We start from the raw sequence: 115,343 nt of genomic DNA on the forward strand, positions 1-115,343 counted from the left end.
GCGGAGCGGTAGTTCAGTTGGTTAGAATACCTGCCTGTCACGCAGGGGGTCGCGGGTTCGAGTCCCGTCCGTTCCGCCAACTATTTAGGGGCGTAGTTCAATTGGTAGAGCACCGGTCTCCAAAACCGGGTGTTGGGAGTTCGAGCCTCTCCGCCCCTGCCAGTTACCAATTAAGTAATAACAAAATTTATACTTCTTTGTAGCCCAGTTAATTAACTGGGCTTTTTGTTATTTGTATATGCTCAATATTTACTGCACTAAACTCCTTTCACCTAACCTACTAATGCTCTTCTTTTACCAATACCTATCAGTAATATTCTCTGTTATATGTCGTTAAAATATATGTAATGAAAATTTTAGAGATAAAGCTTAAATCCAAAGGTGATTCGTTTTAATACTATGAATGAATGGCTATAGGGTAGATTTAAGCTTTATTGATGATTTATTGGTTGTTTTAATAGCTGTTGTATCAATACTTGTTGATCACTAGTATTTAGCCAAACCGCAAATAAAGGTTTTTGAATAATTTCTGTTGAGGCTGGTACTAGGTCTGAATAGAGATCGAGCCAATGTGTAGGCAGGAATGCAACTGCTTGTGTTGTTTTCATTAACTGATAAGCAATCATTGCAGAGTTAGTGGTTAAAATAGGCTCAATCTTTTGCACTGACTCATTAGGAAGAAAAGGCTGAAAATCAGCACTCCATTCAATCTTGATAAATTGTACTATTTCTTCTGTTTTATGTGATGCTATTTTCATCAACTGAAAAGTAATATCACCAATAATTTTACTTTCTAATTCATCCATCTTGGGTGCTTCAGTCGTAAAAAGAAGATCTAGCTCTCTTGCATGAAGTTGTTTTACAAGAGACTGCCGTGTAGAGACTCTAGATTCGATTCTAAGCTCTTTTTTTTCTAGATAAGACTCCTGTAACCAAGATGTTAGATATGCTTCCCAGAGTGATGCTGTGGCGCCAATTGATAGCTCTGAATGTTGAGAAGCATGGCTAATCTCTTTTTTGGCGAGAAGCCACGTATTCATTAACGATTCAGCATAGGGGATCAGTCTTTCACCCGCGACAGTTAAACGAATATTATTACGATGGCGAGTGAATAGATTTGTGCCTAATTGTGTTTCCAATTGTCGTATTCTAAAACTAACCGCAGACTGCGTTAGATAAAGAGATTCAGCGGCTCGTCCAAAGTGTCTAGTCTTACTGACTTCCAAAAAGGTTTTCAGTAATTCGGTATCCACATCTATCTCCAAAAAAATTTGTCGTTACGATTTAAATATTTTGTTTTACAGAACCGCATGACTATCTAATACTCCGCGCCATAAGTATGACGATAGAGAATTAGGAGTGTGTCAGATGGCAGAAAGTTTTATCACGACTAATCGTTTTTTTGACAATAAACATTATCCGCGTGGTTTTTCTCGTCATGGCGATTTCACTATCAAGGAATCCCAGATATTGGAACGTCATGGTCAAGCCTTTAATGAGCTTGATTTAGGCAAACGAGAGCCTACAACTGAAGCGGAAAAATTATTTGTTGCCATGTGTCGTGGCGAACGAGAAGCAGCAACGATCGAAGAAAAAATTTGGAAGAAATATACGAGTCGTATAAGTCGTCCAAAACGTTTTCATACATTATCGGGTGGAAAGCCACAGCTCGATCCATCTGATGACTATACCGATTCTGATGATTAATATCATTAGTTTTAGTAAAAAGGAGCGTTTTTTCGCTCCTTTTTATTTACCCATCTAATTGCTTTTGTAAATAGATCATTAATCTATCCATTGCACGAAAGCTTAATGCTTCAATTAAATGATTTCTCTGTATTTTCTCTTCATTTTCGAGATCTGCAATAGTCCTCGATACTCTTAAAATTTTATGCCAAGCTCGTATCGATAGTCCTAATTTATTAAGCGTATCTTCAAGAAAAGTGGCATCACTGGTATTTAATGAGCAATAGTTTTCAATCTCTTTTCCGGTGAGATAAGTATTCACTTTTCCACATCGTGAAAATTGTCTTTCTCTAGCCTTTAGAACTCGTTTTCTAATTGTTGAACTATTTTCAGTGGTAAATGTAGGGTGAATAAGCGAACCTTGAGGAAGAAGTGGCATTTCGACAGATAAATCAAACCTATCTAAAAAAGGTCCAGAAACCTTGCTTAAATAGCGCAGGATCTGTTTTATTGGTGCTCGATTATGATTACCTTGATAATGCCCTGTTGGGCTTGGGTTTAATGCACCGACCAATAATACATTAGCAGGATAGCTTATTTTGGCTTTTGCGCGTGAAATAGTAATTTCTCTAGCGTCTAGAGGTTCACGTAATGCATCGAGTACACGACGCTCAAATTCTGGCAATTCATCTAAAAATAAAATACCGTGATGTGCTAATGTAATTTCTCCTGGTTTAGGTAGAGAACCACCTCCTGTTAAAGCAACAGCAGAGGAAGTATGATGTGGGGCTCTAAATGGTCTTGTTGGCCATTTTCTCTCATTAAATGTCAGGCCTCTTAAGCTGCTAATGATTAATACATCAAGTGCTTCTTTAGCGGTTAAGGGGGGAAGAAGCGTACTTATCCTTTGTGCTAACATTGTTTTTCCTGTTCCTGGTGGACCAAGAAATAAAATATTGTGATTTCCTGCTGCTGTGATTTCCGTTGCTCTTTTTGCATTATTTTGACCAATTATATCGCTCATATCTTTATTATCTTGATTTTTAATTTCATCATTAATAATGAAACTTTCTGTTTCAATTAATGGCGTATTATTTTCTAGATGATGACAAATCTCTAAAAGATGAGAGGCCAATAAAGCTGATTTATTGGGTAATAATGAAACTTCAGTTTGATGTTCTGTTGATACAATACATATTCGACGATCTTTTGAGGCACTAAGAATTGATGGAATAACCGCATTAACTCGTTGTAATTTTCCAGAAAGTGCAAGCTCTCCAATAAACTCATAACATTCTAATTTATTTGATTTTAATTGTTCTGATGCAATGAGTATTGCTAGTGCAATAGGTAAATCATAACGTGCGCCTTCTTTGGGTAAATCGGCAGGTGAAAGATTAATCGTTATTCTTTTTGCGGGATAAATATATCCGCTATTAATTAATGCACTCCTTACTCTATCTTTTGCTTCTTTTACGACAGTTTCAGGTAATCCAACTAATGTTAATCCAGGTAATCCCTGACTAATATGTGCCTCGATAGTAATAAGTGGAGCTGATATTCCTAAAGAAGCACGCGTATATATTATTGCTAATGCCATTTTTTATTCTCCATTATTTTTTTCTTTTTAAATTATTTTTTCTTTTGTGTTAAATGGAGAGTTAAATAAATGCGAGATATCTCAAGAATAATGTAATTTATTGAAATTTAACATTTAATTTATTAAATAAATAATTTAATAAATTAATATAAATATAATGAAAAATGCCATTAATTTTTAACTTGGAATAATAAAATGCAATAGTAGAAAAAACAAAATAACCTGTTCTTACTTAGTGTTAATAACTAAAAAATAAATACTTTATAGATTAATACTCTGCTGTGTGTTTGTGGTATAAAAAAACACATGAAATTCATGATGTTAGATTTTTTTTAAAAATAAACATTGTCAATTCTAAAATATCATGATAACTCTAAAAGGACAGAGTGAAAGAAAACACAACACAATATTACAAACATACATTTTAAATAAGAAAAGAAATTATAAAACTATGAATACTATCGTCCTAGTGATTAGCCTAATTATTATCAGCGTGGTGGTGATTATTAACCCACCGTGCGGGGCTGCACTAGGACGAAGAAAGGCTAACTAAACTAGCCGGATCTCTTAAAAACCCCCGCACCGAAAGGCGCGGGGGTTTTTTTTAAGCCTGAGTTTGAAAAAGAGATTGAGTGGAAAATAAATTTAAATTAAACAAGAAGTTAAGATGGCAGGGTGAAAGAATGAATGGAGCACAGTGGTTAGTACAGGCATTACGAAAACATCAAGTCGAGACAGTCTTTGGTTATCCTGGTGGTGCGATTATGCCTGTTTATGACGCACTCTATGATGGCGGTGTTGAACACATTTTATGTCGTCATGAACAAGGTGCTGCCATTGCTGCTATCGGTTTCGCCCGCTCTACTGGTACAACGGGGGTTTGTATTGCGACATCAGGCCCAGGCGCTACTAATGTTATCACTGGACTTGCTGATGCATTGTTAGATTCTGTGCCTGTTGTTGCTATCACTGGGCAAGTTGCTTCCGATTTGATTGGGACTGATGCATTCCAAGAAATAGATGTTTTAGGTCTTTCATTAGCATGTACGAAACATAGCTTTTTAGTGTCTACCGTTGATGAATTACCTAGAGTGTTATCAGAGGCATTCTCTATTGCTTCTCAAGGTCGCCCTGGACCGGTTTTAATTGATATTCCTAAAGATGTTCAATTGGCTGATGCTTCCCATTTATCAAGTTATGAATTACCAGAAGAGCAAGAATTTCCTTACCCAACACAAGAGCTGACTCAAGCTAAGCTGATGTTAGCAAAGGCAAAAAAACCAATTTTGTATGTCGGTGGAGGGGTTGCCATGAGTAATGCAGTGGCAACGTTAAGAGAATTTGTGAAGCAAACAGAAATCCCGGTTGTTTCCACTTTAAAAGGGCTAGGCTGTGCTGATGCATTAGATGCCAATTATCTCGGTATGCTTGGTATGCATGGCACTAAAGCGGCAAATTATGCCGTTCAGCGTAGTGATTTATTAATCGCTGTTGGTGCACGTTTTGATGATCGCGTAACAGGGCGATTAAATACTTTTGCACCTAATGCCAAGGTTATCCATATCGATATCGACCATGCAGAATTAAATAAATTAAAACAAGCTCATGTTGCATTGTTGGGTGATGCGAAAGAGTTGTTACCTGCTTTGTTTCAGCCATTATTTATCGCTACTTGGCAACAAGAAGTACAAGAATTAAAAGCAGAACATGCATGGCGTTATGATCATCCAGGTTCAGCAATTTATGCGCCTTTATTATTAAAACAATTATCAGATGCAAAACCTGAAAATACGGTTGTGACAACAGATGTTGGCCAACATCAAATGTGGTCAGCACAACATATGACGTTTGATGCACCTGAAAATTTTATCACTTCAAGTGGGTTAGGCACCATGGGGTTTGGTATTCCTGCAGCAGTAGGTGCTCAAATTGCTAGACCTGATGCATGTGTTATCTGCGTATCTGGTGATGGTTCTTTTATGATGAATGTGCAGGAGCTGGGCACAATTAAACGTAAACAATTACCTATCAAATTGGTGTTATTAGATAACCAACGTCTTGGTATGGTTCGTCAATGGCAAGAGTTATTTTTTGAACAACGTTATAGCGAAACAATTTTAACAGATAACCCAGACTTTGTTGCCTTAGCCAAGGCCTTTGATATTCCTGGGCAACGTATCACAGAAAAAGCACAAGTTGCTGATGCAATAAAATGTTTATTAGAGAGCGATGGCCCTTACTTATTACAGGTATCTATCGATGACGCAGAAAATGTCTGGCCTTTAGTCCCGCCGGGCGCAAGTAATGATGAGATGATGGAGAAATCAAAATGAACCAACACAATATCACAATTGAAGCCCGTTTTTGTCCAGAGATCTTAGAACGTATCCTAAGAGTTATTCGTCATCGTGGTTTTCATATATGCTCAATGAATATGAATATCACAGAGAGCAACAATATTAACTTAAGCCTGACGGTGAGTAGTCAGCGCCCATTAGAACTTCTGTGCAGCCAGTTAACAAAATTAGCTGATGTTGCAGGTATTCAAGTATTACATCAACAGAAAGAAAAATTACGATTCATGAATGCACTAAGTGCCATGTAAGGATAAAAGAATGACAAAGCAAGCTGATTATATTTGGTTTAACGGTGAAATGGTTCCATGGGCTGAGGCAAAGGTTCATGTGATGTCTCACGCATTGCATTATGGTACTTCCGTATTTGAAGGTGTGCGTTGTTATAATTCTCATAAAGGTCCTGTGGTATTTCGCCATCGTGAGCATATGCAACGTTTACATGACTCAGCCAAAATCTACCGTATGCCTGTTGAGCAAAGTGTTGATGAGTTAATGGAAGCATGTCGTGAAACCTTACGTAAAAACAAATTAGTCAGTGCTTATATTCGTCCATTAGTTTTCATTGGTGATGTCGGTATGGGTGTTAATCCTCCGGCAGGTTATAAAACAGATGTGATCATTGCTGCATTCCCATGGGGAGCATATCTCGGTGAAGAAGCTTTAGATAAAGGTATTGATGCAATGGTTTCTTCTTGGCATCGCGCTGCACCAAATACTATTCCAACTGCAGCAAAAGCCGGTGGCAACTATTTATCTTCATTATTAGTGGGAAGCGAAGCTCGCCGTCATGGTTATCAAGAAGGGATTGCATTAGATGTTCATGGCTACTTATCTGAAGGTGCAGGTGAAAACCTATTTGAAGTAAAAGATGGTGTTATTTTTACGCCTCCATTTACTTCATCAGCCTTACCAGGGATCACGCGTGATGCCATCATCAAATTAGCAAAAGATCTCGGTTATGAAGTGCGTGAACAAGTACTTTCTCGTGAATCACTTTATCTTGCAGATGAAGTCTTTATGTCAGGAACAGCTGCAGAGATAACGCCAGTACGTAGTGTTGATGGTATTCAAGTCGGTATTGGACGTTGTGGCCCGGTGACTAAATCAATTCAAAAAGCCTTCTTTGGACTGTTTACTGGTGAGACAGAAGATAAATACGGCTGGTTAGATCCAATAAATTCATAAACATAATCAAATAATTTTATTTAGCGGGTAGATCGTTCCCTGCTCGCTTTATTTATCGCAGGAGTGTGAAAAATGCCTAAATACCGTTCAGCAACAACGACACACGGTCGTAATATGGCTGGAGCCCGTGCCTTATGGCGTGCAACGGGAATGACTGATGCTGATTTTGGTAAACCCATTATCGCTGTTGTGAACTCATTTACGCAATTTGTACCAGGTCATGTACATCTGCGGGATTTAGGAAAACTCGTTGCTGAGCAAATTGAAGCCGCTGGTGGTGTTGCTAAAGAATTTAATACCATTGCGGTTGATGACGGTATCGCAATGGGTCATGGTGGCATGCTTTACTCTTTGCCATCGCGTGAACTTATCGCTGACTCTGTTGAATATATGGTTAATGCGCACTGTGCTGATGCGATGGTGTGTATCTCAAACTGCGACAAGATCACCCCAGGAATGTTAATGGCCTCTTTACGCTTAAATATCCCTGTTATTTTTGTTTCGGGAGGCCCTATGGAAGCAGGTAAAACAAAGCTTTCAGATCAACTGATCAAGTTGGATCTAGTTGATGCCATGATCCAAGGGGCGAATCCAAATGTCAGCGATGCTGATAGTGAGCAAATCGAACGATCTGCTTGTCCGACGTGTGGATCGTGTTCGGGCATGTTTACCGCAAATTCCATGAATTGTTTAACAGAAGCTCTGGGGTTATCTCAACCTGGAAATGGCTCATTATTAGCGACACATGCAGATCGTGAAACGCTGTTTATCAACGCAGGTAAGCGTATTGTTGAATTAACCAAGCGCTATTATGAAAAGGATGATGAATCCGCATTACCGCGCAATATCGCTAAAAAAGAAGCTTTTGAAAATGCGATGATCTTAGATATTGCAATGGGGGGCTCAACAAATACGGTTCTGCATTTATTGGCAGCCGCGCAAGAAGGTGATGTTAACTTCACCATGGAAGATATCGACAGACTTTCTCGCCAAGTTCCTCATTTATGTAAAGTCGCACCAAGTACACAAAAATATCATATGGAAGATGTTCATCGTGCTGGTGGTGTTATGGGTATTTTAGGTGAGTTAGACAGAGCAGGATTACTTAATCGCAATGTTAATAATATCTTAGGATTAAGTTTACCAGAAACATTATCGCAATATGATGTGATGTTAACACAAGATGAGCAAGTAAAATCGATGTTCAAAGCAGGCCCCGCAGGTATTCGTACAACGAAAGCTTTTTCACAAAATTGTCGTTGGCCAACTTTAGATATGGATCGTGAAAATGGCTGTATCCGTAGCAAAGAACATGCTTATAGCCAAGATGGTGGATTAGCCGTGCTATCAGGTAATTTAGCTGAAGATGGCTGTATCGTTAAAACGGCGGGTGTTGATGAAGATAATCTCATCTTTAGTGGCCCAGCAAAAGTATATGAAAGCCAAGATGATGCAGTAGAGGCTATTTTAGGTGGCAAAGTGGTTGCTGGTGATGTAGTTATTATCCGCTATGAAGGCCCTAAAGGTGGTCCTGGTATGCAAGAGATGCTGTATCCAACTTCTTATTTAAAATCTATGGGGTTAGGTAAAGCTTGCGCATTGATTACTGATGGTCGTTTTTCTGGCGGAACATCGGGTTTATCCATTGGGCACGTCTCGCCTGAAGCAGCAAATGGTGGCGTGATTGGTTTAGTTGAAGAAGGCGATATTGTTTCTATCAATATTCCAACTCGCGAGATCTCCTTAAAGGTGGATGATCAAACGTTATCTGCACGTCGTGATGCCCAAATGGCTCGCGGTAATAAAGCGTGGACACCACAAAATAGACAGCGCCAAGTTTCGTTTGCTTTACGAGCTTATGCCTCTTTAGCCACTAGTGCGGATAAAGGTGCGGTGCGTGATAAATCTAAATTAGGGGGCTAAGAATGGCTGCTTTTAGACCTTTAAGTTCAGCACCAAGTAGTGCTGAATATTTGAAAGCGGCGCTGAGTGCACCTGTTTATGAAGCCGCAATAGTCACTCCACTTCAAGAAATGACAAAAATCTCTGCACGTTTAGAGAATACAATTTTAGTTAAGCGTGAAGACCGACAGCCTGTTCATAGCTTTAAATTACGTGGTGCTTACACCATGATTGCAGGGCTGACTCCTGAACAAAAGGCGAAAGGTGTTGTGACTGCTTCAGCGGGCAACCACGCTCAAGGTGTTGCTTTGTCAGCGAATCGAATGGGGGTAAAGGCATTAATCGTAATGCCAGTAGCAACGGCGGATATTAAAGTTGATGCTGTTCGCCAATTTGGTGGAGAAGCGCTACTTTATGGTGCCAATTTTGATGAAGCAAAAGCGAAAGCTATCGCACTGTCTGAAGAGATGGGATATACCTTTGTTCCACCTTTTGATCATCCTGCAGTAATTGCAGGACAGGCAACACTCGCAATGGAACTCTTACAACAAGATGTTCATCTCGATCGTATTTTCGTACCCGTAGGAGGGGGCGGTTTAATTGCTGGCGTGGCTGTATTAATCAAACAACTTATGCCAGAAATTAAGATTATCGGTGTTGAAGCAGAAGATGCGGCATGTTTAAAAGCAGCGTTAGAGGCTGGGCATCCTGTTGAATTAGCTCGGGTAGGCTTATTTGCAGAAGGTGTTGCTGTTAAGCGTATTGGTGATGAAACTTTTCGTTTATGCCAGAAGTATGTCGATGATGTGATTACTGTTGATAGTGATCAAATTTGTGCAGCAGTAAAAGATTTATTTGAAGATGTGCGTGCAATTGCAGAGCCTTCAGGCGCATTGGCATTAGCAGGACTTAAAAAATACGTAGAACAGCACCAGATCAAAGGTGAGCGTCTAGCTCATGTGCTTTCCGGTGCAAATGTGAATTTTCATGGGCTACGTTATGTTTCTGAACGCTGTGAGCTAGGCGAAAAACGTGAAGCGTTATTTGCTGTGACTATTCCAGAGCAAAAGGGCAGTTTTTTACGTTTTTGTCAGATCTTAGGGCAGCGTGTAGTGACAGAGTTTAACTATCGTTATAGCGATGCGGATCCTGAAAATGCACGTATTTTTGTCGGGGTACGTTTAAGCCAAGGTTTACAAGAGCGAAAAGAAATTTTACGCGAGCTAACGGCTTCAGGTTATCAAGTCGCTGATCTTTCTGACGATGAAATGGCAAAACTTCATGTGCGTTATATGGTGGGGGGACGTCCTAATAAATCGCTTAAAGAGCGTCTATTTAGTTTTGAATTTCCTGAGTCCCCGGGCGCTTTAATGAAATTTTTAAAAACATTAGGGGCTTATTGGAATATCACATTATTCCACTATCGTAGTCATGGCACTGATTACGGGCGTGTGCTGGTGGCGTTTGAACTCCCAGAAACCGAAGGTCGTTTCGAGCGACATTTAGATGCATTAGGTTATGAATATCATGATGAGACAGGAAATCCTTCTTTTCAGTTATTCCTGTCACCACAAACGACAAGTTTAGTTGTGGAGTAATCGCCAAAAAGCACTAATCACAGGCTCTTGAAGGCGTTTGTGTGATCCGCAAACGCCTAATTCGAAAGGTTCTACCATTGAAATATTATCCAATGAAGAGATGCGATTACGAACGGGCTCTGGGCAGTTATCAACGACAACTTGCGGAATAAGTGCAATACCACAACCTAACGCAACCATTGAGACAATCGCTTCATGTCCTGAAACAGTCGCATAAATTAAGGGATTATGGATGCGGTGGCGTTTAAACCATAATGCAATTCGTTGTCGTGATGGACCATGTTCAGGAATGATAAAGGGAATATTAAGCCAATCGGGGTTCTCTTGTGTTGCAAGATGGCGAACATTACAAGGCAGGGCTGGCACAATCAGTACTAATGGAATTTCCCCTATTTTTTCAAAGCAGATATTTTCAGGTAGCTTTTCAGGTTTTCCTGCAATACCTAAATCCGCTTCATCAGATAGCACTTTATCGACGGCATCAGCCGCATCTCCAGTAGTGAGTTTTATTTCAACTAATGGATTTTCTGCACGAAAACGGTCAAGAATAGGTGGTAAGTGGCTGTAAGCTGCTGTTACAGAACAAAATAGTCGTAGTTCACCAGAAAGGCTTGGGCTATTTTGGTTTAGCGTATGCTTCAGTTGCTTATATTGCAACAAAGTCTGTTGAGCATAGCGCTTTAATTGTTCGCCAGCATCAGTGAGCGTGACTTGTCGGTTATCACGTAAAAACAGTGGGTGACCTAAGCTCTCTTCAAGGCGTTGAATTTGGCGTGAGAGCGTGGAAGGGCTGACATGCATCGCTTGTGCCGTTTTGGTGAAGTGACAACTTTCAGCTAAATGTAGGAAGAGTTTGAGATCGCGAATATCCATTGTCATCCACCTTAGGTGATAAAAAAGAACGTTGCATTTTTTGCAACACTATCTTGTAAATATATCAATTTAAGCAATGGCTTTCATCCCCTATAGTAAAGTCATGTAGCACCTCACAAAGAGTGAGGATAATAATAGCAAACACATACACAACGATTTTGGAGTCCCTTATGGCAAATTATTTTAATACACTGAATCTGCGTCAGCAGTTGTCGCAATTGGGTAAATGTCGCTTTATGTCGCGTGAAGAATTTGCTGATGAAGCAAATTACTTGAAAGGCAAAAAAGTCGTTATCATAGGTTGTGGCGCACAAGGCCTTAACCAAGGTCTAAATATGCGTGATTCAGGCTTGAATATCGCGTATGCCTTACGGCAAGAGGCGATTGATGAGAAACGTGCATCATGGCGTCGCGCGACCGAAAACGGCTTTGAGGTTGGAACCTATGAAGCGTTGATCCCTCAAGCAGATTTAGTGGTTAACTTAACGCCAGATAAACAGCATTCTGCTGTTGTTCAAGCTGTTCAACCACTGATGAAATCAGGTGCAGCATTAGGTTACTCTCATGGTTTTAATATCGTTGAAGTTGGCGAAAAAATTCGCGATGACATCACCGTTGTGATGGTTGCACCAAAATGTCCGGGCACAGAAGTTCGCGAAGAATATAAGCGTGGTTTTGGTGTTCCAACACTGATTGCTGTTCACCCTGAAAATGATGCAAAAGGTGAAGGTATGGCCATCGCGAAAGCATGGGCAGCGGCAACAGGTGGTCATCGTGCGGGTGTTTTAGAATCTTCTTTCGTTGCCGAAGTAAAATCTGACTTAATGGGTGAGCAGACTATTCTGTGCGGTATGTTACAAGCAGGCTCTCTGTTATGTTATGACAAAATGGTTGCCGATGGTGTTGAACCAGGCTATGCAGGTAAATTGATTCAGTTTGGTTGGGAAACCATTACAGAAGCACTCAAGCAAGGTGGTATCACCTTGATGATGGACAGATTATCTAACCCAGCGAAAATCCGTGCCTATGCATTATCAGAGCAACTGAAAGAGATTATGGCGCCACTGTTTGCGAAACATATGGATGACATTATTTCAGGTAAATTCTCTGAAACGATGATGGCAGATTGGGCAAATGATGATAAAAACTTGCTGACATGGCGTGAAGAGACTGGAGCCAGCGCATTTGAAAATTACCCTGAATATGAGGGTAAAATCAGTGAACAAGAGTACTTTGATCACGGTGTATTAATGGTTGCAATGGTTAAAGCTGGTGTTGAATTAGCCTTTGATACCATGATTGAAGCAGGGATCTTTGCAGAGTCAGCTTATTATGAATCACTGCATGAGTTGCCATTAATCGCGAATACCATCGCTCGTAAGCGTTTGTATGAAATGAATGTGGTTATTTCTGATACCGCAGAATATGGCAACTATCTGTTCTCATTCGCTGTTGTTCCTATGCTGAAAGAGTTTATGACAACATTGCAATCTGGTGATTTAGCGAAGAAAGTTCAAGATAATGGAACAGATAATGCACAATTACGTGATATCAATGAAGCCATTCGTCAGCACCCAATTGAAGCGGTAGGTAAAACGTTGCGTGGGTATATGACGGATATGAAAAAGATTGCTGTCGGTAACTAATTTTTCGTCGCTCTTTACGCGATAAGTGTGTTGGCATAGGCATATTATGAAAAAGCCGAAGTGATAATATTCACTTCGGCTTCATGTTATTGGTTTTGTTTTTCTTCGTGACTCTTTATTGCTCCAATTATACCTAACACTAGTCCTAATGTTCTCACGAGCTCTTTGACTAAAGAAAATTCACTTATCATAGGTTGTCCCATGATTTCATACTTGTAGCCATCAGTAGATATCCCACTATAAAAAAAGAAAATTATTAATATGATGGCATAGCTATATGCAAGAGCTTTATTTTTATTCGGTGATAACGAGTATATTATTACTCCACCAGAGAAATAAACGAAAAACCTAATTATATTTTGAAAGAAACCTCCTGATTCAGGAGTCAATATCATATAAGCAAGAGGTTCAATAATTGAAATTGCTAGTATGGGAATAATTAAAAACACAAGCCATTTTTTCAAAAGAGAATCCTTTAATTAATTGTATTATAAGAAAGTTAATGTTCTTTTTTATATTGAGAGAGAGCCTAGTGTATAGGTTTTATTAGTAAGATAAGTATATATTATTAGTATAAATAAAAGTGACTATTTATCATTTAATTATACTTCAAATACATCTCTATCTTACTTTAAAAATATACAAATTTATTTATCTGCTCCTTGTCTATAAATAAAGTAATTGTTAACCAAAAACCAACGCCATCTTTCTATGCACTTTCTGCTACAATTATTCCCCGTTATGTTCTTGGTTAATGAAGTTTGGAAAAAGTATGCGATTAAATCCTGGTCAGCAAAAAGCAGTGGAATATGTGTCAGGCCCTTGTTTGGTCTTGGCTGGTGCGGGCTCAGGTAAAACACGGGTTATTACCAATAAAATTGCACACCTTATTCGTCAATGCCAATACTCAGCAAAGCAAATTGCAGCGGTTACGTTTACCAATAAAGCAGCACGTGAAATGAAAGAGCGTGTTGCTCAAACCTTAGGTCGACAAGAAGCGAAGGGGTTAATGATCTCAACGTTCCATACCTTGGGATTAGAAATTATTAAACGTGAATATAAAGCACTCGGTATTAAAGCGAAATTTTCATTGTTTGATGATCAAGACCAATCCGCCTTGCTCAAAGAATTAACGGCTGATTTATTAGAAGAAGATAAAGATTTACTTTCCCAGTTAAAGAGCCAAATCTCTAACTGGAAAAATGACATGCTTACGCCAGAACAAGCAATGGGAATGGCGAGATCACAACAAGATCATACATTTGCCGAATGCTTCCGACGTTATGAACAACATTTGCGTAGTTGCAATGTGCTCGACTTTGATGACTTAATTAGCCGACCGACTATGTTATTGCGCACGAATGAAGAAGTGAGGGAGCGCTGGCAAAGACGTATCCGCTATTTGCTGGTGGATGAATATCAAGATACTAATACCAGTCAATATGAATTGGTTAAATGGTTGGTTGGCGAAAGGGCTCGCTTTACGGTTGTCGGCGATGATGACCAATCCATTTATTCATGGCGTGGCGCTCGCCCTCAAAATTTAGTGTTATTACAAAAAGATTTTCCACAACTTAATGTGATCAAGCTTGAGCAAAACTATCGCTCTTCTGGGCGTATTTTAAAATCAGCGAATATCTTGATTGAGAATAATCCCCATGTCTTTGAAAAACGACTCTTTTCAGAATTAGGTTATGGTGATGAACTGCGAGTTTTAACGGCGAATAATGAAGAGCATGAAGCTGAGCGTGTAGCTGGTGAATTAATTGCCCATCACTTTATTAATAAAACTAATTATAAGGATTATGCGATCCTTTATCGTGGTAATCATCAGTCTCGTATTTTTGAAAAATACTTGATGCAAAATCGTATTCCTTATCGTATTTCAGGTGAAACCTCTTTTTTTTCACGAGAAGAGATAAAAGATATTCTAGCCTATTTACGCGTTATTACTAATCCTGATGATGATGCCGCATTTTTACGTATTGTGAACAAGCCTCGTCGTGAAATCGGACCTATGACGATCCAAAAATTAGGTGAGTGGGCAAAAGTTCGAGATAAAAGCTTATACAATGCCTGCTTTGATTTAGGGTTAAGCCAAACATTAACAGGCCGAGGCTTGAATTCATTACAAGCATTTTCACAATGGATGTCGCGTATAGTACAAAAATCAGAACGAGAGCCACTATTAGCTGTGCGTGATTTATTGCATGAAATGGATTATGAAAGTTGGTTATATGAAACCTCAAGTAGTGCGAAAGCTGCAGAAATGAGGATGAAAAATATTAATCAGCTATTTTTATGGATGAGTGAAATGCTTGAAGGTGATGAATTACATGAGCCTATGACGCTTTCCCAAGTCGTTAACCGTTTTACCTTGCGTGATATGATGGAGCGAGGAGAAACAGAAGAAGAGTTAGATCAAGTTCAGTTAATGACGTTACATGCCTCTAAAGGTCTTGAATTTCCTCATGTGTTTTTAGTGGGAATGGAAGAGGGGATATTGCCACATCAAAGTAGCATTGATGAAGATAATGTAGAAGAAGAAAGACGTCTTGCTTATGTGGGAATTACTCGAGCACAAAAAACACTTACGTTTACGTTATGTAAAGAACGGCGTCAATATGGTGAATTAATCAAACCTGATCCAAGCCGCTTTCTTTATGAGTTACCTCAAGATGATTTGAATTGGGATACCAATAAAAAGAAAGTGTTAAGTGCAGAGGAAAAACAAGAGAAAGGGCAAAAAGGTGTTGCAGGATTAAGAGCGATGTTGGCAAGGCATAAACCGGAATAGCGTAGAGAACAGTAGATAAAATAAACCCCTTAGCATATTGATCGCCAAGGGGTTTTTATTTTTGTATAAGTAAAAAGGTTAACTTATACGAGAGCTATTTTGTTCTTCAATCATTAAAGACCAATGGACATAACTCTGAAGTTGGATCTCTTCTTGGAGATTTTCAGCACGCAATGGATGATCATTAAGCCATTGATATGGCAATGTAATAATGAGTTTTTCATCTTCAGTGCGTAATCGTAATGCTGGGAGCGTATCATCTCGGCGACGGCTAGCAAAAATGATGGCTAATCGCAGTAAACGCACTAGTCGATTGGCTTGAGTTATCGGCAGGGCATTTTGATGATTAAGGGGGGCAAGATCGATGATCCCAGTTTGGTTTTTTAGCAAAGAAGCTAATAAACGTCGTTGGGCAGGAGTATATCCTGGTAAATCAAGATGAGAGATCAGATAGCTTGCATGTGAAGGTGCTTGGCGGAAATCGACACTTAGGCCAATTTCATGTAATGCACTAGCGCTATTAAGCAATTCACGGCAACGATTATCTAACTGCCAACTTTTACTGACTTGGATAAAAAAGTGTTCTGCCAGTTGTTGAACTCGATGTGCTTGCTCAATATCAATTTGAAACCGGCGCTGGACATTACGAAGAGTACGTTGGCGGATATCTTGCTCAATAGGAAGATGCAACATTCCATAGACTAACCCCTCTCGTAATGCCCCACCTGCTAAGATCATATTGTCGATATGCAGTGTTTCAAATATGGCGATTAAGATAGCAAGCCCACTTGGAAACACTAAAGCGCGTTCAAAAGTAAGTCCTTCAATTTCCAGCTCTTCTAGTTTTCCACACTCAATGGCTTTGTATTTGAGTCGCTCAAGCTTAGGTAAAGTGATTAATTCATCCATACCTTGAGCAATCATGATCTCTTGTAATGCTTGTACAGTACCAGAGGCACCCACACACACTTGCCAGCCTTGCTCAATTAATTTATCTGCCACTGGGGCGAGTATCGCTTTGGCTGCGTCTTGTGCTTTAGCAAAATTTTCTTGAGTTAAAGAGCGATCAGTAAAATAGCGCTCTAACCAAGTGACACAGCCCATACTTAAGCTCATTAATTGCGTCGTTTTAGCACCCGTACCAGTTACCAGCTCTGTACTACCCCCACCAATATCGACGACTAAACGTTGCTCTGCACCACCAGTAGTATGTGCAACGCCACGATAGATAAGGCGCGCTTCTTCCTCACCACTGATAACATGAACAGTATTACCTAATATTTCAGACGCTTTTGCGACAAAAATATCCGCATTCTTAGCAATACGTAATGTGGCTGTTGCTACGACTCTGATTTGTTCAGCTGGAATATCACGTAGATATTCAGAAAAAAGTCGTAAACATTGCCAACCGCGTTCCATTGCCTGCTCTGACAATTCATTTTCACTGTTTAGGCCCGCAGCGAGTCGAACTTTACGTTTTACACGGGAAAGCACTTGTATAGAGCCCGCGATTTCTCGAACGACTAACATATGAAAACTGTTAGAACCTAAATCAATAGCAGCATAAAGTGATGAGGATTTCAGCATAATTTATGGATGACTCGGGCGTTTATTTCGGTTGTTACGTTGAGTATTATTTCCTCTATTATTTCGCGCAGACGCATTATTGCGACGAGGCTGACCTTGGCGAGGACGGTGACGGCGTTTAGGCTCAGGGAGATCAGTTAATAACGCATCACTATTATATTTACTCACAGGAATAGCATGTTGAATATAAGTTTCAATTGCTGGTAAATTCAGTGCATATTCTTCACATGCAAGGCTGATTGAGTTACCACTATTTCCAGCGCGTCCTGTTCTACCAATACGGTGAACATAGTCTTCACAATCATCAGGTAAATCATAGTTAAAAACATGAGTTACTGATGGAATATGAAGACCTCTAGCGGCAACGTCAGTGGCAACCAGAATATCAAGATTACCTTGGGTAAAATCTTCTAAAATGCGTAGACGTTTTTTCTGAGGTACATCACCTGTTAATAAACCAACGCGGTGTCCATCGGCGACAAGGTGTGCCCAAATGTCGTCACAGCGATGTTTTGTATTGGCGAAAATAATACAGCGATCTGGCCATTCTTCTTCAATTAATGTTTGAAGAAGACGCATTTTCTCTTCATTTGAAGGATAAAAGAGTTCTTCTTTTATGCTAAAACCTGTTTTTTGTTCAGGTTCCACTTCAACATATTCAGGATTATTCATCTGCTCAAAAGCCAGTTCTCTTACACGGTAAGAAAGCGTTGCAGAGAACAGCATATTCATACGCTCAGTGGCAACTGGCATACGGCGGAAGATCCAACGAATATCTTTAATAAAGCCGAGATCGTACATTCTGTCAGCTTCATCAAGTACCACAACTTGGATTGCGTTAAGGTTAATATGTCCTTGCTTAACGTAGTCAATTAAACGACCTGTTGTGCCAATAACAATATCGACACCATTACTTAATACTTTGAGTTGTTCGTCATAGCCATCGCCACCGTAGGCGAGACCCATTTTAATTCCTGTACTTTGCGCAAGCTCTTTAGCATCAGAATAAATCTGCACAGCTAATTCGCGTGTTGGCGCCATAATAAGTGCACGAGGTTGATTAGTTTCATGCCCTTCTTTAGCCGGGTGTGTTAAAAGATAATGAAACGTTGAGGTTAAAAACGCCAACGTTTTTCCTGTTCCTGTTTGGGCTTGCCCGGCAATGTCTTGACCTTTCACAGTGATAGGTAACGTCAATGCCTGAATTTGTGTACAATTAGAGAACCCTTTTTTTTCAAGGGCTTCTATCACTTTGGGATGCAAGGCGAAGTCGGAAAACTTCTTTTCTGTCAAATATGTTTTGCTCATAATGTAATAGAATATCAGTTATAGGTTGCATTACAAAAGTTTATCCGCTGAAATGCAGACAGACTTTTGTTATTTAATGTTACACTGGTACGGTCAATATTATTCTTTGGAGTAGAACAATGAGCGATAAAATCCTTCACTTATCTGACAGCAAATTCGATGCTGATGTATTAAATGCAACCGGCCCTGTGCTTGTTGATTTCTGGGCTGAATGGTGTGGCCCATGTAAAATGATTGCTCCTATTCTAGATGAAGTTGCAACAGAATACGCTGGTAAATTAACAGTTGCGAAGCTAAACATCGATCAAAACCCGCTGACAGCACCAAAATACGGTATTCGCGGTATTCCTACACTAATTTTATTCAAAAACGGTGCAGTTGCTGCGACAAAAGTAGGCGCATTGTCAAAAACTCAACTGAAAGAGTTTTTAGACGAAAATATCTAATTTGATTTAGATATCAAAAATAAAGTAGGACGTTTAGATCTTGTCAGTATTTCTGTTATTGACCGCTAGACGTCCGCTTCGAAGCATGGTAAGTTAGCGCCACTTACTTACATAATATATCGGATCTACTTGTCAATATGATTAGACATGATTAAATAAGTCTGAGATATTGAATATCAAGCGTGCAAAGTAATAGAATTGAATAACATGATATGATATTTAATCTAAAATGATATTTAATATAAGTAATCTGAATTCATCTAACCAGTCAAGTTGCCTTAGAATAATCTATAGTATTCAAGGAATATAAATTTTTCCAAAGTATGTTCCTAACCCATAAGTTGAAAGTACACTCATGCATCACGAAAATGAATGTCACTTCTCTGGGATAAAGCAGACTGGTCTATATAGTATTAACACTCTCTAACATTATCATTTTAGTTATACCTTTATGTTAGAAAGTTATAATCTGTAATTTTACACATGACGAAACTGACAGCGATTCGCTGTTATACTATTCACGTTCATAGTTCGAGAGTTACCCCGAGTTATTAAGAACCCACCATTATGAATCTTACCGAATTAAAAAATACGCCGGTATCAGAACTGATAGCACTTGGCGAAAATATGGGGCTAGAGAACCTGGCTCGAATGAGAAAGCAAGACATTATTTTCTCTATCTTGAAGCAACACGCGAAAAGTGGAGAAGATATTTTCGGTGACGGTGTGCTGGAAATATTGCAGGATGGCTTCGGCTTCCTACGTTCCGCAGACAGTTCCTACCTTGCTGGTCCCGATGATATCTATGTTTCTCCAAGTCAAATTCGCCGTTTTAACCTTCGCACTGGTGACACCATCGCAGGGAAAATTCGTCCTCCTAAAGAAGGTGAGCGTTATTTTGCCCTCCTAAAAGTTAATGAAGTTAACTTTGATAAACCAGAAAATGCCCGCAGTAAAATCCTCTTTGAAAACTTAACACCTTTACATGCTAATAATCGTTTACGCATGGAGCGTGGTAATGGTTCAACAGAAGACTTAACCGCGCGTGTTCTTGACTTAGCGGCACCTATTGGCCGTGGTCAACGTGGTCTTATCGTTGCTCCACCAAAAGCAGGTAAAACCATGTTGCTGCAAAATATTGCAGCAAATATTGCTCATAACTACCCCGATTGTGTATTAATGGTACTTCTGATTGATGAACGTCCAGAAGAAGTGACAGAAATGCAACGCTTAGTTAAAGGTGAAGTTATTGCGTCAACCTTTGATGAACCCGCTTCTCGCCACGTACAAGTTGCAGAAATGGTGATTGAAAAAGCGAAGCGCTTAGTTGAGCATAAAAAAGACGTTATTATCCTGTTAGACTCCATCACACGTTTAGCGCGTGCTTATAACACTGTTGTTCCTTCATCAGGTAAAGTGTTAACAGGTGGTGTGGATGCAAACGCATTACATCGTCCTAAACGTTTCTTCGGTGCGGCTCGTAATGTTGAAGAAGGTGGTAGCTTAACTATCATTGCTACAGCATTAGTCGATACGGGTTCTAAGATGGATGAAGTTATCTACGAAGAATTTAAGGGCACAGGTAATATGGAATTACACCTGTCTCGTAAAATTGCTGAAAAACGTGTTTTCCCAGCAATTGATTACAATCGTTCTGGTACACGTAAAGAAGAGTTACTGACGTCTCAAGATGAGCTACAAAAAATGTGGATCTTGCGTAAAATTATTCATCCAATGGGTGAAATTGACGCAATGGAATTCCTCATTAATAAGTTAGCAATGACTAAGACCAATGAAGAGTTCTTCGACTTTATGAAACGTTCATAAAGTGTATTAACAAAGTGATTGAGCTGAGAATAGGATTAAAATAGTGTGCTCTATTACAGAATAAGTAATATCACCTCAATTTATATGCTGTTAAGCTCGTTTATTTTGTAAGAATGACGATATGATGAAAACGCCACAATAGTTGTGGCGTTTTTTGTTTTTTATGGATGTAATCCAAATTTAGATTGCAATATTTTAGTGAGATGTTGGTATATATATTGCATGTTTTGGTAATTGATAAAAATAGCGATGGCATCAATAAAAATAGTTAAGGAAAACTTATAATTGATGAGGGGTGGTGGGTTTTGAATAAACTCGTCGTGGTGAGGCTGGAAAAAGAATAAAAACACATGGAAGCGTAAAATAACCAGCTATATTTATTATAGAGAACCGTACTGTGGATATACTAAAAATGAGCACAAGCGTTTTTTATGTGTTCTTATTTTCTTTCGCATTTTTATTCTTGGCTCGTAAAATTGCAAAGAAAATTGGACTCGTAGATAAACCGAATTATCGTAAAAAACATCATGGATTGATCCCCCTAGTTGGCGGAATATCAGTCTATTTTGGTATTGTTTTCGCATTTTATATTTCAGATATCTATATTCCTCATAAGGAATTGTATCTGGCATGTGCGGGACTTCTTGTTTTTATCGGCGCATTAGATGATCGCTTCGATATAAGTGTCAAAATTAGAGCAACAATCCAAGCTTTTGTTGGGATCGTGATGATGGTGGGGGCGGGGTTAAAACTCGACACACTAGGTCATGCTTTTGGTCCTTGGGAAATGCATTTAGGGCCTTTCGGCTATATTGTTACACTTTTCGCGGTTTGGGCAGCAATCAATGCCTTTAATATGGTTGATGGTATTGATGGGTTATTAGGCGGTCTTTCTTGTGTCTCTTTTGGTGCACTTGGTATTTTATTATATCAAGGTGGCAACTCCGCTCTTGCATTCTGGTGCTTCTCATTTATCGCGGCAATTTTACCTTATATCTTTTTAAACTTAGGCGTTTGCGGTAAAAAATTCAAAGTCTTTATGGGCGATGCGGGAAGTACACTGATTGGATTTACTATTATTTGGTTATTGGTTGCATCCACACAAACTCAGCCTCGCCCAGTTAAAGCAGTAACTGCATTATGGATAATTGCTATCCCTCTTATGGATATGGTGGCAATTATGTACCGTCGTTTACGTAAAGGAATGAGTCCTTTCTCTCCAGACCGTCAACATATTCACCATTTGATTATGCGTGCAGGTTTTACCTCCCGCCAAGCTTTCATTCTGATTACATTGTCAGCCGCGTTATTAGCCGCGATTGGTATTATCGGTCAGAACCTATCATTTGTACCTGAATGGTTTATGTTGGCATTATTCTTGCTTGCATTTGTTATGTATGGTTATTGCATTAAACGCGCGTGGCGAGTCGCTCGTTTTATTAAACGACATAAGCGTCGCTTACGTAGAGCAACACAACAGCATTAATATAAGCAGAGGTTTTTTAACGTGATGAACTCGGAAAATAACGCCTCCCGACAGGGTGATCAGCCAGATAATGAACTCGATATTCGAGGTCTTTTTTGTGCACTTTGGTCAGGAAAAAGCTGGATTATAGGGTTCGCTCTGCTTTTTGCCGTGATTGCACTGGGTGCATCTTATTTGATGCAACCCAAATGGAGTGCGATCGCAATGACAGAGAAACCAACGATTAATAACTTAGGCAGTTATTATTCGCAATCTCAATTCTTGCGCAATCTTGATACACAGATTAATCCAGCGGCACAAACATCCGCTTTAACTATTTCAGATGAAGCTTATCAAGAGTTTATTACTCAGGTTGCAGCATTTGATACACGTCGTGAGTTTTGGTTGCAAACGGATTATTTTAAACAGCGCAAAGAGAGTGATGAACAGGCTAATGCTGCATTATTGGATGAGTTAATTAACAATATTCAATTTACGCCTGCTGATGAGAAAAAATTAGTTAATGATCAACTGAAACTTATCGCAGAAACATCAAAAGAAGCGAGCCAATTATTAAATGAGTATATTGCTTTTGCTAATAAAAGAGCATCTACCCATCTTAATGATGAAGTAATAACAGCTTGGTCGACTAGAACTCAATCAATGAAAGCGCTAGTTAAACGCCAAGAAATGGCAGCTCAATCTGCGTATCAACGCCAAATTAACTTATTAGAGCAATCAATCAAAGTGGCTGAGAAACAAGGTATTTCTCAAAAACAAACCTCGATTGCGATTGATGAGTTACCGGATTCTAAACTGTTTCTGTTAGGTGTACCTCTGTTGCAATCACAGCTAGAAACTTTAATCGCCACAGGTGCTGATTTTGATAGTGATTACGATCAAAATACGGCAATGTTAGCGACCCTTACTGTGGGCGCAAAATTACAAGACAACTTCCAAACTTACCGTTTTCTACGTACCCCTGAAGATCCTGTAAAACGAGATAGCCCTCGTCGTGCCTTTATGATGGTACTTTGGGGCGCTATTGGCGTTTTAGTGGGTGCAGGTGTTGCATTAGTAAGACGCAGTTCATTAAAAAATAATAATTAAATTTTGTCATTGATGACAATAACGAGACATCAGGTGTTTCGGCACCTGATGTTGTGAGAATAAGGGCATATTGCTTTCCCAAAAATAAGCAATATAACAATGAAAAAAAGAGAGCCACTGTGAAAGTGTTGACTGTTTTTGGCACACGCCCTGAAGCGATAAAAATGGCACCTTTAGTGCACGCTTTAGCAAATGATGATTCGTTTGAAGCGAAGGTATGTGTTACGGCCCAACATCGAGAAATGCTTGATCAGGTATTAAATCTTTTTGAGATCAAACCAGATTACGATCTCAATATTATGAAACCAGGACAAGATTTAACGGATATTACCTGTCGTATTTTAGAAGGGTTAAAACCAGTATTAGCGTCATTTCAACCTGATGTTGTTTTAGTACATGGTGATACAACAACGACTATGGCTGCAAGTTTAGCCGCATTTTATCAACGAATTCCAGTCGGACATGTGGAAGCCGGATTGCGTACTGGCAATCTTTATTCCCCTTGGCCTGAAGAGGCAAACCGCACCATTGCAGGACATCTTGCAATGTATCATTTCGCACCAACAGAAACTGCAAAATTAAATTTGGTACGAGAAGCGGTTGCGGATAAAAATATTTTTGTCACAGGAAATACGGTAATAGATGCGTTGTTTTGGGTAAGTGATAGAGTGATGGGCAATCAAACACTCTTAAATGAGCTTGCTGTACACTATCCATTTATTCAGCCTGACAAGAAAATGATCTTGGTAACAGGACATCGTCGAGAAAGCTTTGGTGGTGGTTTTGAACGGATCTGCCAAGCTTTAGCTGAAATTGCATTAGCACACCCAGATGTAGAAGTTGTCTATCCTGTTCACTTAAACCCTAATGTGAGTGAACCTGTTCAACGTATCCTTCATGGTATTGATAATATTAAGCTAATACAACCACAAGACTACCTCCCATTTGTTTATTTAATGAACCATGCTTACCTTATTTTGACCGACTCTGGTGGAATTCAAGAAGAAGCCCCTTCATTAGGTAAGCCAGTTCTTGTGATGAGAGACACGACAGAGCGCCCAGAAGCAGTTGAAGCCGGCTCTGTTCGTTTAGTGGGAACAGATACTAAACGTATTGTTAGCGAAGTAACCTCTTTATTGACAGACGAAAACGCTTATCACCAAATGAGTAAGGCGACAAACCCTTATGGTGATGGTCATGCCTGCCAACGTATTCTTGAAGCATTGAAAAAAAATCAGGTGACATTATGAGTTTTGAAACTATTTCTGTTATCGGCCTCGGCTACATTGGTTTACCTACAGCGGCAGCTTTTGCCTCTCGTAAAAAAAGCGTCATCGGTGTTGATGTTAATCAGCATGCAGTTGATACGATTAATAAAGGTCAAATTCATATTGTTGAGCCTGATCTTGATAAAGTCGTTAAACAAGCCGTTGAAGAAGGTCATTTAAAAGCCTATACCACGCCACAGCCAGCAGATGCTTACCTTATTGCTGTACCTACACCATTTAAAGGTGAGCACGAGCCTGATTTGGCTTATGTTGAAGCAGCCGCACGCTCTATCGCACCTGTATTAAAGAAAGGTGATCTTATTATTCTAGAGTCAACCTCACCAGTTGGCTCTACTGAAAAAATGGCAGAGTGGTTAGCGGAAGCTCGCCCAGACTTAACTTTCCCTCATCAACAAGGTGAAGATGCTGATATCGATGTTGCTTACTGCCCTGAGCGTGTATTACCGGGACAAGTAATGATTGAACTTATCCGCAATGACCGTGTTGTGGGTGGTATGAACCGTAAATCGTCAGAGCGTGCAAGCGAGCTATACAAGATTTTCCTTGAAGGTGAATGTGTTATCACTAATGCGCGTACCGCGGAAATGTGTAAGCTGACTGAAAATAGCTTCCGTGATGTGAATATTGCGTTTGCTAACGAATTATCCCTGATCTGCGCTGAGCAAGATATTAATGTGTGGGAGCTAATTAGCTTGGCGAATCGCCATCCTCGCGTCAATATTTTACAACCCGGCCCAGGCGTTGGTGGGCACTGTATCGCTGTTGACCCTTGGTTTATCGTGTCACAAAATCCAAAACAATCCCGTTTAATTCACACTGCGCGTTTAGTTAATGATGGCAAACCTGTATGGGTTATTGATCAAGTTAAAGCTGCTGTTGCAGATTGCCTGACAGAGACAGGTAAACGTGCAAACGAAATTAAGATTGCCTGCTTTGGCTTAGCTTTTAAGCCTAATATCGATGACTTACGTGAAAGTCCTGCAATGAATATCACTAAACAAATCGCTGATTGGCACAGTGGTACGACATTAGCAGTTGAGCCAAATATTCATGAGCTACCAACAAAACTGAAGGGGATCACAGAGTTAGTATCAACAGAACAAGCACTGAAAGACGCTGATATTGTCTTAATGCTCGTTGATCACCAACAATTTAAAGCGATCCCAGGTAGTAAAGTGACTCAAAAATGGATTGTAGATACTAAAGGAGTATGGCGTTGAAACGCATTTTAGTTACAGGTGGAGCCGGTTTTATCGGCTCTGCTGTTGTTCGACATATTATTGAAAATACCAATGACAGTGTTGTTGTGGTAGATAAACTGACTTATGCCGGCAATTTAGAGTCATTAGCAACTGTCGCTGACAGTGAACGCTATGCCTTTGAGCACGTCGATATCTGTGATAGAGCTGAGCTTGATCGCTTATTTGCTCAATATCAGCCAGACGTTGTTATGCACTTAGCGGCAGAAAGCCATGTTGACCGTTCTATCGATGGCCCTGCTGCGTTTATTGAAACCAATATTGTTGGTACTTACACCTTATTAGAAGCGGCTCGCCATTTTTGGCAAGTCTTGCCTGAAGGGAAGAAAGCGGCATTTCGTTTCCACCATATCTCAACAGATGAAGTGTATGGCGATTTAGAAGGTACAGATGATTTCTTCACTGAAACCACACCTTATGCGCCAAGTAGCCCATATTCTGCCTCTAAAGCGTCAAGTGACCATTTAGTTCGCGCTTGGTTACGCACTTACGGTTTACCAACCGTGATCACTAACTGCTCAAATAACTATGGTCCTTACCATTTCCCTGAAAAATTAATCCCATTAATTATCTTAAATGCAATTTCAGGAAAACCATTACCTGTTTATGGTAAAGGTGAACAGATCCGCGACTGGCTCTATGTTGAAGATCATGCTCGTGCTCTCTATTTAGTCGCAACAACAGCAACACCGGGTAAAACTTACAATATTGGTGGACACAATGAGCGTCGCAATATTGATGTTGTTAAAACGATTTGTGCACTATTAGAAGAGTTATATCCAGCAAAACCGGAAGGTGTTGATCAATATGTCGATCTCATCACTTATGTGAAAGACAGACCGGGTCATGACCTGCGCTATGCGATTGATGCAGCAAAAATTGAAGCAGAATTAGGCTGGAAACCAGAAGAGACATTTGAATCCGGCATTCGTAAAACAGTTTTGTGGTATTTAAATAACGAAACTTGGTGGAAACGTGTGTTAGATGGCTCTTATGCAGGTGAACGTCTAGGGCTTGGGAACTGATTAAGTAAAGAAGGATAAATGATGAAAGGTATTATTTTAGCGGGTGGCTCTGGTACACGACTGCATCCGATAACCAAAGGGGTATCGAAGCAGTTATTGCCTATCTATGATAAGCCCATGATCTATTATCCGCTTTCAGTTCTGATGCTTGCCGGTATTCGAGATATTTTGATCATCACAACACCAGATGATATGACTTCATTTCAGCGCTTATTGGGTGATGGTTCTGCATTTGGTGTTCATCTTCAATATAAAATTCAGCCATCTCCAGATGGCTTAGCCCAAGCCTTTATTTTGGGTGAGGAATTTATTGGTGATGATCATTGCTGTTTAGTTTTAGGCGATAATATCTATTTTGGTCAAGGATTTAGTCCAAAACTGAAACAAGTTGCACAACGTGAACGTGGTGCAACAGTTTTTGGTTATCAAGTGATGGATCCTGAACGATTTGGTGTTGTTGAATTTGACGATGATTTTAAAGTGTTATCTATCGAAGAAAAACCGGAACAACCTAAATCTAATTGGGCTGTGACGGGGCTTTATTTCTACGATAACCGAGTGGTTGATTTTGCCAAACGAGTTAAACCTTCGATTCGTGGTGAGTTAGAAATTACGTCGATTAATCAGATGTATCTTGAATGTGGTGAACTTAATGTTGAACTACTGGGTCGTGGTTTTGCGTGGTTAGATACCGGAACTCATGACAGTTTAATTGAAGCCAGTACCTTTGTTCAGACCGTTGAAAAACGCCAAGGATTTAAAGTGGCGTGCCTTGAAGAGATCGCTTGGCGCAACGGTTGGCTCAGTGATGACCAAGTAAGAGAAAGTGCAAAATCACTGTCTAAAACGGGTTATGGTCGCTATCTATTGGATTTATTGCATGTCCGTCCTCGCCAATATTAATTATCTTGAGTGGGAAAGTGAGTATTTCTCCCTCAAAACAGGACGCCTTGAGTTTGATGCCCAAGCGCCTGCGTTAACAGGCGAACGGCTTGACGCTTTTGCTGTGGTTCAAGCTAAAGTCGCATCTTATGAGCTTTCTCTCATCGATAAACTCAGTCAATTAGGTTTTCAATTTGCGGAAGGTGAAATTGATTTTAAACTTTCAATTGGCACAGAAAATGCTTGTAAGAAAGCGACAGAATATTGTTTTAGAAAAGCCAATGAAGATGATATCGATTTATTGATGGCAACGGCTACAGAAGCTTTTGTACAAAGTCGTTTTAGAGCACCTTGGTATCAAGAAGGTGATAGTAGTCGTTTTTATGCATTATGGGTTAAAAAAGCGGTATTAGGTACGTTCGATGATATCTGCTTATTAACTTATGATGTTGAAAATAATGTCAGTGGTTTTGTCACGTTACGCTATCTATCTGAAAATGAAGCAAGAGTGGGATTATTAGCAGTAATGCCCAACAGAATAGGACAAGGCATTGGTAAGCAACTGATGTCGGTCGCGAAGTTTTGGTGTCAACAACAAGGTATTTCCACCTTATATGTTGCAACACAGATCAGCAATATCGCAGCTTCGCGTTTATACATACACAGTGGTGGCTTAATCGAAAGTACCACTTATTGGTTATACAGGGGATAATATGATTCCGTTTAATAAACCACCGGTTGTCGGCACCGAATTAGAATACATGAAACAGGCTATGGAAAGTGGCAAGCTTTGTGGTGATGGCAATTTCACAAAGAAATGTGAAAAGTGGTTAGAAGAACAATTTCATTGTCATAAAACGCTGTTAACACCCTCTTGTACAGCATCGCTTGAAATGGCTGCCATCTTATTAGATATCAAGCCTGGCGATGAAGTCATCATGCCAAGTTTTACCTTTGTTTCGACCTCTAATGCGTTTGTATTACGTGGAGCAACGATTGTTTTTGTTGATATTCGTCCAGATACCATGAATATCGATGAAACAAAAATTGAAGCCGCCATTACAGATAAAACCCGTGCTATTGTTCCTGTTCATTATGCTGGTGTCGCCTGTGAAATGGATACCATTATGGCGATTGCGAAAAGACATAATCTGTTCGTGATTGAAGATGCGGCACAAGGTGTTATGTCAACTTACAAGGGTAAGGCTCTTGGGACAATTGGCCATATTGGTTGTTATAGTTTCCATGAAACTAAAAATTACTCATCAGGCGGTGAGGGTGGTGCAACGTTAATTAACGATCCTGATTTAATCAATCGTGCAGAAGTTATTCGTGAAAAAGGGACTAACCGTAGCCAATTTTTCCGTGGTCAGGTAGATAAATATACTTGGCGTGATATTGGTTCTAGCTACTTAATGTCAGATTTACAAGCAGCCTACCTGTGGGCTCAACTTGAAGAAGCTGAAAAAATTAATGAACGTCGTTTAGCATTTTGGCAAATTTACTATGATGCATTAACGCCATTAGCAGAAAAAGGCTTATTGTCACTTCCAATCGTGCCTGAAGGGTTAGAACACAATGCGCATATGTTCTATATCAAACTGAAAGATATTGAGCAACGTAGTGCGTTTAATGACTATATGAAAGAGCATGGCGTCTTAACGGTATTCCACTATGTGTCATTACACACCAGCCCAGCAGGTATGAAATTTGGTCGCTTTGATGGTGAAGATATTTTTACAACACAAGAAAGTGAGCGTTTAGTGCGTTTACCTATGTTCTACAATATGACAGAAGAAGAGCAGCAGACTGTTATTGGTCATATTCGCAACTTTTTTGCTTAAATTATGTCATTAGCCAAAGCATCAATTTGGACAGCCGGATCAACCCTGATAAAAATTGGGGCTGGTCTGCTTGTCGTTAAGTTACTTGCAGTCTCTTTTGGTCCAACAGGCGTTGGGTTAGCGGGTAACTTTCGTCAATTAATTACCGTACTAGGCGTCTTGTCTGGTGCGGGTATTTTTAATGGTGTAACGAAATTAATCGCACAATATCAAGATGATGATATTCAACGTAAAAAAGTGTTGGGTACTTCATCATCCATGATTTTGCTATTTTCCACACTATTGGCTATTTTATTTCTTCTTTTTTCTGCCCCCATTAGCCAAGTGTTATTTGGTGATGATTATCATCAATATCAGGATATTGTAAGAGCCGTTGCTTTTATTCAAATGGGGATAGCATATAGCAACTATTTTCTTGCTATATTAAAAGGTTATCGTGACGCAGCAGGCAATGCCTTATCTGTAATTGCCGGTAGCATTATTGGTGTTGTTGCTTATTATTTGTGCTATTTATTTGCGGGTTATCACGGTGCATTAATTGGACTAGCATTAGTCCCAGCACTTATTTTATTTCCTGCTACATTTTTAGTAGTAAAACGTAAACGCTTCGCTTTACGCGAGCTTAAACCTCATTGGGATAAGGCGATAGCAAGCCATCTTGGTAAGTTTACCATTATGGCAATACTGACCTCGATTACATTACCCGTCGCTTATATCATGATGCGTAACTTACTTGCTGAGCACTATAGCTGGGAAGACGTAGGGATTTGGCAAGGGGTGACCAGTATTTCAGATGCTTATTTGCAGTTTATTACCGCATCGTTTTCAGTTTATTTACTGCCAACACTCTCCCGATTAACGCAAAAGAGTGATATTACCAAAGAGATTGTTAAGTCACTGAAGTTTGTATTACCTGTGGTAGCGGTTGCGAGTTTTATGGTGTGGTTATTACGTGATTTCGCAATTTGGTTACTGTTTTCAGATAAATTTGTCGCTATGCGTGATTTATTCGCATGGCAACTTGTCGGTGATGTTTTAAAAGTAGGCGCTTATGTCTTTGGTTATCTCATCATAGCAAAAGCGGCACTGCGTTTTTATATCCTTACAGAAGTAAGTCAATTTGCCTTATTAACGCTATTTTCGCGTTGGCTTATTCCTGAACATGGCGCACTGGGTGCGGCTCAAGCCTATATGGCAACGTATATTATTTACTTCCTTCTCTGTAGTTCCGTTTTCGTGATTTATTGCAGGCGCAAATGACAACTTTGATTTACGTACTAGGTTCAGACATTGTGCATCATAACAACACAATGTTACGGTTTTTTAACGACCACCTCGTGACTGAGGCGGGGTTAACTTATAAACCTCGTTTTATCGTTGCCAGTAGAAATACTTCACTGCAAGAAAGCTACCCAGCTTTAGATATTGAGTGTTTAGCTGATAAGCAGCAGGTTGCTCAGAGAGTGGTTACATTGGCAAAAGCTGATACCCACCAACGATTCCTTTTTTTAGGTCAGTTTAATGCGCCTATTTGGTTGGCATTATTGACAGGCAAAATTAAACGTCATCAATTTTGGTGGCACATTTGGGGTGCTGATTTATATCAGGATTCTAAACAGCTAAAATTTAGACTTTTCTATCTTCTTCGTAAACTTGCTCAAAAACGTGTGGGGCGTGTATTTGGTACACGAGGTGATTTAAATTATTTTGCGCAATTTAACGTTAACATCCCTGCCAGTTTACTCTATTTTCCAACAAGAATGGATCCTGCACTTACGGTGACAGAAAAAGCGCCTATTGATGAAAAACAACTTACCATTATTGTGGGTAATTCAGGGGATAGATCGAATCGCCACATTGAAGCTTTACAGGCAATTGCAGAGCAATATGGAACACGTGCAAAAGTGATTATTCCAATGGGATATCCTGAAAATAATCACGTTTATATTGATGAAGTAACCCAAGCCGCTAGCCAGTTGCTTCCATATAATCAGGTTGAAATATTACGTGATAAATTGGTATTTGATGATTATTTAGCATTATTGAAAACATGTGATTTAGGTTATTTTATTTTTCATCGACAACAAGGTATTGGCACACTTTGTCTGCTTATTCAATTTGCGATCCCTTTTGTTATTAGCCGTCAAAATCCATTTTGGCAGGACTTAACTGAGCAAAATATTCCGGTTTTTTTCTCGGGTGACAAATTAGATGTTGCACTAATTGAAGAGGCTAAACGTCAATTGCTGATGCTTGATCGTCAAAATATTGCCTTCTTTGCGCCTAATTTTACTGATGGCTGGAAAGAGTTAATTGAGATGAGTACAGGAGAGCCACAATGACGTTGGCGGAACTGGGTGGCTTAACACTTGTTTATTTTATCTCTTTAAGTTTTATTTTATTACTGACTTATCAAGAGTTTCGTCGAGTTCGCTTTAATTTTAATGTTTTTTTCTCAATGCTCTATCTGCTGACGTTTTATTTTGGCTTTCCACTGACTTGTATGTTGGTATTCCAATTTGATGTCGCAGTTGTACCGGTTGACTCATTATTATACGCGCTATTAGCTTCTACCAGCTTCTATGCCATTTATTATGTAACTTATAAGGTAAGACTGAGAAAATCGGTTGACGGCCCTTCTAGGTCGTTATTTACGATGAATAGAGTAGAAACCAACCTCACTTGGATTTTATTGGCATTAATTGCATTTGTCACCGTGGGTATTTTCTTTCTACAAAATGGCTTTTTACTCTTTAAACTTAAAACGTATAGTCAAATTTTTTCAAGCCAAGTGTCAGGTGTTGCGCTTAAGCGCTTTTTCTATTTCTTTATTCCCGCAATGCTGGTGGTTTATTTCTTAAAACCTACGCAACAACGCTGGATTTTTTTCCTTTGTGCAACAGTGGGTTTCGGAATATTAACTTATGTTATCGTGGGGGGAACCCGCGCTAATATCATCATCGCTTTTGCGCTGTTTCTGTTTATCGGTATTGTTCGTGGCTGGATAACGTTGTGGATGCTGGTTGCTGCTGGGGTTATGAGTATCGTTGGAATGTTCTGGTTGGCATTAAAACGCTATGGCCTTGATGTGAGTGGTGCCGAAGCATTCTATACTTTCTTGTACTTAACTCGCGATACGTTTTCTCCTTGGGAAAACCTTGCTTTGTTACTTGATAATTATGACAAGATTGAATTCCAAGGACTAGCACCGATAATTCGTGATTTTTATGTTTTTATCCCTTCTTGGGTATGGCCAGAACGCCCAGATGTTGTGCTGAACTCAGCAAATTACTTTACATGGGAAGTGCTGAATTATCATGCGGGTCTTGCTATTTCACCAACCTTAATTGGCTCATTGGTTGTAATGGGCGGTATTGTCTTCATCCCATTAGGTGCAATTGTTGTTGGGCTGATAATTAAGTGGTTTGATTGGCTATATCAACAAGGGCTTAATGAGAGCAATCGTTATAAATCAGCTATTTTGCAAGCTTTCTGCTTTGGGGCTATTTTTAATATGATTGTTTTGGCACGAGAAGGTGTTGATTCTTTCGTTTCTCGCGTTGTATTTTTCTGTTTAATTTTTGGTTTATGTTTGGTGGTCGCTAAACTACTTTATTGGTTATTTGAAAGCGCGGGGTTAGTACGTAATTACGTAACTCGCCAAATACAAAGTGAACTTCGTTGTTTAGAGAAAAAGGAAAAGTAATGGGATCCAATTCAATTCCGAAGTATTCAATCCGCGGACATAATATCTGGGGATTTCGCGATATGGCTCATTTTCTGGATTATCTCTATGAAGGAGCACAAATAAAAGGTGGCTCTCTGATTGCCATTAATGCAGAAAAAATTCTTACAGCAGAAACAGATCCCGCACTCAATGAGCTACTCAATGAAGCGGATTATCTTTATGCCGATGGTATCAGTGTCGTGCGAGGTATTCGTCGCAAGTATCCTGATGCAAATGTTTCTCGTATTGCAGGCGCAGATTTATGGGAAGCATTAATGGAAAGGGCTGGCAAAGAGGGAACGCCGGTCTTTCTTGTCGGTGGTAAACCTGAAATTCTTTCGCAAACCGAAAATAAGCTTAAAGCAAAGTGGAATGTAAATATTGTGGGTAGCCAGAATGGTTATTTTACACCACAAGATAGAGAGGCGTTATTTGAACGTATAAAGGCCTCTGGTGCGAAGATAGTGACTATTGCCATGGGATCACCTAAGCAAGAGCTATTTATTCGTGCATGTCGTGAAATTTATCCTGATGCTTTATATATGGGCGTTGGCGGAACTTATGACGTCTTTACAGGCCATGTTAAAAGAGCTCCGAAAGCATGGCAAAATCTTGGATTAGAGTGGTTATATCGATTGTTATCACAACCAAGTCGAATTAAGCGCCAATTTAAGCTATTAAAATTCGTTGGTTATTACTATTCCAATAAATTGTAACAGTCATCATGCCTTTTTTGCTAGATGGGGCTGATTAAATGATTTATTTATGCTTTTATCTAGCATCTTGATTGTTTACTTATTATACTAACGGGGCGTTTAGCGTGTAAAAACGCTCCATTTATCGACGAAATGCACAAACTATCGTCAAACAAACTTTTTTTTTCAAAAAGCACTAGACAGACAGAGCGTAAATCCGTACTATCCTCTCCCGCAACGGCGTGAAGCGCCCGTAGCTCAGCTGGATAGAGCGCTGCCCTCCGGAGGCAGAGGTCTCAGGTTCGAATCCTGTCGGGCGCGCCATTAAAGCGTGCTAAGAGTTACGGTGAAGAACGTTGTTGTAAGAAGTAATAAGATAGCTGTTATGGTGGCTATAGCTCAGTTGGTAGAGCCCTGGATTGTGATTCCAGTTGTCGTGGGTTCGAGTCCCATTAGCCACCCCATCTTATCTTAATTATTGTTTATGCGAGGGTGGCGGAATTGGTAGACGCGCTAGCTTCAGGTGTTAGTGTCCTAACGGACGTGGGGGTTCAAGTCCCCCCCTTCGCACCAATAAACAAGATAAGAGCAGTGATACAGACGGCGAGTAGCGCAGCCTGGTAGCGCAACTGGTTTGGGACCAGTGGGTCGGAGGTTCGAATCCTCTCTCGCCGACCAATAAGAAAAAGCCTCGATTATGTCGAGGCTTTTTTGTATCTATGATTTACCTTTTTAAAACCCGCCATACTTTTTCTATATCTACATCTACATCTACATCTACAATTTGTTGCTCTTATTCATATTTTTTATTTCGTGTTATCTGTTCCAGATAAGAAAAACCAAATGGATGCTTTTAACAGAAATGTCGTCCTTGTCACTTAAGGGTTATTAATAATTTAATTTATTGCCGAATTTTAATCTTCAAAAAAAGATGAATTGAACACATAAAATGATAGATGATAATTATATGATATATAAGTCTTTTATTTTATTTGTCGGCAAATACCAACACTCGCCACTTTTGGTGTCTCCAATAGGAGACATTTAATATATTGATTTTATGGGGTTAAATATCGGGCGTGTTTTTCTTGTCGTGAAAAAGAGACGTATATCAGACCCTATATTTTCTTTTCTATTTAGCAATAGCGTGGTGGAAGCACAGGTCATCGCTTATTTATCATTGAAAATGAGTAGAGTCAGAAAGAAAAACCAAACTTCAATAAGTTAGCTTATCTTTTTTAAGGATAAAGGGGGTTTTTAATAAAAAATGGAAAATTGGCACGATAAATGCTTTATCTATATTGTAGATGCTCATTCCACTCCTTATGACAGCATATGACTTCATAAACCTAGGAATGATGCAGAGCCGATTATTCGGTGCCTACGTCCACGTTAACGATGAACACCATTCATCATCAACAGGACGAAACGTTGAGTGAGGCACCATCCGTCTGTAGACCTGATTGTATATTTATACGCCTGTATAGTTCTATACAGGCGTTTTTTTATATACCAACCACATATCCATTTTGTATTCACCGCATTAACACGCTATTATCCAGCGCAAGGGTAGATTGGAGATAGCATCAATATGATAAATAAGCAAAAAGCATATCTTGCACAAGAAAAACTCTTTCTTATAGAGAAATTTGGCCCATTATTGTTTTTTTTGATCCCTCTTATCATGCTCATTATAGGTGGCAAATCATGGGCTAAATATGTGGCTTTCCTTTGCCAAGGGATTGCACTGATTTATATCGTAGTGTTTTATCAAGCGAGAAAGCATTACTTGTCATTTAAGCAAGAAAATGAGAAGGGAATACCCTCTCGCTTTTATCGCATTGCTTGGGTGTATATGTTTTTGACTTTATGTGTAGAAATAGTGGTGTTATTTCAACATAGTTTTTAAATCAAATAAAAAAACCCTCAATAATAAAGAGGGTTTTTTAATCAAGCATTCAAACGATTTATGATCTCGTTCTTATCGAAAGAGTTTATTGACTTTTTTTAGGCTCTTCAAAAATGACGGAATCCTTTTTCAGTGTCATTAATAAAGCATCTTTACGCACTTTTGCCGACTCTTGCGATTTTTTCTGTTTATCTAATGCATCAGCAAGCCACGCAAAATCATGAACATCAGGGCGTTGTTTTAATGCATTACGAAAAGCCTCTTCAGCTTGAACCCATTGCCCTTGTTGCATTGCTATCTGACCTAATGTGCTATTGAGTAATGGCGTTGGCCCATGCTGTTTAATTAATGAATTGAGCACTTTCAAAATAGCACTGGCATCTGTATTTTTTAAACGAGGTAATAGTAGGATCAAGCGCTCGTCATATTGGCGTTTAATACCGTCTAAGATGATCGTTTGAGCGGTATCAGGATCGTTGCATTCAATAAGGTGTTCAGCTAAAACAACACGTAATGCATTATCGTGATGCACTTTACGAGGCTGTGCTTTCCACCAATTTTTCAGTCCATCACAGCCATTTTCAGACATCTTCTGCCCCATAATACCGATATAGGCTTTTTGGCGTAATTGCGCTAGTTCATCATCTGTGTGTAATGCAATTTTTTGCATGGAAGGAATGATATCAAGCAATGCTTGCCAAGCTGCTGTTCGTGTATAAGCGACTTCTGCAAGTCGTAACACTTCTGGGTGGCGGGGGGCTTGATTTAATAGTTCATCAACTCCAGTTCGCGCTGCATGATTTTCATTTTGTGCTAATAAAATACGTACTCGTGTGATATCAACTGGAAGCTGATTAGTATCAGCAAGCTCGGCTGCGCGTTCAAGGTGTTGTTGAACTCGGAATTCATCACCTCGCTGTTGTGCGGCTTCAGCAGCTAACAGGTAGTTTACAACAGGTTGTTCTGCATAATCTGCATTACGGCTCATCAGCTTTTCAACTTCTTTAAAATCACCTTCAGCTAATTTCATTAATGCCATGCCGGTTTGTTTTCGTGCACGATTACGTTTACGGAAAGAAAACCAACTATATGCTTTTGAGCCTGTACCAATAAAACGGCGATAACTCCAACCAATCAGTAATAGTGCTAATTGTAGTAAAATAAACATAATGACAAGGCTGGTTACACTGGTTTCAATATCCCAATCATCAGTTTGTATAAGCACATAACCTTGATGGCCTGCCAAGAGTGGGCCAAAAATGATACCCGCAATAAGCACCACAAAAAGGAGCAGTATTTTTAACATAAGCTTATTCTCCTTGTTGTGTCACTGGTGTATCAGAAGTTGTGCTATCAGCTGCTGCATTTTGTACGCTTTCTGCTGCATTTTGTACGCTTTCTGATGCATTATGTTCAGCTTCTACAGCTTGGGCATCTTTAGCTTCAACAGCTTGTGGCTCAGCGTACTCATTTTGTGCTAGTAAATTGCGAATTTGTTTTTCTACTCGTTTTTCTAGCAAGGTTTGGCTCTTCAATTCTGAGGGCATTGCAAGCGTAATAGGTTGTTTCTCTAATTCAGATACCGTATCTAAAAATGCGGTTGTACTTGGATCAGAGGTATCAAAATAAGCGCGAACCCAAGTGGATACGGCTTCCAGTGATTGCTGATAAGTTTCAGTTTGGTGACGAGGTACTGCTTGAGAAGCAATTAATAAACGTGAACGGATATTCTCACGTAAATAGATATCCTGATTCGGCGCTAATAAAGGAACGGCTGCAGTATCACGGCGGCGAATGGTAATAAAATCATCCATAAAGCTTTTCCAGCTTTTGCTGAGATTCTGTTTCCAATCAGAAAGTGAACCCGAAATGGTTTCGTCATTTTTATCCATTGGTGAGCCATTACGCTCCAAACCAGCTAAACGGAGATTATCAATCTGATTAGCTAACTGGTTTAATTGTAAAATGATGCCATCATTATCGATTTTAGTGAGAGCTGCTAAACTACCGATATCTTCATTAATAGCGCGACGGATCTCAAGTAAGCTCGGATCGTTCATTTCCGCTAAGCTACTATCAGCACCTTTTAGTAGACTGACTGCGGTTACGACATCTTGATCATTCCATAACTTACGACCTGCCATTTTCACCATAAAATCGGCTTGTGCTAATAGCCAACTTTTGACATCTGCACTGGAAATAGCGGCAAAGCGTGTTTGTAGATCTTGAATTTGGCGCTCTGTTGTTTGTCGCTCATTTTGTAACTTATCGATAGTCTGTTTTTGTGAGTTAAACATACTATCAATATTGTCAAAGCGTTGTTGATAAGTATTTTGGAGCTGTTGTAATTGGGCAAGCTCAGATTTGAGTGATTGATTTTCTACACTCAGCTTTGATGCTTGTTGATTGGTGTAATAGTAAAGACCACCACCGATTGCCAAAATAACAAGGATAGCAACAGCACTTCCAATTAGGCCTGAGCGCTTGTTATTAACAGGTTTGACTTCCTGATAGCGGACATTTTCATCAGCTTTAGCTGTATCTTTTGGCAAGTCATTATCATTTGTATTTTTCTGTTCCGTCATATCGGCGTCTCATTTAGGTTCTATATTAATGCATGAAATAAAGCATCATTATTGGCACTTTCAGCAACGGTGACGGTTTCCCACCCTAATGTTTTTGCTATTGTTGCTAATCGTTCACTGACCACAATTAAATGGCAGTTTAACAGCCATGCTTTTTTAGATTCAGCGACTAGATCAAAGAGTTGTTGTAACATTTCACCGCTAGTGACAACAAGCGTATCAACCTGTGCTTTTTCCCATTGAAGAGCAAACTCTTCAGAGGAATAATTAATAAATAGGCGTTGGTAACATTCGCATTCATCAACAATCGCGCCTCGTTGACTCAATGTTTTTGCGAGTAATTCACGGCCACCGTTACCCCTAAGCAGTAATATTTGTTTGTCTTTCACCTGATTAAGCGCAGGAAGGTTAAGAAGATCCTCACTGGTTTCTCCTTGCTCAGGGTAGCAAATTGGAAGACTGCTTAAATGTTGGAAATCTTTTGCTGTGCTTTGACCTATTCCATAATAGGATAGCGTATCTGGCCATGATTGTTGTAATTGATTTAGCTGCCAGTTTGCGTATGACACCGCATTTTTGGAAAGTAAAAAAACACAATCACCCGCCTTTAATCCTTTTAGTTTAGCATCTAATAAAGGGAGTTCACGACCAGCGGTGATCTCGATTAAAGGTGCTTGAAAAGCTATTTTACCCGCATCAATTAAACGCTGGGTTAATGCCTTTCCTGCTGGGTTAGGGCGAGTAACTAAAATACTCATGCAGGTGTGCTACCTTTATACACGGCAGTTAAAATAGCTCGTGCTCCTTTATCTAAGAGCTCTTCAGCCAATGAGATGCCTGCGGTTTCAGCGTTTTCAGGTGTCACTAAACGTTCACCTCGTAAAATAGTTTCACCATCAGGAGAACCGACTAAAGCACGTAACCAAATCTTGTCATCTTGCCAAATGGCATAGCTTCCAATAGGAACTTGGCAACCGCCTTCAAGACGGGTATTCATGGCGCGCTCTGCTTTAACGCAAATTGCGGTACGTGAGTGATTGAGCGCATCTAATAGCTGGCGAGTTTGATTGTCATCTAAACGACACTCAATTCCCACAGCACCTTGTCCAACCGCGGGTAAAGATTGCTCAGCTGATAATGGTGTACGAATACGTTCATTAAGACCTAAGCGCTTTAAGCCGGCAACAGCAAGAATAATAGCATCGTAATCCCCATTATCTAATTTCCCTAAGCGAGTTCCGACATTACCCCGTAAATCTCGAATAATGAGGTCTGGACGCTGTGCTTTTAATTGGCATTGGCGGCGTAAACTGGATGTACCTACAATGCTACCCGCAGGAAGTTCTTCTAACGCATTATAATGATTAGAAACAAAGGCATCACGAGGATCTTCACGTTCACAAATAGTTACTAAGCCTAAGCCTTCTGGGAAATCTATAGGAACATCTTTCATAGAGTGAACAGCAATATCTGCACGTGATTCAAGTAGCGCAAGTTCTAATTCTTTTACGAATAGTCCTTTGCCACCCACTTTAGCTAAAGGTGTATCTAAAATGATGTCACCTTTAGTGACCATCGGTACTAATTCGACGACTAAACCTGGATGAGTAAGTTGTAGTTGTTCTTTCACATAAAGCGCCTGCCACATAGCAAGAGGGCTTTGGCGGGTAGCAATACGGATGGTACTTTTTGACATAATAGTGTTATCTCTTCCGAGCGATTAGCGATATTTTTGTTTAGAAATAAGCCATTGTTTTAACACTTTAAGACCCAATTTTCCAGTTAAGGCGTTTTGTATCGTAATAACAATGAAAGAAATGAGGCCATCATCGAAAAAGAAAAAAAGAAAAAGAAAATAAAAAATAAGTAATTTATTAATGGATATTATTGGGTTTAGTTATTTTTAGGATTTTATTCTTTTTATATCTATATAAAAAGTGTGGTCATTTACAAAATTAAAACATTGCACTATTGTTGTTAACAACTCGTGAGCGAGAAGTGATAGAAATATTATGTTTGATCTGAACGTATTGATAAAACGACTATTATTTTAAATGCACTTATCTTTCTTATTATTTTTTTAATATATAAAAACACGATAAATTTTAACAAAATTATTATTAAATAAAAGAAAGAGAAACAATAAAAATAAAGAAAAGAATTTAATCTTAATTTAAATAAATAATTAATAAAAATTAAATATTATTTTAAATATTATTATCTCAATATTAAAAATAGAATTATTATTTTAAGTATAAAAATAAAAAACAATCAAAAAATATAAATAATTCATTATTATCAATCGGTTGTTTCTATTTCAGATTTTTTATCACTTTTTTATGTTTTGTCAAAATTTATTTTCAGTTTCATCACTAAGTAAACAGGGATTTTTATAGGCTAAAGAGAGGATTGAGAGATTTTTTTTATCATTTTTTATGTAAGTAAAATGATTTATCTTTATGATTATAAAGCTATTTATTTAATAGCTTTACACGATTAAGCGTTTAAATATCATTTTTAGATCTTGGTGCTATATTTTGAGATCCTCTTTACGCCTTGCGTTCAAGGTGTTAAATTGATCACGTTTCCGAGATTTTGTTAGTAAAGTTTTATCTATTAATATTACTTAACTCAACCTTGGTCACTTATAAACTCAGATTCTACTATCTTCTTAGTATTGTTCAGGCGAAACTCTTGTATCTTTATATTGAAACACTGAAGCAACGGCTGGATGCGATTAATCAACTCAGACTGGAACGAGCATTTGCATCGATGTGTGATGTTTTTAAACAGGTCTATGGTTTAATTCCTGTTTTATTGCATTACCACCATCCTGAGTTGCCCGGCTACATACAAGGAAATGTTCCTCACGGCACATGTTTCTTTGAACCTGATGACATGCAACGTCAATGGGCGAATAAGCTGGTTAACGCATTATGTGATGATCCGATGGATGGATACGCCAATGGAGAATTGCCAATTACTGGCATCTATTCAATGGGGAGCACTTCTTCTATTGGTCAAAGCCACTGCTCCGATATTGATATTTGGGTCTGCCATCAATCATGGCTAGATCAAGATGAACGTGCACTTTTACAACGTAAATGTCAATTGATAGAACAATGGGCTGGCGAACTAGGCATTGATGTTACGTTTTTCTTAATCGATGAAAATAGATTTCGTCACCATGCAAGCGGTAGCTTAGGTGGAGAAGATTGTGGCTCTACCCAACATATTCTTTTACTTGATGAATTTTATCGTACAGCGGTACGCCTAGCCGGTAAGCGCTTGCTATGGGCGATGGTACCTATTGAAGAAGAACATCATTATGACGAATATGTTAACTCCCTTTACGCTCAAGGAGTATTAACACCAAATGAGTGGTTAGATCTAGGGGGATTAGGTGAGCTTTCAGCTGAAGAGTACTTTGGCGCAAGTTTATGGCAACTCTATAAAAGTGTCGATTCACCTTATAAAGCAGTACTAAAAAGTATTTTATTAGAAGCCTATTCAGCTGACTATCCTAATGGGAAGTTGTTAGCATTAGAAATGAAACAACATCTACACCGTGGCGAAATCGTTAATTATGGTTTAGATGCTTATTGTATGATGCTTGAGCGTGTTACTCGCTATTTGGTTTCTATCAATGATTTAACTCGTCTTGATCTTATCCGTCGCTGTTTCTACCTGAAAGTGTGTGAAAAATTATCTAACGAAAAAACACAAAATGAACCAGAAGGTTCTGAGGGGTGGAGACGTCAAGTCTTATCGCAATTGGTCACTCAATGGCAATGGGATAATGCGCGTTTAACCGTACTTGATACGCGTGATAGTTGGAAAATCGAGCGTGTTCGTGATGCGCACAATGAATTATTAGATACGATGATGCAAAGCTATCGTAATCTTATTCGTTTTGCTCGCCGAAATAATTTAAGTGTTAGTGCAAGCCCGCAAGATATCGGTGTTCTAACTCGTAAACTTTATGCCGCGTTTGAAGCCTTGCCTGGTAAAGTGACACTGGTTAATCCACAGATTTCACCTGATTTATCAGAATCACATTTAACCTTTATTTATGTACCACAAGGTCGAGCAAATCGTAGCGGATGGTATTTATATAATCGTGCCCCTGATTTTGAAAATATTGTAGGACACCAACCATTAGAATATAACCGCTATTTAAATAAATTAGTGGCATGGTCTTACTTTAATGGGCTGTTAACGAAAGAGTCTCGAGTTTATATTCATCAAGGAGAATCCTCTTGTGATGAAATTAAACTGCATGAATTAGTTAGGGATATGTCGAGTCATTTCCCAATTCGTTTACCTGCACCGACACCGAAAGCACTGTATAGCCCTTGTGAAATTAGACACCTTGCGATTATTGTCAATTTAGAAACTGATCCAACAGAGAGTTTTTCTGATCAAGTGGTTCACTTTGATTTTAGAAAATTAGATGTCTTTAGTTTTGGTGAAAAAGAACAGTGTCTTATTGGTAGTATTGATTTGTTGTATCGTAACTCTTGGAATGAAGTAAGAACCCTTCATTTCAGTGGTACACAATCTATGCTGGAATCGTTAAAAACGATTTTAGGTAAAATGCACCAAGACGCGGCTCCACCTGCTTCTGTTGAAGTATTCTGTTATAGCCAACATTTGCGTGGTTTAATCCGTACTCGTGTTCAGCAGTTAGTTTCAGAATGTATTGAATTGCGATTATCAACGAATCGTTTAGAGCCGGGTCGTTTTAAAGCTTTACGTATTGCAGGGCAAACGTGGGGATTGTTCTTTGAACGACTCAATGTGTCAGTACAAAAATTAGAAAATGCTATCGAGTTTTATGGTGCGATTTCATATAACAAGCTTCATGGATTGCCGGTTAAATTAGATAAAGACGCTCGCTATTTACCCGCAGTGATTGATGGCTTTGCTTGCGAAGGAATTATTCAATTCTTCTTTGAAACTACAGAAGATAATAATGTGTTTAATATCTATATATTAGATGAAGCAAATCGGGTTGAGATTTATTCCCATTGTGAAGGAAGCAAAGAAGAGTTAGTGAAAGATGTTAGTCGTTTTTACTCCTCATCTCATGACCGATTTACATACGGTTCAAGCTTTATCAATTTTAACCTGCCACAATTTTATCAAATTGTGAAAGTGGAAGGATCAACACAAGTGTTGCCTTTTGCTGGTGGATCCTTTGGTAAATTATCCGATCTGGGTAGTAAAGAAGCTCAACCAGAGATGAATGTAATTAGCCACGGGTTTACAGATTATAAAGCAGTGCAACACTCCTAATTGAGTACAAGCCAATAAAAACACAAATGGGAGCTTTATAGCTCCCATTTGTCGTTAGTTGCGTTTTTTAGAAAGAAAACGCTTCCCCACTTTGTTCTGTTATCGCTTGTGCCAACATGGTTAAAAATTCACCACCACTTCTATCGCAAATCCATTGTTCATCTTTCCAATCAAAGTGATAGCCACCTGAACGTGTCGCTAACCAAACTTGATGAAATGCTTCCTGGCGATTAATAATAATTTTGCTATTATTTTCAAAGGTTAATGTCATTACACCGCCATTGATTTCACAATCAATATCTGCGTCACCTTCATAATTATCAATAGTTTGTTCTATTTCTGACAAGAGTTCGTCAGCTAATTGGTGAAATTCACTGTCGTTCATCTTCATTTCCTATTTGCTTTTCGAGATCTAACTGCGATTATAGAGGATATTAACCAAATAAATGACAGGCAGATTTCGAATGAAAACGTATTTACGTTGCACTCTTGCTATAATAACACTGATTTCTCTTTCTGGTTGCGGCTTGAAAGGCCCTCTTTATTTCCCACCTGAAGATACTCAGGCAAAAATGACGCAGTCATCCCAGCCAACCCAGCAAGTTGAGAGCGCCTCAACTCAGACCAATTAGTCAATCTTAGAAACGGTAATTTTGTTTCAGGCAGGGGCAAGATGCAATTTTCAAAAATGCATGGTCTTGGCAACGACTTTATGGTGGTCGATGCTGTGACTCAAAATGTTTATTTTTCACCAGAATTAATATGTCGATTAGCGAATCGTCATACTGGTGTTGGGTTTGATCAATTATTGGTGGTTGAAGCACCTTATGATCCTGAACTCGATTTCCATTATCGTATTTTTAATGCGGATGGAAGTGAGGTTGCGCAGTGTGGTAATGGCGCTCGTTGCTTTGCTCGATTTGTGAGATTAAAAGGTCTTACAAACAAAAGAGAGATAAAAGTTAGTACACAGTCTGGCAGAATGACCTTGCATGTTATGGATAATGACGATGTGTGTGTCAATATGGGCGAGCCTGAATTTGAACCTCAAAAAATCCCTTTTCGTGCACAAAAGGCAGAAAAGACCTATATTATCAGGGCTATGGAACGCACTGTATTATGCGGTGTAGTTTCAATGGGAAACCCTCATTGTGTTATTCAGGTTGAAGACATTAAAACAGCAGAAGTTGAGTTGTTAGGACCTGTATTAGAGCAACATGAACGTTTTCCTGAACGTGCTAATATTGGTTTTATGCAGATCGTAGACAGAAGCAACCTTCATTTGCGGGTATTTGAACGTGGTGCAGGAGAAACCAATGCTTGTGGTAGCGGAGCTTGCGCCGCTGTTGCTATTGGTATTTCACAAGGCTTATTAGATAAACGTGTGAAAGTGACTTTACCCGGTGGTGCATTGCTAATTGAATGGAAAGGAGAGGGTAACTCTCTTTATATGACTGGGCCAGCGACACATATTTATGATGGGATCATTCAGCTATAATATTATTTTTTGAGAGGCTATCTGTATGACGGATAAAAATGAGCAGTTCTGTTGCCCTGAAACAAACGAGCTTAATGATCAACAAGTGATCCGTTACCTCAGGGAACATCCTGGTTTTTTTATCCGTAATGCAAGCTATATTGAACAAATGAAAGTTCCTCATCCCGTCAGAGGAACTGTTTCTTTAGTTGAATGGATAATGTCGCGTCAACGTAACCGTATCCATTATCTTGAAGAAGATATGCGTTTGTTGATAGAACAAGCCTCGGAAAATGAAGCACTGTTTAACCAACTCTTATTATTAATTTCTGAACTATCCAACAGTGCTTCTCTTCACGAAATGCTAGAACGCTTAAACCTTTGGGCCAAAGGACTAGGGCTTTATTCAGTTCAATTACGCCTATTTACTGATCGCTGGCAATTGCAGCCACCTCTAGATGCGCAAGATCTCCCATTATCTCGTCAAGCATTTGAACATTTTCGGATCCAACGTATGGGCGATGATAATCACTATTTAGGTACATTAAATGGGCAAGAGATGATGCTATTGATGCCAAATGTTCGACGCTCTGGTTCAGTTGCGCTTTCATTATTAGGGCATTATGGCGATTTAGGTGTAATTATTTTTAATAGCCGAGATAACCAACATTTTCAGGAAGGGATGGGAACAGTAATGCTGGATAAGCTTGCCCATATTTTACCAGAATTGTTACTTCGTTGGATTGCAAGGCAATGAATCAACCAATCAATATTCCAGAAACACTCTCCACTTCTATCGAGCAATTCCTGCGTTATATTCAAGTTGAACGCCGATTGAGTCCTGTCACCGTAGAAAATTATCATCGCCAATTGACAGCATTAGCGCAAATGATGGTGGCGATGAAAATCACACAATGGATATCACTTGAAAGCCAACATGTGCGCATGTTATTAGCGAAAAGTCATCGTAGTGGTTTACAACCGGCTAGTCTTGCTTTGCGCTTTTCGGCGTTACGTAGCTTTCTTGATTGGCAAGTGATACAAGGAATGTTAGAGGTTAATCCAGCTAAAGGCATTCGTACACCTAAATCTGGTCGTCACTTACCTAAAAATATGGATGTCGATGAAGTTAGCCAATTGATGAATATCGACTTAAAAGATCCACTCTCTGTCAGAGATAGAACCATGCTAGAAGTGATGTATGGTGCAGGATTACGTCTATCAGAATTGACCAACTTAAACATTAGCGATATCGACATGAATGAAGGTGAAGTTCGTGTTTTAGGGAAGGGAAGTAAAGAACGAAAAGTACCGTTGGGAAGAAAAGCGCTAGAGTGGTTACAAAATTGGTTTCCGATGCGAGAGCTCTATGCACCTGAGGATAAAGCTGTCTTTATCTCTACCCAAAGTGGTAAGCGTTTATCTGTGCGCAGTGTACAAAAACGGTTTGAACTTTGGGGAATTAAACAAGGACTAAGTAGCCATGTGAATCCTCATAAATTACGCCACTCGTTTGCCACCCATTTATTGGAATCTAGTGGTGATTTGCGTGCTGTACAAGAGTTATTAGGGCACGCCAATTTATCGACCACACAAGTTTATACCCATTTAGATTTTCAGCATTTAGCGAAAGTCTATGATGCTGCTCATCCGAGAGCTAAGAGAGAAAAATCATAATGCGCTTTTATAGAACTCTGACGCCAATCGCAGCGATGACTTTTGATTTAGATGATACGCTGTATGACAATGTGCCAGTGATGGACAGGACTGAAAAAGAGACACTGGATTTTATTCGTCAATATGATCTGCGTTTTAATCATTTCACAGAAAAAGATGTGAATGATTATAAAAAGCCACTTATAGAAAATGATCCGGATATTTTTCATGATATTACGCAATGGCGTTGGCTTGCGGCTAGAAATATGTTGTTAGATTACGGTTATAGTGAGGCCAAAGCACAACAAGGTGCTGATGACATTATGGCTCACTTTGCTTATTGGCGTAGCCGCATTAATGTGCCTAAAAATACTCATCATGTTCTCACCGAATTGGCACAGAAAATCCCATTAATTGCGATTACAAATGGTAATGCAAACCCATTAAGTTGTGGTTTAGGGCAGTATTTTTCACATATTTTAAAAGCCGGTCCGGATGGTCGCTCTAAGCCTTATCCTGATATGTTTGATAAAGCCGCCTCACTGTTAAATCTTCCACATGAGAAAATCCTACATGTGGGTGATCACCTTGTAACTGATGTCGAAGGGGCCGTTAATAGCGGATTACAAGCGTGTTGGATTAACCTTGATAGCCGTAGTTTGTTTGAAGAAGGTGAAACCAGAGTAATGCCGCATATTGAAATTACAGATTTAAGCAAACTAATAGAATTAGTTTAATGTGATATTTGGTAAGAATGGCGCAGATAAACGTGGCTAAAAAAGGCTTTATTTTGCATAGCGCGTAAATTCCTGTTAGTTTGTTATTTATTCTCTATTTCTGTATATATCCACAGTATTTTCTTCACTAAATGATTGGTAATTATGGACGTCTCATATCTGCTAGAAGGCCTTAACGATAAACAGCGCGAAGCTGTAGCCGCACCTCGTATTAATATGCTGGTGTTAGCTGGCGCAGGCAGTGGTAAAACACGGGTACTGGTACATCGTATCGCTTGGTTATTATCTGTTGAACAAGCTTCCCCTTTTTCGATTATGGCTGTGACGTTTACCAATAAAGCCGCTGCAGAGATGCGACATCGTATTGAAGACTTAATTGGTACAAGTCAAGGCGGTATGTGGATTGGCACGTTCCATAGCCTTGCTCATCGTTTATTACGCGCACACTATCTTGATGCAAATTTGCCACAAGACTTCCAAATTATTGACAGTGATGATCAATATCGCCTTATTCGCCGTATTGTTAAGTCAATGGATCTTGATGATAAACAATGGCCTGCACGTCAAGGTATGTGGTATATCAACGGTAAAAAAGATGAAGGTTTACGACCACAACATATTCAAACTTATGGTAATCCTGTTGAAACAACATGGTTGAAAGTGTATCAAGCATATCAAGAAGCTTGTGATCGTGCGGGGCTGGTGGACTTTGCTGAGCTTTTATTACGAGCTCATGAACTTTGGCTTAATAAACCGCAAATTTTAGAGCATTATCAAAATCGCTTTACCAATATCTTGGTTGATGAATTTCAAGATACTAACCGCATTCAATATGCATGGATAAGAATGTTGGCGGGTCAAACGGGTAAAGTGATGATTGTTGGTGATGACGATCAATCTATTTATGGCTGGCGTGGTGCACAAGTTGAGAATATTCAAAATTTCTTAAATGAGTTTCCCGGCGCAGAGACGATCCGATTAGAGCAAAATTATCGTTCTACTAGCAATATTCTAAAAGCCGCGAACGCACTCATTGCTAATAATAGTGACAGATTAGGTAAAAACCTGTGGACTGAAGGTGCTGAAGGTGAGCCTATTTCGCTATATTGTGCTTTTAATGATCTGGATGAAGCGCGTTATGTCGTTGGTCGAATTAAGCGTTGGCAAGAAGAAGGTGGTGCGCTAACAGACTGTGCCATTCTTTATCGTAGCAATGCCCAATCTCGTATAATGGAAGAGGCATTATTACAAGCGGCGATGCCATATCGTATCTATGGCGGTCAGCGTTTTTTCGAGCGCCAAGAGATCAAAGATGCACTCTCTTATATGCGATTAACGGCTAATCGCCATGATGATGCTTCTTTTGAACGCGTTGTGAATACTCCAACACGGGGGATTGGTGATAGAACATTAGATATTGTTCGCCAAGTCGCAAGAGACAACCAAATTACCTTATGGGAAAGTGCATTACAGGTAATCGAACATAAAATGCTTGCAGGGCGTGCAACGGCTGCGATCCAACGATTCTTAGAACTGATTGAAACACTTGCTTCTGAAACGGCAGATATGCCATTACATGTGCAAACAGACCGAATTATTCGTGATTCAGGCTTGAAAGCGATGTATGAGCAAGAAAAAGGTGAAAAAGCACAAGCTCGTATTGAAAACTTAGAAGAGCTAGTCACCGCGACTCGTCAATTTAGTTATCAGGATGAAGACGAAGATTTAATGCCACTGCAAGCGTTTCTTTCTCATGCCGCATTAGAATCAGGCGAAAGCCAAGCTGATGCATATCAAGATGCTGTGCAGTTAATGACACTTCACTCGGCTAAAGGGCTAGAATTTTCACAAGTCTTTATTGTGGGTGTTGAAGAAGGCATGTTCCCAAGTCAAATGTCACTAGATGAAGGTGGACGTTTGGAAGAAGAGCGTCGCTTGGCTTATGTTGGTGTGACGCGAGCAATGAAAAAGTTAACACTCACTTACGCTGAAAATCGCCGTTTATACGGAAAAGAAGTCAGTCACCGGCCTTCTCGTTTTATTGGTGAGTTACCTAAAGAGTGTGTCGAAGAAGTTCGTTTGCGCGCGACAGTTTCACGCCCTGTTAATCATAACCGTTTAGGAACACCGATTATCAGCAATGATACGGGGTATTCGCTTGGGCAACGTGTGAAGCACCCCAAATTTGGTGATGGCACCATTATCAATATTGAAGGGAGTGGTGAACATTGTCGATTACAAATTGCTTTTAATGGTGAAGGTATTAAATGGCTGGTGGCAGCATTTGCTCGACTGGAATAAGCTTCGATTAGATCTCCTCTAATAAAAAAACACCCTTATTTATTTGATAGATAAGTAAGGGTGTTTTTTTAAGGGAAGCGCTATTTAGTTACTTAATAATCACGTTATCTATTCTTACTTAACGGGATTAATTGATGAAACTCTCTAGCGTATTCTTTTCTACCGACTCTTTTGTCTCACCTTACACGCGAACTTCTTCTGACTCTTTTTCAAGTAATGAATTAGAGATTGAAAATATTGAGAATATCCTGCTTGATACTTATCATACGAGTAAACCAATCAATGAATTTGAAGAAGAGTTGTATTGTAAATTATTGAGGTATCAGCGTGAATTTGTTCCTCGAGCCAATCCCTATTACTGCGTCGTGATCAACCATATTCAATTGGTTAATAACGCAATATCAACGTTATTTAGGCGCTCAGCTCGCCATGCAGAGAAGATCTCGAAGAGTGCGTCTTCATTGCAGAGAAAAAAACTCTCTTCCGCTTTTACACAAATCAGCAATTTAGCGGAAGAGTGAGTTTTAGAGGATTAGCTACGTCTTAAACGGCGTTGTGTATAAAGCGCATCAAGCGTAAAGAGGATCAGCGCAACCCAAATAAAGCCGAACGTGACCAACCGTTCTGCATCAATTTTTTCGCCATATACCATTGTGGCAAGAATAAACATCAAGGTGGGGCCAATATATTGGAAAAAGCCCAAAGTTGATAAACGCAGATGGTGTGCCGCTTCTGTAAAGAGCAGTAGTGGTACAGTTGTAATAATACCGGCCGCAATTAACAAGGTATTTAATGACCAACTATTTTCAAGCATATTGCTAGTCGGCGAATGTGTGAAAAATAAGATATAAACTAATGCAACGGGAAATAGCCATAATGTTTCTACCAGCATGCCTGTTTGTGCATCGACACCTAATTTTTTACGAAGTAAGCCATAAAGACCAAAAGTCACGGCGAGGCTTAATCCAATCACAGGCACTGAACCAAAGTGCCAGAGTTGAATAAATACACCAGTAAATGCTAAACCTACCGCTATCCATTGCATACGGCGGAACCGCTCGCTCAAGAAAAGCATGCCAAATAGTACGTTAACTAGTGGGTTAATAAAGTAGCCAAGGCTGGCTTCTAGCATATAACCGTGGTTAACCGCCCATATATAGGTAAGCCAGTTCGTTGCGATAATAATGGCAGTCAGTGCTAAAAGAAGAATTTTTTTAGGTTGACGTATTAATTGACGCAAATAAGGCCAATGACGACTGATAGTCATTAAAATCAACATAAAAAAGAACGACCATAAAATACGGTGCGTTAAGATCTCTTCTGCGGGCACTTCTTGAATGCTTTTAAAATAGACAGGGGCAATACCCCAGATCAAATAGGCGCCTAAGGCACATAAAACGCCTTTCATCGTGTTTTTCTGGCTCATGCTATCTCTGGAATTGATGGAAAGGAAAAGTGTGACGGGGTTATCATACCCAATGACATTATTTAATGTGTCATTAGGCATGTATTTTTACAAGTAATTAATACTAATCTTAAGCATTATCGCGCATAATGAATTTTAGCAAAGGCTTAACCTACAATATAAGTTGCTGTCCCACTCGCAATATGAATTTGTTTTTCATTATGTAATTCAACACGAGCAACAGACACTTTATTACCACTGCGTAAAATATGGCTACTTGCAGTAAAACATTCTCCACGTCCCGGTCTTAAATAATCAACACGTAAATCTATGGTGCCCATATTAGCGAGTTTTTGTTCGAGTTGCTCTTGGGATATTGGTGCTAAACGTGTTAATGCGTTACCGACACAAACTAACCCAGCACTGACATCAAGTACAGAAGCAATGAGTCCACCATGTAAGATACGTTGAGCAATATTACCAACGAGTTTGTCTTGATACCTAAATTGAATTTCAGCGTAATCTTGTTCAAAGCGAACGAGCTCTAAGCCGATTAATTGATTAAAGGGCATCTTATAAACAAAAATATGACCAATTAGTGTTTGAGCCTCTTCTAATGTTAACTGTTTTTCCATTTTTAGAACCTCTGATATCACGTCATTAAGTTAATATTATGTTAATAATACATGACATAATCGTAATTGCACATTCGTGCTATAAATATAATGATGTGAAAATATACGAGATTTAATGGCAATTACGTGTAAAATATGGACGTTAGAGTGTAATAAAGCACATATATAAGAACTAATTCTAAAGTAAGTACTAACTTTTATATTATTCAATAATGAAACAGGATAATTAACTATGCGTTACATCCGTTCTTTACTTGCGGCAGTTTTATTCTATCCAGCATGGGGATTTGCATCCGAAATACACGTATCACCATCTCCGGCTCCGCTTGTTCAGGGCAGTATCATTTCTGGTTTATTACAAGAATACGATTCACCTTTTGTTCTTTATCCTTATGAATCCAATTATATTATTTACACTGACACCTCTGATCTTAATAAAGAGGCTATTCAAAGTTATGATTGGAGTAACAAGGCTAAAAAAGATGAGGTGAAATTTCAGCTCAGTTTGGCCTTTCCTTTATGGCGCGGTATTGCGGGTGAAAACTCTGTTTTAGCGGCATCTTATACTCAACGCTCTTGGTGGCAATTAAGTAATAAGAAAGAATCCGCTCCTTTCCGTGAGACAAACTATGAACCACAACTTTTTCTAGGTTGGGCAACAGACTATAAATTTGCGGGTTGGACACTTCGTGAAATAGAAGCGGGTTTTAACCACGAATCAAATGGTCGCTCTGATCCCACTTCTCGTAGCTGGAACCGTGCTTATGCGCGTTTTATGGCACAAAAAGGTAATTTACAACTTGATCTAAAACCTTGGTATCGCTTTAGTGAAAGTGCTCAACGTGATGATAATCCAGATATTAATCGTTATATGGGCTATTACCGTTTAAAAGTGGGCTATCGACTAGGCGAAAGTGTGATCACCGCGACTGGGCGTTATAACTGGAATAGTGGTTATGGAGCGGCTGAATTAGGCTGGAGTTATCCAATTACTAAGCATGTACGCTTTTATACCCAAGTATTTAGTGGTTATGGTGAATCAATGATTGATTATAACTTCCGGCAAACACGAGTCGGTGTTGGCGTAATGCTTAATGATATGCTGTAATTTTCCCCGTTCTGGGTTAGCATAGCGCTATAATGATGATGGCACCTTCACATTGGTGCCTTTTCTTTTACTCCTCATCATAGTTTTTATCAGCAGCTTTTCAGAGGAACGGTGTGTCCACAGCAGAAGTTCTTAACTCAATGCCATCAGCACAGGTTATTTTGCGAGAAACCTTTGGTTATCAGCAATTTCGCCCTGGTCAGCAAGAAATCATCCATACCATTACAACTGGGAGAGATTGCCTAGTAGTGATGCCAACGGGGGGAGGAAAATCTCTTTGTTATCAAATTCCTGCCTTATTGCTTGATGGGCTGACCGTGGTTGTTTCACCACTTATCTCATTGATGAAAGATCAGGTTGATCAACTTTGCCTTCATGGTATTGAAGCAACTTATTTAAATTCAACCCAAACGCGTGAAGAGCAGCTTGATGTTCAAACACGTTGTCAAAAGGGTGAAATAAAACTGCTGTATATTGCCCCAGAACGTTTAATGATGGAGAGTTTTCTTCATCAATTAGTACAATGGAAACCTGTATTGCTGGCTGTTGATGAAGCGCACTGTATTTCACAATGGGGACATGATTTTCGTCCTGAATATCGCGGGATAGGGTTATTAAGACAATATTTGCCTGATGTTCCCATTATTGCATTGACAGCTACAGCCGATAATACAACACGTTATGATATTATTAATCAGCTTGTGTTGCGTGATCCGTTAATTCATATCAGCAGTTTTGATCGACCCAATATCCGCTACACTTTAGTTGAGAAATACAAACCGCTTGATCAGCTTTGGCTATTTATTCGTGGTCAAAAAGGAAAATCAGGCATTATTTACTGTAATAGTCGCAGTAAAGTCGAAGAAACCGCAGAACGCCTGAGTAAACGAGGGTTAAGTATTGCGGGTTATCACGCCGGAATGGAAATTGCACAACGAGCTAAAGTACAAGACGCTTTCCAGCGAGATGATTTGCAAATTGTGGTTGCCACTGTTGCATTTGGTATGGGCATTAATAAACCTAATGTCCGATTTGTGGTTCACTTTGATATTCCACGAAATATTGAATCTTATTATCAAGAGACAGGACGTGCAGGGAGAGATGGGTTACCTGCAGAAGCGGTATTATTTTATGATCCGGCCGATATGGCGTGGTTGCGTCGTTGTTTAGATGAAAAGCCAGAAAGTGACCAAAAAGCTATTGAAATGCATAAGCTTAATGCCATGGGGGCGTTTGCTGAAGCACAAACATGCCGACGCTTAGTGTTACTAAATTACTTCGATGAACATCGACAAAATGCTTGTGGTAACTGCGATATTTGTCTTGATCCTCCTAAGCAATATGATGGTTTAGTGGATGCACAAAAGGCATTGTCCTGTATTTATCGTACTGGTCAGCACTTTGGTATTGGTTATATTGTTGAAATCTTAAGAGGCGCAAATAATCAACGTATTCGAGATTCGGGACACGATACATTACCTGTTTATGGTATTGGTAAAGCACAAAGCCATGAACATTGGGTAAGTGTGATCCGTCAGCTGATTCATTTAGGTATGGTGACACAAAATATTGTCCATCGTTCTGCATTACAACTGACAGAGATGGCTAGACCAATCTTGCGTGGTGAAGTGCCATTACAATTAGCCGTACCTAGACTATTAAGCCCGACAAAAAGCCGTAATCAACAAACAAAAAATACTCATAGACAGTATGATAGAAAATTATTTGCGAAACTGCGTAAATTGCGTAAGTCTATTGCTGATGAAGAAAATATTCCGCCATTTGTTGTCTTTAATGATGTCACATTGATTGAAATGGCAGAGCAGTGTCCCGTTTACCCTGATGAATTATTATTAATAAACGGTGTAGGACAACGAAAATTAGAACGATTTGGACCTGCTTTTATGACACTCATTCGTGACCATATTGAGGGCTTCGAATAACATCAATAAGGAGAGTCAATGACAACCACTCTGTTTAAATATTCGTGGTTATCGCGTGAAAAGCAGTTTTCTGCATTTACGAACGGCGTCTTATTGGATTTTTGGGGGCAACGCGAAGAAGGTGAGTTTGTTGGTGTTGATGGTGCCAAAATTCGCTATGTTTATTGGCGTTCACCATCGCACAATAAAGCTCTAGTTATTGCTTCGGGCCGTAGTGAAAGCTATGTAAAGTACCCTGAAGTGGCATTCGATTTCTTTCACTCAGGTTATGATGTTTTTCTTCTCGATCATCGAGGACAAGGCCTTTCTGACAGACTGTTAGAAGATACGCAAAAAGGGCATGTAGAGAAATTTAGTGATTATATTGATGATTTCTCGACGTTTGTCGATACGATAGTGCTGCCTTTTCAATACCCGCATTATTTTGCATTAGCTCACTCAATGGGAGGGGCTATCTTAGCGGGATATCTTCTAAAACAAACTCATGTTTTTAAAGCAGCAGCATTAAGTGCGCCGATGTTTGGTATTAAATTACCTATACCTCGCTGGGTGGCTAATTTTTTAGTTAACCGAGCAGAACAAAGTCAATCTGAAAGAAATAATTACGCGGTATCAACAGGTAAATGGTTTCCACTGCCATTTATTCTTAATGTGTTAACACATAGCCATGAGCGATATCGCCGGTATTTACGTTATTATGCTGATTTTCCAGAACTACGATTAGGCGGACCTACTTATCATTGGATGGGGGAAAGTCTAAAAATGGGAGATTGGTTAATTGAACATGCGGGAGAGATTAATACCCCTCTATTAGTGCTCGAAGCAGAGCTTGATAAGGTGGTAGATAATCAAGAGCTAAGGGCTTTCTGTGAACGTTATAGTCAGTCCAGAACAAGAGAAGAAAAACAAAAATTGCCACTGGTGATTGAGGGTGCGCACCATGAAATCTTGTTCGAAATAGATAAGCTACGCTCACAAGCATTAAATGAAATCTGTGAGTTTTATGATAAGCATTTATTTTAATCAGGAATGTGTATGTATTCGATAGTCGCTTCAGATCTTGATGGCACACTGTTATCACCTAATCATGTATTAACTCCCTATACGCAAGAAACTCTGCACCTACTTATTAATAAAGGTGTGCATTTTGTATTCGCAACAGGTCGTCATCATGTTGACGTTGCTCAAATTCGTGATGGATTAGGCATTAACGCTTATATGATAACCTCTAATGGTGCACGAGTGCATAACACTCATGGCGACCTTATTTTTAGCCAAGATCTTGAGCCTGAAATTGCTTATGACTTGGCGCTTATGGTTTTTGATCACCCTGAAATTGAAACTAATATTTATGCAGGTGATTACTGGTATGTTAATAAGGAGATGCCAGGGGCTTGTGAGTTTTTTCGAGAATCAGACTTTGGCTATGAGTTATATTGTAAAACAGGATTCCCAACCACCAATGTCTGTAAGGTCTTCTTTACCTCTGATGATCATGAGTTATTACTGAAACTAGAAAATGAAATTAATCAGCGTTGGGGTGATAAGGTTAATGTGAGTTTCTCACTGCGTAATTGCTTAGAAGTGATGGCAGGAGGAGTATCTAAAGGTGAGGCATTAGAAAAAGTGGCTGAGCTGATGCAGCACTCTGCGAAAGATGCTATCGCGTTTGGTGATGGTATGAACGACAAAGAGATGCTACAGATGGCGGGTAAAGGTTGTATTATGGAAAATGCACATCAGACATTAAAAGATCTGCTACCGAATATGGAAGTGATTGGCACTAATGCCGATGACGCCGTTCCTCATTATTTACGTAAGCTATATCAAGTGTGATCCCTCCTAAAGAAAAAGACGAATAAAAAAGAATGAAGCCATTATCTTCTGGAAAAATAATGGCTTTTTATCAAATTAATTGATGTAGGGCTTATAATCCACCCACTTCTCTTGGTGTTGCTCGCATTGAGCTACGAATTGTATTGCCCATCATATCCACTCTTGCTTGGAATGGTGGGAACGGTAATGGAATACCGTGTTCTGCAAAAGCTAAGAGAATATTTTGGTGGATCTCATGTCTTGCTGGCATTCTATGCCCCATCTCTGCTGCATAAACACGTAGTTCGAAAATTTGAATACCTTGCTGTAAATCGACCAGATAAACCTCTGGTGCAGGGTTTTCTAAAATCATTGTAGAGCGTTTTGAGGCTTCTAATAACACATTTGTCACTTGCTCACTGTTGCAGTCTGCAGGTGCTGGGATTGTCATTACGATACGAGTAATTGAATCTGATAGTGACCAGTTAATAAATTGCTCTGTAATAAAGGCCTTGTTCGGTACGATAATTTCTTTTCTATCCCAGTCGGTTAACGTTGTTGCCCGAGTATTGATCTTAGAGATATTTCCGGTCAAATTACGAATGGTAACGGTATCGCCAATACGAATTGGTTTTTCGAATAAGATCATCAAACCTGAAATGATGTTGGCAAAAATTTCTTGTAAACCAAAACCTAATCCGACCCCCATTGCTGCCACTAGCCACTGCAATTTTGACCATTCAATCCCTAATAAAGAGAAACCCACGATACTACCAATTAAGGTGATGGTGTATTTGGTCATGGTGGTAATGGCGTAACCTGTACCAGGTGTTAAATCAAGATGCTGCAAAATGGCCAACTCAAGTAAAGCGGGGAGATTTCGAACTAATTGAGTTGTAATAATAATGACGAGGATCGCCACTAAAATAGAGCCCATCGTGATTGGTTGTACTGTGTTAACGCCATTCACTGATGAGGTGACATCCCAAAGTCGAATATTGTCGACGAAAGAGAATGCAGTGTTTAATTCAGACCACAATAAGATCATCGAGACTAATGCAATCATAGTTAGAATAGAACGAACTAAACCAATAGATTGCGCACTAATCGCATCAAGGTCTATTTCTTGCGCTTCAATTTCAAGTCCTACTGTGCTTTCACCACTGCTTCCGACAATCGTATTTTCATCTTCACCTTTTGCGCGCTGAGCCAAAATTTCTGCACGCTTTTGTTTAGCACGTTCAAAGGCTAATTTTCGGCGCTGAATAAGCATCCATCGCTGAATAATATGGTAGATAATCAGCAGAGCAAACCAAATGGCGACAGACATTTCTAAACGACCGAGTAAGACAATCGAGGTAGAAAGGTAACCTAAGATAGCGGCTAAAGCAGCAATAACAGGAGCAACCAGTAAGAACCACCATAAAATGGTGTTGATCAGGTTATCACCCGATCCATGTTTATCGAGATAAAGTGGGACGTGAGCTTTTTTAAGGCTAGAGGTAATAAAGCTTAGGGCGATACAGAGTAGTAAGAAACAAAAGCGACCGACTGTTGGCGCAAATTCTCTATCACTATAATATTCAAAGGTAATTAATGACATCATCAGCGGAACGATGACAAAAATAGAAAGCTGGTAAAAACGCATCGCTTTTTTAACCCGGCTCTCTTTCCATTTAAATTGAGCAATAAACAGACCGTTATGACGTGCAAACGTTGCACTGATCATAAATAGCCATAGCACAGGTGCTGCTGCTGTGACCCCATATCCAATAGCTCCCGCCATTGGATAACGCCATTCAACACTTTGTAAGCCATAGCCTACGGCAGACCACAACAGAGGTAATGGTAACGCAATTAAAATAGACCAAAAGACAGTGCGTATCGTTAGTGAAAAGTGATCTTGTGTGACTTTACCAATACGGTTGCTGACTCTTTCAAGAAATGCGTTGTAATGTTTTCGAGTACGCAAACTAAAGCCTACAATCGATAAAGTGGCAAATAGGAATAGGAACGTATCTTGATTTTTAAGCATACTGACAGCTGCATGACCTAATTGTGAGAAGGTATCTAGCGAAAGCAGCCGAGTGATATCTTTGACTAATAAAACCGGATAATTAAATTTGATAGGGCTGATATCGGCAACCCAGAACATATAACGGTTTGTCGCGTCTTTTGTCTCTTTTAAAGCGTCGGCTAATTGTGTTGTCGCAACTTTTAGTTTTGTTAATTCAAGAATTTGAGAATCATAACCAGATAGCAATGAATTCAATAATTCATGGCGTGCTTGGATCAGAGAATCAAAAATATATTGCTGAGCTTCAGGTAATTTGGAACCATCGGCAGTTTCTGGTGGCTGGATTTTGCTTAAGTTTTCCAGCATATCTTCATAGCCTAAACGCTCGACACGTAATTGAATGATATCTCTATCAAGCTCTTGTGAACGAGGCATTTCAGGTAGGCGAGAAAGTTGTGTTCTTAATGCTTCACCTAATGCTGTTGATCCGCTTAACCATTGTGCTTGTTCTCGGATCGTGGTGAGTGTTTGACGGACTTGTTGTGTCTGCTGTGTGGTAATGCGCTGTTTTTCTGACAGCTCACTCATTTCCTGAGTTTGTTTATTCAGGATTTGAGAGAGTTCTCGGTTAGTTTGGATCTGCTTTGTCAGAAACTCAGGAAGTTCACCACCTTTCTCCGCTAACATCTCTGTTTTTTCTAATGCGAGATCAGCCACTTCTTGGCGCTTTATATTTAATAAGCTGCGCAATTGTTGTAGCTGTACATCCAGACGCTGATAGCGTTTTTTAAACAACTCTAAGCGAAGGCGAGCGATTTCTTGGCGATTATTAGCTGAAAGTTGTGCCATTTCTAGCTCATTAACCATCGCTTTACGTGCGGTAACCTCAGCTTGTGTGAGCTTATTTTGTGCTTCTGTTAATGGTGTTGTTGATGCACTGACAGAGGCCAGTCTTGCTGTCGCATCACTAAGTAAACGACGCGCTTCTGAAAGTTGTTGGGGTAATAAGTTTAACGACTCACTGATTTCACGACTTTTATCTTGTTCTTGTTGCTGGAGTCGTGCTTGTTCCATTAGTTGACTACTGACTTGAATAATTTTCTGTTCTAAATCAGGAATACTAATTTTTTCAGGGATAGTTGGAACCGCATGGCTCTCTTCAAGCAGTTTTGTTCTCAGCTCTTGTGTGATTTGCGGATAATCATCAATGGCTTTTTGATAATTATCTGCATTTGCTTGCGCTTTTTCACCATCATTAATCCAATTGATAGTGCCTTGTAGCGCCTGAACTGCCTCAATATCTTGAGGATTGGTACTTCCTTCAAGTTGTTTTATATCTTGACGCAATTTCTCTACATCTGCTGATATTGCAGATGTACTTAAAGAAAGCGTCAAAAAGAGAGAGAAGAAAAGAGTGATTATCAGGCGCACAAAGGTTACTCCGAATTACGTGTTATTCACTGATGGCATTGTTGTCATTACCAGCGACATTAATGATGGAACCCAGTTGTTCCCCCATTAAGGTAACGGAGCCATTCATAAGATCTTTATTCAATTGAACGGTGTTTTCTGGGAAAAGATTGATGACTGTTGAGCCTAATTTGAATCGGCCCATCTCTTCACCTTTTTTCAAGAATATCGCTCCTGCTTTATCTGCTTGAGGATATGTCCAACGCTTAATAATACCTTCGCGAGGTGGCGTTACCATGCCACACCAAACCGTTTCAATACTACCGACAATTGTTGCACCAACCAGAATTTGTATCATTGGGCCAAATTGTGTTTCAAATAGGCAGATAATACGTTCATTACGTGCAAATAAGTTAGGGACATTAGCCGCTGTTAATGGATTAACAGAGAAGAGATCACCTGGAACATAAATCATCTCTTTTAATAAGCCATCGTAAGGCATGTGAACACGGTGGTAATCACGAGGTGAAAGATACGTCGTAATAAACTGCCCATTACGGAACTTATCCGCCAACATAAAATTACCAGCAAGTAATGCTTCAAGGGTGTAGTGATGTCCTTTGGCTTGCAAGATTTGATCATCTTGAATTAGACCAAGTTGGCTTACTGCACCATCTGCCGGTAATGCAAGTTTGTCATTACCTTCAACAATAGGACGAGCACCGTCTTTTAAGGCACGAATAAAAAAGTCATTGAATGTAGAATAAGCTTGGAACTGGCTGTCTTTCGCTTCATTCATATCGACTTTATAAGCTTTCGCAAATGTCTTGATAACAAACTGGGTGATGGCACCTGCTTTTTTATTTGCGAACCAGCCTGCTAACTGTGTTAGCCATAATTTAGGCAATAAATACTGTAGTTTAATTTTTAGCTTGTCCAAAATGGCAACCTCTGGGATTAAACGATAAAAAATAGACAAAAGGGGTCTATTGTACCTACCCTTATTAGGGTTGTCAGTGAATCAATTATTAAGAGTCTAAATTAATGTTCTTACGAACCTTAACTTGGCTCATACTTTCTAAAATTCGGTGGTAGTTTTCAAATCGTGTTTCTGCTATTTCGTTGTTTCTCACCGCTTCACTTATTAAGCAACCAGGATCGTCTAAGTGCTTACAATCGCGGAATTTACATCCACCAAGGTACGGTCTGAATTCAACAAAACCTTTTGTTACTTGCTCTGGCGTTAAGTGCCATAAACCAAATTCACGTACACCAGGAGAGTCAATGACATCTCCGCCTTGTGGGAAATGGTACAGGCGTGACGCTGTTGTGGTATGTTGGCCTAATCCTGAGTTATCAGAGACTTGATTAACAACAATGCTTTCTTCCATTGGGGGTAACAGCGTGTTAAGTAAACTTGATTTACCCACACCAGATTGCCCTGCAAAAATAGAGATGCGTCCGATAAGTTCTTGAGTCAGTGCTTCTAACCCTTCTTTAGTATAGCTAGAGACTTCAAGGACGCGATAACCAATATCTTTATAAATTTGCATCCATTCACTCACAGTCTTACGACCTTCTTCATCTAACATATCGATTTTATTGAGTACAATCAGAGGCTCAACATTTAAGGTCTCACATGCAACAAGGTAACGATCGATAATATTTAAAGATAATTCAGGTAAAATAGCCGAAACGATAATAATTTGATCGATATTAGCGGCAATAGGCTTAATGCCATCATAATAGTCAGGACGAGTAAGCACTGAAGTTCGTTCGTGTACGGCTTCAACAATACCATTTACGCGGACATTTTCTTGTGTTTGTAGCGCAGGGCGCCAAACAACTTTATCACCCGTTACCAGTGATGAAATTGTGCGTCGAATATTGCATCGTGTAATTGTGCCGTCTGCAGCTTCGATATCTGCATGTTGACCAAAACGGCTGATCACTAAACCTTCTGTCGCTTCGCCTAATTGCGCATCGTCTAATTCAACGTGGTTTTTTTTCTCTTTGCTCTGCAAACGCTTTTTATGATTTTCTTGTACTCGGCGTTGCTGGCCTTTAGATAATTTACGTTTTGTCACCGATCCTCACTTGTATTATTCGGTTAGATGTTCTTCTGTCGTGCTTATTGAGTAAACGCGCTATGATAAATACTAAAATATCATGTCTCACACTTAGAAACAGCTAGGATATATTATGTCAAAAAGCGAGAACAATCTGATCTGGATAGATCTGGAAATGACAGGCCTTGATCCTGAACGTGATCGTATCATCGAAATTGCCACTATCGTGACAGATCCTCAACTTAATATTTTAGCCGAAGGCCCTGTTATTGCAGTCCATCAATCTGATGAACAATTAAGTTTAATGGATGAATGGAATACACGTACCCATACAGGTAGTGGCTTAGTTGAGCGCGTAAAAACCAGTTCATATGATGATAATTCAGCACAAAAAGCGACAATTGAATTCCTAGAAAAATGGGTACCAAAAGGTGTATCACCTATCTGTGGTAATAGTGTGGGGCAAGATAGACGTTTTCTATACCGTTATATGCCAGAATTAGAGCAATATTTTCACTATCGTTATCTTGATGTGAGCACATTAAAAGAGTTAGCACGTCGTTGGAAACCTGAAATTTTAGAAGGATTTGAGAAAAAGAATACTCATCAGGCATTGGATGATATTCGTGAATCCATTGCAGAACTTGCTTATTATCGTAAAACCTTTATTAAAGAGTAAAAAGCGTGCATTGATGATTGATATTACATCATTATGATGATTTTATCGGCATGTAATCAAAAAAACGTATTTTTTTGTTGATAAAGGCTTGCGGTTAAGCATTTTTCTCGTATAATGCGCTTCCCGTACCGATGAAGAATTTTATTTGTACGGGTGTAAGAAAGACGCGGGAATAGCTCAGTTGGTAGAGCACAACCTTGCCAAGGTTGGGGTCGCGAGTTCGAGTCTCGTTTCCCGCTCCAATCTTTCTTAGACAGTGATTAGTAGTGATATGCGACGCGGGAATAGCTCAGTTGGTAGAGCACAACCTTGCCAAGGTTGGGGTCGCGAGTTCGAGTCTCGTTTCCCGCTCCAATCTTTCTTAGACAGTTATTAGTAGTGTTATGCGACGCGGGAATAGCTCAGTTGGTAGAGCACAACCTTGCCAAGGTTGGGGTCGCGAGTTCGAGTCTCGTTTCCCGCTCCAAATCTTTTACTAGTGATTGTCAAAACTTACCAAACGCGGGAATAGCTCAGTTGGTAGAGCACAACCTTGCCAAGGTTGGGGTCGCGAGTGCGAGTCTCGTTTCCCGCTCCAAATCTTTTACTAGTGATTGTCAAAACTTACCAAACGCGGGAATAGCTCAGTTGGTAGAGCACAACCTTGCCAAGGTTGGGGTCGCGAGTTCGAGTCTCGTTTCCCGCTCCAAATCTTTTACTAGTGATTGTCAAAACTTACCAAATGCGGGAATAGCTCAGTTGGTAGAGCACAACCTTGCCAAGGTTGGGGTCGCGAGTTCGAGTCTCGTTTCCCGCTCCAAATCTTTTACTAGTGATTGTCAAAACTTACCAAATGCGGGAATAGCTCAGTTGGTAGAGCACAACCTTGCCAAGGTTGGGGTCGCGAGTTCGAGTCTCGTTTCCCGCTCCAAGTTTTTCTCTTCTGTTTTATCAAATCTCATTTTTAATCCCATAAAGAAATTTTAAGTTTTTTCTCTCACTTTTTTTAATATCGACTACACTGTTTTAGGGTGAAGATTAAGTGACTTTACTTAATACGCGTAAAAAGAGTGTGCTGGATTTTTGTTCAAAAAAGAAGATGTCATTACTACATGTAAGATCAAGCTATTTTTTTGTGATCTATCTTTGATCTTTACTTGCATTTCTAATTTGACAGCACTAGAATGTGCGCCTTTCCTCATTTAGAGGGGAAATCAGAGGCAAGATCATTTTTTAGATTTTAGGCCTTTATTCTGTTAAACAGGCATTGAATAGTATTTTAGAAAAAGGAAAGGGTTTCTCAGGCTTTTCTTTAAAAAAATGTGATATATATTCTACTATTCTTAAAATCTTTCCAAATCAATTTATCCACAGTGAGATGCTAATAACCACCGCATCTAAGCACTATTTATTTTTTTACTGCACAGAGTTATCCACAAGTACGTATCCTTAAGTGATCAGGATATTATTCTCTTCAATAAATTGATTGGATTTTATATCTAGTTGATAACTAAGTTTATTTTATTTTTTTTAATTTTGAGTCTTAGTTCGCTTGAATTTTTTGTTCATGTTGATAGGCAAGGGATTTTTATTTTATTCACAGAGGAAATTAATGGTTACTCGTAATCTGTTTATTCTGTTAAAAATTAAGCATCACGAGGTAAGCCTTTAGTTATTGCCCTTACTAAGCGTTTTTGTTGTGAAGTCTGTATTTTTATCTCTTTTTCATTTCTTTTCGCTATCTGTTGTGCAATCGCCCAGTTTAAATGTTCATCTAAAACATCACTCAATCCAAAGCGTTCTTGCAAGGCAAGTATAATTTTATCTTGATAAGGCGCATTTCCTAACGCCACACTAATATTTCTAAGCCAACGTAAATAACCAATACGGCGGATCGGCGAACCTTCTGTAATACGCAGAAATTTATCTTCACTCCATTGAAACAGATCGAGTAATTCAGGGGTATGAAGCGCTTTTCTTGGGGAGAAATCTTCTTCGTTAGTCAGTGATGAAAAACGATTCCAAGGACAGATAAGTTGGCAATCATCACAACCATAAATGCGATTACCCATGAGAGAGCGAAATTCTTCAGGAATAGCACCATCAAGTTCGATAGTGAGATAAGAAATACAGCGACGAGCATCGATAGTGTAAGGCGCAACAATGGCACCTGTCGGACAGGTTGTTATACAGGCAACACATTTACCGCATTGTTCTTCAACTGGGCTATCAGTAGGTAATGGCAAATCAATCAGTAGTTCACCAAGGAAAAACCAAGAGCCAGCTTGATTGTTAATAACAAGTGAGTGTTTACCAACCCAGCCAAGCCCTGCCTTAACGGCTAATGGGCGTTCCATAATCGGTGCTGAATCAACGAAAGGACGAAAGTTGACGACTCCTTGATATTCAAATTGTTGGCAATATTGTGAAATTCTTTCACCGAGTTTTTTAAGACGCTGTCTTAATACTTTGTGATAATCCCGACCAAGTGCATAACGACTGATATAGCCTTGTTCTGGATTATTTAAGGTTCGTGCAAAAGCTGCATCCGTGGGGAGGTAATTCATTCTGACACTGATAACACGTAATGTACCTGGAACCAATTCATGAGGTCTGGCTCGTGTCATTCCATATTTTTCCATCCATGCCATTTCACCATGATATTGCTTATCTAACCACGCTTGCAGGCGAGGCTCTTCAAGTGATAAGTCCGTATCACATATTCCTGTTTGTTGAAAACCGAGCTCAGAACCCCATAATTTTATGTTTTGAGCGAGAAGATCAAGATCAAGTGATGACATGAATAAACCAAATCAATAAATAGGTAAAAGGTGAGTCCTAAGAGCGCGCAGTGTATCATAGTGAGGCAGTAGGAAAAATCCTCGTAATAAATAGATTTATGGTATGTTATTCGATATTGATTTCGATAACTATTTGCCTTAAGAAAACATATAAAGCTTAGTATTTGATATTCTCCAACGATCTCACTTTATTAAGCCGTTATAACTTAACAATAGATTATATAAATATGAAAGAATGGGTTGTTAAATTAGAAGATGAAGCGGCAACAGTTGAACTAGGGCGTACTGTTGCAATGGCGACGGAGCATCGCGGATTGATCATTTATTTATACGGCGATCTTGGTGCGGGAAAAACAACCTTTTGTCGCGGCTTTTTACAAGCGCTGGGTCATCAAGGACATGTAAAAAGCCCAACGTATACATTAGTTGAGCCTTATATGCTGTCGCCAAATCCGGTTTATCATTTTGATCTTTATCGTTTAGCTTCTGCTGAAGAGCTGGAATTTATGGGAATACGCGACTATTTTGAGCAAGACGCGTTATGCCTTATTGAATGGCCATCGCAAGGCGAAGGCTTTTTACCTAACGCGGATTTAGAACTTCATTTAAGTTACGAAGATGAAGGTCGAAAAGCGCGTTTTGTTGCCCTTTCACAAAGAGGGAATACTGTTTTATCCCGTATTCAGTCTGCATAAAGGAATATTGATTATGTCGAGTCTCATTACTATTGTGAGTCAAAGTCAGCGCTATGTTGTTGCCTTTTTGTTGGTTGCTTTGTCTTTATTTTTTGTGCAAATAGCACAAGCCGCTACTGTGACAGAAGTGAAAGCAGAAAACGGTATTTCAGCAACAACCCTCACATTTACTTTTAGTGATGGGAAGCCGAGTTATCGATATTATTCATTAAAAAGTCCTGACCGTTTGGTGATGGATTTTAAACAGAGCACAAAAATTACAGGATTACCTGCAACACTGGGTAATGGACTGTTAGTCCATAAAATTCGCTCAACGCAATCAAAAGATAGCCAATACCAAAGTATGGTCGTGGAACTTGCTCAGCCGGTTGTGGTGACGGAGAGTTTGGTGAATGTAGGTGCTGGATACAAGTTAGTACTTACTATCAAGGCTATGAGCGGCCGAACAAATAGCAATGCACAATCAACAGTCACTGTTGTTGCGTTATCACCGACAGCAATGACATCAAATTCAAGCGTAAATACAGCTGCAAATATAAATAGGGAAATGGCACCTTTAATTACCAAGTCGACACCAGATGCAGCGCCTATTGTGAAACCACGCGTCACACCTGCAAAACCACAAGCCGGCTCTCGCCAAATTATTATTGCGATAGATGCAGGACATGGTGGGCAAGATCCGGGTGCGATTGGTCAAAAAGGTAATCGTGAAAAAGACGTGACGTTAAGTGTAGCAAGAAAGTTGGAAGCTCGATTACGTAATGATCCTATGTTTAAACCTGTTCTAACACGTAGTGGTGATTATTTTATCTCAGTTGCGGGGCGTTCTGAAGTTGCCCGTAAGCAAAGTGCGAATATGTTAGTGTCTATTCATGCAGACTCTGCACCAAATCGTAGCGCAAGAGGTGCTTCTGTGTGGGTGCTTTCTAATCGACGAGCAAACAGTGAATTAGGTAAGTGGCTTGAACAAAGTGAGAAACAATCTGAATTACTCGGTGGTGCAGGTGATGCATTAGATGGCGCGGATCCTTATTTAAGTCAAACCGTGCTTGATTTGCAGTTTGGTAATTCACAGCGAGTCGGTTATGACGTTGCCGTTGCTGTATTGTCCGAATTAAGAAAAGTGGGGTCATTACATAAGAAAACACCAGAGCATGCGAGCTTAGGTGTTTTACGTTCACCTGATATCCCTTCAATTTTAGTTGAAACTGGCTTTATCAGTCATGCGTCAGAAGAGCAGTTACTGATTTCTGATGTTTATCAAGAGAAACTTGCGGCATCTATTCACGCGGGTTTAAGAAATTATTTTCTGGCTCATCCTTTACAAAACGCGCCTAATTGATTGAGTAGAATGGAATAAAGGTAATGGCAATAAATTTATTACCTCCTCAGCTTGCAAACCAAATTGCCGCAGGGGAAGTTGTTGAAAGACCTGCCTCTGTTGTTAAAGAGTTGCTGGAAAATAGTTTAGATGCAGGCGCGACCTCAATTGATATTGATATCGATAAAGGTGGTGCAAAGCTTATTCGTATTCGTGATAATGGATGTGGTATCAATCGTGATGATTTGAAGTTAGCACTTGCTCGCCATGCAACTAGCAAAATATCAAGTCTTGACGATCTCGAAGCCATAATGAGTATGGGGTTTCGTGGAGAAGCATTAGCGAGCATTAGTTCTGTTTCCCGTTTAATTCTGACATCGCGTACTCAAGATCAAGAAGAAGCATGGCAAGCTTATGCAGAAGGCAGAGATATGGCAGTCACCGTTAAACCTGCCGCTCATCCAGTAGGAAGTACTGTTGAAGTGCTTGATCTCTTTTATAACACGCCGGCAAGACGTAAATTTTTACGGACTGAAAAAACAGAATTTGCACATATCGATGAAGTAGTGCGCCGCATTGCGTTATCGCGTTTTGATGTCACTATCAATCTTACTCATAATGGCAAACGTGTTCGGCAATACCGTGCGGTAAAAGATGAAAGTCAGCAAAATCGCCGTTTGAGTGCGATTTGTGGTAATAATTTTGTTAATCAATCAATGCAGTTATCGTGGGAACATGGTGATTTAGCAATAAAAGGGTGGGTAGAACATCCTTTATCGCCAGTGCAAAGTAGTGAAATTCAGTATTGTTATGTGAATGGACGAATGATGCGTGATAGATTAATTAATCATGCTATTCGCCAAGCTTACGAAGGTTATTTGCAAGGAGAACAGCAACCTTCTTACATTTTGTATTTAAGTGTTGATCCTCACCAAGTCGATGTTAATGTCCATCCAGCTAAACATGAAGTTCGCTTTCATGAATCTCGCTTGGTTCATGATTTTATCTATCAAGGTGTGTTGAGTGTTTTAAGACAAGCAACCCAAGAGCCTTTATCATTAACGTCAGATGATGAAGAAGAACACGAAACAGCGTTAAACTTCCCTGAAAATCGTCAAGTTGCAGGTGAAAACGTATTTTCTCAGCCTTATCAAGCACCAATAGCTCAAACTCCGCTAAATACATCATCACACCAATACAGAGAACGAGAGCAAAACAATAACTCACATCAAAAGCAAGCCTCTCACTTTGGAGGTCGCCATCAGTTTGGTGAAAGTTATCAGCGGACACAAGGCGCGCTTTATCAAAAAATGGTGCAAGAAAGTGTAGCTGCATCAAAAGATAAAGAGAAAATACCACTATTTCCTGAGCGTGCCCCATTGAATTTAGGTGAAATCGTTCATACAACTAATAATACTGAAAAAGATGCCATTTCGGTGATGCCTCGTTCTGTCAATGTGAAAGAGGGACAAAATGATTATACTTTTGGGCGAGTATTGGCAATTTATCAGCACAAATATGCGTTAATAGAATCTTCACAAGGTCTTGGGTTGTTATCATTGGAAGAAGCTGATTTTCTGTTAAAATGTGCACAATTACTGCCTAAAGATGAAACATTGAAGCCACAACCTTTGTTAGTGCCTTTAAAGTTAGCATTGAGTAAAGAGGAGATTAGTGTATTCAATCAGTTTCAATCACTAATCAGTCATTTCGGGATCGTTATCGAAATTTCTCACGGTAAAGCAACAATACATGCAGTATCGTTACCTTTGCGCCAGCAAAATTTACCCGTGTTATTGACAGCATTATTAACCTATTTGTCAGCAGAACAATCTTGTACCAAGCAACAATTAGGACAGTGGTTTGCAAAACAATTAGGAGCCGAGCAGGCGCAATGGACACAAGCTCAAGCAGTAGGGCTATTGGCTGATATTGAAAGATTTTGTCCTCAGTATGTCAGACAGCCAGCAAAAAACTTATTACAATTAATAGATTTACAACCGGTGGTAGTGGCATTAAATAATGAGCGATGTGAATACGCAAATAAAACCTAAAGCAATTTTTCTAATGGGACCTACAGCGTCAGGTAAAACAGCATTAGCAATTGCACTGAGACAGAAACTGCCTGTAGATATTATTAGCGTGGATTCAGCTCTTATCTATCGTGGTATGGATATCGGTACAGCAAAGCCGGATGCGAATGAGCAATCGCTTGCTCCACATCGATTAATTGATATTCTAGACCCAGCATTTCCCTATTCTGCTGCAGATTTTCGACGAGATGCATTAAAGGCAATGGAAGAAATTACTGCAGTTGGACGAATTCCACTATTAGTGGGTGGGACTATGCTATATTTTAAAGCGTTACTTGAAGGTCTATCGCCTTTGCCCAGTGCCAATTCGGATGTTCGTGCTGAAATAGAAAAAAAAGCAGCAGAGCAAGGGTGGGAGGCAATACATAAAGAGTTAGCATTAGTTGATCCTGTTGCAGCACAACGGATCCATCCTAATGATCCTCAACGGCTTTCTCGTGCGTTAGAAGTTTACCTGATTTCAGGTAAGACAATGACGGAATTGACAAAAATATCAGGCGAGTCTTTGCCTTATGATGTTTATCAATTTGCGATTGCTCCGAAAGATAGAAATGTTCTTCACCAACGCATTGAAGCTCGTTTTAAACAGATGTTAACGTGTGGATTTGAAGATGAAGTAAAATCATTGTATGAACGGGGCGATTTGCATGAAGATCTACCTTCTGTACGTTGTGTCGGTTATCGCCAGATGTGGTCATATTTATCAGGCGAAATAGATTATGATGAGATGGTTTATCGAGGGATCTGCGCGACCCGGCAATTAGCGAAGCGACAAATCACCTGGTTAAGGGGTTGGAATAACATTCACTGGCTTGACAGTGAAGATCCAAAACAATCTCTTGACACTGTTTTGCAGGTAGTTAGTGCATAGATGGTAGGTTTGTGTAAAATTGATAGTTGCCAAAGCGCAATTTTTGAGTAGTTCATTTTTCGAACCAATTAGGTTCTAATATAAAACAACAAAATAAGGAAAACATAGAATGGCTAAGGGGCAATCTTTGCAAGATCCTTTCCTGAACGCATTACGTCGTGAAAGGGTTCCCGTTTCTATCTATTTGGTAAACGGCATTAAATTGCAGGGTCAGATCGAATCTTTTGACCAATTTGTTATTTTGCTGAAAAACACAGTAAGTCAGATGGTATATAAACATGCTATCTCTACCGTGGTACCTTCGCGTCCTGTTTCTCATCATAGCAACACAGGCACGAACCAAACGGGTACAGGCTACAATGGTGGCACTGCTCAGCAGGATGAAGTTGCAGAATAATAAGCCAATATTATTCTTGATATAAGAAAAACATAGGTAGGGAGACTTTACCTATGTTTTTTCCTGTTTTTATAAAGTCTAAGAGGTTTCGCCTTTGTTTGATCGTTATGAAGGTGGCGAATTAGCCGTTTTAGTGCACGTATTCTTTTCTCAAGAAAAGGACGTTGAGGATTTGCAAGAATTTGAATCTTTGGTGACATCTGCGGGTGTTAAACCAGTTCAAATTATTACAGGAAATCGTAAAGCACCTCATCCTAAATATTATGTGGGTGAAGGTAAGGCAGAAGAAATTGCCGAAGCTGTAAAAGCAAGTGGTGCAGATGTTGTTTTATTTAATCATGCACTGACACCTGCACAAGAACGAAATCTGGAAAGACTTTGTGAATGCCGAGTGGTTGATCGCACGGGAGTTATCCTTGATATTTTTGCTCAAAGAGCAAGAACCCATGAAGGAAAATTACAGGTAGAACTCGCCCAGTTACGTCACTTATCAACCCGTTTAGTCAGAGGGTGGACTCACCTTGAAAGACAAAAAGGGGGGATCGGGTTACGAGGACCAGGTGAAACTCAGCTAGAAACAGACCGTCGCTTACTCCGAGGTAAAATTAGTCAAATTCTAATGCGATTGGGTAGGGTTGAGCGTCAGCGTGAACAAGGACGACAAGCGCGGAGTAAAGCTGATATTCCAACATTATCTCTTGTTGGTTACACGAATGCGGGGAAATCGAGTTTATTTAATCATATTACCTGCTCTGATGTATATGCAGCAGATCAGCTCTTTGCAACATTAGATCCGACACTAAGACGTATTCAAGTCGAGGACGTGGGAACGGTTGTATTAGCCGATACTGTTGGATTTATTCGACATTTACCTCATGATCTTGTTGCTGCTTTTAAAGCCACTTTGCAAGAAACACGAGAAGCAACCTTACTTCTTCATGTTATTGATGCAGCAGATAGCCGTTTTGAGGAAAATATTCATGCAGTTGAACATGTATTAGAAGAGATTGATGCTCAAGAAATACCAACACTGCATGTTATGAACAAAATTGATCTTCTTGAAGACTTCACTCCAAGAATTGATCGAAATGAAGAAAACTTACCCGTTAGGGTTTGGGTTTCTGCACAAACAGGTGAAGGCATTCCTCTGTTGTATCAGGCGTTAACAGAACGTCTTTCAGGTGAGATCGCACACTTTGAATTACGTTTACCGCCAGAAGATACAGGGCGATTACGTAGTCGTTTTTATCAATTACAGTCAATAGAACGTGAATGGATTGAAAAAGACGGTAAAGTTGGGCTAATCATACGTATGCCTATGGTAGACTGGCGCCGCCTTTGCAAGCAGGAACCAAATTTATTGGATTACGTGGTCTAATATTCGGCCATAATAAAGAACATTAACTGAGAGCTGGCGACGAAATCGGCTCTTAAGCCTGATAAATCTAATCATAATAATGGAGCTAGAACATGGCGTGGAATCAGCCCGGTAACAACGGACAAGACCGCGACCCGTGGGGTAACCGAAACAGCGGCAATAATAATGGCGATGGCAACGGTAACTCTAACGGTAATCAAGGAGGTCGGAATCGTGGAGCATCAGATCTCGATGATATGTTCCGTAAACTGAGTGAAAAGCTTGGTGGTTTCGGCGGTAAAAAAGGTGGAAACTCCTCTTCTGGGCAAAATGGCGGTCCTCGTAGCAATGCTGGAAATCTTTTGATTTCTCTTGCGTTAGGTGCGGTTGTCGTGGTTTGGGCTGCAAGTGGTTTTTATACCATCAAAGAGGCAGAGCAAGGCGTAGTGACGCGTTTTGGTAAATTTTACCAAATCGTTGAACCTGGTCTGAACTGGAAACCAACTTTTATTGATGAAGTTCAGCCTGTTAACGTAAAAACTATCCGTGATTTAACCACGGGTGGCATGATGTTAACGTCAGATGAAAACATGGTTCAAGTTGAGATAAACGTGCAGTATGTTGTCTCCGATCCAGAAACATTTCTGTTTAACCTGACAACACCAATTAACAGCTTAGGTCAGGCGACTGACAGTGCAGTACGTGGTGTTATTGGTCGTTCAGAAATGGAAAAAATTCTGACTTCTAACCGCTCAGAAATTCGTGACCAGACACGTCAAGAATTAGAAGAGACCATCCGCCCTTATAACATGGGTATTTCGATTGTGGACGTCAACTTCCAAGTTGCTCGCCCACCAGAAGCGGTAAAAGCAGCATTTGATGACGTTATCGCTGCGCGTGAAGAAGAACAAAAAACAATTCGTCAAGCTGAAGCTTATAAAAACGAAGTGTTACCGTTAGCAAAAGGTAACGCACAACGTATGATTGAAGAAGCGACTGCTTATAAAACCAGTGTGGTAATGAAAGCAGAAGGTGAGGTAGCAAGCTTTGCTAAAATCTTACCTGAATATCGTGCTGCTCCTGAAATTACTCGCGAACGTCTTTACATTGAAACGATGGAAAAAGTGCTATCAAAAACACGTAAAGTCATCGCTAATGATAAAGGTAACAGCATGTTAGTGCTGCCTTTAGAGCAAATGTTACGTCAGCAATCTCAAGCGACTACACCATCAAATAAGTTTGAGGCGCCTGCTCGTATCAACACACCCGCTCCAACTGTAAATCCAGCACCGGCACAAAAACCAGCAACAACGACTTATGGTAATGGTGGATATGGTAGTAATAATGGCGGTTATGGTCAGCCTTATGGCAATAATCAAGGAGGACAATAATCATGCGTAAAGTTATCGCTGTTGTTGCAGTTATTATTTTAGCGTTGTTGTACTCTTCTGTATTTGTCGTTCAACAGTATGAGCGTGGCATTATTTTACGCTTTGCGAAAGTTGTGCGAGATGCTGAAAATAAACCCGTTGTTTATGAACCGGGTCTTCACTTTAAAATTCCATTTATTGAGAATGTGAAAAAACTGGATGCGCGTATTCAAACTATGAATATCCAGCAAGACCGTTTCTTATCAGGTGAGAATAAAGACTTATTAGTTGACTCTTATCTGAAATGGCGTATCAGTGATTTCAGCACCTACTATCTGGCAACAGGTGGTGGTAACACAATGCAGGCTGAAACTTTACTGCGTCGTAAATTCAGTGACCGTTTACGTTCTGAAATTGGTCGTATGAGCGTAAACCAGATTATTACGGATTCTCGTGGTCGTTTAACCATTGATGTTCGTAATGCGCTGAATGAAGGTACGCCATCTCGTGATTCAAGTGCTGCTGATGATGCAATCGCAATCGCTGCTAAAAAAGTCGCTGAGGAAACTAAAGGCCAAGCTCCAGCTATTAATATGAACAGTATGGCGGCTTTAGGTATTGAAGTGATTGATGTTCGAATCAAACAAATCAACTTACCTATGGAAGTTTCTGAAGCAATTTATCAGCGTATGCGTGCAGAGCGTGAAGCTGTTGCTCGTCGTCACCGCTCACAAGGTCAAGAGCAAGCTGTGAAAATTCGTGCAGCTGCGGATAAGACCGTAACAGAAACACTTGCGGAGTCTGAGCGTGAATCATTACGTCTTCGCGGTGAAGGTGATGCTCAGGCAACTAAGCTGTTTGCTGATGCGTTTAGCCAAGATCCAGACTTCTATGCTTTCATTCGTAGCTTACGTGCTTATGAGAAAAGCTTTAACCAAGATGGTAATGACGTCATGGTATTAAGCCCAGATAGCGATTTCTTACGCTATATGAAAGCACCAACAAAAGCGCGGGCAATTGAAGAGTAATTTCCAAACGTATTAAACCGTTTGAGTAAATTATAAAATCCTCCACCTTAAAAAGTGGGGGATTTTTTTTGGGATATTAATAAGTTAATGCTAGTAATCAAGCTAAGAAATAAATAATTGTGCATAAAAAGATGAAAATTTACGCTTAATGGTTTCCAAAATGGTTTTAGCTGGGATAGTATAAAGTGAAAATTGCATTTCAAGATAAACCTTCGGCAATTCCGAAGCGTATTCTTCGCCATTTTCACTTTTATGTCACTCTGCTTCCTGTTTTTGCGATCAAAACTGTTGATAAAATTCACAATGCGTTTGTGATGCGGATTTTTGGGGCGAAAATATTGACAATGGCAAGATTATCTATTGCTTAAAGGCGGGGATGACATAATTAGATAAAATCTACTGTAACTCTTGAATTGAGATGGTAGAATCCTTTTTTAAGCAACCGAGTGTATTTTGAAATGAGTAATAACGTTGTCGTATTGGGCACCCAGTGGGGTGACGAAGGCAAAGGCAAGATAGTCGATTTGCTGACAGAACGCGCTAAATATGTTGTTCGCTACCAAGGTGGACATAACGCAGGCCACACTCTAGTCATTGACGGTGAAAAAACCGTTCTTCATTTGATCCCATCAGGCATTCTCCGTGAAAATGTTGTTAGCATCATAGCAAACGGTGTCGTGTTATCACCGGAAGCACTGATGAAGGAAATGACCCAACTTGAAGATCGTGGCATTCCTGTTCGCTCTCGTTTACTTCTGTCTGAAGCTTGCCCATTAATCCTTCCTTATCACATCGCATTAGACAATGCTCGTGAGAAAGCACGTGGCGAAAAAGCTATCGGTACAACAGGTCGTGGTATCGGTCCTGCATACGAAGATAAAGTTGCTCGTCGCGGTTTACGTGTTGGCGATCTGTTTGATAAAAAAGCGTTTGCACAAAAACTCAAAGAAATCATCGAATACCATAACTTCCAACTGGTGAACTACTACCAAGTTGAACCTGTTGATTACCAAAAAACCTTAGACGATATCATGGCAATCGCTGATATTCTGACAGGTATGGTTGTTGATGTTTCTGACTTACTGTACAAAGCAACACAAAACGGTGAGCTAGTGATGTTTGAGGGTGCACAAGGCACTTTATTAGACATCGACCACGGTACTTATCCGTATGTTACCTCTTCAAACACAACCGCTGGTGGTGTCGCAACAGGTTCAGGTTTAGGCCCTCGCTATGTTGGTTACGTATTAGGGATCATCAAAGCTTACTCTACTCGTGTAGGTGCAGGTCCATTCCCAACTGAATTGTTTGATGAAGTGGGTGACTTCTTACGTGAGAAAGGCCAAGAGTTTGGTGCAACAACAGGTCGTAGCCGTCGTACTGGTTGGTTAGATATCATCGCTATTCGTCGCGCGGTTCAAATCAACTCACTGTCCGGTTTCTGCATGACGAAACTGGATGTGTTAGATGGTTTGAAAGAAGTGAAACTGTGTGTAGGTTATCGTTTACCAAATGGTGAAGTGATTGATACAACACCTTTAGCTGCCGATAATTGGGAAGGTATCGAGCCTATCTATGAAGCAATGCCAGGTTGGAACGAAAGTACTTTTGGTGTGAAAGATCGTGCTCAATTGCCACAAGCAGCGCTGAACTACATCAAACGTGTAGAAGAGTTAACTGGCGTTCCTGTTGATATCGTTTCTACTGGTCCAGACCGTTCAGAAACCATCATTCTCCGTCATCCATTTGATGCTTAATCTGCATTAAATTGGTTTGATGTGAAAATCGTCCCTGAAAATGACAGGGGCGATTTTTTCGTATCTGTTTGCTGGTGAAATTAAGATAAAAATACGCGTTACACACATAAGATAAGACAGCTTTACACTCGGTTTTGCTTCTGTTTTATCCGTAATGAGTAGAAAACAATAAGACAATGTTATTGTTGTAATGTCAGAAATAGAAAAGCGATCTGTTGAAAATCGACAGTATCGCTTTTTCTTTGTCTGTGATGTCGCTATTATTTTGTTAATAACCAAGTGAGCGGTAGCAATAACTCACTTTTGAGTATATCTTTGATAAATGTCCAAAAATTAAACATAATATTGCTTAATAAAATGATATTCTCATTAATAATTACTTATCCCTTAACGATTTTAATAGGGAAAACCACTTTTCAGAGGTCATTGTGCAATTAACCAGTTTTACAGATTATGGATTGCGGGCATTGATATATATGGCTTCATTGCCAGAAGGCAAAATGACGAGTATCACTGAAGTGACTCAAGTTTATGGTGTCTCGCGTAACCATATGGTGAAAATTATTAATCAACTTAGTCATTTAGGTTTTGTTGAGGCTATTCGTGGTAAAAATGGAGGGATCCGTTTAGGTAAGCCTGCAACAGACATCATTGTGGGTGAGGTTGTTCGTGCTTTAGAGCCACTTTCATTAGTAAACTGTAGCGCTGAGTTTTGCCACATTACCCCTGCGTGTCGACTAAAACTGGTCTTGAATCAGGCAATTGAGCAGTTTTTGAAAGAGTTAGACCGTCACACACTCGCTGAGCTAGTTGAAAATAATAGCTCCTTATATAAATTGTTATTAGAAGATGTTTGAGTCTACTATTTCATCAAATCTGATAGCTTGGAGGTCATAATGTCAAAAGATCCTTTTCAGGATAGAGAAGCAGAAAAATACGCCTCTCCAATTGCTAGTCGCGAATATATTTTAGAAGAAATGAAAAAACGCACGGCACCAATGAGCCGTGAAGATTTAGCACAGGCGTTAAAAATTTCAGGTGAAGAAGACTTAGAAGCGTTACGTCGTCGTTTAAGAGCGATGGAGCGTGATGGTCAATTAGTTTTTACCCGTCGCCAGTGCTACGCGTTACCTGAACGCCTTGATTTATGGAAAGGGAAGGTAATCGGTCACCGTGATGGTTATGGTTTTTTACGTGCAGAAGGTCAAAAAGATGACCTCTATCTTTCACAAGATGAAATGAAAAAAACTATGCATGGCGATGTTATCCTTGCTCAACCTTTAGGTATGGATAGAAAGGGACGCCGTGAAGGTCGTGTTGTTCGAGTGATAGAGCCACGAAATAACCAAATTGTAGGTCGCTATTTTATTGAGTCAGGTATGGGATTTGTTGTACCTGATGATAGCCGTTTAAGCTTTGATATTCTTATTCCTAAAGAAGATATCATGGGCGCACGAATGGGAAATGTGGTTGTTGTTGAAATCACAACAAGACCAACCCGTCGCACCCAAGCTGTAGGCCGTATTGTCGAGATTTTAGGTGAAACGATGGGAACGGGTATTGCGGTAGAAATCGCATTACGTACTCATGAAATTCCTTATACATGGCCTGCGAAAGTTACAAAAGAAGTGGCTGATTTAAAAGAAGAAGTACCAGAGTCAGCTAAAGAAGGACGTGTTGATTTACGAGACTTACCTTTAATTACGATTGACGGTGAAGATGCGCGAGACTTTGATGACGCTGTTTATTGTCAACGTAAAAAAGGGGGCGGCTGGCGTTTATGGGTTGCGATTGCTGATGTGAGCTATTATGTACGTCCACAAACAGCATTAGATACAGAAGCACGTAGCCGAGGAAACTCTGTTTATTTCCCTTCTCAAGTAGTACCGATGTTGCCAGAAGTTCTGTCTAATGGATTATGTTCATTAAATCCACAGGTTGACCGTTTGTGTATGGTCTGTGAGATGACGGTTTCTGAGCAAGGACGCCTTTCTTCTTATAGATTCTATGAAGCGGTGATGAGTTCTCATGCTCGAATGACTTACACCAAAGTGTGGAAAATCATTCAAGGTGATGAAGAACTGCGTGCGCACTATAAGCCTATCGTTAAAGATATTGAACATCTGTATGAGTTATACCAAGCGTTAGACAATGCACGTAAACAACGTGGTGCGATTGGTTTTGAATCAGAAGAAGCGAAGTTTATCTTTAATGCAGAGCGTCGTATTGAGCGTATTGAGCCAGTTATTCGCAATGATGCACACAAATTGATTGAAGAGTGTATGATCCTTGCTAATATCGCAGCCGCTCGCTTTGTTGAGAAAAACGAAGAACCTGCGCTTTACCGTATTCATGATAAACCTAAAGAAGATAGCGTTTTGAATCTACGCTCTGTCTTTAATGAATTAGGTTTAACGTTGCCAGGAGGCTTAACGCCAGAGCCAGCAGATTATGCACGAGTCATGAAAGAGGTTGAAGATAGACCTGATCGTGAAATGCTGCAAACCATGATTTTGCGCTCAATGAAACAGGCAATTTACGATCCTGAGAATCGTGGACACTTTGGTTTAGCATTAAAATCTTATGCGCACTTTACTTCACCAATTCGCCGTTATCCTGATTTAGCCCTTCATCGTGCAATTAAATATCTGATTGCTAAAGAAAAAGGCCATGGTTCACAACGTTGGACACCAACTGGTGGCTACCATAGTGATATGGACACCATGCTACAATTAGGTGAACACTGTTCTCTAACTGAACGTCGGGCTGATGAAGCTACACGAGATGTGGCTGATTGGCTGAAATGTGATTTTATGCTGGATCAAATTGGTCAACAGTTTACTGGTATAATCACCAGCGTAACGGGTTTTGGTTTCTTTGTTCGCTTAAATGATCTGTTTATTGATGGTCTGGTACATGTTTCTACATTAAATAATGATTACTATCAGTATGATAATGTAGGACAACGCTTAATTGGTGAGTCTTCTGGGCAAGTTTATCGCCTTGGTGATGAAGTGGAAGTAAAAGTTGAAGCAGTGAGTATGGATGAACGTACTATCGACTTTTCTTTAATTTCAACAACACGCACTGCACGTAATCCGGGTAAAACAGCCCGTGTTCGTGGTTTAAAAGGTGAAAAAGACAAGAAAAATGCAAGTTCTAGCAAGTCTCGTCGTCGTGATGCAAGCAAGGATAAAAACTTTGAGCCAGATAGTGCCTTCAAAAAAGGTAAATCATCAGGTCGAGGTAATGCGAGCAAAGATAAAGCCGTAAAAGACCAAGTTGCGAAAGATAAAGCAAGTAGCAAACGTAAGAAAGCATCATCACAAACCAAAAAGATAGAGGCAAAGCTTAAAGCTAAACGTGCAGCCAAACGTGATAATGCATAACGTTTTGTTCTTCTGATCTTTTTTAAAGGCGGCGATCCCGCCTTTTATCTGTTTTGTGCCTTTTATTTTTTAATGAGTAAGCACCGCTATGAGCGAAGAAATTATTTATGGTATTCACGCAGTAACCGCATTACTTGAGCGTGACCCTGTACGTTTTAAAGAAGTTTATGTATTAAAAGGGCGAGAAGATCGCCGTTTAACCCCTGTTATTCATGAATTAGAAGCTCAAGGTATTTTGGTTCAAGTGGCTAATCGTCAATGGTTAGATAGCCAAACAGAGGGGGCTGTTCACCAAGGTATTATTGCAAAAGTTAAACCTGGTCGTCAGTATCAAGAACAAGATTTACCTGACTTGTTAGCTAAAGTCGATACACCTTTCTTATTAGTGCTAGATGGTGTTACTGATCCCCATAATTTAGGGGCTTGTTTGCGTAGCGCAGATGCAGCCGGTGTACATGCTGTTATCGTGCCGAAAGATCGTTCTGCACAATTAAACGCAACAGCTAAAAAAGTGGCTTGTGGTGCAGCAGAAAGCGTGCCTTTAATTAAAGTGACTAACCTTGCTCGTACATTACGTTTCCTGCAAGAAGAGAATATTTGGATTGTTGGCACGGCAGGCGAAGCAGATCATACTTTATATCAAAGCAAACTTACTGGCCCAATGGCATTAGTGATGGGGGCTGAAGGTGAAGGTATGCGTCGTTTAACACGTGAGCATTGTGATGAACTGATCAGTATCCCGATGGCGGGTACAGTATCTTCACTCAACGTTTCTGTAGCAACTGGCGTTTGTTTATTTGAAGCGATGCGTCAGCGTATTACTGTGAAATGATTGCGTGAAATAATCGCTGAGTTTATTTTATTCTCTATACTCCCTTGAGTTTTATTGGCCGCGGGGGTATAGTTACGCGTCAATTTTTTCAGTCACAACTTAAACAAGTTCCTTGCCTCCATGGGTGGTGACTGACCCTGACAGGAGGCTGATAAATCCGTAAGGAGCAATATCAAATGCGTCATTACGAAATCGTTTTTATGGTTCATCCTGACCAGAGCGAACAAGTTCCGGGCATGATCGAGCGTTATAAAACCGCTATCACTAATGCAAATGGTCAGATCCACCGTCTAGAAGACTGGGGTCGTCGTCAATTAGCTTATCCAATCAACAAACTGCACAAAGCACACTACGTTCTGATGAACGTTGAAGCTCCGCAGGAAGTGATTGATGAACTGGAAACTACTTTCCGTTTCAACGATGCCGTTCTCCGCAACATGATTATGCGTACTAAACACGCAGTAACTGAAGCTTCTCCAATGGTTAAAGCAAAAGACGAACGCCGTCGTGATATCGCTGATGACCTCGATGAAGAAGAAGTTGATGATGTAGCAGAGGATTCTGAAGAGTAATTAGTGCTGTGACGGCTAATAATCATTTGGTGCTAACTGGCACAGTGTGCAAAGCATTAATTCGAAAAGTTAGCCCCGCTGGGATCCCGCACTGTCAATTTGTTATTGAACATCGTTCGATACAAGAAGAGGCGGGATTAAAAAGACAATCGTGGTGCCGAATGCCCATTATTGCTAGCGGGAAAGCGTTACAAGCAGTTACTCACAGTATAACGGTCGGCAGCCAAATCACCGTTTCTGGATTCATTAGTAGCCATCAGGCACGAAATGGATTGTTTAAATTGGTGCTTCATGCCGAGCAGATTGAATTGATAGATTCTGGAGACTAGCCATATGGCACGTTATTTCCGTCGTCGTAAGTTCTGCCGTTTCACAGCAGAAGGCGTACAAGAGATCGATTATAAAGATATCGCTACGCTGAAAAACTATATCACTGAAAGTGGTAAAATTGTACCAAGTCGTATCACCGGTACTCGTGCAAAATACCAGCGTCAGCTGGCTCGTGCTATCAAGCGCGCACGCTACCTGTCTTTATTACCTTATACTGATCGTCATCAGTAATAGGTATATAGTCCATTAATGACTTGTAGAGGATAAGGTAATGCAAATTATTCTGCTTGATAAAGTAGCGAATCTGGGTAGCCTGGGTGATCAGGTTAACGTAAAATCGGGCTATGCTCGTAACTATTTAATCCCACAGGGTAAAGCTGTTTCTGCGACTAAGAAAAACATCGAGTTTTTCGAAGCGCGTCGTGCTGAGTTAGAAGCTAAATTAGCTGAAACTTTAGCAGCAGCTGAAGCTCGTGCAGCGAAGATCAATGCACTGGGTTCTGTCACTATCAGCTCTAAAGCGGGTGACGAAGGTAAACTGTTTGGTTCAATCGGTACTCGTGACATCGCTGATGCAGTAACTGCAGCTGGCGTTGAAATGTGTAAGAGCGAAGTTCGCCTGCCAAATGGCGTTCTGCGTACTACTGGTGACCACGAAGTTCACTTCCAAGTTCACAGTGACGTATTCGCTGAACTGAATGTTATCATTGTTGCTGAATAATCTTCGATTAGACAGTTAATGTTGATAAAGAAAAACGCCAGCTTAGCTGGCGTTTTTTTTGATAAGTAAATGTTCTTCTTACTATGGTGTACGGTAATAACTTCCATCACTTAAACGAGTGTAAGTGATAACAGTACCGGCGCTATTTGTCACTTCTAGCATACTAACATCACCTTGCGGATTGCGCTGTAGACGAATAGTTTGCCCTGAGCGTAATTGACTTAATGATTTTTGTTGGTCTTCTGATTTCGCCATAGAAAATGCATCATTGACAGGAAGTTGATTGTCTCTAAAAAGTTGCGCTAAGGTTTGCCCTTCTTTGATAGTGTAGGTTTGCCATGTTTTTTGCTCAGGTGTTGATTGAGTGTCTTGTGGCGGTGTTGCTTGAGCAACATTTCCCACGGGAGCATTTTCCGTTGTTGGGTTATCTATTGATGGAGAAACCTCGGGATCGGCATTTAAGCTCTCTTGTGCTTGAGGGATCGGTGTTTGATACACTGGATCATTGGTAGACGCTATTGGTACAGGAAGATCATGCGTCGATGATGACGGTTGAGGTGGCTCACCATTATTTTCACTTGTAGGCCAAAAAAACACGACCAATAAAACAATAGCAATAACGAGTATTGCTCGACGATGTAAGCCTGGGAATTTGCCCATATTCACCTCATTATTGATCTGTGAATCAGTATTATGAATTGCTGTAACATCTTTTTTATTCCTTGTAGCCATACTAGCACGAACCATGATCCTAACCTGCTCCCTGAATTCTTTTCAGAATTATCTATTCGTTCTAACCGTTAATGTTCTTTATTCCCTTGATGGTTAACTAGAAATAGCTTCATTCGGTGATACACATTTTTATCAGTTTCTATGGTTAAAGCCTGCGTTAATTCCCCATAAAGGTCATGAGGTAATAATGTGTCAGACCATGTTGAAAGAACATTTAGTGCCATATTTCTATCACGCAATGTTGGACTGCGTAATTGTCTTTTGATAAGTGACCAGCCGATACCAGGAAAACCACCAAGATCTTGCATAATATATTCAACGGCATGATGAGATTGATATTCAGAGTAGGTAGTTATTAATGGATCATCTGTGCTATCTAATGCTGTTAATGCAATTTGTTGTTCTGCAAGTTTAACTACTCTTTCTATTTTGTGAGAAGCATCTGTTTGCATTAATTGGTGCCACCAATCCGCATTGGGATTATCTTTTTGTAGTGAAAAGAGCAACTCCCAAATATCAAGACGAAGAGATTTAGCGACAAGGCTTGCTTGGTAATTTTTTGAGCGAGAAGGGCTTTGTAATGCTTCGATGATGAGTGTTGACCACTCTGGCTTTTGAATAATATTTTGTGAAGTAGAGATAATTTGTTGTTGGCAATGATCGTTCCAGCCAAATGACTCGAGTAATAACCAATCCTCACCACTATTTTGCACAAAGTCGGCGATTTCACAGACGCAATAAAGAAGTTTTAATTCTTTTGGTGGCAAAGAATTGACCTGTGAAATAAAAGTATTACACGCTTGGGCACCCTCTACATAATCATAGATATCTTTTGCAGGGCCTCCATTAAGCAGTGCGCGTAAAAGATCACTACAACCAAGCAATAACTCATTATCTAAAGGATGCGTCTTCAACATCTCTAATAACGCGCCTTTTGTGGCACAGTCATAGGCCACATACTCTGTCATTACATTATTTTTATACCCTTCTGTCAGTAGCCAATAGCGATTATTAACAGACAGTGTTGATGGTAGATGCTCGATAAATTGGATGCGTCCCCAGCCTTTGGTTCGTTGACCAAGGGAATATAAAAAAGGCTCTAATTCTTCGCAAGAAAGACGCTGTTTTAGCGGACGGATAGCATAAAGTGTAAATTCAGGATGAAGAGCAAACAATAAAAGTAAACGTTGAGAAGTACTATCATTAAACGATCCTAATAGCCCTAAGGCAATTTTGATAGGATTCTTATCAGGACTTAGCTTCAAGATCCACAAGATTAATTGAAAATAGGTTTCATGATTAATCACTGTTTCATCTTGTTCTATTTTATCTATCAGATATGAAAGATAGGTAATAGGAGCGAGTTTATCTTGGCAGGCCATTGCATAAAAAGAATCGATATGCTCTTTATCAGGCAAAAGAATGACATGTTTTATTGCATGATAGAGTGATAATGCAAACTCTTCAGATGCTTTTTGAGGTGGCAACTGTTCAATCGCTCGACCTATTCGTTGGTGCAAAATAATTCCTTCACGAGCGCCTGCTGACCAACTAAAAGGTATTGAATTATCAACAGGTTTTAGCTTTAGATGTGCCTCTGACAATAGGTTTAATTCATCAGGTAAAGGTGTATCACCTATTTCATAAGGTGTTAATTGTGAAAGAATTGAAGGAGTAGAAGAATGACAAATGCTAGGAAAGTCTATTGTGAGGTCGATAGACAGAAGTGACTTACTGAAAAGCTTATCGCGCCAATTAGTCATAATAAATCCTATTTGTTTTGCCACCTTAGTATAACTTTAGCGGAAAATAGGAAAGCTGGATAAAAAAAAGCCAGAAAATCCATTTAGATCACTTAAGAAATCCCTCTCAAAAGCATACTTTCTTTCTTGAAATAGAAAAACAAATCAAAAAAAACTGGTCAATAAAATTAAAAAGCGGTACATTAGCAAAATTGCAAATTGTTATATTATAACATATCAATAAATGGGGTTTATTATGAAACTAAACATTCACCCTCAATATCGAACAGTGATTTTCCATGACACTAGTGTAGATGCTTATTTTAAAGTGGGGTCAACCATTCAAACGGAAAAGACAATAGAGTATGAAGGGCAAATATACCCTTATGTGACATTAGATGTCTCTTCACAATCACACCCATTTTATACCGGTAAGCAAAAGACACATTCTCAAGAAGGTAATGTGGCACGCTTTAATAAACGTTTTGGTCAATTTATTAAGTAAGGAAAAGATAATGCAGGTATTAAGCTCATTGAAAAGTGCTAAGCAGCGTCATCCCGATTGCAAAGTGGTGCGTCGTCGTGGTCGGCTTTATGTGATTTGTAAGTCCAATCCACGTTTTAAAGCCGTTCAGGGGTAAAGTTATGCAAAAACCAGTTATTTCTTGTGTTTTGATTATGGGATTGTTGGGTAGTGCGATGTCTGTTTTAGCACATAGCCACCATCATGAAAAAGTGCAAACACAAGCCCAGAAAGATGCTGCTAATGGAATTTTTAAAAATAAGGATGTGCTTGATCGCCAACTCAGTGATTGGGAAGGGGTATGGCAATCTGTAGAGCCTTATCTTCTCAGTGGCGAGTTAGATGAAGTTTTACAAAAGAAAGCAGAAACAAAAAAAGATAAAACGGTTGAAGAGTACCGTGCTTACTATACACAAGGCTATAAAACTGATGTAGATATGATTGGTATTGAAAACAATATTATTGAGTTCCATCGAGGTGAGAAAGTAGATAGCTGCGAATATCACTATGATGGTTATCGTGTTCTACATTATGAGTCTGGTAAGAAAGGCGTACGTTATCTTTTTCGTTGTGATGATGCTAAAAGCCAAGCGCCTAAATTTATTCAATTTAGCGATCACATTATTGCACCAGAGAAAGCAGGGCACTTCCATTTATATATGGGCAACATATCGCAAGATGAATTACTTAAAGAACTAAGCAATTGGCCCACATATTACCCTTATTCAATGAAAGCAGATGATATTGTTCACGAAATGCTTTATCACTGATAACTTCTTGATAAGAATATTGAGCTGACACCTTATACCCTTGGTTATTATCGAGGGTATTTTTCTTTAAAAAGATAATGATAAAAAAAGAAAAAGCAGTAGCATCCATGCTGACTTACTTTTATAAATAGCGTTAAAGATTATTATAATCCTTGGCAGAGATACTTCATCTCCATATAGTCTTCAATGCCGTGCTCAGAGCCTTCACGACCTAAACCTGATTGTTTAATACCACCAAATGGTGCAACTTCATTAGAAATTAACCCTGTGTTAATACCTACCATGCCGTATTCTAAATTTTCAGCAACACGCCAAATACGCTGTGGATTTTCACTATAAAAATAAGCAGCTAAACCATAAATGGTGTTGTTGGCTAAATGCACCACTTCATCTTCATTTTCAAAAACCACTAAAGGTGCGACAGGGCCAAATATTTCTTCTTCAAGAATATGGCTATCAGTAGGTACATTACCAACAACGGTAGGTTGGAAAAAGTTTTCCCCTGCTTTATCACTTTCCCCACCACAAAGTAGTGTTGCGCCACGTTTTAGCGTGTCGGCAAGTAATGATTGTGATTTTTCAACGGCTTTGCGGTTAATGAGTGGTCCAATAGAGACACCTTCTTCAAAACCATTTCCCACTTTGAGCTTTTTAACTGCATCAACAAAGCGCTCACTAAATTTTTGATAAACATCTTTATGAATATAAAAACGGTTAGCGCAAACACAGGTTTGTCCTGCGTTACGGAATTTTGCTCCCATAGCCCCTTCAACCGCTCTATCAATATCAGCATCGTTAAACACGATAAAGGGTGCATTGCCACCTAATTCTAAAGAGACTTTTTTTACGCTATCTGAGCATTGGCGCATTAATAAACGTCCAACCCCCGTAGAGCCTGTAAAACTTAATTTGCGAACACGGTTATCAGAGGTAAAGACTTCTCCAATTTTAATGGCATCACCTGTGACAATATTAATAACACCCGCAGGGATACCAGCTTGAGCGGCTAATTCGGCTAAAGCCAATGCGGTATAAGGCGTTTCATTGGCAGGTTTAATCACCATCGTACAACCCGCAGCTAATGCTGGAGCAGCTTTGCGGGTGATCATAGCCGCAGGGAAGTTCCAAGGAGTAATAGCAGCACAAACACCAATACCTTGTTTAATCACCATCAAACGTTTATCAGCAGAAGGCGAGGGAATAATTTCACCGTTGACTCTCTTACCTTGCTCTGCAAACCACTCGATAAACGAAGCTGCATAAGTAATTTCACCTTCAGCTTCAGCAACGGGTTTGCCTTGCTCGAATGTCATTAATTCAGCAAGTTTTCTTTTGTTTTCAATAATTAATTTAAACCAATTTTGCAATAATGCTCCGCGCTGATGTGCTGTCAGTGCACGCCATTTTGGTAACGCTTTTTGTGCAGCATCAACAGCCATTATTGCTTCTTGTGTTGCCATATTCGGTACCGTACCAAGTAAAGCACCCGTGGCAGGATCGATAACATCAACAGTTTCGTTGTTTTTAGCATTACACCACAGACCATCAATATAGCCTTGTTCACGGAAATAGGGATTTGCAGTTATTTTCACTTAATACCTCTCTGAACATCTCTGTATATTGATATTTAGCTCTAGATTAACAGAGCTAGGCAGTTTTATGCCTATGTATAAGTATATGCCTGTGTTGCAGTGTTGTGAAAATAAGTATGACAAATACCAATAAAAAAACGTCAAAATATGGTGAATAAGGTCAATTGACTACGTTTTTAATGAATAATCCGCATTACTCAAGACTGAAGGTTTACGCTGTACCTTACCACTGTTATTCTTGGATCTAACTTTCATAAAAAACAGGTATTTTTTCATGTCAAAACCATCATTTGATTCTATCGAATCACAGGCAAGTTACGGTATTGGTCTGCAAGTCGGTCAACAACTGACTGAATCAGGTCTTCAAGGATTAGAGCCCGCAGCACTGTTAGCTGGCTTGACCGATGCATTAGAAGGTAATGCACCTTCTGTACCTGTTGAAACATTACACAATGCCTTACGTACTATGCACGAGCGTGCGGAAGCTGTGCGTCAAGAACGCCAAGCAGAGCTGGCTGAGGCTGGTAAAGTTTTCCTAGACGAAAATGTGAAAAATGAAGGTGTTCAAGTTACAGAGTCGGGCTTACAGTACAAAGTACTGACAGCCGGTGAAGGTGCAATTCCTGCGCGTACAGATCATGTTCGCGTTCATTACACTGGTCGTTTAATTGATGGTACTGTGTTTGATAGCTCAGTTCAACGTGGGCAACCGGCTGAATTCCCAGTAAATGGCGTTATCGCTGGCTGGATTGAAGCATTAACATTAATGCCAGTTGGTTCAAAATGGGAATTATATATTCCTTACCAATTAGCTTATGGCGAACGTGGAGCTGGGGCGGCTATTCCTCCATTCGCAACATTAGTATTTGAAGTAGAATTATTAGAAATTTTATAATTTCTTATTCTGCTGTAAATCAGAGTAAAAAAATAGCCGGTTTTGCCGGCTATTTTGGTCTCTGGACTAAAATAAATAGACAGTAGGGTAATTAATTTTTATAAGAGAAGTTATCTACTTATAGAAATAAGCGAGGTGCATGATGTTAGAACAAGTCAGCAAATTAGCCCGCCAAGCAGGTATGGCGATAATGCAAATTTACCAGCAATCAGAGCCTATTCAAGTACAGGAAAAAAGTGATCACTCACCTGTCACCGAGGCTGATTTGGCCGCTCATCAAATCATCAAACAAGGACTTGCTTCTATTGCCCCAGATATACCTCAATTATCTGAAGAAGATCCTCCTGAATGGGAAGTTCGTCGTTATTGGGATCGTTATTGGCTGATTGATCCTCTAGATGGAACAAAAGAATTTATCAGTAAAAATGGTGAATTTACGGTAAATATTGCCTTAATTGAAAAAGGTATTCCTGTTTTAGGGGTTGTCTATGCACCGGTTCAAAATGTGTTATATGCAGCGGCAAATAAGCAAGCGTGGAAAGAAGTATGTGGACAACGACTGCCTATCCATGCAAGTCGTGCTGAGCCACCCGTGATCGTGATTAGCCGTTCTCATCAAGATGATGAATTAAAAGAATATCTCTCACAGCTTGGTGCACATCAAACCGTTGCTGTTGGTTCCTCTTTGAAGTTTTGTTTAGTTGCTGAAGGTAAAGCACAGCTTTATCCTCGCTTTGGCCCTACGCATACATGGGATACTGCAGCTGGCCATGCTATTGCGATTGCAGCGGGCGCACATGTTACAGATTGGAAAGGGGTAACGTTAGATTACTCTCCAAAAGAGTCGTTAATAAATCCAGGATTTCGAGTTTCTATCTTTTAGTTGTACTACTTTATTAAATTGGAGCCCTTTGTTTTAGAAGGGCTCTGATTTAGAAATTATTCTTTAATTAAGTCATTGATGAGATTGATAGCAGATGTAATTTCCGCACCGCTTAATACGCCTTCTTTGACGAAACGGACTTTGCCTTGTTTATCTAAAACAATAATCGCTGAACTCTCTTTTTCTAATCCCCAGCCTTTTAATGCGACGCCATCGGCATCAACAATAAACTGTGACCAAGGAAATTCTTTTTTACTGTCTTCAACGCTACCACGAACGAATGGGCCTGTGCCAAATACCGCATCATCAGTATTAATAATCGTAGTCGTTTGATAATTGGCATGTGGGAATTTAGCTAGTTTTACCGCTTCAATAAACGGTGCATTCATCTCCTTAGCTTTGCTACGTCCTGCTATATGTTGAACAGTACGTACTTTTCCACTGAGCAGACCACTATTCCAATTTTGGTAGCTAAACTTATCTTTGGTTGTGTCATAAAGTAGCTCACCTTTGTCATTGATTGTGACAGCAGGAAGGACTGTATTTTCAGTGATATTATGTGCGAATACCCATGTAGATGTGCTAAGTAAAAGAGCAGCTAAGGTTATTTTGTGCATAGCCATTGTCCTATTATTGAAATCGACGTTAGATTCTATCTAAGCATAGAAGCTAGTGAAGAATAATACCTCATCACTGATACATTTATTTAACATTGAGTGGGTAAGATAAGGCACATGCTATCTTTATTTATATTCTTTACTGTCAATAAATGTAAAAATAGATAAGAAAACTAAATAAGTGGAACCTAGTACTTATAATTAGGTCTTTAAATTTGATATATAAAGATTAGTCTTTATGACTTATTAAACTCAACAACGAGCATGGGAGACAACTGAAAGATGAAAATCTTCAATCGCTATAACCCTGAAAAAATTGCTCTCTACGTTAAGACGTTATTTCGTGGACGGTTTTATATCAAAGGAATGGGTGCATTTGAATTCGATTACGGTAAAATTTTATTACCAAAAATAAGAGATAAGCTACATTTTAATGTCATGAGTGAAGTGAATCAGCAGGTCATTTTATTGAAAGCAGAAATGGGCTAACTTTTATCTGATAGATAACTGAGTCTTTTTCTCTGATAAGTTAGATAAGACTCAGTTATTAATTGAGCTACGTTACTAATTAATCGGCTACTTTATTATTCTCATTTTTTTGAGTTTCAACTTTTGTTGTAGTCGTCTGTGTAACAGGAACATGTTCTTGTAAAACAGGTTTAACAGGAGGGATATCATCAATTTTTGTTACAAGCAATTGATCTATCTTGTAATTATCAATATCGACAACCTCAAACTTGTATCCCGAAAACTTCACATAATCAGTGCGTTTAGGAATTTTACGTAAACGATACATCATAAAACCAGCGATTGTTTCGTAGTTACTTGAATCAGGGAAATCGTCGATATCAAGTACACGCATCACATCATCAATTGGCGTACCGCCTTCAACTAGCCATGAATGCTCATCACGGCTCACAATCTGCTCTTCTTGTCCCGGTCCAATCAAATCACCCATCAAGGTTGTCATCACGTCATTTAGTGTAATAACACCCATTACCATGGCGTATTCATTAAGGATAATGGCAAAGTCTTCACCGGATGTTTTAAAACTTTCCAACATATCTGAAAGTGTTAATGTGTCAGGAATAATCAGCGCTTTACGAATATGAACACCCTCATTGAGATTTAGGCTTTGTCCGTTAATAACGCGATTAAGAAGTTCTTTAGAGTCTACATAACCAATAATATGGTCAATATCCCCTTCACAAACTAAAAATTTAGAGTGGGGCTGAGTAGCAATTTTTTCTTTGATATCGCTTTCAGTCTCTTCACGATCAAAATAGACCACATCTTCTCGTGGTGTCATGGCGGATGGTACAGTACGAGATTCTAATTCAAAGACATTTTCAATCAACTCATGCTCTTGTTTACGTAAAACCCCAGCAACAGCACCTGCTTCTACAATGGCAAAAATATCATCAGAAGTAATGTCTTCATTTCTGACCATTGGGATTTTAAATAACTTGAAGATGAGATCTGCCATACCATTAAATAACCACACCAAAGGGCGGAAGAAGGCAAGGCAGAAACGCATTGGGTTCACAATTCTTAATGCGATAGCTTCAGGTTTTATCATACCAATGCGTTTTGGTGTTAAGTCAGCCAATAAAATGAACATGGATGTGACAATAATAAAGGAACAAACAGATCCAAGCTGTTGTGCTAACGGCTCTTCAAAAAATTGGAGGTAAAAGTTTTTCAACGAAGGAGAGAAGGCTGACTCACCAACGATACCCGCCAAGATTGCGACAGCATTTAATCCAATTTGTACCACGGTAAAAAACATGCCCGGCATTTCTTGCATTTTTAATACACGTGCGGCGTTAATATTGCCCTCATCAACAAGTTGTTTGAGTTTAATTCGACGAGAAGCAGCAAGAGAGATTTCAGACAGCGAAAAAAAGGCGCTGATAGCACAAAGCAAAAGCACAATGAGTAAACTATTAAGCATATAAGGCTCACACCACCCTAAGTATTTAATCCAAAGGGCAATACTAGAATGTTAAAAATAGAAGATAAATCAATATATTGTGATGTAATTATTCACAAAGAAAGATAAGAGGGCGTAATTATATCATCGCCCTGCTATTTTCTGCTAGTTTTACTTTTCAGGAGGATAACAGATACCTATCCCGCCTAATCCACAATAACCTTGTGGGTTTTTGTATAAATATTGCTGGTGGTAATCTTCTGCAAAGTAAAATGGGCCCGCTGGCTGAATTTCAGTGGTAATTGTTTCAGTCGCACCTTGGGTATTCATCGCTTGTTGATAACGTTTTTTGGACTCAATAGCTTGCGCATATTGCTCTGAATTGACAGTGTAAATGGCAGAACGATATTGGCTACCAATATCGTTACCTTGGCGCATACCTTGTGATGGATTGTGGTTTTCCCAGAAAAGTGCCAAAAGTTGTGAATAGCTAATGATCGAAGGATCAAAAACAATTCTCACCACCTCACTATGGCCAGTTAAACCTTGGCAAACTTGTTGGTAGGTTGGATTTTCTGTTACACCACCGCTATAACCCGCACTTGTCGAGTAAACCCCCTGTTGTTGCCAAAATAGACGTTCAACACCCCAAAAGCAGCCCATCGCAAAATAAGCAATATCCATATTATCTGGAATATCATAAATAGAATGCCCATTTACTGCGTGATTAGCAGATATTTCTAATGGTATCGAAGTACCCCTTAAGGCATTCTCTGGTTGGTAAGCTTTGTGTTGCAAGGTAGACTCCAATTTTTATATTTGTAAACGCTTTACTATGGTAAAGGTTTAATATTGTTATAAACTAAATCTACAATAAAGCTTAAAACAGTTTGTCGTCAATTTATCTCATGGATTAAATAATATTGAGGAGAAAACGTGCCGAGATACTCCGTTATCTACGTTCTCTGTCTGTCTTTTATCGCACCTGTTGCTTATGGGGCAAATTTGCGTTTAAAAGTAGAAGGTTTAGAAGGGCAACTCGAAAAAAATGCACGAGTCCAGCTATCAAACATTACAACAGAAGAAGTTGCACCTGACGGGCGTTTTCGTGCGCGTGTTGAAAAGGCAATTCAAGAAGGCCTTCGCCCTTTAGGTTATTATCAGCCTAAAGTGACATTTTCTTATCAAGAAAATACCCCTCCTGCACGATCTGTATTAACCGCTAAAGTTGAACCCGGTATTCCTATTTTACTGAAAGGCGTCGATATTGTTCTCGAAGGTGGTGCTAAAACAGATAGCCAATATGCGAAAGTCATTAAAGAGAATACGCCTCCTCTTGATAGTGTTTTAAACCATGCGGAGTATGAGAAACTCAAAGGCTCATTAACAGGGCTTGCAATTCGTCGTGGCTATTTTGATGCTGAAATGCAAAAAAGTCAGTTGGGGGTTTCTTTAGATAATCATGCCTCATATTGGGATTTTGTTTTCGATAGTGGAGAACGCTATCGTTTCGGAAAAGTGAATTATACAGGATCTCAAATCCGTGAAGACTACCTACAAAATATCGTTCCTTTTAAAGAGGGACAATATTACTCTTCAGAAGATCTGGCTGAATTTAATCGCCGTTTAGCTGCAACAGGGTGGTTTAACTCTGCGGTTGTGACACCCGATATTGCTAAAGCGCGTGCAGAAGGCTCTTATCTGTTACCTATGAGTGCAGTTGTAACTCCTCGCTCTCGTAACTATGTTGAGCTTGGTGGTGGTTATGCTACTGATGTTGGCCCTCGCCTTAATATGCAGTGGGATAAGCCTTGGATGAATTCACGAGGTCATAGTTTAACCTCTAATATCAGTGTTTCTCAGCCTGAACAATCTATTGGTGCCAACTATAAAATTCCACTGAAGGTCAATCCATTAGAGCAGTACTATGGTGTTCAGGGAGGGTTTAAACGAACAGATTTAAATGATACTCGCTCGGATACCACAACACTAAATGTGTCTCGTAACTGGGATATGTCGACAGGCTGGCAATACAGTGTGAATACACGTTGGAGTCTCAGCCACTTTACCCAAGGTGAAGTCACAAATACAACCATGTTGCTTTATCCAGGGGTAACAGCCAGCCGTGTACGCCAACGTGGTGGTATGATGCCAACTTGGGGGGATAGCCAACGTTATACTTTAGATTACTCCAATAAAATATGGGGTTCTGATGTTGAGTTTGCTGCATTCCAAGCACAACATGTTTGGATACGTACACCATGGGATGGCCATCGCTTTGTGGTAAGAGGCAATTTTGGTTGGATTGAAACCAATGCGTTTGATCAAGTACCGCCTGAATTACGTTTCTTTGCCGGTGGTGATAGAAGTGTTCGTGGTTTTAAATACCAAAGCATTTCTCCAGAAGATAGTAAAGGAAATTTAACAGGGGCATCAAGGATGCTAGTAGGCTCGTTAGAATATCAATATAACGTTACGGGCAATTGGTGGGGTGCTGTCTTTATTGATAGTGGTGAAGCGGTTAACGACTTTACTCGTAGTGATTTTAAAACCGGTGCGGGTGCAGGTGTTCGTTGGGCATCCCCAGTGGGCCCAATTAAATTTGATTTAGCATTACCTGTGAGCGACGTTGAGAAGCGTAGACTCCAGTTTTATATCGGGTTAGGAGCTGAGTTATGATAATAAAGTGGTTGAAATGGATTGCACTAACACTCCTTATCATTATTTTGCTTACATTCGGTGCAGTTGCTTGGATTTTAGGTACTCAATCAGGTTTACATTTCGCGGTTAATAGTGCAACTCGTTGGGTTCCTGGCTTAGTTATCAAAGATGTTAATGGTGGTTGGCAAGACCTGCGTTTAACGGGGATTGAATATCAAATGCCCGGCGTTGATGTGAACGTGGGGGAGTTATCATTAGGATTACGTTTAGCATGCCTAACCGATAAACAAGTTTGTGTTGATACATTAGGCACACGAGATGTTGTTGTTAATGTTGATACTAGTGCTTTTCCCCCTTCTGAAGAAACACCTCCGTCAGCGCCTTTAACCGAGCTTAATGCACCATTACCTATCTATTTAAATTCTCTTTCATTAGAAAATACGCATGTGAAGATTGACGATATGGCAATCTCACTCGGTGAGTTTAAAACTGGCGCACAATGGGAAGGTCGTCAAGTTACATTAAACCCAACACTTATTAATGATTTGCTGGTGGCATTACCAAAGACACCAGAAGAAGGAACTATTGAAGCAACGACTCAAGATGTAAAAGAAGCCGTAGCTGTCAAACCTCAATCGGAGATGACAACACAAGAAGAAAAAGAACAGGCTTTAGCTGAAACAATTAAAGCGATTTTTGCTAAACCATTATTGGCCGAATTACCAGAGATTATTATTCCTGTTGATATCAATATTGAAGGAATTGAAGGTAAGCAATTACAGATTAGCGGTGATGCACCCGTTACGATTAATCAATTATTGTTTGAAGCAAAGACTCAAGGTCAGCAAGTTAATCTCACTAAATTAAATGTTGATGCGCCAGAAGGTGAAGTGAGTTTAAACGGGGGAATTACCCTAGATAAACAGTGGCCTGTTCATTTAGATGTGAATGCGACTATTCGCGATGTTGCAGGGCTTGAAGATTTTAAAGATCAAAAAGCGACGCTTTCTTTGCAAGGTGCATTACTTGAAGAACTGAAATTAGCACTCTCTTTAACAGGAACGGTTACAGCAACTTTAGACGCACAAGCTGAATTGGCAAAACCTCATCTTCCATTAAAATTGACACTCGAAAGCCAGAAAGTTCGTTGGCCATTAACGGGTGATGTTCAGTATCAACTTCGCGATACACGATTACGCTTGAATGGTCAGACGGATAATTATGATCTTTCATTACGCTCTGATATTGAAGGTCAGGAGATCCCGCCTGCAAAATTAACGCTAGATGCAAAAGGGAATGAAGAGAAAATAGAGCTAACGCGTTTACGTTTAGCTGCTTTGCAAGGTCATGCTGATATTACGGGGGTTGCTGATTGGAGTAAGGCAATTAGCTGGAATGCATTGCTCACTATTTCGGGAATTAATACGGCAAAACAGTACCCTGATGTGCCAGCAAAATTAGATGGGCGCATTGCAACAACAGGTAGTCTATATGGTGGAAGTTGGCAATTACGTGTTCCTGAAATTACCTTAGATGGCAATATCAAAAACAATCTTATTAAAGCGAGAGGTAATGCTTACGGTAATGATTCTGGCCAATGGAATATCCCTCAATTAAAACTTATTCTTGGTAAGAATAACCTCGATATTGAGGGGCATTTAGGTGATAAATGGGCATTGGATGCCAATATTAATGCTCCAGGATTAAATGGTTTAGTGCCAGGATTAGCGGGCGTAATTAAAGGTAAGGTAAATATTCGTGGTGATATGAACACACCTAAGATTATCGCTGATATCAATGCACAGGGTATTAAATGGCAAGATCAAGTCAGTGTTGAATCCATCACTATCAAAGGTGATGTTCAATCGGACAAAGAAATTGGTGGCAAGCTAGCTATTACTGCTCGTCAGCTAAAACAAGCCGATTTAGTTATTCGTAATTTAACGTTGGATGCTGCTGGTACCGAAAAACAGCATAAACTGACGTTAAAAATGGATGGTGAGCCTGTTTCTGGAGGACTGACATTAGCGGGTTCATTTGATAAAGAAAAACAGCAATGGAAAGGAACGCTAAATAATACAGCATTTGATACGCCGGTGGGTGAGTGGCGTTTAAATAAAGCCATAGCGTTGAATTTATTGGCAGAAAAGCAACAAGTCACCATTGGTTCTCATTGTTGGATAAACCCAAATGCACAAGTGTGTGTGCCTAAAGCGATAACGGTGGGGGAAAGCGGATCGGCGGCAATTACATTGACACGTTTTGATCTCGCTATGATAAAACCTTTCTTACCTTCAGAAACTTCTGTTCAAGGTGTATTTACTGGCGATGCGATGGCAACGTGGAACTCAAAAGGCGGTTTACCGAAAGCATCAGTCAACCTGAAAGGGCAAGGTGTTGCTGTAAAACAGAATATTGAAGGCACTATTTTACCGATTGATTTTGATGCTATCACCTTAAATGCAGGCGTTAACAATGGTAAAGCGACATTACAATGGCTGATTAGTATCGCGGGTAATGGTGATATTAAAGGTAATGTGCATGTCGCGGATCTTGAGAAGAAACGCCTGCTATCAGGTACGGTGGATATCGATAACTTGACATTAGATTTAATCAAGCCGTTTTTAGGTAAAGGTGAAATTGCTCAAGGTCGTGTCGGGGCGCAATTACGTTTAGGCGGAAACGCTCAATCTCCACTGTTATTGGGTCAATTTGGCATTAATCAATTAAAAGTGGTTGGGCATTGGATCCCGTTTGATATTACGAAAGGGAATGTTGATGTTCAATTTAATGGTGCGACGTCTGATCTAAGCGGTAGAATTGAAACTCCAGAAGGTTATTTAAATCTTACTGGTAATGCCGATTGGCGTAAGTTAGATGAATGGCACGCAGTAGTGGCAGCAAATGGTAACAAGCTACGTGTTGCATTACCTCCGATGGTACGTATTGATGTTAATCCTGATTTAGTGTTTGAGGCTAGCCCAAATTTACTGAAATTAGATGGGCGCATTGATATTCCTTGGGCACGTATTGTTGTTCAAGATTTACCAGAGTCTGCGGTCTCCGCTTCTTCTGATGAAGTGATGCTGGATAAAAACTTACAGCCAATTGCTCCAAAAGAGACATCGATTCCAATTCAAAGTGATTTAGCTATTAATATTGGCGATGATGTGACACTGGACGCATTTGGGCTTAAAGCTAGATTGACGGGAGCTCTCAAAGTCAATCAGAATAAACAAGGACTAGGTTTAAATGGCCAAATAGATATTCCAAAAGGCCAATTCAAAGCTTATGGGCAAGATCTACAAGTCCGTAAGGGACAAATTTTGTTCTCAGGGCCAGTTGATCAACCTTACTTGAATATTGAAGCTATTCGTAATCCTGAAAATACGGCAAATAATGTGATTGCTGGTGTCAGGGTTACAGGGCTTGCAGATAAACCTAAAGTTGATATTTTCTCTGAACCCGCATTTACACAGCAAGAAGCGTTATCTTACTTGCTAAGAGGTGAAGGGTTAGATAAAAGTGGTGATGCGGATTCATCACAAATGACAGCAATGCTGATAGGATTAGGCGTTGGTCAAAGTGGTCAGCTTGTAGGGCGCATTGGTGAAACCTTTGGTGTTTCGGATTTAGCGCTTGATACACAAGGTGTGGGAGATAGCTCACAAGTTGTGGTCAGCGGTAAGATCACCAACGATCTACAAGTGAAGTATGGAGTGGGTATATTTGATTCGCTAGCGACGTTAACCTTACGTTATCGCTTGATGCCCAGGTTGTATTTACAAGCAGTGTCTGGTATGAATCAGGCAATAGATCTGCTTTATCAATTTGAGTTTTAAATTATATGCGAATTATTGTTTATGGTAGTTTACGGCAAAACCAAGGTAACCATCACTGGATGACCTATGCACAACTTTTGGGTGAGCATAAGTTAAAGGGATATAAACTCTATGATTTAGGGTTTTACCCTGCGGTTGTTGAAGGTGAGGGTGAAATAGAATGCGAAGTCTATCGGATAACGCCCTCTATCTTGACAGAGCTTGATGAACTGAAAAAGAACGATCAAGATTACAAGCGCCAACTGATTTCAACGCCTTATGGCAGTGCTTGGATCTATCTTTATCAAAAGCCTGTTGATGGCTTACGTGAAATAAAGTGTGGCGACTGGTTAAAACGTCACGAAGAAGAGTAATCAGTAACCTTCTGTTTTTAATTAAAATTAACTAAAAATGGCTCGATAATAATATCGAGCCATTTTTATATTTAGATAAGGTGACGTTTTTAATTCAATATCGTATTTTGATAAGTTAATAAAAGTCTTATTTCCTGCATTAATAAAACAATAATTAATTAAAATACTATTATTTTCACTTCAATTAATAACAAATATTTTCTTTATTTTTTATTTATATTGATATGAATTTTATTAATGGCTGATCCGTTGACAATAAAATTTAATTAATGCTAAAAAGATAAAAGAACATTTTAGTTAAATAATGAAACTTACTGTTATTATTTTTTAAATATTAATTTGAAAGGTGATCTTATGCGTAAATTTAATGATGTTTCATTGCTTTATAAAAGTCAGCCGGAAAGGGTTGAAAAAATACAGAGAGTCATCCTTTTACTGATATGATATTACAAACAAAAACAACAGAGGTGTTAGATAAACTAGCTTATCTTGCTGGCATTAAAAATGCACCTGCTGATGATAAATATTTAAAATTGCATACATCTAATTTAAATGCTCTTATTGAAAGCGCTAAGTCATTAGGTTATGACATCGAATTAGTTAGTGTTTAATTAAAAAAAGCAGCCAAAAGGCTGCTTTATTCACTTAGGAGAAAATAGTGAATAAGGATATTATTGAGTTAAATAAAAATATTAATATAGCAGGATTACATTGGATTTCTCGTTGGCGAGTTAACAATGGAAAAAAGGATTCTTATGTTGTTCCTTTTGCTACAACCTATCCTATTAATATTATTTATCATGGAAAAAGTAAATTTAAATATGGGCAGTATGGTATTCATCTGGGTCAGAAAGATACACTAACTTTCTTAGGTAATAAAAATAAAAAGATACTTGCTAAATTTATTGATTGTCGAAAATACTCTCCGACCTTTAAATCAGTATTAACAACCCACACATCACACGCCAAAGTCCATTGTTTTATATGATAAAAATAATAAACCAATTAAAGTGTTAATTAAAGAAAAGGTCTAATTTTCATTATGCGCATTATCTTTTTTTATATGCTTCTGGGGGTATTAACTGCTGATGGATTAATGGTATTCCTTACTCCTGTTATTGTATATCAATTAACAACAAGCATTGAATATGCAGGATTGACATATGCATTATGGTGGCTGCCTCGACTTTTTTTAATACCGCTTATTGGAAAATATATTGATGATCTTGGTGTTCGTCCTATCTCTATTATTTCTGATAGTTGTAAAATAATAGGATGTTTATTTTTATTACTCACATATTTTACATCTGATTTAATGATAGCGATAAGTTTTGGTTTAGTGGGGAGTTTGATTTCTATTGGAAATTCACAAACATTAATTTCTTATGAAAAAATTATTGTATTGATAAGTCATAATAGAGAACATCATATTAATATAATGTCTAGAATAGATTTTTTAGGAATGATTATAGGACCATTAATTGGGATTGTTTTTATTGATTTTGGCTATCAATATTTAATTATTATACCTTGTATGTTCTATTTTATTAATGCTATTTTCTTTTTGTTTTTTTATATAAGGACAGATATTAATAATAAAAGTAATCTAGAGGAAGGAGTGATTTTTACTAAAAAATTTATTTATATTATTTCTTCACCCATACTGCTATTTTCTATATTTATTGATATTGTGGCGGGTATCTTTGGTGTATTAGGAACATATTTATACAGCTATTTAAATCAATATATAAGTAGAATATTGTTAATTATTATTTCAATTTCCATTATTACGATAAGCTCTTCTTTACTTGTTTTTTTTCAAAGCTCAATAACTATATTTATCATTTGCTATGCTATTTCAATTATTGGAAAAGTCTTTTCAGGTAATATATTGAGATTATTAAGGATAGAAATTATTCCTATCAATCAACTTGCGAGTATTTCATCACTGATGATTTTATTAAATCAGATGATATTGCCCATTGTTGGTGGGCTTCTGTTTTTCTCTACTGGTGAAATCACCTTTATTTATACATTGATGATTATCGCGATAGGGATAACTTTGATAAATGGTATCTTGCTTGTCATATGCTTGAAAAGAAGCACAATATCATCATAAAAAAAGCCCTTCAATAAAATGAAGAGCTTATTTATCAGTAAATTATTAAGTAATAACTCACTTAGTTATTCTGAGTGGGTCAGAATTATTTTTTAGCGCGCTCGAAAGAAGAAAGAATTTCAGCTTTAGCTGCTTCTACGCCTTCCCAACCGTCAACTTTAACCCATTTGCCAGTTTCTAAATCTTTATAGTGCTCAAAGAAATGTTTGATCTGTGCTTTTAACAGCTCAGGCAAGTCGTTCACATCTTTAATGTGATCGTATTCTTTGCTCAGTTTTGTGTGTGGAACTGCAACCAGTTTCGCATCTTCACCTGATTCGTCAGTCATTTTCAGTACGCCAACAGGACGGCAACGAATAACTGAACCTGGTTGTAATGGATATGGAGTTGGAACCAGAACGTCTACTGGGTCACCATCTAAAGATAACGTGTTGTTAATGTAACCGTAGTTGCATGGGTAGAACATTGCAGTTGACATAAAACGGTCAACAAACAGTGCGCCACTTTCTTTATCAACTTCGTATTTGATAGGATCAGCGTTTGCTGGGATTTCAATAACAACATAGATATCTTCTGGTAGTTCTTTACCAGCAGGAACATGATTCAGGCTCATAAAAAATTTCCTATAAAAAATAATTTTACGTGGCCTTTAGTATAGCGAAAAGTTTTTAACAATACCCGTTTTTTGCCAAACCTGTTGCGTTATGATGCAAAAATAAGCAGTAAATAAAAAGAAGCTCTATTATTAAAGATGAAAAAACCGGACGAAAGAGAAGCCCGGTTTATCTATATGGCGACTAAGCCAATGAATTATTCTTCGTCAGGATATTGCGCCATAAAGCTTTCAGCTTGTTCAACCATCGATTTAGTACCTACAAAGAAAGGCATACGTTGGTGAAGTTCTTTGGGCTCGATATCAAGAATACGTTCTTTACCGTTACTTGCTTTACCGCCAGCCTGTTCAGCTAAGAATGCCATTGGATTGCATTCATACAGTAAACGTAATTTACCAGTAGGGTGGCTTGCTGTACTTGGGTAAATATAAATCCCACCTTTTAGTAAGTTGCGATGAAAATCAGCAACTAAAGAACCGATATAACGAGTGGTATAAGGGCGATTTGTTGCCACATCTTGTTCTTGGCAATACTTAATGTATTTTTTTACACCTAATGGGAATTTGATGTAATTACCTTCGTTGATTGAGTACATATTTCCTGTTGGTGGGAATTGTACACTTTCATGAGATAAACAGAATACACCTAAAGAAGGATCATAAGTAAAGGCATGAACACCACAACCTGTTGTATAAACTAACATGGTTGATGATCCATAAACGACATAGCCTGCCGCTACTTGACGATGACCTGGTTGTAAGAAGTCATCTAAGGTTACTGATTGGCCAATAGGTGTAATACGGTGGTAAATAGAGAAAATAGTACCGACGGAAACGTTTACATCAATATTCGAAGAACCATCTAATGGATCCATTAACACGACGTACTTAGCATTTTCAGCACGATCACCTTCAAAGATAACAATATCATCTTCTTCTTCTGATCCGATACCCGCAACTTCACCACGTGCTTTTAATGCAGCTTTGAGTTTCTCATTCGCGTAAAGATCCAGTTTCATCTGGGCTTCACCTTGAACATTAGAAACACCGTTAGTACCAAGAATATCGACTAACCCTGCTTTGTTGATATCACGGTGAATAATTTTAGCCCCAAGCTTAATTGCTGAAAGTAATGCCGTAAGTTCGCCAGTTGCATGGGGAAAATCTTGTTGTTTCTCGACGATAAATTCGCCTAATGTTTTCATGACGCAGGTCCTGAATGTGAGTGGGTAAAGTAAAAAAGGAGGAAAAACTCCTTGGTGGTGGCAAGTTTAGCCAAAGAATCGGATGATTCAAAGGTTAATCCGTTTCTTATCTGCTTTTTGATCGTTAGAATAGTGACCAACTTCATGCTATTGGACAGAAATTCATGCACATTCATATTCTTGGTATTTGTGGCACCTTTATGGGAAGTCTTGCCATTCTAGCTAGAGCGAAGGGACATAAAGTCACTGGCTCTGATGCTAATGTCTATCCACCCATGAGTACTTTATTAGAAAATCAGGGAATTGAACTGATTGAGGGATATGACCCAAAACAATTAGAACCAGCTCCGGACATGGTGATTATTGGTAATGCGATGACACGAGGAAATCCTTGCGTTGAAGCTGTACTTGAAAAAGGTTTGCCTTATACTTCAGGTCCACAATGGTTACATGATTATATTTTACCAGAACGTTGGGTGTTAGCTGTTGCTGGAACCCATGGTAAAACGACAACAGCGGGAATGTTGGCTTGGGTTTTAGAAGATTGTGGTTATAAACCCGGCTTTTTAATTGGTGGTGTACCGGGTAATTTCCAAGTGTCAGCACAGTTAGGCGAAAGTCCCTTTTTTGTGATTGAAGCTGATGAGTATGACAGTGCTTTCTTTGATAAACGCTCTAAATTTGTTCATTATTCTCCACGCACGCTGATTTTAAATAACCTTGAGTTCGATCACGCCGATATTTTTGATGATTTAGCAGCAATTCAAAAACAATTCCATCATTTAGTTCGTATCGTCCCTAGCTCAGGGAAAATCATCATGCCTGACAATGATATGAATTTAAAACAGACCATCAGTATGGGATGTTGGAGTGAACAAGAATTCACGGGAGAAACTGGGGATTGGCAAGCTAAAAAACTCAGTAATGACAGTAGTCATTTTGAGGTATATCACAAAGATGAGCGAGTCGGAGAGGTGTGTTGGGGACTTTCTGGTGAACACAACATGCAAAATGGTTTAATGGCGATTGTTGCAGCGCACCACGTTGGCGTTTTACCTGCTGATGCTTGTGAGGCATTGAATAAGTTTATTAATGCGCGTCGTCGCTTAGAGCTACGTGGTGAGGTTAACCAAGTCAGTGTTTATGATGACTTCGCACATCATCCCACCGCGATTTTGGCAACACTTGAAGCGTTACGTAGTAAAGTCGGCGGAACAGCTCGTATTATTGCGGTGTTAGAGCCTCGTTCAAATACCATGAAAATGGGTATTAGCAAGGATGATATCGCCCCAGCATTAGGTCGTGCTGACGAAGTTTTTTTATTCCAGCCACCTAATATTCAATGGTTAGTGAGTGATATTGCAGAGCATTGTATACAACCAGCCCGTTGGAGTTCTGATCTGGATGCGTTAGTTGATATGATTGCGAAGGAAGCTCAAGCGGGCGATCATATTTTGATTATGAGTAATGGCGGCTTTGGTGGTATTCATGAAAAGCTGCTTGCAAAATTAGCACAGCCTAAAGATCTTGATAACCCGTATTAAAAATAAATAAGCCACTGAAAATTCAGTGGCTTACTTTTTGAAGCTGTAGAAAGACTAATTATAATTCCTGATCAAAAAGATTCAGAATAGCGTCTCGTAATTCTTCTGTGGAAAATCCCGGTGCTGGTGTTGAAAAAATAGTATCATCACCCGCAATACTGCCAAGGATCCCTTCTGCTTTGCCTAATGAATCGAGTAAACGTGCAATAAGTTGTGCCGCACCCGGACTCGTTCTTATCACCACAACAGAGTGGTTATGATCGATATCGAGTACCAGATTTTTTAATGGGCTACTTGCTGTTGGTACGCCAAGCTCAGTAGGAAGGCAATATACCATTTCCATTTTGGCATTACGGGTTCTTACTGCACCAAATTTTGTTAGCATACGAGAGATTTTGGACTGATTAATATTATCAAATCCAGCCTCTTGTAATGCAGTCACAATCTCGCCTTGTGAACTGAATTTTTCTTCTTTCAGCAGGGCTTTAAACGCTTTAACCAAGTCTTCTTGCTTAGAAGGAACGCGCATAGTTCACCTTTAGTGAGTTATCAATAACCTGTGTATTATGCAGAGAAGTGAATTTTTATGCAACATAAGACGAAAGAAGGTGAGTGATAGCCTCCTCAAAATTGTAAATCAGAATGTATTGCAAAAAAATTTTATTTACAGCGTGTGAATGTGATAATTTAAGTAAAGTAAAATATTTGTTAATTAAATGATAAGCTTAAATGATTATCACAAGGATGATGGTGTACTTAACACTTTATCATATTTATTGAAATTATTTATCAAAAGAGTGTCCGCTATCTCATTAACAGATAAGCAATTTGTTTAGAATAACCAAAGTATTATTTTTCACTGAAAATGCCTTATTATGCAATGTTGCTGTTAAATAATTGTTTTTTAAAGGTGAATTGCGTAATAGTGAGTATCTCGAAGGCGTTCCACTATCTCGTAAACTAAGGAGTATCAGAATGAAAGTAGCAGTTCTCGGTGCAGCAGGCGGTATTGGTCAGGCACTGGCGCTTCTTCTTAAAAATCAGCTTCCCGCTGGTAGTGAACTCTCTTTATATGATATCGCTCCCGTCACACCGGGTGTTGCAGCTGACTTAAGCCATATCCCAACTCAAGTTACTGTAAAAGGTTTTGCGGGTGAAGATCCTTCCCCTGCGCTAAAAGGCGCTGATGTTGTTCTGATTTCTGCGGGCGTTGCTCGTAAACCAGGCATGGATCGTTCTGATCTTTTCAATGTTAACGCCGGTATCGTGCGTAACTTAATTGAAAAGGTTGCACAAAATTGCCCGAAAGCACTTATTGGTATCATTACTAACCCAGTGAATACAACGGTTGCTATCGCAGCAGAAGTGCTTAAGAAAGCAGGCGTTTACGATAAGAAACGTCTTTTCGGTATCACTACACTCGACATTATTCGCGCCAATACCTTTGTTGCAGAACTAAAAGGTAAAGATCCACAAAAAACCAATGTTCCTGTGATCGGTGGGCACTCTGGTGTGACTATTCTTCCTCTACTCTCTCAAGTTGATGGTGTTTCATTTAGCGATGATGAAGTCGCAGCGCTAACTAAACGTATTCAAAACGCGGGTACTGAGGTTGTTGAAGCAAAAGCGGGTGGCGGATCTGCAACATTATCTATGGGGCAAGCAGCCGCACGTTTTGGTCTTTCATTAATTCGCGCTTTAAATGGCGAGAAAAATGTTATTGAATGTACCTATACAGAAGGTGACGGAGAATATGCCCGTTTCTTTGCACAACCTATTCTTTTAGGTAAAAACGGTGTAGAGGAATATTTATCTATTGGCAAATTAAGTGATTTTGAAAAGCAATCTCTAAATGGTATGTTAGATGTATTGAAAAAAGATATAATTCTTGGTGAAGAATTTATTAATAAATAAAGAAATACTTTTTTTGCTATAAAAATAATGCAAATTTAAATAAAAACCGCTGGTACTATATCAGCGGTTTTTTTTATTAATTATAATGTGTGTAATTATTAGTTAATTATTAGTTTTGGTACGAATCTTTCGTTCAAGTAATTCTCCTGTTTCAGGATGGAAATAACGGCTAGGCCAAATTTCACTAGGAGCAACACCAAGATAATCAGCAATGATTTTCTCTCCTTTAGGCCAAGGTCGTGACAGTGCATTAGCGAGAGTTGAAGAGCTTAACCCTGCTTTGCGAGATATGGCAGCAAGTGTTGTTCCTCGTTTTCTAAGTGCGGCAATAATATCGGCAGGATGCCAATCAGATTTCCTTGAAATCATTTTTAATCCTTTTTCTATAAAATTGATTGCTGTGTTAGTGGTATAAATAACAGTTTATTAGAAATGTCCTAAAGCATTTAAACTGATTATTTAGAAAATAAAATAACATTATTTTTCTAAAAAGATTTCTGATTTTTTTCTTAATAATTTCTTTTTTGAAGTTGATAACAATTTTAGAGAAACATAATGAAAAAAGAGTGGTATACGGCAAAGGAATTGACGGGTATAGGTGGATTACCTAAATCACCACAAGGGGTAAATTCAAAAGCGAGACGAGAGTCTTGGCAAAAACAGAATGTAAAAAATAAGCAAGGTAATGGTGTTGAATATCATTATTCTTGTTTACCAGAAGAAACATTAATTGCTCTAGAACTTTATGAGCCATTAGCACATTACAAACTAAATAAAAAAGAGGAGCCACTCGTTATCTGGGTGAAAGCATTCCAACAACTAAATGATGGTGAACAAAAAACATTAACAGAGCTGATATTGCGGGATGGTATTAGAAGTTTTTTAGAAAAAGTCGTCAATGATTAGGCGATTTTAAAGAATCTATTATTGCGTTATCCGCAACAGATATCTATCTGACTAACCTCTTAGTTGAATGTGAGATGAGATCATGAAAAAAGAATGGTATACAGCAAAAGAATTAGTGGGGCTTGCGGGGTTACCTAACTCCCCGCAGGGAGTTAACTTGATGGCGCGTCGTGAAGGATGGGAAAACCGTCGTAAACGTGGCGTTCAGGGTAAAGCTGTCGAATATTCCGTAAAAAGTCTGCCTGATGAGGTGATTAGTGTGCTCGCTGCACATGAACCTCCAGCAGAATATTTATCTAAACGTCAGGATGCCTTTTTGATTTGGGTTGAAGCCTATTATCAACTGACTAAATCAGAACGAGAAAAGATTGTGAAATTCGTACTGCGCGAAGGGCTAGCAAAGCTCATTAGCTATATTGATGCGGATAATCAAGATGCTATCGAACGAGAAAATGAAGAAGTTCTCAATAAATTAAAAAGCCCACCAGAATCGATGTAGTCGCTCTAGCGGGCTTCTTTACATAACTAGTGTTTATGATACTAATGTTATGATTGACGTTGTACAGCGACGTGAGCAAGCCCAATAAGCGCATCTTTATACGGTGAGTTAGGTATAATTGATAAAGCTTCAATCGCTTTGTCTGCTTCTTCTTCTGCTTTTTGACGGGTATATTCCAAAGAGCCACACTGTTTCATCGTATTTAAAACAGTATCCAATAAATGGCGGCCATTACCTTGCTCAATGGCTTGGCGAATTAATTTGGATTCTTCTTCATTGCCATTATGCATAGCATGAAGTAATGGCAACGTAGGTTTACCTTCATCAAGATCATCACCAGTGTTTTTACCTAACTGGTTGTTATCTGCATCATAATCAAGCAAATCGTCAATGAGCTGGAAAGCAGTCCCAAGATAACGACCATAATCTTGGAATGCTTTTTCTTGCTCAGGCGTTGCACCCGAAAGGATTGCTGATGCATGAGAAGCGGCTTCAAAAAGACGAGCTGTTTTGCTGTAGATAACTTGCATATAGTCATCTTCAGAAATGTCAGGATCGTTACAATTCATTAACTGTAAAACTTCACCTTCAGCGATCACATTGGTGGCGCTAGACATTAATTTTAGTACACGCATCGAATCAAGATCCGTCATCATCTGAAAGGATCGTGTATAAATAAAGTCGCCAACAAGTACACTAGCAGCATTTCCAAAGACCGCATTTGCCGTTTGTTTTCCTCTGCGCATATCAGATTCATCAACAACATCATCATGTAACAATGTTGCAGTATGAATAAATTCGATCAGCGCTGCGACCGAGATATGTTTGTCACCTTGATAGTCCAATGCTCTTCCAGTGAGCACTGCGATCATTGGTCGGATCCTTTTACCACCACCACTAATGATGTAGTAACCAAGTTGGTTTATCAAAGAAACATCTGAATTAAGCTGGTAAAGGATTGCCTCATTTACCGCAGTCATATCAGCGGATGTTAGTTTTATAATAGATTCTAAATTCATGTTTTTTCGACTTTGGCTCGCCAATGAGCGCGTTATTATTAATAAAAAATGATCAGGCCATAGATTTTACTCTTATATAATTTAGATTGTACTTTAAAAATGGCTGAAATAAATATCGTGTAAAAAACTCTTTTTTTTAACGCTAGTTTGCGATCTGTACTTGTCATCGGCACTAAATTTGCGTAGAATTCGCGCCCTATGTGAATATTTTAATTGTGCACTCAAATTATACATATTGGGAGTGTGCGGAAAGCGGAGTTTATATGTACGCGGTTTTCCAAAGTGGTGGTAAACAACACCGAGTCAGCGAAGGTCAAACTATTCGTTTAGAGAAGCTGGAAGTAGCTACTGGCGAAACAATCGAGTTTGATACTGTAATGATGGTCGCTAATGGCGATGACATTCAAATTGGCGCTCCAATCCTTGCGGGCGTTAAAGTTAAAGCGGAAGTGGTTGCTCACGGTCGCGGCGATAAAGTTAAGATTGTTAAGTTCCGTCGTCGTAAACACAGCCGTAAACAACAGGGCCACCGTCAGTGGTTTACTGATGTTAAAATCACTGGTATCGCTTAAGGTTTAGGAGAGTAGTTCAATGGCACATAAAAAGGCTGGCGGCTCGACTCGTAACGGTCGTGATTCCGAAGCAAAACGTCTGGGTGTTAAACGTTTCGGTGGTGAAGCTGTATTAGCAGGTAGCATCATCGTTCGTCAACGTGGTACTAAGTTCCATGCAGGTACTAACGTTGGTTGTGGTCGTGACCACACCCTGTTTGCATTAGCTGACGGAAAAATTAAGTTCGAAGTTAAAGGTCCAAACAACCGTAAATTTATCAGCATCGAAGCTGAATAATTACTGGTCCTTTAAGCACCGAGTCAAAAGCCCTGCAAATCTGTTGCGGGGCTTTTTATATTTAAAAAAGGCCATCTCTGGGTAATTTCGGCCATCCAGCACGTTAATGGCTACTATACGGAGTAAAATCATGAAATTTGTTGATGAGGCCAAGATCCTAATCGTCGCGGGCGATGGTGGTAACGGCTGTGTAAGCTTTCGTCGCGAAAAATATATCCCTAATGGCGGGCCAGACGGTGGTGATGGTGGTGATGGTGGTGATGTCTACATGATTGCAGACGAAAACCTTAACACCTTAATTGATTATCGTTTTACAAAATCTTATCGCGCAGAACGTGGTGAAAATGGCCACAGTCGTGATTGCACTGGTAAGCGTGGTCAAGATATTACTATCAGTGTTCCTGTCGGAACACGTGTCCGTGATTTAGCTACAAATGAAGTGATTGCTGACTTGACTGTCCATGGTCAAAAGCAAATGGTTGCTAAAGGTGGTTTCCACGGCTTAGGTAATACTCGTTTTAAATCGTCGGTTAACCGAGCTCCACGTCAACGCACAATGGGAACGCCGGGTGAATCTCGCGAAGTTCTATTAGAGCTGATGTTATTAGCTGATGTGGGTATGCTTGGTATGCCAAATGCGGGTAAATCTACATTTATTCGTGCAGTATCAGCAGCGAAACCTAAAGTTGCTGATTATCCATTTACCACGTTAGTACCAAGTTTAGGTGTGGTGCGTATGGATAATCACCAAAGCTTTGTGGTTGCAGATATTCCCGGATTAATCGAAGGCGCTGCTGATGGTGCAGGTCTTGGGATCCAATTCTTAAAACACTTAGAACGTTGCCGTGTTCTATTACACTTGATCGATATTGATCCTATTGATGGATCGGATCCTGTGGAGAATGCACAAATTATTGTCTCTGAATTAGAGAAATACAGCGAAAAATTAGCACAGAAGCCACGTTGGTTAGTGTTCAATAAAGTTGATCTTCTGGATGCTGAAGAAGCAAAAGAGAAGGCAAAAGCAATTGTTGAAGCACTGGGTTGGGATGAAAACTATTATATGATAGCAGCCATCAACCAAGAAGGTGTGAAAAAACTTTGCTGGAATATCATGGAATTCCTGAATGTGACTCCGCGTGAGCAAGATGTTATTGCAACAAATGCAGAACCAGGAAAAGTTGACTTTATGTGGGATGATTACCACAAAGAACAGCTTGAAAACCCTGATTTCGAAGAAGATGATGACGATGATTGGGATGAAGAAGACGATGATGGTATTGAATTTATCTACCAACGTTAATGATCATTCTGATTATGATTAAAATAAAAAACGCCTGATTATTAGGCGTTTTTTATATCTGTTGCTTATATTGTGTAAATCTAGCGATTATTGTACATATCTTTATATAGATTCGTTTCAAAGCGCACTAAATAAGCGCGTCCAGCATTACGATTTTTTGTAGGAGGGGAATACGCTGAAACGTACTGTACAAACGCAACTTTTTGCCCATTTGCCGTGGTCATAAAGCCAGCAAGATTGTAAACTCCTTTTAATGACCCCGTTTTGGCAGAAACTTTGCCATCAACTCCCGCTTCATGAAAACCCCCTCGATATTGTAATGTACCGTCATGTCCAGCAAGGGGAAGCATAGTGATAAAATTTAATTCACTTTCATGTTGTCCAATATATTGAAGGACTTGCATCATGGTGGCAGGTGAAATGAGGTTATGGCGAGAAAGACCAGAACCATCAACCATAACGGTATTGCCTAAATCAATTCCGGCTTTTTGTTTTAAAATAGCACGGGTTGCCTCTGCGCCAGATCGCCAAGTACCTGCAACGCCATAATACTCACGACCAATAGTTCTAAAAACGGTGTCTGCAATCATATTATCAGACTCTTTTAGCATGGTAGTCAGTAAGTTATGTAACGGTTTTGATTGTGTCTGTGCAAGTATAGTAACAGGTGGCTTTAGTTGAGAGCGACGTTTGATATATCCATCAAGCTCAATATTGGCGCGCTGTAACTCTTCTTTCAAAATTGTACCGGCCCAATGAGCTCCATCTTGAATAGAAAACATTAAAGGTACAGCATCGTCACGTTTAGGAATACAACCTGTGATTACATAAGTATTTAAGTCACGAACAGTGACGTCTAATTCACAAAAACGGGTACGCGTTGATCCTTTTTCATAAGTTTCAACTTCACTTAAAACAGTTACGGGATAGAAAGAAGCTTTACGTATTGTGGCAATATCACCTTCTTTGTTGCCACTTTGCAATAAAACGGAAAAGCAGTTCTTATCAACAATGGCGGCACTAGGAGGGGCACTAAAGCATTGTGTCAGATCATTCCAAACCCAACCTGGTGCTTTATCGTGGCTTGAAAAAGCAGAAGTATCAATAAGTAAATCACCCTGTACTTTTGTAACACCGGATTGCTTTAATACGGCAACCATTGCTCTTAATTGCTGGCGACTTAATGTAGGATCGCCAGTAAAACGAAAGATTAAATCACCATTAAGCTGATTGTCTTTTATTTTACCTTCTGTTTCCATTGTTGTGGTGAATTGATAATCTCCCCCTAATTGAAGTAATGCGGCAAGTGCAGTCACTACTTTCTGAGTACTTGCAGGAAGTGCTAATTGATCGGCATGATAGTTAAGATTAGGAGAAGCAGCGCCAACGGGTTGAGTTATTAAACCCACTTGTGTTCCTTCAGGAAGAAGGGATGTATAGTTTTCAACAGGTATCGCTTGGGTTGAAAAACTGATGATACTTAATGTGTAAAGTATCCGTCGAAATGTTGATAGTAAGCGCATAATTTCTCTATCTGTGACTATAGCGTGTAACGTTACAGTATTGATTGCCAGAGGCTAATACTAAAGGGCAATGAGGGCAAAAGTAAACGGTAACAAGCAGGATTAGCTCATTATCAGAAAAAGTCTGTTTATCTCTTCATAAAGAGAGATAAGGCGTGAAGCAATGCTTCTGTTGTGTTAGATTTAGTTTTAAGTATGGGTGGTTTAGTTTACGTCCCAATAGCACATGACTCGGGAATATAATAGCGCCCCTCATTCACCGAATATACGTAGAGACAGGCCCAATTTAAGGTTGCCTGTGTCTTTTTTTGTCTTGAGAAGAGTAAATAGATCCTTTTCTCTGTGTTGTTAGTATAAAAAATCAGGATGATACCTATTTTTTATTAGGAATAGTATTGAGGTATTAACACATGAATCAGATCCCTATGACAGTTCTAGGTGCAGAAAAATTACGCGAAGAGCTGGAATATTTAAAAAGTATTCGTCGTCCCGAGATTATTGCAGCTATTGCAGAAGCTCGTGAACATGGAGACTTAAAGGAAAACGCGGAATATCATGCTGCAAGAGAGCAACAAGGTTTCTGTGAAGGCCGTATACAAGAAATTGAAGCGAAATTATCAAATGCTCAAGTCATTGATATTACTAAGATGAATAACAATGGTCGTATTATTTTTGGTTCAACAGTTACGCTGTTAAATGTTGAAAATGAAGAAGAGCAAACTTACCGCATTGTTGGTGATGATGAAGCTAACATTAAAGAAAACTTAATTTCTGTTAATTCACCGATTGCACGTGGATTAATTGGTAAAGAGTTAGATGATGTTGTTGTTATTACTACACCTGGTGGACAAGTCGAGTATGAAGTTTTAAACGTAGAATATATTTAATTTATAATTTTACGTTTCTATAGAAAACTAGAGTGCCATCCTGTGGTAATATAAAAAAGGCCTTAAAAGGCCTTTTTTGCCATAGAGTTAGTTATGGCATTTTTATATAAAGATACAAGTTTTATTTCGGTAAAATAATCTTACGTGCTTCTGAAGGACGATAAAGAACAAGAATTTTTCCGATAACTTGTACATTCTGTGCACCGCTTTCGCGTACAATCGCTGCCACGATCAAGTTTTTAACATCTCGATCTTCGCCTGCGATTTTGACTTTGATAAGCTCATGGTGTGCCAGAGCGAGTTCAATTTCTGCAAGAACGCCTTCAGTCAACCCGTTGTTACCAATCATAACGACTGGATTTAGGTGATGAGCGAGCCCTTTCAGGTGTTGAATTTGTTTTTTGTTAAGAGTCATCATTAATTTTTGCTTTGTTGGGATTGAAAACGATCTATTCTAACGCCATCTCTCATTTATCACCATAAAATGTCGTTAATACGGGGTTAAATGAGTGAAAGAGTAAAAATATTGATAGCTAAGTGTATGATAGTTGGAAAACGCAATGGCCAATAAAAAACGTTCGGCAAGCTCTAGCCGCTGGTTACAAGAACATTTTAGTGATAAATATGTTCAGCAAGCACAGAAAAAAGGGTTTCGCTCTCGTGCTTGGTTTAAGCTGGAAGAAATTCAGCAAAGTGACAATATTTTTAAACCAGGTATGACCGTTGTCGATTTAGGGGCAGCCCCAGGAGGGTGGTCTCAATATGTTGTACAGAAGTTAGGAAGCAAAGGTCGAATCATCGCATGTGACCTTTTACCTATGGATCCTATAGTCGGGGTCGATTTCCTTCAAGGCGATTTTCGTGATGAACTTGTGTTGAAGGCATTGCTTGATAGAGTAGGTGAAAACAAAGTCCAGGTTGTCATGTCTGACATGGCTCCAAACATGAGCGGTACACCCGCGGTCGATATTCCTCGATCCATGTATTTAGTAGAGTTAGCGCTTGATATGTGTCGTGATGTACTGGCTCCCGGGGGAAGTTTTATTGTCAAAGTATTTCAGGGAGAAGGCTTTGATGAATACCTGGGGCAAATACGCTCCCTGTTTACGAAAGTGAAAGTTCGTAAACCAGACGCTTCGCGGTCTCGTTCTCGTGAGGTATATATTGTAGCCACAGGGCGTAAACTTTAGTACCCTAAAGCTATTTGTTAACACAGTTGTAATATGAGGTTAATCCCTTGAGTGACATGGCGAAAAACCTGATCCTCTGGCTAGTTATTGCAGTCGTTTTGATGTCATTATTCCAGAGCTTCGGACCCAGCGATTCGAATAGTCGTAAGGTGGATTACTCTACCTTTATCAATGAGTTAACTAATAACCAATTACGCGAGGTCAGCATAAGTGGTTATGATATTAATGTAACTAAAACAGATAACTCAAAGTACAGCACGTATATGCCTATGCGTGATGACAACCTGCTGACCACTTTAATGAACCGTAATGTAAAAGTAACGGGCGAACCACTTGAAGGCCAAAGTCTTCTGACTCAAATTTTTGTGTCTTGGTTCCCAATGCTATTACTAATTGGTCTTTGGATTTTCTTTATGCGCCAAATGCAAGGTGGTGGCGGTAAAGGTGCGATGTCTTTCGGTAAAAGCAAGGCGCGCATGTTGACAGAAGACCAAATCAAAACAACCTTTGCTGATGTAGCGGGTTGTGATGAAGCGAAAGAAGAAGTAAGCGAATTAGTTGAGT

At 39.4% G+C, this 115,343-nt stretch carries 106 protein-coding genes and 13 tRNA genes (1 of these 119 running past the window's edge); 89 read left to right on the top strand and 30 right to left on the bottom strand.

Annotated elements, in window-relative coordinates; all coding sequences use genetic code 11:
* Nucleotides 1-2 precede the first annotated feature (2 nt).
* Nucleotides 3-79: transfer RNA gene (locus DK858_RS05855), tRNA-Asp, on the top strand.
* Between the two features lie 7 nt (nucleotides 80-86).
* A tRNA-Trp gene (locus DK858_RS05860) sits at nucleotides 87-162 on the top strand.
* A 269-nt stretch (nucleotides 163-431) separates the two neighbouring features.
* Here DK858_RS05860 and hdfR read toward each other — a convergent pair.
* Nucleotides 432-1,253, bottom strand: coding sequence for an HTH-type transcriptional regulator HdfR (gene hdfR / locus DK858_RS05865; protein WP_109396575.1), 822 nt, complete (start codon nucleotides 1,251-1,253; stop codon nucleotides 432-434).
* Between the two features lie 115 nt (nucleotides 1,254-1,368).
* Between hdfR and DK858_RS05870 the strand changes: the two genes are divergently transcribed.
* Entirely contained in the window at nucleotides 1,369-1,707 is a 339-nt protein-coding gene (locus tag DK858_RS05870; RefSeq protein ID WP_023583664.1) for a MaoP family protein, read from the top strand.
* A 46-nt stretch (nucleotides 1,708-1,753) separates the two neighbouring features.
* Here DK858_RS05870 and DK858_RS05875 read toward each other — a convergent pair whose 3' ends face one another.
* Nucleotides 1,754-3,286, bottom strand: coding sequence for a YifB family Mg chelatase-like AAA ATPase (locus DK858_RS05875; protein ID WP_109396577.1), 1,533 nt, complete (start codon nucleotides 3,284-3,286; stop codon nucleotides 1,754-1,756).
* A gap of 451 nt (nucleotides 3,287-3,737) precedes the next feature.
* Between DK858_RS05875 and ilvL the strand changes: the two genes are divergently transcribed.
* From ilvL to ilvA, 6 genes are all read left to right on the top strand, one after another.
* Nucleotides 3,738-3,839 (top strand): ilv operon leader peptide, encoded by a 102-nt coding sequence (gene ilvL / locus DK858_RS05880; protein ID WP_072064625.1) that lies wholly within the window; start codon nucleotides 3,738-3,740, stop codon nucleotides 3,837-3,839.
* A gap of 130 nt (nucleotides 3,840-3,969) precedes the next feature.
* Nucleotides 3,970-5,619 (top strand): acetolactate synthase 2 catalytic subunit, encoded by a 1,650-nt coding sequence (ilvG, locus tag DK858_RS05885; RefSeq protein WP_109396799.1) that lies wholly within the window; start codon nucleotides 3,970-3,972, stop codon nucleotides 5,617-5,619.
* Entirely contained in the window at nucleotides 5,616-5,891 is a 276-nt protein-coding gene (gene ilvM, locus DK858_RS05890) for an acetolactate synthase 2 small subunit (protein ID WP_072064623.1), read from the top strand. The genes ilvG and ilvM overlap by 4 nt, the downstream gene beginning before the upstream one ends.
* Before the next feature lie 10 nt (nucleotides 5,892-5,901).
* Complete coding sequence (gene ilvE / locus DK858_RS05895) at nucleotides 5,902-6,828, top strand: branched-chain-amino-acid transaminase (RefSeq protein WP_109396579.1); 927 nt, start codon at nucleotides 5,902-5,904, stop codon at nucleotides 6,826-6,828.
* Between the two features lie 72 nt (nucleotides 6,829-6,900).
* Entirely contained in the window at nucleotides 6,901-8,751 is a 1,851-nt protein-coding gene (ilvD, locus tag DK858_RS05900; protein WP_109396581.1) for a dihydroxy-acid dehydratase, read from the top strand.
* 2 nt (nucleotides 8,752-8,753) lie between these two features.
* The gene (ilvA, locus tag DK858_RS05905) at nucleotides 8,754-10,328 is read left to right on the top strand and encodes a threonine ammonia-lyase, biosynthetic (protein WP_109396583.1); all 1,575 of its coding nucleotides are present in this window, start codon (nucleotides 8,754-8,756) and stop codon (nucleotides 10,326-10,328) included.
* Here the strand turns inward: ilvA and ilvY are convergent.
* Nucleotides 10,314-11,201 carry an HTH-type transcriptional activator IlvY gene (gene ilvY, locus DK858_RS05910; RefSeq protein ID WP_109396584.1) on the bottom strand — a complete coding sequence of 296 codons (888 nt, stop codon included), beginning with the start codon at nucleotides 11,199-11,201 and terminating at the stop codon, nucleotides 10,314-10,316. The genes ilvA and ilvY overlap by 15 nt on opposite strands.
* 170 nt (nucleotides 11,202-11,371) lie before the next feature.
* Between ilvY and ilvC the strand changes: the two genes are divergently transcribed.
* Nucleotides 11,372-12,847 carry a ketol-acid reductoisomerase gene (gene ilvC / locus DK858_RS05915; protein ID WP_109396586.1) on the top strand — a complete coding sequence of 492 codons (1,476 nt, stop codon included), beginning with the start codon at nucleotides 11,372-11,374 and terminating at the stop codon, nucleotides 12,845-12,847.
* Between the two features lie 86 nt (nucleotides 12,848-12,933).
* Here the strand turns inward: ilvC and DK858_RS05920 are convergent, their stop codons facing one another.
* Nucleotides 12,934-13,311, bottom strand: coding sequence for a hypothetical protein (locus tag DK858_RS05920; protein ID WP_109396588.1), 378 nt, complete (start codon nucleotides 13,309-13,311; stop codon nucleotides 12,934-12,936).
* A 308-nt stretch (nucleotides 13,312-13,619) separates the two neighbouring features.
* On the opposite strand from DK858_RS05920, the gene rep reads away from it, so the two are divergent.
* A complete protein-coding gene (gene rep, locus DK858_RS05925; protein WP_109396590.1) occupies nucleotides 13,620-15,644 on the top strand; it encodes a DNA helicase Rep in 2,025 nt (674 codons plus the stop codon).
* Between the two features lie 78 nt (nucleotides 15,645-15,722).
* Here rep and gppA read toward each other — a convergent pair whose 3' ends face one another.
* Both gppA and rhlB read right to left on the bottom strand, forming a co-directional pair.
* Entirely contained in the window at nucleotides 15,723-17,231 is a 1,509-nt protein-coding gene (gene gppA, locus DK858_RS05930) for a guanosine-5'-triphosphate,3'-diphosphate diphosphatase (protein WP_109396591.1), read from the bottom strand.
* Nucleotides 17,232-17,234: 3 nt separating this feature from the next.
* Entirely contained in the window at nucleotides 17,235-18,539 is a 1,305-nt protein-coding gene (rhlB, locus tag DK858_RS05935) for an ATP-dependent RNA helicase RhlB (RefSeq protein ID WP_109396593.1), read from the bottom strand.
* A 119-nt stretch (nucleotides 18,540-18,658) separates the two neighbouring features.
* Between rhlB and trxA the strand changes: the two genes are divergently transcribed.
* The 19 genes from trxA (at nucleotide 18,659) to DK858_RS06030 (ending at nucleotide 36,017) form a co-directional block, all read left to right on the top strand.
* Entirely contained in the window at nucleotides 18,659-18,985 is a 327-nt protein-coding gene (gene trxA, locus DK858_RS05940; RefSeq protein ID WP_006535838.1) for a thioredoxin TrxA, read from the top strand.
* A 567-nt stretch (nucleotides 18,986-19,552) separates the two neighbouring features.
* Entirely contained in the window at nucleotides 19,553-20,812 is a 1,260-nt protein-coding gene (gene rho / locus DK858_RS05945; protein ID WP_023583649.1) for a transcription termination factor Rho, read from the top strand.
* Nucleotides 20,813-21,209: 397 nt separating this feature from the next.
* Entirely contained in the window at nucleotides 21,210-22,298 is a 1,089-nt protein-coding gene (gene wecA, locus DK858_RS05950) for a UDP-N-acetylglucosamine--undecaprenyl-phosphate N-acetylglucosaminephosphotransferase (RefSeq protein WP_072064615.1), read from the top strand.
* A 24-nt stretch (nucleotides 22,299-22,322) separates the two neighbouring features.
* Nucleotides 22,323-23,387 (top strand): ECA polysaccharide chain length modulation protein, encoded by a 1,065-nt coding sequence (wzzE, locus tag DK858_RS05955; RefSeq protein ID WP_109396595.1) that lies wholly within the window; start codon nucleotides 22,323-22,325, stop codon nucleotides 23,385-23,387.
* Between the two features lie 119 nt (nucleotides 23,388-23,506).
* Nucleotides 23,507-24,637 carry a non-hydrolyzing UDP-N-acetylglucosamine 2-epimerase gene (wecB, locus tag DK858_RS05960; RefSeq protein WP_109396596.1) on the top strand — a complete coding sequence of 377 codons (1,131 nt, stop codon included), beginning with the start codon at nucleotides 23,507-23,509 and terminating at the stop codon, nucleotides 24,635-24,637.
* Nucleotides 24,634-25,896: a UDP-N-acetyl-D-mannosamine dehydrogenase gene (gene wecC, locus DK858_RS05965; protein WP_072064613.1), complete on the top strand. Its 1,263-nt coding sequence runs from the start codon at nucleotides 24,634-24,636 to the stop codon at nucleotides 25,894-25,896. The genes wecB and wecC overlap by 4 nt, the downstream gene beginning before the upstream one ends.
* Nucleotides 25,893-26,960, top strand: a complete 1,068-nt coding sequence (gene rffG / locus DK858_RS05970; protein WP_109396800.1) for a dTDP-glucose 4,6-dehydratase — start codon at nucleotides 25,893-25,895, stop codon at nucleotides 26,958-26,960. The genes wecC and rffG overlap by 4 nt, the downstream gene beginning before the upstream one ends.
* A 21-nt stretch (nucleotides 26,961-26,981) precedes the next feature.
* Complete coding sequence (gene rfbA / locus DK858_RS05975) at nucleotides 26,982-27,863, top strand: glucose-1-phosphate thymidylyltransferase RfbA (RefSeq protein ID WP_075674228.1); 882 nt, start codon at nucleotides 26,982-26,984, stop codon at nucleotides 27,861-27,863.
* Nucleotides 27,841-28,554 carry a dTDP-4-amino-4,6-dideoxy-D-galactose acyltransferase gene (gene rffC / locus DK858_RS05980; protein ID WP_109396598.1) on the top strand — a complete coding sequence of 238 codons (714 nt, stop codon included), beginning with the start codon at nucleotides 27,841-27,843 and terminating at the stop codon, nucleotides 28,552-28,554. The genes rfbA and rffC overlap by 23 nt, the downstream gene beginning before the upstream one ends.
* A gap of 1 nt (nucleotide 28,555) precedes the next feature.
* On the top strand, nucleotides 28,556-29,686 hold the full coding sequence (gene rffA / locus DK858_RS05985; protein WP_109396600.1) for a dTDP-4-amino-4,6-dideoxygalactose transaminase: 1,131 nt from the start codon (nucleotides 28,556-28,558) through the stop codon (nucleotides 29,684-29,686).
* 3 nt (nucleotides 29,687-29,689) lie between these two features.
* On the top strand, nucleotides 29,690-30,946 hold the full coding sequence (wzxE, locus tag DK858_RS05990; RefSeq protein ID WP_109396602.1) for a lipid III flippase WzxE: 1,257 nt from the start codon (nucleotides 29,690-29,692) through the stop codon (nucleotides 30,944-30,946).
* On the top strand, nucleotides 30,943-32,028 hold the full coding sequence (locus DK858_RS05995; protein WP_109396604.1) for a TDP-N-acetylfucosamine:lipid II N-acetylfucosaminyltransferase: 1,086 nt from the start codon (nucleotides 30,943-30,945) through the stop codon (nucleotides 32,026-32,028). Before wzxE ends, DK858_RS05995 begins: the two co-directional genes overlap by 4 nt.
* The gene (gene wzyE / locus DK858_RS06000; RefSeq protein ID WP_109396606.1) at nucleotides 32,025-33,392 is read left to right on the top strand and encodes an ECA oligosaccharide polymerase; all 1,368 of its coding nucleotides are present in this window, start codon (nucleotides 32,025-32,027) and stop codon (nucleotides 33,390-33,392) included. The genes DK858_RS05995 and wzyE overlap by 4 nt, the downstream gene beginning before the upstream one ends.
* Nucleotides 33,392-34,129 carry a lipopolysaccharide N-acetylmannosaminouronosyltransferase gene (gene wecG / locus DK858_RS06005; protein WP_109396608.1) on the top strand — a complete coding sequence of 246 codons (738 nt, stop codon included), beginning with the start codon at nucleotides 33,392-33,394 and terminating at the stop codon, nucleotides 34,127-34,129. Before wzyE ends, wecG begins: the two co-directional genes overlap by 1 nt.
* 226 nt (nucleotides 34,130-34,355) lie before the next feature.
* Nucleotides 34,356-34,432: transfer RNA gene (locus DK858_RS06010), tRNA-Arg, on the top strand.
* 64 nt (nucleotides 34,433-34,496) lie between these two features.
* A tRNA-His gene (locus DK858_RS06015) sits at nucleotides 34,497-34,572 on the top strand.
* 22 nt (nucleotides 34,573-34,594) lie between these two features.
* Nucleotides 34,595-34,681, top strand: a tRNA-Leu gene (locus DK858_RS06020).
* A gap of 28 nt (nucleotides 34,682-34,709) precedes the next feature.
* Nucleotides 34,710-34,786 (top strand) — tRNA-Pro (locus DK858_RS06025).
* 913 nt (nucleotides 34,787-35,699) lie between these two features.
* Nucleotides 35,700-36,017, top strand: coding sequence for a hypothetical protein (locus DK858_RS06030; RefSeq protein WP_109396610.1), 318 nt, complete (start codon nucleotides 35,700-35,702; stop codon nucleotides 36,015-36,017).
* 85 nt (nucleotides 36,018-36,102) lie between these two features.
* On the opposite strand, the gene hemY is transcribed toward DK858_RS06030, so the two are convergent.
* From hemY to hemC, 4 genes are read right to left on the bottom strand one after another with little or no spacing between them, the layout of a single operon-like run.
* Nucleotides 36,103-37,323, bottom strand: coding sequence for a protoheme IX biogenesis protein HemY (hemY, locus tag DK858_RS06035; protein WP_109396612.1), 1,221 nt, complete (start codon nucleotides 37,321-37,323; stop codon nucleotides 36,103-36,105).
* Nucleotides 37,324-37,327: 4 nt separating this feature from the next.
* Nucleotides 37,328-38,602, bottom strand: a complete 1,275-nt coding sequence (gene hemX / locus DK858_RS06040) for a uroporphyrinogen-III C-methyltransferase (protein WP_109396614.1) — start codon at nucleotides 38,600-38,602, stop codon at nucleotides 37,328-37,330.
* A gap of 20 nt (nucleotides 38,603-38,622) precedes the next feature.
* A complete protein-coding gene (gene hemD, locus DK858_RS06045; RefSeq protein ID WP_109396616.1) occupies nucleotides 38,623-39,360 on the bottom strand; it encodes a uroporphyrinogen-III synthase in 738 nt (245 codons plus the stop codon).
* The gene (hemC, locus tag DK858_RS06050; protein ID WP_109396618.1) at nucleotides 39,357-40,298 is read right to left on the bottom strand and encodes a hydroxymethylbilane synthase; all 942 of its coding nucleotides are present in this window, start codon (nucleotides 40,296-40,298) and stop codon (nucleotides 39,357-39,359) included. The genes hemD and hemC overlap by 4 nt, the downstream gene beginning before the upstream one ends.
* A gap of 998 nt (nucleotides 40,299-41,296) precedes the next feature.
* On the opposite strand from hemC, the gene DK858_RS06055 reads away from it, so the two are divergent.
* Complete coding sequence (locus DK858_RS06055; protein WP_109396620.1) at nucleotides 41,297-43,900, top strand: class I adenylate cyclase; 2,604 nt, start codon at nucleotides 41,297-41,299, stop codon at nucleotides 43,898-43,900.
* A gap of 67 nt (nucleotides 43,901-43,967) precedes the next feature.
* On the opposite strand, the gene cyaY is transcribed toward DK858_RS06055, so the two are convergent.
* On the bottom strand, nucleotides 43,968-44,285 hold the full coding sequence (gene cyaY, locus DK858_RS06060; protein ID WP_088494024.1) for an iron donor protein CyaY: 318 nt from the start codon (nucleotides 44,283-44,285) through the stop codon (nucleotides 43,968-43,970).
* Nucleotides 44,286-44,364: 79 nt separating this feature from the next.
* Between cyaY and lptM the strand changes: the two genes are divergently transcribed.
* The 7 genes from lptM to DK858_RS06095 all read left to right on the top strand — a co-directional run bounded on the left by lptM (nucleotide 44,365) and on the right by DK858_RS06095 (nucleotide 50,592).
* A complete protein-coding gene (gene lptM, locus DK858_RS06065) occupies nucleotides 44,365-44,532 on the top strand; it encodes an LPS translocon maturation chaperone LptM (RefSeq protein ID WP_071788576.1) in 168 nt (55 codons plus the stop codon).
* A gap of 41 nt (nucleotides 44,533-44,573) precedes the next feature.
* A complete protein-coding gene (gene dapF, locus DK858_RS06070; protein WP_109396622.1) occupies nucleotides 44,574-45,398 on the top strand; it encodes a diaminopimelate epimerase in 825 nt (274 codons plus the stop codon).
* A 25-nt stretch (nucleotides 45,399-45,423) separates the two neighbouring features.
* Complete coding sequence (locus DK858_RS06075; protein ID WP_109396624.1) at nucleotides 45,424-46,134, top strand: DUF484 domain-containing protein; 711 nt, start codon at nucleotides 45,424-45,426, stop codon at nucleotides 46,132-46,134.
* On the top strand, nucleotides 46,131-47,054 hold the full coding sequence (gene xerC / locus DK858_RS06080) for a tyrosine recombinase XerC (protein ID WP_109396626.1): 924 nt from the start codon (nucleotides 46,131-46,133) through the stop codon (nucleotides 47,052-47,054). The genes DK858_RS06075 and xerC overlap by 4 nt, the downstream gene beginning before the upstream one ends.
* A complete protein-coding gene (yigB, locus tag DK858_RS06085) occupies nucleotides 47,054-47,770 on the top strand; it encodes a 5-amino-6-(5-phospho-D-ribitylamino)uracil phosphatase YigB (protein WP_109396628.1) in 717 nt (238 codons plus the stop codon). Before xerC ends, yigB begins: the two co-directional genes overlap by 1 nt.
* Before the next feature lie 144 nt (nucleotides 47,771-47,914).
* Nucleotides 47,915-50,071 carry a DNA helicase II gene (gene uvrD, locus DK858_RS06090; protein ID WP_109396629.1) on the top strand — a complete coding sequence of 719 codons (2,157 nt, stop codon included), beginning with the start codon at nucleotides 47,915-47,917 and terminating at the stop codon, nucleotides 50,069-50,071.
* A 134-nt stretch (nucleotides 50,072-50,205) separates the two neighbouring features.
* Nucleotides 50,206-50,592 (top strand): hypothetical protein, encoded by a 387-nt coding sequence (locus tag DK858_RS06095; RefSeq protein ID WP_109396631.1) that lies wholly within the window; start codon nucleotides 50,206-50,208, stop codon nucleotides 50,590-50,592.
* A gap of 11 nt (nucleotides 50,593-50,603) precedes the next feature.
* Here the strand turns inward: DK858_RS06095 and rarD are convergent, their stop codons facing one another.
* Nucleotides 50,604-51,497, bottom strand: coding sequence for an EamA family transporter RarD (rarD, locus tag DK858_RS06100; protein WP_109396633.1), 894 nt, complete (start codon nucleotides 51,495-51,497; stop codon nucleotides 50,604-50,606).
* A gap of 146 nt (nucleotides 51,498-51,643) precedes the next feature.
* Nucleotides 51,644-52,111 (bottom strand): thioesterase family protein, encoded by a 468-nt coding sequence (locus tag DK858_RS06105; RefSeq protein WP_109396635.1) that lies wholly within the window; start codon nucleotides 52,109-52,111, stop codon nucleotides 51,644-51,646.
* Nucleotides 52,112-52,343: 232 nt separating this feature from the next.
* Between DK858_RS06105 and pldA the strand changes: the two genes are divergently transcribed.
* The 4 genes from pldA (at nucleotide 52,344) to yigL (ending at nucleotide 56,998) form a co-directional block, all read left to right on the top strand.
* Complete coding sequence (gene pldA / locus DK858_RS06110) at nucleotides 52,344-53,219, top strand: phospholipase A (protein WP_109396637.1); 876 nt, start codon at nucleotides 52,344-52,346, stop codon at nucleotides 53,217-53,219.
* Between the two features lie 113 nt (nucleotides 53,220-53,332).
* Nucleotides 53,333-55,162 carry an ATP-dependent DNA helicase RecQ gene (recQ, locus tag DK858_RS06115; RefSeq protein ID WP_109396639.1) on the top strand — a complete coding sequence of 610 codons (1,830 nt, stop codon included), beginning with the start codon at nucleotides 53,333-53,335 and terminating at the stop codon, nucleotides 55,160-55,162.
* An 18-nt stretch (nucleotides 55,163-55,180) separates the two neighbouring features.
* Nucleotides 55,181-56,185 (top strand): lysophospholipase L2, encoded by a 1,005-nt coding sequence (pldB, locus tag DK858_RS06120; protein ID WP_072064589.1) that lies wholly within the window; start codon nucleotides 55,181-55,183, stop codon nucleotides 56,183-56,185.
* Between the two features lie 12 nt (nucleotides 56,186-56,197).
* Nucleotides 56,198-56,998: a sugar/pyridoxal phosphate phosphatase YigL gene (gene yigL / locus DK858_RS06125; protein ID WP_023583620.1), complete on the top strand. Its 801-nt coding sequence runs from the start codon at nucleotides 56,198-56,200 to the stop codon at nucleotides 56,996-56,998.
* A gap of 91 nt (nucleotides 56,999-57,089) precedes the next feature.
* Here yigL and mscM read toward each other — a convergent pair whose 3' ends face one another.
* The 3 genes from mscM to rsgA all read right to left on the bottom strand — a co-directional run bounded on the left by mscM (nucleotide 57,090) and on the right by rsgA (nucleotide 62,491).
* On the bottom strand, nucleotides 57,090-60,425 hold the full coding sequence (gene mscM, locus DK858_RS06130; protein WP_109396641.1) for a miniconductance mechanosensitive channel MscM: 3,336 nt from the start codon (nucleotides 60,423-60,425) through the stop codon (nucleotides 57,090-57,092).
* 22 nt (nucleotides 60,426-60,447) lie between these two features.
* Entirely contained in the window at nucleotides 60,448-61,344 is an 897-nt protein-coding gene (gene asd / locus DK858_RS06135; protein WP_109396801.1) for an archaetidylserine decarboxylase, read from the bottom strand.
* 88 nt (nucleotides 61,345-61,432) lie between these two features.
* The gene (rsgA, locus tag DK858_RS06140) at nucleotides 61,433-62,491 is read right to left on the bottom strand and encodes a small ribosomal subunit biogenesis GTPase RsgA (protein WP_109396643.1); all 1,059 of its coding nucleotides are present in this window, start codon (nucleotides 62,489-62,491) and stop codon (nucleotides 61,433-61,435) included.
* 115 nt (nucleotides 62,492-62,606) lie between these two features.
* Here rsgA and orn point away from each other — a divergent pair, with 115 nt between their 5' ends.
* From orn to DK858_RS06180, 8 genes are all read left to right on the top strand, one after another.
* A complete protein-coding gene (orn, locus tag DK858_RS06145; protein ID WP_109396645.1) occupies nucleotides 62,607-63,152 on the top strand; it encodes an oligoribonuclease in 546 nt (181 codons plus the stop codon).
* A gap of 166 nt (nucleotides 63,153-63,318) precedes the next feature.
* Nucleotides 63,319-63,394, top strand: a tRNA-Gly gene (locus tag DK858_RS06150).
* Between the two features lie 36 nt (nucleotides 63,395-63,430).
* Nucleotides 63,431-63,506 (top strand) — tRNA-Gly (locus DK858_RS06155).
* A gap of 36 nt (nucleotides 63,507-63,542) precedes the next feature.
* Nucleotides 63,543-63,618 (top strand) — tRNA-Gly (locus DK858_RS06160).
* A 35-nt stretch (nucleotides 63,619-63,653) separates the two neighbouring features.
* Nucleotides 63,654-63,729 (top strand) — tRNA-Gly (locus DK858_RS06165).
* A 35-nt stretch (nucleotides 63,730-63,764) separates the two neighbouring features.
* A tRNA-Gly gene (locus DK858_RS06170) sits at nucleotides 63,765-63,840 on the top strand.
* A gap of 35 nt (nucleotides 63,841-63,875) precedes the next feature.
* Nucleotides 63,876-63,951: transfer RNA gene (locus tag DK858_RS06175), tRNA-Gly, on the top strand.
* A 35-nt stretch (nucleotides 63,952-63,986) separates the two neighbouring features.
* A tRNA-Gly gene (locus DK858_RS06180) sits at nucleotides 63,987-64,062 on the top strand.
* Nucleotides 64,063-64,777: 715 nt separating this feature from the next.
* Here DK858_RS06180 and queG read toward each other — a convergent pair.
* On the bottom strand, nucleotides 64,778-65,932 hold the full coding sequence (gene queG / locus DK858_RS06185) for a tRNA epoxyqueuosine(34) reductase QueG (protein WP_109396647.1): 1,155 nt from the start codon (nucleotides 65,930-65,932) through the stop codon (nucleotides 64,778-64,780).
* Between the two features lie 227 nt (nucleotides 65,933-66,159).
* Between queG and tsaE the strand changes: the two genes are divergently transcribed.
* From tsaE to rplI, 17 genes are all read left to right on the top strand, one after another.
* The gene (gene tsaE, locus DK858_RS06190) at nucleotides 66,160-66,627 is read left to right on the top strand and encodes a tRNA (adenosine(37)-N6)-threonylcarbamoyltransferase complex ATPase subunit type 1 TsaE (protein WP_109396649.1); all 468 of its coding nucleotides are present in this window, start codon (nucleotides 66,160-66,162) and stop codon (nucleotides 66,625-66,627) included.
* Between the two features lie 13 nt (nucleotides 66,628-66,640).
* Nucleotides 66,641-67,969, top strand: coding sequence for an N-acetylmuramoyl-L-alanine amidase (locus DK858_RS06195; protein ID WP_109396651.1), 1,329 nt, complete (start codon nucleotides 66,641-66,643; stop codon nucleotides 67,967-67,969).
* A gap of 23 nt (nucleotides 67,970-67,992) precedes the next feature.
* On the top strand, nucleotides 67,993-70,002 hold the full coding sequence (mutL, locus tag DK858_RS06200) for a DNA mismatch repair endonuclease MutL (RefSeq protein ID WP_109396653.1): 2,010 nt from the start codon (nucleotides 67,993-67,995) through the stop codon (nucleotides 70,000-70,002).
* Nucleotides 69,971-70,912 carry a tRNA (adenosine(37)-N6)-dimethylallyltransferase MiaA gene (gene miaA / locus DK858_RS06205; RefSeq protein WP_109396655.1) on the top strand — a complete coding sequence of 314 codons (942 nt, stop codon included), beginning with the start codon at nucleotides 69,971-69,973 and terminating at the stop codon, nucleotides 70,910-70,912. The genes mutL and miaA overlap by 32 nt, the downstream gene beginning before the upstream one ends.
* Before the next feature lie 109 nt (nucleotides 70,913-71,021).
* Complete coding sequence (gene hfq, locus DK858_RS06210) at nucleotides 71,022-71,309, top strand: RNA chaperone Hfq (RefSeq protein WP_109396656.1); 288 nt, start codon at nucleotides 71,022-71,024, stop codon at nucleotides 71,307-71,309.
* A 94-nt stretch (nucleotides 71,310-71,403) separates the two neighbouring features.
* Complete coding sequence (gene hflX, locus DK858_RS06215) at nucleotides 71,404-72,687, top strand: ribosome rescue GTPase HflX (RefSeq protein WP_109396658.1); 1,284 nt, start codon at nucleotides 71,404-71,406, stop codon at nucleotides 72,685-72,687.
* A gap of 92 nt (nucleotides 72,688-72,779) precedes the next feature.
* Complete coding sequence (gene hflK, locus DK858_RS06220) at nucleotides 72,780-74,057, top strand: FtsH protease activity modulator HflK (protein ID WP_109396660.1); 1,278 nt, start codon at nucleotides 72,780-72,782, stop codon at nucleotides 74,055-74,057.
* Between the two features lie 2 nt (nucleotides 74,058-74,059).
* A complete protein-coding gene (gene hflC / locus DK858_RS06225; protein WP_109396662.1) occupies nucleotides 74,060-75,064 on the top strand; it encodes a protease modulator HflC in 1,005 nt (334 codons plus the stop codon).
* A gap of 185 nt (nucleotides 75,065-75,249) precedes the next feature.
* Complete coding sequence (locus tag DK858_RS06230) at nucleotides 75,250-75,432, top strand: hypothetical protein (protein WP_109396664.1); 183 nt, start codon at nucleotides 75,250-75,252, stop codon at nucleotides 75,430-75,432.
* Between the two features lie 90 nt (nucleotides 75,433-75,522).
* On the top strand, nucleotides 75,523-76,821 hold the full coding sequence (locus tag DK858_RS06235; protein ID WP_109396802.1) for an adenylosuccinate synthase: 1,299 nt from the start codon (nucleotides 75,523-75,525) through the stop codon (nucleotides 76,819-76,821).
* 428 nt (nucleotides 76,822-77,249) lie between these two features.
* Nucleotides 77,250-77,678 carry a nitric oxide-sensing transcriptional repressor NsrR gene (gene nsrR / locus DK858_RS06240; protein ID WP_036914714.1) on the top strand — a complete coding sequence of 143 codons (429 nt, stop codon included), beginning with the start codon at nucleotides 77,250-77,252 and terminating at the stop codon, nucleotides 77,676-77,678.
* Between the two features lie 39 nt (nucleotides 77,679-77,717).
* Nucleotides 77,718-80,210 (top strand): ribonuclease R, encoded by a 2,493-nt coding sequence (rnr, locus tag DK858_RS06245; RefSeq protein ID WP_109396666.1) that lies wholly within the window; start codon nucleotides 77,718-77,720, stop codon nucleotides 80,208-80,210.
* A 100-nt stretch (nucleotides 80,211-80,310) separates the two neighbouring features.
* Complete coding sequence (rlmB, locus tag DK858_RS06250; RefSeq protein ID WP_162556446.1) at nucleotides 80,311-81,042, top strand: 23S rRNA (guanosine(2251)-2'-O)-methyltransferase RlmB; 732 nt, start codon at nucleotides 80,311-80,313, stop codon at nucleotides 81,040-81,042.
* A 176-nt stretch (nucleotides 81,043-81,218) separates the two neighbouring features.
* A complete protein-coding gene (gene rpsF, locus DK858_RS06255; protein ID WP_064718598.1) occupies nucleotides 81,219-81,614 on the top strand; it encodes a 30S ribosomal protein S6 in 396 nt (131 codons plus the stop codon).
* Between the two features lie 8 nt (nucleotides 81,615-81,622).
* Nucleotides 81,623-81,943 (top strand): primosomal replication protein N, encoded by a 321-nt coding sequence (gene priB, locus DK858_RS06260; RefSeq protein WP_006535746.1) that lies wholly within the window; start codon nucleotides 81,623-81,625, stop codon nucleotides 81,941-81,943.
* 4 nt (nucleotides 81,944-81,947) lie between these two features.
* Nucleotides 81,948-82,175 carry a 30S ribosomal protein S18 gene (rpsR, locus tag DK858_RS06265; RefSeq protein WP_000135199.1) on the top strand — a complete coding sequence of 76 codons (228 nt, stop codon included), beginning with the start codon at nucleotides 81,948-81,950 and terminating at the stop codon, nucleotides 82,173-82,175.
* A 40-nt stretch (nucleotides 82,176-82,215) separates the two neighbouring features.
* On the top strand, nucleotides 82,216-82,665 hold the full coding sequence (rplI, locus tag DK858_RS06270) for a 50S ribosomal protein L9 (protein WP_023583606.1): 450 nt from the start codon (nucleotides 82,216-82,218) through the stop codon (nucleotides 82,663-82,665).
* 81 nt (nucleotides 82,666-82,746) lie between these two features.
* On the opposite strand, the gene DK858_RS06275 is transcribed toward rplI, so the two are convergent.
* On the bottom strand, nucleotides 82,747-83,412 hold the full coding sequence (locus DK858_RS06275; RefSeq protein WP_109396669.1) for a LysM-like peptidoglycan-binding domain-containing protein: 666 nt from the start codon (nucleotides 83,410-83,412) through the stop codon (nucleotides 82,747-82,749).
* A 53-nt stretch (nucleotides 83,413-83,465) separates the two neighbouring features.
* Nucleotides 83,466-85,160, bottom strand: coding sequence for a hypothetical protein (locus tag DK858_RS06280; protein WP_109396670.1), 1,695 nt, complete (start codon nucleotides 85,158-85,160; stop codon nucleotides 83,466-83,468).
* Between the two features lie 235 nt (nucleotides 85,161-85,395).
* Between DK858_RS06280 and DK858_RS06285 the strand changes: the two genes are divergently transcribed.
* From DK858_RS06285 to zinT, 3 genes are read left to right on the top strand one after another with little or no spacing between them, the layout of a single operon-like run.
* A complete protein-coding gene (locus tag DK858_RS06285) occupies nucleotides 85,396-85,644 on the top strand; it encodes a type B 50S ribosomal protein L31 (RefSeq protein WP_109396672.1) in 249 nt (82 codons plus the stop codon).
* Nucleotides 85,645-85,654: 10 nt separating this feature from the next.
* On the top strand, nucleotides 85,655-85,780 hold the full coding sequence (ykgO, locus tag DK858_RS06290; protein WP_006535739.1) for a type B 50S ribosomal protein L36: 126 nt from the start codon (nucleotides 85,655-85,657) through the stop codon (nucleotides 85,778-85,780).
* A gap of 4 nt (nucleotides 85,781-85,784) precedes the next feature.
* The gene (gene zinT / locus DK858_RS06295; protein WP_109396674.1) at nucleotides 85,785-86,432 is read left to right on the top strand and encodes a metal-binding protein ZinT; all 648 of its coding nucleotides are present in this window, start codon (nucleotides 85,785-85,787) and stop codon (nucleotides 86,430-86,432) included.
* A 143-nt stretch (nucleotides 86,433-86,575) separates the two neighbouring features.
* Here zinT and DK858_RS06300 read toward each other — a convergent pair whose 3' ends face one another.
* Nucleotides 86,576-88,024, bottom strand: coding sequence for an NAD-dependent succinate-semialdehyde dehydrogenase (locus DK858_RS06300; protein WP_109396675.1), 1,449 nt, complete (start codon nucleotides 88,022-88,024; stop codon nucleotides 86,576-86,578).
* A 274-nt stretch (nucleotides 88,025-88,298) separates the two neighbouring features.
* Between DK858_RS06300 and DK858_RS06305 the strand changes: the two genes are divergently transcribed.
* Nucleotides 88,299-88,919 carry a peptidylprolyl isomerase gene (locus DK858_RS06305; protein WP_109396677.1) on the top strand — a complete coding sequence of 207 codons (621 nt, stop codon included), beginning with the start codon at nucleotides 88,299-88,301 and terminating at the stop codon, nucleotides 88,917-88,919.
* A 142-nt stretch (nucleotides 88,920-89,061) separates the two neighbouring features.
* Nucleotides 89,062-89,802, top strand: a complete 741-nt coding sequence (gene cysQ, locus DK858_RS06310) for a 3'(2'),5'-bisphosphate nucleotidase CysQ (RefSeq protein ID WP_109396679.1) — start codon at nucleotides 89,062-89,064, stop codon at nucleotides 89,800-89,802.
* A gap of 56 nt (nucleotides 89,803-89,858) precedes the next feature.
* On the opposite strand, the gene DK858_RS06315 is transcribed toward cysQ, so the two are convergent.
* Nucleotides 89,859-90,419, bottom strand: coding sequence for a YtfJ family protein (locus DK858_RS06315; RefSeq protein ID WP_109396680.1), 561 nt, complete (start codon nucleotides 90,417-90,419; stop codon nucleotides 89,859-89,861).
* A 282-nt stretch (nucleotides 90,420-90,701) separates the two neighbouring features.
* Here DK858_RS06315 and DK858_RS06320 point away from each other — a divergent pair, with 282 nt between their 5' ends.
* Entirely contained in the window at nucleotides 90,702-90,908 is a 207-nt protein-coding gene (locus DK858_RS06320) for a DUF1107 domain-containing protein (protein WP_069369866.1), read from the top strand.
* 79 nt (nucleotides 90,909-90,987) lie between these two features.
* Here the strand turns inward: DK858_RS06320 and DK858_RS06325 are convergent, their stop codons facing one another.
* Together DK858_RS06325 and msrA are read right to left on the bottom strand one after the other, a co-directional pair.
* Entirely contained in the window at nucleotides 90,988-92,373 is a 1,386-nt protein-coding gene (locus tag DK858_RS06325; protein ID WP_109396682.1) for a polyamine export protein PaeA, read from the bottom strand.
* 150 nt (nucleotides 92,374-92,523) lie between these two features.
* The gene (msrA, locus tag DK858_RS06330) at nucleotides 92,524-93,150 is read right to left on the bottom strand and encodes a peptide-methionine (S)-S-oxide reductase MsrA (protein WP_228407193.1); all 627 of its coding nucleotides are present in this window, start codon (nucleotides 93,148-93,150) and stop codon (nucleotides 92,524-92,526) included.
* Nucleotides 93,151-93,288: 138 nt separating this feature from the next.
* Between msrA and tamA the strand changes: the two genes are divergently transcribed.
* From tamA to DK858_RS06360, 6 genes are all read left to right on the top strand, one after another.
* Entirely contained in the window at nucleotides 93,289-95,031 is a 1,743-nt protein-coding gene (gene tamA, locus DK858_RS06335; protein ID WP_109396686.1) for an autotransporter assembly complex protein TamA, read from the top strand.
* Entirely contained in the window at nucleotides 95,028-98,855 is a 3,828-nt protein-coding gene (gene tamB, locus DK858_RS06340; protein WP_323368233.1) for an autotransporter assembly complex protein TamB, read from the top strand. Before tamA ends, tamB begins: the two co-directional genes overlap by 4 nt.
* Nucleotides 98,856-98,860: 5 nt before the next feature.
* On the top strand, nucleotides 98,861-99,208 hold the full coding sequence (locus DK858_RS06345; protein WP_109396688.1) for a gamma-glutamylcyclotransferase family protein: 348 nt from the start codon (nucleotides 98,861-98,863) through the stop codon (nucleotides 99,206-99,208).
* Nucleotides 99,209-99,648: 440 nt separating this feature from the next.
* A complete protein-coding gene (locus DK858_RS06350) occupies nucleotides 99,649-99,819 on the top strand; it encodes a hypothetical protein (RefSeq protein WP_228407195.1) in 171 nt (56 codons plus the stop codon).
* A gap of 47 nt (nucleotides 99,820-99,866) precedes the next feature.
* Nucleotides 99,867-100,196: a hypothetical protein gene (locus DK858_RS06355; RefSeq protein ID WP_228407197.1), complete on the top strand. Its 330-nt coding sequence runs from the start codon at nucleotides 99,867-99,869 to the stop codon at nucleotides 100,194-100,196.
* 54 nt (nucleotides 100,197-100,250) lie between these two features.
* A complete protein-coding gene (locus DK858_RS06360) occupies nucleotides 100,251-101,327 on the top strand; it encodes an MFS transporter (protein WP_109396690.1) in 1,077 nt (358 codons plus the stop codon).
* 85 nt (nucleotides 101,328-101,412) lie between these two features.
* Here DK858_RS06360 and ppa read toward each other — a convergent pair whose 3' ends face one another.
* Both ppa and fbp read right to left on the bottom strand, forming a co-directional pair.
* Entirely contained in the window at nucleotides 101,413-101,940 is a 528-nt protein-coding gene (gene ppa / locus DK858_RS06365; RefSeq protein WP_006535717.1) for an inorganic diphosphatase, read from the bottom strand.
* A 197-nt stretch (nucleotides 101,941-102,137) separates the two neighbouring features.
* Nucleotides 102,138-103,145: a class 1 fructose-bisphosphatase gene (fbp, locus tag DK858_RS06370; protein ID WP_109396691.1), complete on the bottom strand. Its 1,008-nt coding sequence runs from the start codon at nucleotides 103,143-103,145 to the stop codon at nucleotides 102,138-102,140.
* A gap of 164 nt (nucleotides 103,146-103,309) precedes the next feature.
* On the opposite strand from fbp, the gene mpl reads away from it, so the two are divergent.
* The gene (gene mpl, locus DK858_RS06375) at nucleotides 103,310-104,689 is read left to right on the top strand and encodes a UDP-N-acetylmuramate:L-alanyl-gamma-D-glutamyl-meso-diaminopimelate ligase (RefSeq protein WP_109396693.1); all 1,380 of its coding nucleotides are present in this window, start codon (nucleotides 103,310-103,312) and stop codon (nucleotides 104,687-104,689) included.
* Between the two features lie 58 nt (nucleotides 104,690-104,747).
* Here mpl and argR read toward each other — a convergent pair whose 3' ends face one another.
* Nucleotides 104,748-105,218: a transcriptional regulator ArgR gene (gene argR, locus DK858_RS06380; RefSeq protein WP_006535714.1), complete on the bottom strand. Its 471-nt coding sequence runs from the start codon at nucleotides 105,216-105,218 to the stop codon at nucleotides 104,748-104,750.
* 446 nt (nucleotides 105,219-105,664) lie between these two features.
* Between argR and mdh the strand changes: the two genes are divergently transcribed.
* Entirely contained in the window at nucleotides 105,665-106,603 is a 939-nt protein-coding gene (mdh, locus tag DK858_RS06385) for a malate dehydrogenase (RefSeq protein ID WP_109396695.1), read from the top strand.
* Nucleotides 106,604-106,705: 102 nt separating this feature from the next.
* On the opposite strand, the gene DK858_RS06390 is transcribed toward mdh, so the two are convergent.
* Nucleotides 106,706-106,972: a helix-turn-helix domain-containing protein gene (locus DK858_RS06390; protein ID WP_023583585.1), complete on the bottom strand. Its 267-nt coding sequence runs from the start codon at nucleotides 106,970-106,972 to the stop codon at nucleotides 106,706-106,708.
* Nucleotides 106,973-107,158: 186 nt separating this feature from the next.
* Between DK858_RS06390 and DK858_RS06395 the strand changes: the two genes are divergently transcribed.
* A complete protein-coding gene (locus DK858_RS06395) occupies nucleotides 107,159-107,509 on the top strand; it encodes a DNA-binding protein (RefSeq protein WP_109396697.1) in 351 nt (116 codons plus the stop codon).
* An 82-nt stretch (nucleotides 107,510-107,591) separates the two neighbouring features.
* Nucleotides 107,592-108,008 (top strand): DNA-binding protein, encoded by a 417-nt coding sequence (locus DK858_RS06400; RefSeq protein ID WP_006535709.1) that lies wholly within the window; start codon nucleotides 107,592-107,594, stop codon nucleotides 108,006-108,008.
* Nucleotides 108,009-108,055: 47 nt separating this feature from the next.
* Here DK858_RS06400 and ispB read toward each other — a convergent pair whose 3' ends face one another.
* On the bottom strand, nucleotides 108,056-109,027 hold the full coding sequence (ispB, locus tag DK858_RS06405) for an octaprenyl diphosphate synthase (protein WP_006535708.1): 972 nt from the start codon (nucleotides 109,025-109,027) through the stop codon (nucleotides 108,056-108,058).
* Between the two features lie 263 nt (nucleotides 109,028-109,290).
* Between ispB and rplU the strand changes: the two genes are divergently transcribed.
* The 3 genes from rplU (at nucleotide 109,291) to cgtA (ending at nucleotide 111,179) form a co-directional block, all read left to right on the top strand.
* Nucleotides 109,291-109,599 (top strand): 50S ribosomal protein L21, encoded by a 309-nt coding sequence (gene rplU, locus DK858_RS06410; RefSeq protein WP_006535707.1) that lies wholly within the window; start codon nucleotides 109,291-109,293, stop codon nucleotides 109,597-109,599.
* Between the two features lie 19 nt (nucleotides 109,600-109,618).
* Nucleotides 109,619-109,876, top strand: a complete 258-nt coding sequence (gene rpmA / locus DK858_RS06415; protein ID WP_006535706.1) for a 50S ribosomal protein L27 — start codon at nucleotides 109,619-109,621, stop codon at nucleotides 109,874-109,876.
* Between the two features lie 130 nt (nucleotides 109,877-110,006).
* Complete coding sequence (gene cgtA / locus DK858_RS06420; protein ID WP_109396699.1) at nucleotides 110,007-111,179, top strand: Obg family GTPase CgtA; 1,173 nt, start codon at nucleotides 110,007-110,009, stop codon at nucleotides 111,177-111,179.
* An 80-nt stretch (nucleotides 111,180-111,259) separates the two neighbouring features.
* On the opposite strand, the gene dacB is transcribed toward cgtA, so the two are convergent.
* On the bottom strand, nucleotides 111,260-112,702 hold the full coding sequence (gene dacB, locus DK858_RS06425) for a serine-type D-Ala-D-Ala carboxypeptidase (protein ID WP_109396701.1): 1,443 nt from the start codon (nucleotides 112,700-112,702) through the stop codon (nucleotides 111,260-111,262).
* Nucleotides 112,703-113,112: 410 nt separating this feature from the next.
* On the opposite strand from dacB, the gene greA reads away from it, so the two are divergent.
* Nucleotides 113,113-113,589 (top strand): transcription elongation factor GreA, encoded by a 477-nt coding sequence (gene greA / locus DK858_RS06430; protein WP_109396703.1) that lies wholly within the window; start codon nucleotides 113,113-113,115, stop codon nucleotides 113,587-113,589.
* A gap of 121 nt (nucleotides 113,590-113,710) precedes the next feature.
* Here greA and yhbY read toward each other — a convergent pair whose 3' ends face one another.
* On the bottom strand, nucleotides 113,711-114,004 hold the full coding sequence (gene yhbY / locus DK858_RS06435; protein ID WP_036914752.1) for a ribosome assembly RNA-binding protein YhbY: 294 nt from the start codon (nucleotides 114,002-114,004) through the stop codon (nucleotides 113,711-113,713).
* Nucleotides 114,005-114,149: 145 nt separating this feature from the next.
* Between yhbY and rlmE the strand changes: the two genes are divergently transcribed.
* The gene (gene rlmE, locus DK858_RS06440) at nucleotides 114,150-114,779 is read left to right on the top strand and encodes a 23S rRNA (uridine(2552)-2'-O)-methyltransferase RlmE (protein ID WP_006535698.1); all 630 of its coding nucleotides are present in this window, start codon (nucleotides 114,150-114,152) and stop codon (nucleotides 114,777-114,779) included.
* A gap of 47 nt (nucleotides 114,780-114,826) precedes the next feature.
* Nucleotides 114,827-115,343, top strand: the 5' portion of a protein-coding gene (gene ftsH, locus DK858_RS06445) for an ATP-dependent zinc metalloprotease FtsH (RefSeq protein WP_162556662.1). 1,427 nt of this gene lie beyond the right edge of the window; 517 of the gene's 1,944 nt are visible here — the first part of the coding sequence; the start codon lies at nucleotides 114,827-114,829; the stop codon falls past the right edge of the window.

Source organism: Proteus faecis (assembly GCF_003144395.1).
Classification (GTDB): domain Bacteria; phylum Pseudomonadota; class Gammaproteobacteria; order Enterobacterales; family Enterobacteriaceae; genus Proteus; species Proteus faecis.

Bases quoted from the DNA above. Each gene is read 5' to 3' on its own strand.
- DK858_RS05870 (WP_023583664.1), top strand. From the start codon at position 1,369: ATGGCAGAAAGTTTTATCACGACTAATCGTTTTTTTGACAATAAACAT.
- DK858_RS05875 (WP_109396577.1), bottom strand. From the start codon at position 3,286: ATGGCATTAGCAATAATATATACGCGTGCTTCTTTAGGAATATCAGCT.
- ilvL (WP_072064625.1), top strand. From the start codon at position 3,738: ATGAATACTATCGTCCTAGTGATTAGCCTAATTATTATCAGCGTGGTG.
- ilvG (WP_109396799.1), top strand. From the start codon at position 3,970: ATGAATGGAGCACAGTGGTTAGTACAGGCATTACGAAAACATCAAGTC.
- ilvM (WP_072064623.1), top strand. From the start codon at position 5,616: ATGAACCAACACAATATCACAATTGAAGCCCGTTTTTGTCCAGAGATC.
- ilvE (WP_109396579.1), top strand. From the start codon at position 5,902: ATGACAAAGCAAGCTGATTATATTTGGTTTAACGGTGAAATGGTTCCA.
- ilvD (WP_109396581.1), top strand. From the start codon at position 6,901: ATGCCTAAATACCGTTCAGCAACAACGACACACGGTCGTAATATGGCT.
- ilvA (WP_109396583.1), top strand. From the start codon at position 8,754: ATGGCTGCTTTTAGACCTTTAAGTTCAGCACCAAGTAGTGCTGAATAT.
- ilvY (WP_109396584.1), bottom strand. From the start codon at position 11,201: ATGGATATTCGCGATCTCAAACTCTTCCTACATTTAGCTGAAAGTTGT.
- ilvC (WP_109396586.1), top strand. From the start codon at position 11,372: ATGGCAAATTATTTTAATACACTGAATCTGCGTCAGCAGTTGTCGCAA.
- rep (WP_109396590.1), top strand. From the start codon at position 13,620: ATGCGATTAAATCCTGGTCAGCAAAAAGCAGTGGAATATGTGTCAGGC.
- gppA (WP_109396591.1), bottom strand. From the start codon at position 17,231: ATGCTGAAATCCTCATCACTTTATGCTGCTATTGATTTAGGTTCTAAC.
- rhlB (WP_109396593.1), bottom strand. From the start codon at position 18,539: ATGAGCAAAACATATTTGACAGAAAAGAAGTTTTCCGACTTCGCCTTG.
- trxA (WP_006535838.1), top strand. From the start codon at position 18,659: ATGAGCGATAAAATCCTTCACTTATCTGACAGCAAATTCGATGCTGAT.
- rho (WP_023583649.1), top strand. From the start codon at position 19,553: ATGAATCTTACCGAATTAAAAAATACGCCGGTATCAGAACTGATAGCA.
- wzzE (WP_109396595.1), top strand. From the start codon at position 22,323: ATGAACTCGGAAAATAACGCCTCCCGACAGGGTGATCAGCCAGATAAT.
- wecC (WP_072064613.1), top strand. From the start codon at position 24,634: ATGAGTTTTGAAACTATTTCTGTTATCGGCCTCGGCTACATTGGTTTA.
- rfbA (WP_075674228.1), top strand. From the start codon at position 26,982: ATGAAAGGTATTATTTTAGCGGGTGGCTCTGGTACACGACTGCATCCG.
- rffC (WP_109396598.1), top strand. From the start codon at position 27,841: ATGTCCGTCCTCGCCAATATTAATTATCTTGAGTGGGAAAGTGAGTAT.
- rffA (WP_109396600.1), top strand. From the start codon at position 28,556: ATGATTCCGTTTAATAAACCACCGGTTGTCGGCACCGAATTAGAATAC.
- wzxE (WP_109396602.1), top strand. From the start codon at position 29,690: ATGTCATTAGCCAAAGCATCAATTTGGACAGCCGGATCAACCCTGATA.
- DK858_RS05995 (WP_109396604.1), top strand. From the start codon at position 30,943: ATGACAACTTTGATTTACGTACTAGGTTCAGACATTGTGCATCATAAC.
- wzyE (WP_109396606.1), top strand. From the start codon at position 32,025: ATGACGTTGGCGGAACTGGGTGGCTTAACACTTGTTTATTTTATCTCT.
- wecG (WP_109396608.1), top strand. From the start codon at position 33,392: ATGGGATCCAATTCAATTCCGAAGTATTCAATCCGCGGACATAATATC.
- DK858_RS06030 (WP_109396610.1), top strand. From the start codon at position 35,700: ATGATAAATAAGCAAAAAGCATATCTTGCACAAGAAAAACTCTTTCTT.
- hemY (WP_109396612.1), bottom strand. From the start codon at position 37,323: ATGTTAAAAATACTGCTCCTTTTTGTGGTGCTTATTGCGGGTATCATT.
- hemX (WP_109396614.1), bottom strand. From the start codon at position 38,602: ATGACGGAACAGAAAAATACAAATGATAATGACTTGCCAAAAGATACA.
- hemD (WP_109396616.1), bottom strand. From the start codon at position 39,360: ATGAGTATTTTAGTTACTCGCCCTAACCCAGCAGGAAAGGCATTAACC.
- hemC (WP_109396618.1), bottom strand. From the start codon at position 40,298: ATGTCAAAAAGTACCATCCGTATTGCTACCCGCCAAAGCCCTCTTGCT.
- cyaY (WP_088494024.1), bottom strand. From the start codon at position 44,285: ATGAACGACAGTGAATTTCACCAATTAGCTGACGAACTCTTGTCAGAA.
- lptM (WP_071788576.1), top strand. From the start codon at position 44,365: ATGAAAACGTATTTACGTTGCACTCTTGCTATAATAACACTGATTTCT.
- dapF (WP_109396622.1), top strand. From the start codon at position 44,574: ATGCAATTTTCAAAAATGCATGGTCTTGGCAACGACTTTATGGTGGTC.
- DK858_RS06075 (WP_109396624.1), top strand. From the start codon at position 45,424: ATGACGGATAAAAATGAGCAGTTCTGTTGCCCTGAAACAAACGAGCTT.
- xerC (WP_109396626.1), top strand. From the start codon at position 46,131: ATGAATCAACCAATCAATATTCCAGAAACACTCTCCACTTCTATCGAG.
- yigB (WP_109396628.1), top strand. From the start codon at position 47,054: ATGCGCTTTTATAGAACTCTGACGCCAATCGCAGCGATGACTTTTGAT.
- uvrD (WP_109396629.1), top strand. From the start codon at position 47,915: ATGGACGTCTCATATCTGCTAGAAGGCCTTAACGATAAACAGCGCGAA.
- DK858_RS06095 (WP_109396631.1), top strand. From the start codon at position 50,206: ATGAAACTCTCTAGCGTATTCTTTTCTACCGACTCTTTTGTCTCACCT.
- rarD (WP_109396633.1), bottom strand. From the start codon at position 51,497: ATGAGCCAGAAAAACACGATGAAAGGCGTTTTATGTGCCTTAGGCGCC.
- DK858_RS06105 (WP_109396635.1), bottom strand. From the start codon at position 52,111: ATGGAAAAACAGTTAACATTAGAAGAGGCTCAAACACTAATTGGTCAT.
- pldA (WP_109396637.1), top strand. From the start codon at position 52,344: ATGCGTTACATCCGTTCTTTACTTGCGGCAGTTTTATTCTATCCAGCA.
- pldB (WP_072064589.1), top strand. From the start codon at position 55,181: ATGACAACCACTCTGTTTAAATATTCGTGGTTATCGCGTGAAAAGCAG.
- yigL (WP_023583620.1), top strand. From the start codon at position 56,198: ATGTATTCGATAGTCGCTTCAGATCTTGATGGCACACTGTTATCACCT.
- orn (WP_109396645.1), top strand. From the start codon at position 62,607: ATGTCAAAAAGCGAGAACAATCTGATCTGGATAGATCTGGAAATGACA.
- queG (WP_109396647.1), bottom strand. From the start codon at position 65,932: ATGTCATCACTTGATCTTGATCTTCTCGCTCAAAACATAAAATTATGG.
- tsaE (WP_109396649.1), top strand. From the start codon at position 66,160: ATGAAAGAATGGGTTGTTAAATTAGAAGATGAAGCGGCAACAGTTGAA.
- DK858_RS06195 (WP_109396651.1), top strand. From the start codon at position 66,641: ATGTCGAGTCTCATTACTATTGTGAGTCAAAGTCAGCGCTATGTTGTT.
- mutL (WP_109396653.1), top strand. From the start codon at position 67,993: ATGGCAATAAATTTATTACCTCCTCAGCTTGCAAACCAAATTGCCGCA.
- miaA (WP_109396655.1), top strand. From the start codon at position 69,971: ATGAGCGATGTGAATACGCAAATAAAACCTAAAGCAATTTTTCTAATG.
- hfq (WP_109396656.1), top strand. From the start codon at position 71,022: ATGGCTAAGGGGCAATCTTTGCAAGATCCTTTCCTGAACGCATTACGT.
- hflK (WP_109396660.1), top strand. From the start codon at position 72,780: ATGGCGTGGAATCAGCCCGGTAACAACGGACAAGACCGCGACCCGTGG.
- hflC (WP_109396662.1), top strand. From the start codon at position 74,060: ATGCGTAAAGTTATCGCTGTTGTTGCAGTTATTATTTTAGCGTTGTTG.
- DK858_RS06235 (WP_109396802.1), top strand. From the start codon at position 75,523: ATGAGTAATAACGTTGTCGTATTGGGCACCCAGTGGGGTGACGAAGGC.
- rnr (WP_109396666.1), top strand. From the start codon at position 77,718: ATGTCAAAAGATCCTTTTCAGGATAGAGAAGCAGAAAAATACGCCTCT.
- rpsF (WP_064718598.1), top strand. From the start codon at position 81,219: ATGCGTCATTACGAAATCGTTTTTATGGTTCATCCTGACCAGAGCGAA.
- rpsR (WP_000135199.1), top strand. From the start codon at position 81,948: ATGGCACGTTATTTCCGTCGTCGTAAGTTCTGCCGTTTCACAGCAGAA.
- rplI (WP_023583606.1), top strand. From the start codon at position 82,216: ATGCAAATTATTCTGCTTGATAAAGTAGCGAATCTGGGTAGCCTGGGT.
- DK858_RS06275 (WP_109396669.1), bottom strand. From the start codon at position 83,412: ATGGTTCGTGCTAGTATGGCTACAAGGAATAAAAAAGATGTTACAGCA.
- DK858_RS06280 (WP_109396670.1), bottom strand. From the start codon at position 85,160: ATGACTAATTGGCGCGATAAGCTTTTCAGTAAGTCACTTCTGTCTATC.
- DK858_RS06285 (WP_109396672.1), top strand. From the start codon at position 85,396: ATGAAACTAAACATTCACCCTCAATATCGAACAGTGATTTTCCATGAC.
- ykgO (WP_006535739.1), top strand. From the start codon at position 85,655: ATGCAGGTATTAAGCTCATTGAAAAGTGCTAAGCAGCGTCATCCCGAT.
- zinT (WP_109396674.1), top strand. From the start codon at position 85,785: ATGCAAAAACCAGTTATTTCTTGTGTTTTGATTATGGGATTGTTGGGT.
- DK858_RS06305 (WP_109396677.1), top strand. From the start codon at position 88,299: ATGTCAAAACCATCATTTGATTCTATCGAATCACAGGCAAGTTACGGT.
- cysQ (WP_109396679.1), top strand. From the start codon at position 89,062: ATGTTAGAACAAGTCAGCAAATTAGCCCGCCAAGCAGGTATGGCGATA.
- DK858_RS06315 (WP_109396680.1), bottom strand. From the start codon at position 90,419: ATGCACAAAATAACCTTAGCTGCTCTTTTACTTAGCACATCTACATGG.
- DK858_RS06320 (WP_069369866.1), top strand. From the start codon at position 90,702: ATGAAAATCTTCAATCGCTATAACCCTGAAAAAATTGCTCTCTACGTT.
- DK858_RS06325 (WP_109396682.1), bottom strand. From the start codon at position 92,373: ATGCTTAATAGTTTACTCATTGTGCTTTTGCTTTGTGCTATCAGCGCC.
- tamB (WP_323368233.1), top strand. From the start codon at position 95,028: ATGATAATAAAGTGGTTGAAATGGATTGCACTAACACTCCTTATCATT.
- DK858_RS06345 (WP_109396688.1), top strand. From the start codon at position 98,861: ATGCGAATTATTGTTTATGGTAGTTTACGGCAAAACCAAGGTAACCAT.
- DK858_RS06350 (WP_228407195.1), top strand. From the start codon at position 99,649: ATGATATTACAAACAAAAACAACAGAGGTGTTAGATAAACTAGCTTAT.
- DK858_RS06360 (WP_109396690.1), top strand. From the start codon at position 100,251: ATGCGCATTATCTTTTTTTATATGCTTCTGGGGGTATTAACTGCTGAT.
- ppa (WP_006535717.1), bottom strand. From the start codon at position 101,940: ATGAGCCTGAATCATGTTCCTGCTGGTAAAGAACTACCAGAAGATATC.
- fbp (WP_109396691.1), bottom strand. From the start codon at position 103,145: ATGAAAACATTAGGCGAATTTATCGTCGAGAAACAACAAGATTTTCCC.
- mpl (WP_109396693.1), top strand. From the start codon at position 103,310: ATGCACATTCATATTCTTGGTATTTGTGGCACCTTTATGGGAAGTCTT.
- argR (WP_006535714.1), bottom strand. From the start codon at position 105,218: ATGCGCGTTCCTTCTAAGCAAGAAGACTTGGTTAAAGCGTTTAAAGCC.
- mdh (WP_109396695.1), top strand. From the start codon at position 105,665: ATGAAAGTAGCAGTTCTCGGTGCAGCAGGCGGTATTGGTCAGGCACTG.
- DK858_RS06390 (WP_023583585.1), bottom strand. From the start codon at position 106,972: ATGATTTCAAGGAAATCTGATTGGCATCCTGCCGATATTATTGCCGCA.
- DK858_RS06395 (WP_109396697.1), top strand. From the start codon at position 107,159: ATGAAAAAAGAGTGGTATACGGCAAAGGAATTGACGGGTATAGGTGGA.
- DK858_RS06400 (WP_006535709.1), top strand. From the start codon at position 107,592: ATGAAAAAAGAATGGTATACAGCAAAAGAATTAGTGGGGCTTGCGGGG.
- ispB (WP_006535708.1), bottom strand. From the start codon at position 109,027: ATGAATTTAGAATCTATTATAAAACTAACATCCGCTGATATGACTGCG.
- rplU (WP_006535707.1), top strand. From the start codon at position 109,291: ATGTACGCGGTTTTCCAAAGTGGTGGTAAACAACACCGAGTCAGCGAA.
- rpmA (WP_006535706.1), top strand. From the start codon at position 109,619: ATGGCACATAAAAAGGCTGGCGGCTCGACTCGTAACGGTCGTGATTCC.
- cgtA (WP_109396699.1), top strand. From the start codon at position 110,007: ATGAAATTTGTTGATGAGGCCAAGATCCTAATCGTCGCGGGCGATGGT.
- dacB (WP_109396701.1), bottom strand. From the start codon at position 112,702: ATGCGCTTACTATCAACATTTCGACGGATACTTTACACATTAAGTATC.
- greA (WP_109396703.1), top strand. From the start codon at position 113,113: ATGAATCAGATCCCTATGACAGTTCTAGGTGCAGAAAAATTACGCGAA.
- yhbY (WP_036914752.1), bottom strand. From the start codon at position 114,004: ATGACTCTTAACAAAAAACAAATTCAACACCTGAAAGGGCTCGCTCAT.
- rlmE (WP_006535698.1), top strand. From the start codon at position 114,150: ATGGCCAATAAAAAACGTTCGGCAAGCTCTAGCCGCTGGTTACAAGAA.